Below are 114007 nucleotides of genomic sequence, written 5' to 3'. Positions count from 1 at the left end.
CGCGGCGACCTGGTCGACGACCTGCCGGCGCTGGCGGCGCGCGCCCCGGCCGGCGCGACGCTCGTGGTCTTCCACAGTTCCGTGCTCTACCAGGTGCCGCCGGCCAGCCGCGCGGCCTTCACTGAGCTGGTGCGCACGCTGCCCGGGCACTGGGTCGCCAACGAGGACCCGGCCGTGCTGCCGTACGCGGAGATGCCCGCGCCGCCGGACGACGGGTTCCACAACGTGCTCGCGCTCGACGGCCGCCCGCTCGCCTGGACCCGGGGCCACGGACAGGCGGTCACCTGGTTCGCCCCGGTGCGGCCGTGACCACGCGCCCGGCCGCCGTCGACGCGTTCGCGCGGGAGGTGGCCGCGCTCGGCTGGGTGTCCGACCTGCTGGTGGCCGGGTCGCTCGCCACCGGCGGGTACCGGCCCGGCGTCAGCGACCTGGACCTGGTAGCGGTGGTGGACGGACCGGTCGACGCGACCCGGCAGGCCGAGCTGACCACCCTGCACCGCCGGTTCGACGCCGGCCCCGCCGCCGGGTTGAACCTGGGCTGCGTCTACGTCGAGGCCGCCGCGGTCGACGATCTCGGGGCACGTCATCCCACGTGGACGCACGGGCAGCTCGTCCAGCGGATCCTCTCGGGCATCACCCGGGCCGAGCTGGTCCGGCACGGCCACGCCCTCTTCGGCCGGCCACCGGACGCGGTGCTGCCAGCCATGACCGACGACGACGTACGCGCGGCGGCCCGCGCCGAACTGACCGGCTACTGGGCCTGGGCGGCCCGCCGGCCCTGGTTGTGGCTGGACCCCGGCCTCGCCGACCTCGGGCTCACCTCGATGGCCCGGGGGCGGCACGCGTTGCGGCACGGCGACCTGATCGGGAAGAACCGGGCGATTCCCGCCGTCGCCGCCCCGTCCTGGCTGATCGACCAGTTGAGGGCGCGCCGCCGGGGCGAGCGGGTCACCTCACCCCGGCTCCGTACCGCGCTCATCGCCTGGTCGGACGCCCGCCGAACCGTCGCCACGGCCCGACGGGAACCGGACCGGCCGGCCGGCCCGAACGGCGGCTGACCGGCGAGTCGCCCGTCGACCCGGCTCAGCCCGGCAGCGAGTCGACCGCGGCGGCGAGCACCCCGCGCAGGTCGGCCTCCGCGCCGGTCGGCAGCGTCCGGGGCTCAACCACCTGGTACGCGACGTGCACCTGGTAGTGGTCGCCCCGCCAGGCCCAGCCGTCGAGCCGGGTCTCACCGCCGTCCCAGGGGTGTACCGCCACGCAGGAGATGTCACCCGGTCCGGTACCGGTCGGGTCGGCGGCGATCCGGGCGCACCGGTCCCGTCGCCACCGGTCGTCGTACATGCCCTCGGCGTCGACGGCCACGGTGACGACCAGGTCACCGCGCATGGCGGTGCCGCTGGTCAGGTCGACCGCGCACTCCCGCGAGCCGCTGCGGTCACCCAGGTTCGCCGAGGCGCTGGGCGACGCGCCGGGCGCGAGCCGGGCCAGCAGGTCGGCCGGGAGCAGCGCGCAGGGGTCGCGCAGTTCGTCAGGCGTCGCCGTCCCGTCGGTGGCGCAGCCGGCGGCGGCCAGCAGCGCACCGGTGACCACGACTGCCGCGGTCGATCTCGTCATCTGTCCTCCTTGGACGGTCGCGGCGACGGTAACAGCGCCACGCCACCCCGGATCTCGCGGTCCGCACCCGTCCACCTCCCGACCCACCCACCCGTCCGTCCGCCCTGTTTCCGGGAAAGTGAGCGTGGGGTGGGGTGGGCGGAGCGGGCCGGTAGGGTCGCGGGGTGGCCGAACCGCGCTGGCTGGCCGAGACCCGGGACGCCTACGACACCGTCGCCGAGGACTACGCACGGCTGCTGCCCGACGTGGTGGAGCCGCCGCTGGACCGGGCCGTGCTCACCGCGTTCGCCGAAACGGTGGGGCCGGGCCGACCGGTGCTGGAGGTCGGCTGCGGCACCGGCCGGATCACCGCCCACCTGCGCCGCCTCGGCCTCGACGTGGCCGGCATCGACCTGTCGCCCGGCATGGTGGCGGTGGCCCGCCGGACCCACCCGGAGCTGCGCTTCGACGTCGGCTCGATGACGGAACCGTTCGCGACCGACGCGTCCCTGGCCGGGCTCGTCGCCTGGTACTCGATCATCCACCTTCCGCCGGAGCAGCTGCCCGAGGTCTTCGCCGGCTTCCGCCGGGCGCTCGCCCCGGGCGGCCACCTGCTGCTCGCCGTGAAGGTCGGCGACCGGGTCGACCGGCGATCACGGGCATACGGGCACGCCGTCGAGTACGACGTGCACTGGCTGGCGCCGGAACGCCTGGCCGCGCACCTCACCGGCGTCGGGCTCACGGTCACGGCCACGCTGGTCCGCGCGCCGGTGGCCGCCGAGCGCCAGCCGCAGGCGTTCCTGCTCGCCCGGCGCCCGGCGGCCTGACCCGGGCCGTCAGCGTCGGCGCGGCGTCACCGACACCTGTTCGGCGATCGCGATCACCTGCGCCGCGGTGAGCCGCAACGGCGCCTGCACGTTGACCACCACACCGCCCGCCACCTCGGTCTGGAGGAACCACATCTCCTCGGCGCGGACCAACCGGGCATCGCGCCCGCCGACCGTGACCGGTCGCTCCTCCACCGCCCCCATCACGGTGTGCAGCAGGTCCGGGTCGCGGCCGGCCACCACCTGCACGGTGAGCGTGTCGTCGGCAGACGCGCCGCGCAGCGTGAGGATGGTGTCGTCCTTGAACGCGGCGATCTGCCATCCGCGAGGTGCGAGCCGCACCCGCAGGGGCACCGGCTGCGGTTCGTCGACGAGGTCCCGGGCCAGCCGCAACAGCGCGTCGTCCTCGGCGAACCGGCCGTGGCCGGTCAGCGACACCCACTGACCCGGCCGCCGTTCCCACACGACATCGAGTCGGCGCGGTTCGTCGGGATCCGGTTCCTCGTAGAGTTCGGCCGGCCGGCCGGCGATGGTGACCGTGCGCCACGTCTTCGCGATTCGAGCCGGCCGGCTGGCCCACACGAAGAGGTAGACGTCGTCGGCGGCGCCGCGGGAAAGGTAGACGGCGAGGAACTGACCGGGGGCGTAGCTGTAGCCGGGTGGCCCCAGCACCGCCGGTCGCGACCGCAGCGTCAGCGGGAACTCGGGCACGGTCACCGCCACCAGCGTGATCGGCTCCGCCGGGCGGTCGACCGGACGCGCCGCGAGACCGACGCCCGCCGTGACCGCCACCGCCGCCGCGGCGGCCCCCACCAGCAGGGTCCGCCGCCGCAGCGGCAGGACGGTCCGGCGTGCCGGCGTGGCCGTGAACTCCATGACCAGGCGGTCCCGCGCGTGGCTCAACGTCTCGGCCGACGCCTCCGGAGCGTCCGGCCCGTGCGTCCGCAGCAACGTGATCTCGTTCATGTCGGCTCCTCCACGGTGAGCGCGAGACGGGTCAACCGGCGAGCCCGGTGCAGGCGGGACCGGACGGTGCCGACCGGAACGTCGAGCACGGCCGCGATCTGCTCGTACGACAGGTCCGCCCAGGCGGTCAGCAGCAGGACGTCCCGGTCCCGCCGGTGCAGCGAGGCGAGCGCCGAAGCCAGGTCACGCCGCAGGGCCTGGGCGTCCAGCCGGTCGATGGCATCCTCGGTCACCGGTGGCGTCGACTCCGTGGCGGAGAGCCGGGCCAGCGCCCGGTAGCGGCGTTCCTCCGAGCGCACGTGCCGGCGCAGCAGGTTGGTGGCGATCCCGAACAGCCACGGCCGCACCCCGACGTCCGGCCGGTAGCCGGCCCGGCGCCGGAACGCGACCAGGAACGTCTCGGCCAGCAGGTCGTCGGCCGGCGGACCGATCCGACGGGCGAGATAACGGTGTACGGCGACGGCGTGCCGGTCGAACAGCGGCGCGAACCGTTCCGGTTCGGTGCGGGACCGGCGGATCAGTTCCCCGTCCGTCGGCTCGTCGGGCGGCCTGGCCTCGGGTTGCCCGCGCTCGTGGGCCTCGGCTCGGTGCATCTTGGTCACATCCGTTCATGCCCGGTCGGCCCGAACCGGTTCACGGGGCACGGCTGAGGAGTGTTAAGCGGGGGCCCCGCCTATGCGGAAAACGTTAAGAAGGGGCCCCTCCTTACACTTCAGCGGTGGGTGAGGAGCTGGCGGACCGGCCGTTGACCGAGCCGCACCCGTCCCGGCTGCCGCCCGCGCACCCGGCGCGGGAGTCGATCCTGGCGGCGCACGCCGCCGCGCTGGCCGCCGGGGAGGCCGGCTACCTCGACCCGGAGACCGGGCTCTTCGTGCTCAGCGCCGGATTCCTGGCCCGGCGCGGCACGTGCTGCGGGCGAGGATGCCGGCACTGTCCGTACGTGGCCGATTAGGGCCTTCCGTCCCTGTCGTCCGCGCCGTACGGTGTCCGACGGAACTCCGGCGGGCCGGCCCCGCCGCCGACCACGGAGGTCTTCCCGTGCGTGCCCGTACCTGGCTGGCCGTCTCGGCCGTCCTGCTCGCCACCGGTTGCGCCGACGACAGGTCCCCGGTGGCCGTGCCGGCGGCCCCGCCACCGGCCGGACCGGCCGCCGCCGCCTCGTCCGGCGGGGCGTGCCGACTGCTCGACTTCGCGGTCATCGCCGCGCACACCGGCGGCACGTTCGACGTGGCCGCCGCCACCGACCAGGGCGACACGCACACATGCGTGGTTCGCGCCCAGGGGGCGGTGCTGCCGGAACTGACGCTCGCGGTGACCGACACGTCGATCGACGCGGCCACGTTCACCGCCGACGTGCAGCCGCGCGGGGCGGCGACTGTCGCCAAGCTCGGGAAGGTCGCCTACCGGCGGACGCTGCCGAAGACCGCCAACGCCGGCCCGGTCGCCGAGGTGGGCTGGCTGGCCGACGAGGATCGCCTCGCCAGCCTGCGCTGGACCAGCCCGAAGGGCACCGCCGCGGCGGAGGTGGCGCAGGCGACCGGCAAGTTGGTCGCGCTGGCCAAGGTGATCGACACCCGGCAGTTGTGAGCCAGCCGACCCGTCAGCGGGCCGCGACGAAGACGCGGGAGGCCACCTCGCGGGGCAGCCGCACCCGGTCGCCGGAGCGGTCGATCGAGACGCCGTCGCGCTCCTGGGCCACGGTGACTGTCGCGCCCGGGTCGACGCCCGCCGCGTGGAGCTGCCGGAGCACGTCCGCGTCGGTCTGCACGCTCTCGCAGATCCGCCGCACCACCACCGGGCCGGACAGGCCGGGGAAGGCCAGGTTGCGCTCGCCCTCGACGGTCTCGGCCGGGTGCTGGCCCGGGTCGCCCAGCTCCTCCAGGCCCGGGATCGGGTTGCCGTAGGGGGACCGGGACGGGCGGTTGAGCAGGTCGTAGACCCGCTTCTCCACCGCGTCGCTCATCACGTGCTCCCAGCGGCAGGCCTCCTCGTGGGCCTCCTCGTAGGGCATCCCGATCACGTTGACCAGCAGCAGCTCGGCCAGCCGGTGCTTGCGCATCACCGAGACGGCGGTGTTGCGGCCCAGCGCGGTGAGGGTCAGGTGCCGGTCGCCCTCGACGGTGAGCAGACCGTCGCGCTCCATCCGGGCGACGGTCTGGCTGACGGTCGGGCCGCTCTGCCGCAGTCGCTCGGCGATGCGGGCACGCAGCGGCGGCACACCCTCCTCCTCCAACTCGAGGATGGTGCGCAGGTACATCTCGGTCGTGTCAACCAGGTCGTGCTTCACGTCAGCGGCCTCCCGGCGTCCGATGCTACCCGTAACCACCGACGCTCCACCGCAGGCGAAGCGGGAGGTCGATGGCGGGATGGTGTTGACTGGGTCGCATGTCCGGAACCGCAGAGCTGCTGGTCGAGCCGGACCGGCTCGCCGCCGAGCTCGACCGCGCCGACCCGCCCGTCCTGCTCGACGTCCGCTGGCGGCTGACCGGCCCGCCCGGCCGCGACGACCACGCCCTCGGCCACCTGCCCGGCGCCGTCTTCGTCGACCTGGACACCGCGCTGTGCGGGCCGCCGGGCGCGGCCGGCCGGCACCCGCTGCCCGACCCCGCCGCGTTGCAGGCCGCGCTGCGGGCCGCCGGCGTCCGCGCCGGTCACCCGGTGGTGGTGTACGACGGCGGCGACGGGATGTCCGCCGCCCGGGCCTGGTGGACGCTGCGCTGGGCGGGGCACCGCGCGGTGCGGGTGCTGCACGGCGGCTTCCCGGCCTGGGTCGCCGCCGGACTGCCGGTGGACACCGCGACGCCCACCCCGGCGCCCGGCGACGTGACCGTCGCACCGGGCGCGCTGCCGGTGCTCGACGCCGGGCAGGCCGCCCGGCTCGCCGCCGCCGACGACGGGGTGCTGCTCGACGTGCGGGCCGCCCCGCGCTACCGGGGCGAGAACGAGCCGGTCGACCCGGTCGCCGGGCACGTGCCGGGCGCGGTCAACCTGCCCGCCCCGGAGTACGTCACCGAGGGCCGGTTCCCGGCCGCCGAGGCGCTGCGCGCGCGTTTCGCCGCCGCGGGGGTGACCGCTGACGCGCCGGTCGGGGCGTACTGCGGCTCCGGGGTGACCGCCGCGCAGGCGGTGCTGGCGCTGCACCTGGCCGGCCGGCCGGACGCCGCGCTGTACGTCGGCTCGTGGAGCGAGTGGGTGACCGACCCGGCCCGGCCGGTGGCGACCGGCGGGTGAGCGCGCGGCTGGTGGGCGCGTCCGGGCTCGCGTGCGACGATGGCGGCATGGCCGACGACACGGTGGTGGTGTGGGACTCCGCCCTCCTCGCCTACGACATGGGTGACCATCCGCTCGACCCGGTCCGCGTCGAGCTGACCATGGCGCTCGCCCGCGAGTTGGGGGTGCTCGACCGGCCCGGGGTGCGCCTGGTCAAGCCCGAGCCGGCCGACGACGCGCTGCTCACCCGGGTGCACGATCCGGCCTACCTGGACGCGGTCCGGGCCGCGCCGGGTGACCCGCTCTTCGCCGGCTTCGGGCTGGGCACGTCGGACAATCCGGTCTTCGACGGGATGCACGAGTCCAGCGCGCTGATCGTCGGCGCCACAGTGGCCGCGGCCGAGGCGGTCTGGCGGGGCGAGGCGCGGCGCGCGGTGAACGTGGCCGGTGGCCTGCACCACGCCATGCCGGCCCGGGCGGCCGGCTTCTGCGTCTACAACGACCCGGCGGTGGCCATCGCCCGCCTGCTCGACCTGGGTGCGGAGCGGATCGCGTACGTCGACGTGGACGTGCACCACGGCGACGGGGTGCAGGAGGTCTTCTACCGGGACCCGCGGGTGCTCACGGTCAGCCTGCACGAGACCCCGCTGGCGCTCTTCCCCGGCACCGGTTTCCCGGACGAGACCGGCGGGCCGGGCGCGGAGGGCAGCGCGGTCAACGTGCCGCTGCCGCCCGGGGTCGGTGACGCCGGCTGGCAGCGGGCGTTCCACGCGGTGGTGCCGTCGGTGCTGCGCGCGTTCCGGCCGCAGGTGCTCGTCACCCAGTGCGGGGCGGACGGGCACCGGGCCGACCCGCTGGCCGACCTGCACCTGTCCGTGGACGGGCAGCGGGCCACCTACCGGGCGTTGCGGGCGCTCGCCGACGAGCTGTGCGACGGCCGCTGGGTGGCCACCGGCGGCGGTGGGTACGCGCTGGTCGAGGTGGTGCCCCGGGCCTGGACGCACCTGCTCGCGGTGGCCACCGGCGAGCCGCTGGACCCGGCGACGCTCACCCCGCCGGGCTGGCGGGAGCTGGCCGCGCGCCGGCGGCCCGGGCACGACATCCCGCTGCGGATGACCGACGACGTCGACCCGGAGTTCCAGCCGTGGCAGCCCAGCGGCGAGCCGAACGCGGTGGACCGGGCGGTCGCGGCCACCCGCAAGGCCGTCTTCCCGCTGCTCGGGCTCGACCCGCACGATCCGCGCGACTGAGCCGGCGGTGGGGGAGGACCGACCGGTGACCACAGTCGAGCAACCGGTGGACGTGCTGCTCAGCGACGGCACGACCGGCCAACTGCGGCAGATCCGCCCGGACGACGCGGCGGCGATCGTGGCGATGCACGCCCGGTTCTCCGAGCGCACCCGCTACCTGCGCTACTTCTCGCCGTACCCGCGCATCCCGGAGCGGGACCTGAAGCGTTTCGTCACCGTGGACCACCGCGACCGGGAGGCGTTCGTGGTGCTGGTCGGCGACCGGATCGTGGCCGTCGGCCGGTACGAGCGGCTCGGCCCGTCCTCCCCGGAGGCCGAGGTGGCGTTCGTGGTGGAGGACGCCTACCAGGGCCGGGGCATCGGCTCGGTGCTGCTGGAGCACCTGGCGGACGCGGCCGGCCGGCACGGCATCGTGCACTTCGTCGCCGAGGTGCTGCCGGCGAACGGGACGATGCTGCGGGTCTTCGCCGACTTCGGCTACCAGGTCCAGCGCCAGTACGCCGACGGCGTGGTGCACCTGAGCTTCCCGATCGCGGCGACCGAGGCGACGCTCGAGGTGCAGCGCGGTCGGGAGCACCGCACCGAGGCGCGCTCGATCGCCCGGCTGCTCGCGCCGCGCGGCATCGCCGTCTACGGTGCCAGCACCACCGGTCAGGGCGTCGGCGCGGCGCTGCTCGGGCACCTGCGGGACGGCGGGTTCACCGGCGCGATCGTGCCGGTGCACCCGAGCGCGGCGACGGTGGCCGGGCTGCCGGCGTACCCGTCGGCGGCCGACGCCGGCCTCGACGTCGACCTGGCCGTGGTGGCGGTGGCGCCGGACGCGGTGACCGCTGTGGTCGACGACGCGGCGCGGGCCGGCGCGCACGGGCTGGTGGTGGTCTCGGCCGGGTTCGCCGAGGCCGGCCCGGCCGGCTCGGCGGCGCAGCGGGCCCTGGTCCGGGCCGCGCACCTGGCCGGCATGCGGGTGGTCGGCCCGAACTGTCTCGGCGTGGCCAACACCGACCCGGCGGTACGCCTCAACGCGACGCTCGCCCCGGTGCTGCCGGCGCCGGGCCGGGTGGGCGTGTTCAGCCAGTCCGGCGCGTTCGGGGTGGCGCTGCTGGCCGAGGCGTCCCGCCGTGGGCTGGGGCTGTCCAGCTTCGTCTCGGCCGGCAACCGGGCCGACGTGTCCGGCAACGACCTGTTGCAGTACTGGCAGGACGATCCGGGCACCGACGTGATCACCCTCTACCTGGAGACGTTCGGCAACCCGCGCAAGTTCGCCCGGCTGGCCCGGCGCATCGGCCGGAGCAAGCCGGTGGTGGCGCTGGCGTCACTGGCCCGGCCGCCGGGCGTGGGCGAGGCGCCGGCGCTGGACGCCGCCGCGGTGAGCGCGTTGTTCGCCCAGTCCGGCGTGATCCGGGTGGACACGGTGGGCGAGCTGCTCGACGTGGGTGTGCTGCTGGCCCACCAGCCGCTGCCGGCGGGCCGGCGGGTCGCCGTGGTGGGCAACTCGTCGGCGTTGACCGGGCTGGCCGCGACCGCCGGCGCCGGGCAGGGGCTGGTCGTCGCGGACGGTTACCCGCGTGACGTGGGGCCGACCGGCGGCGCCGCCGCGTACGCCGCCGCGCTGGCCGCCGCGGTGGCGGACGAGCGGGTGGACGCCGTGGTGGCGGTGTTCGCGCCGCCGCTGCCCGGCCAGCTCACCGATCCGGAGGCGGACTTCGCGGCGGCGCTGCCGGACGCGCGGGCCACCGGTAAGCCGGTGGTGGCGACGTTCCTCGCCGGGCGGGTGCCGGCCGGGGTGCCGGCGTATCCGAGCGTGGAGGAGGCGGTGCGGGCGCTGGCCCGGGTCACCCGGTACGCGGACTGGCTGCGCCGGCCGCCGGGCGTGCTGCCCGAGCTGGCCCGCGTCGACCGGGTGGCCGGGCAGGCCGCCTGGGGCCCAGACGGTGCGGATCCGGCGGCGCTGCTGGCCGCGTACGGCATCGACGTGGTGGCGTCCGTGCCGGCCGGGTCGGCCGCCGAGGCGGTGGCGGCGGGGGAGCGGCTCGGCTGGCCGGTGGCGCTCAAGGCGGCCGCCCCGGGGCTGCGGCACCGCCTCGACCTGGGGGCGGTGCGGCTCGACCTGGCCGACGCGGGGGCGGTGCGCCGCGCGTACCCGGAGATGGCGGCGATGTTCGGCGCGGAGGTGCTGGTCCAGCCGATGGTGCCGCCGGGCGTGGCCTGCGTGGTGGAGCTGGTGGAGGATCCGGCGTTCGGGCCGGTGGTCGGGTTCGGGCTGGGCGGGGTGGCGACCGAGCTGCTCGGCGACCGGGCCTGGCGGGCGGTGCCGCTGACCGACCGGGACGCCGCCGAGCTGGTCGACGAGCCGCGCGCCGCGCCGCTGCTGCGCGGGCACCGGGGCGCCGCGCCGGTGGACCGGGCGGCCCTGGTCGACCTGCTGCTGCGGGTCGGCCGGCTGGCCGACGAGCAGCCCCGGGTGCGTTCGCTCACGCTCAACCCGGTGCTGGCCCGCCCGGACGGCATCTCGGTGCTGCACGCCACCGTCCGGGCCGGCGCGGAGGCGCCGCGCCCCGACACCGGCCCGCGAAGGCTGTAAGGCGGGGCCCCCGCTTAACGCATTCTGCATAGGCGGGGGCCCCGGTTAACACGCACTCAGCAGGCGTACGCCTCCAGCCGGTTCGCCCGCTCCGGGTCGCGCAGCTTGAGCAGGGTCACCTTCTCGATCTGGCGGATCCGCTCCCGGGACAGCCCGAACTCGCGGCCCACCTCGTCCAGCGTGCGCTGCCGGCCGTCGTCCAGGCCGAAGCGCAGCCGGATCACCGCCTGCTCCCGCTGGGAGAGGGTGGCCAGCACGATCCGCACCTCGTTGCGCAACTCGCCGTTGGCGGCGGCGTCGCCCGGCTCGGTGCGCGGGTCGACGGCGGCGACGAAGTCGCCGAGCGCGCTCTCGCCGTCCTCACCGACGGCCTGGTCCAGGCTGACCGGCTCCCGGTCGAAGGAGATCAGCTCGATCACCTGGTACTCGGGGATCTCCAGCGTGGTGGCGACCTCGGCGACGGTGGGCTCGCGGCCCAGCGTCACGGACAGCTCGCGGCGCACCCGGACCATGCGGTTGACCTGCTCGACCATGTGCACCGGGATGCGGATGGTGCGGGCCTGGTCGGCCATGGCGCGGGTGATCGCCTGGCGGATCCACCAGGTGGCGTACGTGGAGAACTTGAAGCCCTTGGTGTAGTCGAACTTCTCGACGGCGCGGATGAGGCCGAGGTTGCCCTCCTGGATCAGGTCGAGGAAGGCCATGCCGCGCCCGGTGTAGCGCTTGGCGATGCTCACCACCAGCCGCAGGTTCGCCTCCAGCAGGTGGTCCTTGGCGGCGCGGCCCTCGGCCGCGATCAGCGCCAGGTCCGCGCGCAGCTCGGTGGAGACGGGCGTGCAGGTGGCGAGCTTCTCCTCGGCGAAGAGGCCGGCCTCGATCCGCCTGCTCAGCTCGACCTCCTGCGCCGCGGTGAGCAGCTTGGTGCGGCCGATGCCGTTCAGGTAGGCCCGGACCAGGTCGGTGGAGACGCCGCGCTCGTCGGTGGCGTCCAGGTCCGTGAGGGTGACGTCCATGTCCTGGTGCTCGATCATCTGCTGGGTCATCTCTGTCTCTCCCCGTGTCCTACGTGCCGTACCGGCCCGTGCCGCCGGCGCGGTGGGGGCCGGTGACAAACAGCTTGGCGGTCGGGGCGTGAGACGGGAGTGAGGCGATCGGGGACCCGACACGAATCCGGGGGATGCCCGGCCGGCGCTTGTCCCGTCCGGTTACCGTGCCAGCGGACCGGCCGGCAGGGTCGGTGACGAACCGGCGATCGGAGAACTCAGGTGGTCTTCAAGCGGCTCATGCAGGCGATGGGGGTGGGCGGGCCGTCGGTGCAGACGGTGCTGGCCAACCCGAACTGCCGCCCCGGCGGTCAGCTCGAGGGCCGGATCCAGGTGGTCGGCGGCGAGCACCCGGTGGACGTGAGCTGGATCTCGCTCGGCCTCCTCACCCGCGTCGAGGTGGAGAGCGGGGACTCGGAGTACAACACGAACCAGGAGTTCGGCCGGGTGCAGATGACCGGCGCGTTCCGGTTGGACCCGGGGCAGCGCCACGACGTGCCGTTCCGCTTCCAGGTGCCCTGGGAGACCCCGTTGACCGACCTGTACGGCCAGCACCTGCACGGCATGACCATGGGCCTGCGCACCGAGCTGGAGGTCGCCCGGGCGGTGGACTCCGGTGACCTGGACGCGGTCGCGGTGCACCCGCTGCCGGCCCAGGAGCGGCTGCTGGAGGCGTTGCTGCGGCTGGGCTTCCGGTTCGCCCGCGCCGACGTCGAGCGGGGCCACATCTACGGCGTACGCCAGCAGTTGCCGTTCTACCAGGAGATCGAGTTCTATCCGGCGCCGCAGTACGCCGGCGCGATGAACCAGCTCGAGGTCACCTTCGTCACCGACCCGCAGCAGGTGCAGGTGGTGCTGGAGATGGACAAGCGGGGCGGCCTGTTCACCGAGGGCCGGGACGCGTTCGGCCGGTTCACTGTCGACCACGCCACGGCGGACCGCACCGACTGGGCCGCCCAGCTCGACGGCTGGCTGCGCCAGTCGTTGTCCCGGCGCGGCCTGTTCTTCTAGGCGGCGACGCGGGCGCTCACAGGTCCAGCAGGAGCGTGCGGGGGCCGACGTTGACGCTCTCCACCAGCATGTGGGTGCGGAAACGGCCGGTCTCCACAGTCGCGCCGCGGGCGCGCAGCTCCTCGGCCACGGCCTCGACCAGCGGTTCGGCGACGTCCGCCGGGGCGGCGGCGGTCCAGCTCGGCCGCCGGCCCTTGCGGGCGTCGCCGTAGAGCGTGAACTGGCTGACCACGAGCAGCGGCGCCCCGGTGTCCGCGGCGCTGCGCTCGTCGTCCAGGATGCGCAGCTCGTGCAGCTTGCGGGCCATGGTGGCGGCCACCTGCGGGGTGTCGGTGTGGGTGACGCCGACCAGCACCAGCAGCCCGTCGGTGATCTCGCCCACCACCGCGCCGTCGACCGTGACGGACGCCCGGGCGACGGTCTGCACCAGTGCCCGCATCAGTCCGTCACCGGCGCGACGAGGCCGCGCTCGACCAGGTGCGCCACGATCGGGCCGGCCGCCTCGGCCAGCTCGTCCGCTGCCACGTCGTGCGCGACGGCGAGCAGGGCGAGCTGGTCGCGCAGCGGCAGCCGGCCGTCCGCGCCGCCGACCAGGGCGAGCACCAGCGGGTCGATCTCCTCCGACCAGCGCAGTCCGCGCGGCGCGGCGAGGACCTGCCGGTCCACCGCCCAGCCGTCGTCGCCCATGGTGGCCTCCTGGCGGAGCTGGAGCCCGTCGGCGGCCCGGTAGCGGGCGGCGAGCAGACCCTCGGTGTCCCGGGCGCGTAGCCAGTCCTGCCGGTCGAACCATTCGGCGACCCGGTCGCCGAGCGGTGGTTCGACCCGCTGGCGCAGGTCCTCGACCCGGACGATCGGCTGCTCGTGGCCGGCCCGGCGCAGCGACACGATGCCGAAGCCGATCGCCTCCACCTTGTGCGCGTCGAACCAGTCCAGCCAGGCTTCCATCCGCTGCGGGTCGGCGCTCTCCCCGACGTCGGTGAGCCAGAGGTTCACGTACGCCATCGGGTCGGCCACCTCACGCTGGATGACCCAGGCGTCCAGCCCGGTCCCGGCGAACCAGCCGGCGACCCGGTCGGCCCAGTCCTCGCCGGTGACGTGCACCCAGTTGGCCAGGTACTGCATGGTGCCGCCGTCGGTGAGCAGGTGCGGCGCGGCGGCGGCCAGCTCGGCGCCGATCGCGTCGCCGACCCGCCCGGAGTCGCGGTAGACGTGGGTGGTGGTGCCGGGGCCGACCACGAACGGCGGGTTGCTGACCACCAGGTCGAAGCGGCGCCCGGCGACCGGCGCGACCAGGTCGCCGCGGAGCAGCTCCCAGTCCTGGCCGTTGAGCGCGGCGGTGGTGGCGGCGAAGCGCAGCGCCCGTTCGGAGACGTCGGTGGCGGTGACCCGGCGGGCGTGGGTGCCCAGGTGCAGCGCCTGCACGCCGGAGCCGGTGCCGAGGTCCAGCGCGGTCTCCACCGGGCGGCGTACGGCGGCGCCGATCAGCGTCTGGGTGGCCCCGCCGATGCCGAGCACGTGTTCGGCGTGCAGCGGCCGGCCGGGTCGGGCGCTGGCCGGCACGTCGGCGAGCACCCACCAGTCGTCGGCGTAGGGCTCCAGGTCGACGCCGGCGCGCAGGCCGTCGCCGTGCCGTTCGACGATGCCCCCGGCGAGCGCCTCCTCCACGGTCAGCGGCGCCAACGCGGCGGCCACCACCGGCTCCGGCTCGGTCTGGTCGCAGATGAACACCCGGATCAGGGTGCCCAGCCGGTCGCGGTCCTCGGTGGCGCGCAGCGCCGCCCGGTAGTCGTTGCGGGCCACCCCACCGGTGGCCTGCGAGCCGAGCCGCCCGGCGATCCCGTTGGCGGTGAAGTCGGCCAGCGTCAGCGCGGTGCGCAGCGCGTCGACCCCGGCGGGGGAGAGCAGCATCTCGTGACGGTCCACGTGGCCATCCTGCCTCGCCGGCCGCACCCCGGTGGCGGGCACCCGCCGGATTCGGGTCGCGAACAGTATTACCCGGCAACTATCTCTTTCGACAGGTATCGATGTGTGGTTAGCATTCCCCCCAACATCCGTCGATGGGCGGCCCGCCGGCCACGAACCGGCCGGCCCGCCCGGTAGGGAGCCAGACGATGCCCGACGTGTCCGTCCCCCGGCGTCGCGTGCTGCACGCGCTCGCCGTCACGGCCGCCGCCGCGGCCCTCACCGCCGCCGCCTCCACCCCGGCCCTCGCCGCACCGACCGGTCAGGTCCGGTTCGCCGGCGCCGCCGACGCCGTCAGCGGCAGCTACCTGGTCGTGCTCAAGGGCGACGCGGTCGGCGCCGCGAACAGCCGCACCGCGCGTACCGCAGTGCCGGAGCGGGCCGCCGGCCTGGCGAAGCGCTACGGCGGCAGCGTCGCCACGGTGTGGAGCGCCGCGCTCACCGGCTACAACGCGAAGATGAGCATCGGACAGGCGCGCCGGCTGGCCGCCGACCCGGCCGTCGCGTACGTCGAGCAGGACCGCCGGGTGACCGTCCAGGGCACCCAGACCGGCGCCACCTGGGGGCTGGACCGGATCGACCAGCGCAATCTGCCGCTCAACAGCACCTACACCTACCCGAACACCGCCACCAACGTGCGCGCCTACATCATCGACACCGGCATCCGGACCACGCACGCCCAGTTCGGCGGCCGGGCCACCTGGGGCACCAACACGGTGGACAGCAACAACACCGACTGCAACGGCCACGGCACGCACGTCGCCGGCACGGTCGGCGGCAGCACCTACGGCGTGGCCAAGGGCGTCCGCCTGATCGCGGTCAAGGTGCTCAACTGCTCCGGCAGCGGCAGCACCGCCGGCGTGGTCAACGGCGTCAACTGGGTCACCTCGAACGCGGTCAAGCCGGCCGTGGCCAACATGAGCCTCGGCGGCGGTGTCAGCACCACGCTGGACAACGCGGTGGCCAACTCGATCAGCTCCGGCATCACGTACGCGCTCGCGGCCGGCAACTCCAACGCCAACGCCTGCAACTCGTCGCCGGCCCGGGTCGCCTCGGCGATCACGGTGGGCTCCACCACCAGCACCGACGCCCGCTCGTCCTTCTCCAACTACGGCACCTGCGTGGACATCTTCGCCCCGGGCTCGTCGATCACGTCGTCCTGGAACACCAGCGACAGCGCGACCAACACGATCAGCGGCACCTCGATGGCGTCGCCGCACGTGGCCGGCGCGGCGGCGCTGGTGCTGTCGGCGAACCCGTCCTACACCCCGGCGCAGGTGGCCAGCTACCTGACCACCAACGCCACCACCGGCAAGGTGACCAGCCCGGGCACGGGCTCGCCGAACCGGCTGCTCTTCGTCGTCAACTGACGCCCGCTGTCAGGCCGCGCGGCCCGGTGGACCCCAGCGGAGTCCACCGGGCCGCGTCGTGTCGTCGGGGAGTCGGCGGCGGGACCGGCGGTCGGGGCGGCAGGATGGGGGGCATGACGCTCTCCCTGCCCATCGACCCGCAGGCCAACGAGCTGTTGCGGCGCAGCCCGCTGGCGCTGCTGCTCGGCATGGTGCTGGACCAGCAGGTGCCGATGGAGAAGGCGTTCTCCTCGCCGTACGTGCTGGCGCAGCGCCTCGGCCACGAGCCGGACGCCCGGGAGCTGGCCGGCCACGACCCGGAGGCGCTGGTGGAGCTGTTCGCCCGGCCGCCGGCGCTGCACCGCTTCCCGAAGGCGATGGCGGCCCGGGTGCAGGAGGTCTGCCGGGCGCTGGTGGAGCGCTACGACGGCGACCCGGCGCGGCTCTGGTCCGAGGCGGCCGACGGCGCGGAGCTGCTGCGCCGGGTCGGCGAGCTGCCCGGGTTCGGCCGGCAGAAGGCGCAGATCTTCGTGGCGCTGCTCGGCAAGCGGTTCGGCGTCGCCCCGACCGGCTGGCGCGAGGCGGCCGGCGGCTACGGCGACGCGGACGCCTACCGGTCGGTGGCGGACGTGACCGATCCGGAGTCGCTGCGCCGGGTACGCGAGTTCAAGCAGCGGATGAAGGCGGAGGCGAAGGCCGCGAGGGGCTGACGCGCGCCGCCGGTCAGGCGGCGGTCGGGCGGGACAGCGAGGCCAGCGCGCGGCGGACGTCGGCCAGCGAGACCGTGGCCGAGTCGTCCAGGTCGGCCAGGCCCGCCTCGATCCACTGCCGCATCAGCGTGGTGACCCCGATGCCGCGCGCGTCGGCGGCGGCCCGGACCCGTTCGTACGTCTCCAGTGGCAGGCGGACCGACCGGCTGACCATCGGCACGTCGGTGTCGGGGGTGGGCAGTTGCGCCGGTGACGTCTCGTCGATCAGGTCGGCGAACGCGTCGCCGCCGGCGTGGAACCGCTTGGTCGCCTCGTCACGGTGCATGGTGACCGCCTCCTCCTCGTCGGCGTGCCCTCCGTACCGCCTCGTCGTAGCGCTTGGCCTCGACGTCGCTCAGCTCGCGGGCGGAGAGGATGTCCCAGTCGTTGTCGGTGCCGTCGGCCTCGGCCAGCAGCACGGCGAGGCGCCGGCCGCGGTGGTCGGTGGCGTAGACCACCATCACGTCGTCGCCCAGGTGCCGGATGACCCGGCGGTTGCTGTGCAGGGCCTCCCAGACTTCCCCGGGTGCGACGTCGTAGACCCGCAGGTTCGCCAACGCCTCGTCGGTGAAGCTGAACCGGTTGGCCACGAGCGCAGCGTACCACGCACGTAACACGTCACCGGATTGTCGCCGATCACCTGCCCCGGGTGACAGGATGGGTCGTATCCCCTCGTAGGAGGTCCGTGGTGAAGCATCAGGCCTACCAGCCGATCCTGATCACCGACGCCCGGCGCAGCCAGGACGACCAGCTCAACAGCCGCCAGAAGCGTTACGTGCTGATGATGGGCATCCGGGTCGCCTGCATCGTCGCGGGCGCGATCCTGGTCGGCGTCCAGGCCCCGCTGCTCTGGCTCTGGTTGCCGCTGTGCGCGCTCGGCATGGTGCTCATCCCGTGGCTCGCGGTGCTGCTGGCGAACGACCGCCCGCCCAAGGAGGAGCACCGGCTGGCCAACCGTTTCCAGCCCCGGGGCCGCGACGAGACCCCGCCGATGGCGCTCTCCGCCGAGGAACGCCCGCACAAGGTCATCGACGCCGAGCCCTGACCGGTCGTGACCACGCTCCGTGACGCCGGACCGGAGAGTTCGCCGACAGACCGATATACCTCTCAGGCATAAATATGACTAGAAGGTATATCGGCCGTCAGGTATACCCTGCCCGAGCCCGGCACGCCGGGCCCGGAGCCCGATCACCGCGCGCCGGCCCGGCCGCCGCCCGCCTGCCGCCCCGGCGGCCGCCGCCCGCCCGGCCGACCGTCACGCGCCCGGCCGACCGTCACGCGCCCGGCCGCGCGCCGACCGTGGTCACGGCCAGGGCGCCGAGGTCGCCGGCCCGGGCCAGCGCCGCCCGGGGGTCGGCCCCGGCCAGCCAGGCGGTGAGCAGTCCGGCCGCGAACGCGTCCCCCGCGCCGGTGACGTCCACCACGGCCACCCCGGGCGCCGGCGCGGTCTCCACCCGACCGCCGCGCTCCACCCAGACCGCGCCGGCCGCGCCGCGCTTCACCACCACCCGGTGCGCCACCGAGGTCAGCGCCCGCGCCTGCGCCGCCGGGTCCAGGCCACCGGCCAGCACCGTCGCCTCGTCCGTGTTGACCAGCAGCAGATCGACATCGCGTACCCAGGTCAGGAACGACCCGCCGACGCGCCGCAACGGCGCCGCGGAGGCCGCGTCGACGCTGACCGTCAGCCCGCGCTCGCGGGCGACGGCCAACGCGCGCAGGCCCGCGCCGCGCGACCCGACGTCCAACAGGGTGTACGCGGACAGGTGCAGGTGCCCGGCGTCGGGTGCCGCCGCGACGGCGGCGTCGACGTGCCGGGCGGTCAGCCGCAGGTTCGCGCCGCGCTGGCTCACCATGGTGCGCTCCCCGGCATGGGTGAGCACGATCACCGTGCCGGTCGGATAGCCCTCGTGCCGCTCCACCGCGCAGTCCACCCCGATCCGGGTCAGCTCGGCGACCCGGTCCCGGCCGGTCTCGTCGTCGCCCACGGCGGCCACCAGCGTCACGGCCGCGCCCTGGCCGGCGAGCCAGGCCGCGGTGTTGGCCGCCTGCCCGCCGCCGCTGAACCGGATCCCGGCCGCGGTGTCCGAGCCGGTCGCGAGCGGACCGGACAGCATCGCGACCACGTCCGTGATCACGTCGCCGACCACGACGATGCGGGGCGCCCCGCTCATGCCGTGCCAGCGGCGGCGACCGCGATGCGCGCCGCCAGGTCGGCGTTGCGCAGGATGATCCGGACGTTCACCGCCAGGCTGGCGCCCTCGGTGGCGGCGTGGAAGTGGGCCAGCAGGAACGGGGTCACCGCCTTGCCGGTGATCCCCTCGCGAGCCAACGCGGCCAGGCCGTCGGTGAGCGTGCGGTCGTGCAGCGCCGGGTCGAGCTGCTCGTCGGCCGGCAGCGGATTGGCCACGATCAGCCCGCCGTGGTGCACGCCGTGCGCGGCGCGGGCGGCCAGCACGTCGGCCACCCGTTCCGGCGAGTCCACCGACCAGTCCAGGTCGAAGCCGGCGTCGGTGAGGTAGAACCCGGGGAACCGGCGGGTGCGGTAGCCCACCACACCCACCCCCAGCGTCTCCAGCCGTTCCAGGGTGGCGCCCACGTCCAGGATCGACTTCACCCCGGCGCAGACCACCGCGATCGGGGTGCGGGCCAGCGTGACCAGGTCCGCCGACTCGTCGAACGTCTGCGCCGCCTCCCGGTGCACCCCGCCCAGCCCGCCGGTGGCGAACACGCCGATCCCGGCCGCCGCCGCCACCGCGCTGGTGGCCGCCACCGTGGTCGCGCCGTCCGCGCCGGTCGCCGCCGCCGGCGCCAGGTCGCGGACCGAGAGCTTGCTCACCCCGTCGACAGTGGCGAGCCGGGTGAGCTGGGCGTCGTCCAGCCCGACCCGCAGCTCGCCGGCGACCATGCCGATGGTGGCCGGCACCGCGCCCGCGTCCCGGACCGCCTGCTCGATCTGCCGCGCCACACGAAGGTTGTCCGGCCGGGGGAGGCCGTGCGAGACGATGGTGCTCTCCAGCGCCACGACGGGACGCCCGGCGCGCAGGGCGTCGGCCACCTCACCACCGAGACTGATGCGAAAGTTGGTCACTTCCGTTACGGTACGGGCCGCCCGCCGGAGGGGCCGTGGTGGACCCGACCCGGCCGGCCTGCAAAACTGGGAAGCCGGAGGTGGGGACGTGAGCACTGAGATTCTCGAGCGCCCGGAGCAGAAGGAGGCCGACACCGGCCCCGAGATGTTCCACTACGTGCGCAAGGACAAGATCGCCGAGAGCGCGGTCATGGGCACGTACGTCATCGCGCTGTGCGGGGAGACCTTCCCGGTGACCAAGGCCGCCAAGCCCGGGTCCCCGGTCTGCCCGAAGTGCAAGGAGATCTACGAGTCCTGGGGCGAGTGATCGCGGGCGGCTCCGCCGCCCGCCCCCGTAACCTGCGCCGGTGACCACCTCCACCGCCCTGCTCCTCGCCGACCTCACCGGCGTGGCGGTCTTCGCCGCCTCCGGCGCCTCCGCCGCGGTGGCCAAACGGCTCGACCTGTTCGGGGTGGTCTTCGTCGGCGTGGTCGCCGCCCTCGGCGGTGGCATCTTCCGCGACCTGGTCATCGACGAGGTGCCCCCGCTGGCGTTCGCCGACTGGCGGTACGCGGTCACCGCGGCCGTCACCGCCGCCGCCGTGTTCCGGCTGCACCCGCAGCTCGCCCGGCTGCGCACCACCGTGCTCGTGCTGGACGCCGCCGGGCTGGCCCTGTTCACCGTCACCGGCACCCTCAAGGCGCTCGACGCGCACGTGCCCGCCGTCGGCGCCTGCATGATCGGCATGCTCACCGCGATCGGCGGCGGGCTGGGCCGGGACCTGCTCACCGGCGAGATCCCGGTGGTGCTGCGCCGGGAGATCTACGCGGTGGCCGCGCTCGCCGGCTCGATCGTGGTGGCGCTGCTGGCGACGTACGGACACGCCACCGCCGCGCCGCTGACCGGCGCCGCGCTCTTCGTCTTCGGGCTGCGCCTGATCTCGCTGCGCCGACGCTGGTCCGCCCCGGTGCCGACGACGCGCCCGCCCCGCACCGGCGCCCGGGGACCACTGCCCTGAACCGTCCCGCCCCGGGGTGGGCGGATGTGACCAGCGTGGCGTCGGGTGGGGCGGAACGGCCCCGCTGGTTATGCTGAGTCCGCCTTCGCGGCACCGATGCGCGAGGGCGTTTTCATGGGCGGCGGCCCCCGTGGCCCCGGTCGGGCCCGTCGCCGTCCGCGGCGGAGAGGAGCTACCCGTGCCACCGCGGTTGCCGGCGCTCGACACGTTCCCACCCCTGCGCGCCTGGCAACGCAAGGCGATGGTGGAATACCTGCGCCGCCGGGCCGAGGACTTCACCGCGGTCGCCACCCCCGGCGCCGGAAAGACCACCTTCGCCCTGCGGATCGCCGCCGAGCTGCTCGCCGACGGCACCGTCGAGGCGGTCACCGTGGTCGCGCCGACCGAGCACCTGAAGACCCAGTGGGCGCAGGCCGCGGCCCGGGTCGGCATCCAGCTCGACGCCGCGTTCCGCAACGCCGACCTGCACTCCGCCGCCGACTTCCACGGCGCGGTGATCACGTACGCCCAGGTCGGCATGGCGCCCCAGGTGCACCGGCGGCGCACCATGACCCGGCGGACGCTGGTCATCCTGGACGAGATCCACCACGCCGGCGACGCCCGCACCTGGGGCGACGGCGTCAAGGCGGCGTTCGAGCCCGCGGTACGCCGGCTGATGCTCACCGGCACGCCGTTCCGTTCCGACGACAACCCGATCCCGTTCGTCAGCTACGAGCGCGGTGGGGACGGGCTGCTGCGTTCCCGCGCCGACTCGGTCTACGGCTACGCCGACGCGCTGCGCGACGGCGTGGTCCGGCCGGTGCTGTTCCTGGCCTACTCCGGGGAGACCCGGTGGCGCACCAACGCCGGCGACGAGTTGGCCGCCCGGCTGGGCGAGCCGATGACGCAGGACCTGATCGCGCAGGCGTGGCGGACCGCGCTGGACCCGGCCGGCGACTGGATGCCGCAGGTGCTGCGCGCCGCCGACGCCCGACTGAGCACGCTGCGCGCCAACGGCATGCCCGACGCGGGCGGCCTGGTCATCGCCACCGACCAGCAGGTCGCGCGCGCGTACGCCAAGCTGCTGGAGCAGGTGACCGGCGAGAAGGCCGTCGTGGTGCTCTCCGACGACCAGGGCGCGTCCGCGCGGATCGCGACGTTCGCCGCCTCCGAGCAGCGTTGGCTGGTCGCGGTGCGGATGGTGTCCGAGGGCGTGGACATCCCCCGGCTGGCCGTCGGTGTGTACGCGACAAGCGCCAGCACCGCGCTCTACTTCGCGCAGGCGATCGGCCGGTTCGTCCGGGCCCGCCGCCCGGGCGAGACCGCCTCGGTGTTCCTGCCCAGCGTGCCGCACCTGCTCGGGCTGGCCAGCGAGATGGAGATCGAGCGGGACCACGTGCTCGGCAAGCCCAAGGACTCCGACGGCTTCGACGACGACCTGTTGGAGCGCGCCCAGCGCGACGACGGGGCCAGCGGCGAGCTGGAGAAGCGGTTCGCGGCGCTCTCCGCCACCGCCGAACTGGACCAGGTGATCTTCGACGGCGCGTCGTTCGGCACCGCCGCCCAGGCCGGCACACCGGAGGAGGAGGAATACCTCGGCCTCCCCGGCCTGCTCACCGCCGACCAGGTCTCGCTGCTGCTGACCAAGCGGCAGGCCGACCAGCTCGCCGCGCAGAAGCGCCGGGCGGCCCAGCGGGCCGCTGAGCCGGCCGCTGCGGCCCCGGTGGCGGCACCCCCGCCGATGAGTGCGGCCCAGCGCCGCGTGGCCCTACGGCGGCAACTGAACGCTCTGGTGGCCGCCCGGCACCATCGCACCGGCCAGCCGCACGGCAAGATCCACGCCGAGCTGCGCCGGCTCTGTGGCGGCCCGCCCAGCGCCCAGGCGACCATCGAGCAGCTCGAGGAGCGCATCGCCACCGTGCAGAGCTTGTAAGGAGGGGGCCCTTCTTAACGCCTCCGGTAGAGGCGGGGCCCCCTGTTAACACGCGCTCGGCGTGCCGAAAAAACCGACCGGAGACGCCCAGGTGGGCGGCTCCGGCCGGTTATGTCGAGTTGCGGATTGTCTGTCGGACTCAGTTCGCCATGAGATCGGTGCCGCGCCAACTGAACTCCGGGTCCGTCGCGTACCGCACGGTGATCTTCACGAGATCCTCCGCGTACTTGTTCGCGTGGTGCCCACAGAACACCAGCTCACTCCCACCCGAGAGGGTGATCCGGAGCTTGCCGGCAGCATTACAGCGGTCGCACCGTTCATCGGCGGCCGGGGGGCTCACCGTCTCGGGCGGCGGCGTGAGGGTCGGGGTCATCGCCTTCCTCCTCTGGTCGTCACCGATGAACACACTCGTCGGTCGTTGCTCACCTATCCTGCAACACCCATCTCGGGCCCTGCCTTCCCTGTGTGCCCGCGGGGGACCGAGGTCACACCTGGCGTGGAAGACAGTGTGCCGTGCACCAAGGGTGCCACGTCAACGATCACAAACAGGCAACCGACTGATCAACGATCAGTGTTCTACGGTTGGTGATCAAACCGACACGACTGGTTGACGTGCGCGGTCAGTCCAGGTAGTCGCGGAGCACCTGGGAACGCGAGGGGTGCCGCAACTTGGACATGGTCTTGGACTCGATCTGCCGGATGCGCTCCCGGGTCACGCCGTACACCTGGCCGATCTCGTCCAGGGTGCGCGGCTGGCCGTCGGTGAGGCCGAAGCGCAGGCGCACCACGCCCGCCTCACGCTCGGACAACGTCTGGAGGACCTGCTGGAGCTGGTCCTGCAGCAGCGAGAACGACACCGCGTCGACCGCCACGACGGCCTCGGAGTCCTCGATGAAGTCGCCGAGCTGGCTGTCGCCCTCGTCACCGATGGTCTGGTCGAGCGAGATGGGCTCCCGGGCGTACTGCTGGATCTCCAGCACCTTCTCCGGTGTGATGTCCATCTCCTTGGCCAGCTCCTCCGGGGTGGGCTCGCGGCCCAGGTCCTGGAGCAGCTCGCGCTGGATCCGGCCGAGCTTGTTGATCACCTCGACCATGTGCACCGGGATGCGGATGGTGCGGGCCTGGTCGGCCATGGCGCGGGTGATCGCCTGGCGGATCCACCAGGTGGCGTACGTGGAGAACTTGTAGCCCTTGGTGTAGTCGAACTTCTCGACGGCGCGGATGAGGCCGAGGTTGCCCTCCTGGATCAGGTCGAGGAAGGCCATGCCGCGCCCGGTGTAGCGCTTGGCCAGCGAGACCACCAGCCGGAGGTTCGCCTCCAGCAGGTGGTTCTTGGCCCGCTCGCCGTCCCGGGAGATCCACATCAGGTCGCGCTGCAGATCGCGGACCAGCTTCTCCTCGCCCTCGTCGGCGGCGCGCAGCCGCTCGGCGGCGTAGAGGCCGGCCTCGATCCGCTTGGCGAGCTCGACCTCCTGCTCGGCGTTGAGCAGCGGCACCTTGCCGATCTGCTTGAGGTAGGCCCGGACCGAGTCGGCGGAGGCGGTCAGCTCGGCATCCCGGCGCGCCTGCTTGAGCGCCTCGGACTCCTCGTCGTCCCACTCGAAGTCGTTGTCGGTGGCGGAGCTCGCCGCGTCGGCCTCGGCGGCTTGGGCCAGCTCGGCCGGCTCCTCGACCACCACGTCCTCGATCTCGGCGGCCAACTCCTCCGGGTCGACCTCGCCCTCGGCGCCCTCGCCGGCCTTCGCCGGCTTCGCCGCGGCCGTCTTGGCGGCCACGGTGGCCTTGGTGGCCCGGGTCGCCTTGGTGGCCTTCGCCGGGATGGCGGCCTTGCCGGCCACCTCGGCGGTGGTGCCGGTGGCCTTGCGGGCCGTCGCCTTCCGTGGCGCCGGAGCGGGGGACTCCTCGGCGGCGGGCGCCTGCTTCGGGGCGGGCGCGACCGCCTTCTTGGTGGTCTTGGCGGTGGTTGCCCGGGAGGCCGGAGTGGCGGACCGGGCTGCGGCGACCCGGCGCCGGGTGCTCGCGGAGCCGTCCACCACGACCGTCACGCCCGCCTCGGAGAGCGCGCGGAGGATCTTCTTGGCCTGGGCCGGGGTCACCTCAGCGGACTCGACGGTGCGCGCGAGCTGGGCCGACGTGAGCTGACCGCCAGCGCTCTGCGCGTGGGCGATCAGGGTGTCGGTGAGCGAGCGAACGTCGGCGCCGGTCTGGCGGGGTTCTGTCACGAATGACCTTCCGGAGGCGAAGAGCGAGCACGGCCGGGTCGTCCGGCGCAGCACGAGGCCGTGCCGGGCGAGTCTTTGAGGGACCCCCGTGTCCCGGTCCGTCCGGTCGTTGGCGGTCCGTGGCGCGTGGGCAGGGTGAATTGTAACGCCGTCTGTCGCGATCATCCTGCGCAGCACGGCGTACCGGCGGGCCGGGACCGCCGAATCGGTGCAGATGTGGACTTTGTAAGGATGATACTCACGTGCGGCCGGGCCGGTCCCGGTCGTGCGGGAAGGGGACAAACATGATCGCCTCGGCGCCCCCGCCGCGGGAACTGCTCGCCATCGCCGTCGAGGTGGCCCGGGACGCCGCGGCCACCGCGCACCGGATGCGCGCCGAGGGCGTCTCGGTGGCGGCGACCAAGAGCACCGCGACCGACGTGGTCACCGCCGCCGACCGGGCGGTGGAACGGCAGGTGCTGGCCGCGCTGCGGGACCGGCGGCCCGGCGACGCGGTGCTGGGGGAGGAGTACGGCGCGGGTGGGACCGCCCCGGCCGTGCCGGACGGGGTGCGCTGGATCGTCGATCCCATCGACGGCACCGTCAACTACCTCTACGGGCTCCCCTACTGCGCGGTCTCGCTCGCCGCCGAGGTGGCCGGCGAGGTCGTCGCCGGGGTGGTGCGCAACGTGTTCACCGGCGAGGAGTGGACCGCGACCGCCGGTGGCGGCGCCTGGCGGGACGGCCGGCGGCTGCGCTGCTCCGCCGAGGCCGACCTCGGGCAGGCGCTGGTCGCCACCGGGTTCGGGTACGACGCCGGCCGCCGCGCGCACCAGGCGCGGGTGGTCGCCGAGCTGATCCCGCACGTGCGGGACATCCGCCGGATGGGCGCGGCCGCGCTCGACCTCTGCCTGGCCGCCGAGGGGCGGGTGGACGCCTACTACGAGAAGGGGCTGGCCGCCTGGGACCTCGCCGCGGGCGGCCTGGTCGCCCGGGAGGCCGGGCTGCTGGTGACCGGGTTGTCCGGCCGGCCGGCCGGGCCGGACCTGGTGCTCGCCGCGCCGCCGGCGCTGCACGGCCCGCTGCACACCCGGCTCGTCGACCTGGACGCCGACGGCGGCCCGTGACCGGCCATCCGGCTCCGGCGGGTACGCGACGCGGGCGGCCTCCCGGACCGCGGAGACCGCCCTGCGTCGTCGGCGGGCCGGAGGACCGGCCCGCCGGTCACTTCTCGACCGGCATCGGGCACGTCTCGGGCGGTGCCTCGGGAGCGCCCAGGTCGCCAAGCGACTGGTTCACCTCGGTGGTGGTGGCCAGCTGCTGGAACCCGTTGCCGAGGACCACGTCGACGGTGTCGTCCTTGCGGTCCGGCTGGAACACCCGTTCGGCGTTGTTGAGGAAGTAGGCCCGCAGCAGGTGGGCCGAGCCGACGCCCTTGGGGCCGAAGCGCAGCACCGCCACGCCGTCGACCTCCTTCGACTCGTTGCCGACCTTCTTGACCTGGAACTTACGGTTGCGGAAGTCGTCCGCCACGCCGCCGGCCCGGCCGGACTCATCGGTGGCGTTGTAGACGTTGATCTTCACGTCTTTCTGCTCGCGTAGTCGCAGGTCGACCAGCGGCCAGCCGTCCGGGCAGTCGGCGGCCGTGCCGGCCGTGCCCTGACTGTCGCGCACCACGGCGACGACCACGAAGACCAGGGCGATGACCGCCAGCAGTCCGACGACAACGAGTGCCCGCACTCGCGCAAAACTCATCCTGGGCGCTCCCCGGACAGTGATTGGGTGGCGGCGGCCGCCGCGGTCGGGCCGCGTCTGTCGGCCGTCGGAGTACGCCGCTGAGGTTAACCCTTGTCCGGCTCCCGCGTGGAAACAGTCCGACATGCCGGCGCGGCACTGGGGGAACGGGTAGGACTACCCCTATCTTCGTGTCGCCTGAGTCACATTGGGAACAACTTCGGGCGCAGGGGCGTACATCTCTCCCGCGAGGGCGGTATACATGCCTCGCCCAAAGGGGGGGTAAGGTTCCGCGCTCGCCGGAGGGTTCCGCTCCGGCGAACCCGGCCCACCGGTCGTCGGGTCGGGTGCCCGACACAGATGGTGGCCGGCCAGGGGAACCGAAACGGCGTCGTCCGGCGTTACAACCGGCAGCGACCATATCGATATTGGAGAGTGAAACCGATGGCCACCGACTACGACGCCCCGCGTCGCGACGAGGTCGACCTCGGCGAGGACAGCCTCGAGGAGCTCAAGGCCCGGCGGGTCGACTCACAGTCGGGCGCCGTGGACGTCGACGAGGCCGAAGTGGCCGAGAGCTTCGAGCTGCCCGGCGCCGACCTGGCCGACGAGGAGCTCACGGTCAAGGTGCTCCCGATGCAGCAGGACGAGTTCCGGTGCGCGCGCTGCTTCCTGGTGCACCACCGCAGCCAGTTGGCGGTCGAGCGCAACGGCGACCTGATCTGCCGCGAGTGCGTCTGATCCCGAGCCGGGACACCGGCGGCGGCCTCCTCGACGGGGCCGCCGCTGTTCGAGCCGCCGTGCGCCGGTGGCCGGAAGCTGCTTGACTCGTACGGGCGGCTGCCACGCCGCGCGGAGCAGGAGGGCGGACGGGTGAGCGAGCGCAGCGAGCGGGCCGGCGACACCGACCGGACGCGGGTCCCGGAGACGGGACCGAAACCGTCCACCGCCCGGACTCCGGACGCGACGTCCCCCGCCGGGTCGACCACCGACCCGGCCGACACCGTCGACCTGGCGCGCGCGGACACGACCACCGACCGTGATCGTGCGGACCACACCGTCGACCTGGCACGCCTGGACACGTCCGCCGCCCCGGCACGCCCGGACGACGACACCGTCGACCTGGCGTCGACGGGTCCGGCCGGCGGGACCGGCGAGGAGCTGGGCGCCACGGTCGCCGCCCTCACCGCCGACGACATCGCCCCGGCCCGCCGCCGGCAACTGCTGGTGCGGCTGGTCGGCCAGGCCCGGGCGCGCGGCCTCACCGACCTGTTCAAGCCCAAGGCGGCGCTGCGCTGGATGACGGACACCGTCGCCGAGGTCGCGCCGCACGTGCCGATCCGTGACCTGGCCACGCTGCGCCGGCACTTCCCCGGCCTGGACGACGACGCGCTCGCCGACCGGCTGGTCCGCAACGCGTCCCGGGCCACCGCCGGGGTCGGCGCGGCCGGCGGCGGGGTCGCCGCGGTCGAGTGGGCGGTCACGCCCACCCTGCTCTCCGCACCGGTCCTGCTGGCCGCCGAGACGGTCGCCGTGGTGGCGATCGAGTTGAAGCTGATCGGGGAGCTGCACGAACTTCACCGGATGCCGCTGCCCACCGGTGGCACCGCGCGCGCCGTGGCGCTGGTGCAGTCCTGGGCCGGCCAGCGGGGGATCAACCCGATGATGCCCGGCGTCGGGGTGAGCGCCGTGCTGGGCACCGCCGCGCGTCGGGAACTGCGGGACAGCCTGCTGCGTCGCTTCGGCCGCAACCTCACCACGCTCGGGCCGTTCCTGACCGGGGCCGCGGTGGCCGGCTACCTCAACCGGCGGGCCACCCGCGCGCTCGGCGAGCAGCTCCGCAAGGACCTCCGGCACACCGCCCGCGGCCTGCCCGGCAAGCCGACCTGACGCCGGACCCACCGGCCGGTCCGACCGCGCGCGGCGGGATGGACGATCAAGGAGTTTGCGTCATTGCGGAGATCGACTCCGACACAAACTCCTTGATCACGCCGAGAGGGTCGGGGGGGTCAGGGGGTGTCGCGGGCAGACAGCAGGGCGGTCGCCAGGTCGACCGGGTGCCGGGTGCTGACCACCCAGAACGGGGTGGGGTCCGCCGGGTCGTCCAGCACCACCTGGACGGCGCCGCCGATCCACGGGCGCTGCACCACGAACGCGAGCGGATCGGCGCCGACGCCGAGCACCTCGCGCCGGCCGGCCGCGTCCAGCGGCACCGCGTCCGCGACGTGACGCACCGGGAGGTGGGCGTCGTCGACCCGCAGCTCGCCGTCGCGGACCTCGACCCGGATCCGGCCCAGCCACCATAGGGCGGCGACCGTGCCGGGGAGCAGCAGCACGAACGGCAGCCAGGCCCGGAGCCCGGTCGCGCCCAGCCACAGCTCGGCGGCGAGCAGCCCGGCCACGGCCAGCCCGACGGGCCAGGCCCACCAGGGCAGCCCGAGGCGCTCCGCGTACGGCGCGAGGGTGGCCGGGGATGACGACTGACGCACACTGCGAGGGTACGGCGCGCGGCGGGCCGGCCAACCGGCAGGATGGCAGGGGCACCCCGAGGACCGGACGGAAGAGGATGACCGTGACAGATGTCGTACCCGTGCCCGTACGGCGGCTCGACCCGGAGCTGCCGCTGCCGGCGTACGCCCATCCCGGCGACGCCGGCGCGGACCTGGTGGCCGCCGCGGACGTGGAGCTGCCGCCCGGCGGGCGGGCGCTGGTGCCCACCGGCGTGGCGGTGGCGCTGCCGGAGGGGTACGTCGGGCTGGTCCACCCCCGGTCGGGGCTGGCCGCCAGGCTCGGCGTGACGGTGCTCAACGCGCCCGGTACGGTCGACGCCGGCTACCGGGGTGAGATCCTGGTCAACCTGATCAACCATGATCGGGACACGCCGGCGCGGATCAGCCGGGGCGACCGGATCGCGCAACTGGTGGTCCAGCGGGTCGCCCGGGCCGAGTTCCGGCCGGTGGCCGAGCTGCCCGGGTCCCGGCGCGGTACCGGCGGGCACGGGTCCACCGGCGGGCACGCCGGGCTGGTTCCGGCTCCGGGCGGCGGGCAGAGCGAAGAGGTGGCAGGGTGAGTGCGAACAGCGGAGGGTGGGCGCAGTGATCTTCTCCCGGAAGCGGGCCGACGAGGCGCGGCAGGCGCGTGACAACGGGGTCCTCGACGCCGAGGAGACCCCGGCGGCGCCGGCTCGCGGCCCCTACGACGTCAGCGAGGCGCCCGAGGCGCCCCGTCTCGACCTGGGCAGCCTCCAGATCCCGGCGGTGCCGGACGTGGAGGTGCGGGTGCAGGCCGACCCGCAGGGCGTGATCCAGCAGGTGGTGCTGGTGCACGGGCAGAACGCGTTGCAGCTCGGCGTGTTCGCCGCGCCCCGCTCGGAGGGCATCTGGGACGAGGTGCGCGAGGAGATCCGCACCTCGCTGTTCAACGACGGCGCCGCCGCCCAGGAGGTCGAGGGGGAGCGCGGCACCGAGCTGCGGGCCCGGGTGCGCACCCCGGACGGCGTGACCGACCTGCGGTTCATCGGCATCGACGGGCCGCGCTGGATGGTGCGGGGCGTCTTCCAGGGCCAGGCGGCCACCGACCCGGCCGCCGCCGGCCCGCTCGCGGCCTGCCTGGACGGCCTGGTGGTGGACCGCGGCCATGAGGCCAAGCCGGTCCGCGAGCCGCTGCCGCTGCGACTGCCGCGCGAGGTGGCCGAGCAGCAGGCCGCCGAGCAGCAGGCCGCCGGCCCGCAGGAGGTCTGAGCCACACCGTGCCGGGCCCGGTCCGGTCGGCCCCGAGCCGACCGTGCCGGGCCCGCCGCGTGTCCGTACCCGGCGAGCCGCCGGTCCCGCCGGCCGGGGGAATCGGCGTACGCTGGCGGGACGGTTCCGCCATCCGCGGGACCCCGGTGCGGAGAGGGTGACGCGGAGGTCATGACGACCGACCAGGGCCGGGTGTCGCTGCGGCGGCTGCTGCAACGGTTCACCGCGAGCGAGGCCGAGATCGAGGCGCAGGAGCTGCGCCGGGAGAGCGCCCAGTCCGGTGGCACCCCGACGTCCCAGTGCAACCGCGGCCAGGTGGTCTCGGTGGCCGGGCGGCTGCGCACCGTGGTCTACACGCCGCGCACCAACCTGCCCACGCTGGAGGCCGACCTCTACGACGGCAACGACGTGGTCACGCTGGTCTGGCTGGGCCGGCGGCACATCGCGGGGATCGAGCCGGGCCGGCATCTCACCGCCCGCGGCCGGGTGGCCGTGCGGGACGACCGCAAGGTGATCTACAACCCGTACTACGAGCTGGAGCCGCCGAAGTGACGACCGGACAGCAGCACACCCCGTCGGGCCTGGACCCGCAGGACGAGGAGCGGCTGCCCAGCATCGCCGAGCAGATGGCCGACCAGCTCGGCGGCTGGCGCGGCCTGGTCGAGTCGAGCATCCCGGTGGTGGTCTTCGTGATCGCCAACGTGGTGGGCGAGCTGCGCCCGGCGCTGATCGCCTCGATCGCGGTGGCGCTGCTGATCGCCGCGATGCGGCTGGCGCAGCGCAAACCGGTGCGGCACGCGCTGAACGGGTTGTTCGGCATCGGGGTCGGCGCGTTGTTCGCCCTGCGCAGCGGCGACGCGCGCGACTTCTATCTGCCCGGCATCCTCTTCGGCATCGGCTACGGCGTGGCGCTGCTGCTCTCCGCGGTGATCCGGCAGCCGATCGTCGGCTGGATCTGGTCGGTGCTGGTCGCCAAGGGCCGCTCCGAGTGGCGCGACGACCCGCGGCTGGTGCGCACGTTCACCCAGCTCACCGTGCTCTGGGGCGTGGTGTGGCTGGCCAAGGTCGGCGTGCAGGCCGGGCTCTACCTGGCCCACCAGGACACCGCGCTCGGCGTGGCCCGGCTCGCCCTGGGCTACCCGCCGTACGCGCTGCTGCTGCTGATCACGGTCTGGGTGGTGCGCCGGGTCACCCGGGAGGGCACCGCGACCCCGCTGCCGGGGGCCTGAGCCCGCCGGCCGGCGGGTCGTCTCAGGACCGCTCGCGGTACCGTCCGGTGCTCTCCGGACCGAGGATCACGGCGCGCACCTCGTCCTCCACCTCGGCGGTGCACACGAACACCAGCTCGTCGCCGGCCTCGATCGGGTCGTCCGGGGTGGGCACCAGCACCCGCTTGCCGCGCAGGATCGCCACCAGCGCCGCGTCCCGGGGGATCGGCACCGCGTGGATCGGCTGCCCCACGTAGGGCGCGGTCGGCGGCAGCGTGATCTCGACCAGGTTCGCCTCGCCCTGCCGGAACGTCATCAGCCGGACCAGGTCGCCGACGGTCACCGCCTCCTCGACCAGCGCTGCCATCACCCGCGGCTTGCTGACCGCGACGTCCACCCCCCACTGCTCGGTGAACAGCCACTCGTTCTCCGCCCGGTTGACCCGGGCCACCACCCGGGGCACCGCGAACTCGGTCTTGGCCAGCAGCGAGACCACCAGGTTGACCTTGTCGTCGCCGGTGGCCGCGACCACCACGTCGCAGCCGGCCACGTTGGCCTCCTCCAGGCTGGCCAGCTCACACGCGTCGGCGAGCACCCAGTCGGCGGTCGGCACCCGGTCGGGCCGCAGCATCTTGGGCTGCCGCTCGATCAGCATCACCTGGTGGCCGTTGTCGATCAGTTCCTGGGCGATCGAGCGGCCCACGTTGCCGGCGCCGGCGATGGCGATCCGCATGACTCAGTGCCCCCCTTCCGGCGGCGCCGCCGCCACCGACGTGACCGCTGCGACGATGTCGTCGGTCACCAGCATGAAGACCTGGTCGCCCTCCTGCACCACGGAGGAGGCGGTGGGCAGCGTGCCGATCCCGAAGCGGGTCAGGTAGGCCACCCGGGCGCCGGCGGACTCCTCGAGCTGCCGCAGCGGCCGGCCGATCCAGTCCTTGTGCACCGGCACCTCGACGATCGACACCGTGCTGGTCAGGTCGCGGAAGATCTCCACGTTGCCCTCGGGGACCAGGTGGCGCAGCATCCGGTCGGCCGTCCACCGGACGGTCGCCACGGTCGGGATGCCGAGGCGCTCGTAGACCTGGGCGCGGCGCTGGTCGTAGATCCGGGCCGCCACCCGGGACACGCCGAACGTCTCCCGGGCCAACCGGGCCGAGATGATGTTGGAGTTGTCGCCGCTGGAGACCGCGGCGAACGCGTCGGCCCGCTCGATGCCGGCCTCGCGCAGCACCTCGCCGTCGAAGCCGGCGCCGGTGACCGTGATGCCGGCGAAGTCGGGCCCGAGCCGGCGGAACGCGTCCGCGTCCTGGTCGATCACCGCCACCGAGTGGCCCCGGGACTCCAGGCTGTGCGCCAGGGTCGACCCGACCCGGCCGCAACCCATGATCACGACATGCACGGTGTCCGCTCCTCCCACGGTGCCGCCCGTCGACCCGTCGTCTGCGAGCCTGCCACGTCCCCGCCCCCGGCGGGGCACCGACGGTACCGCGTGGGCGCGCGCGACAGTGATCAGCCACCCCACCGTCCCGCGCGGGATGGCCGTACGCTTGTCGGTTGTGGCCAGCCCCACCTCGCTGCTGAAGCGACTCCTCCTCGGTCGACCGTTCCGGTCCGACCGCCTCCAGCACACCCTGCTGCCGAAGCGCATCGCGTTGCCGGTGTTCGCCTCGGACGCGCTCTCCAGCGTGGCGTACGCGCCGGACGAGATCCTGCTGACGCTCTCCATCGCCGGCGCCTCCGCGTTCTTCTTCTCGCCGTGGATCGCCCTCGCCGTCGTCGTGGTGATGCTCACCGTGGTGGCGAGCTACCGCCAGAACGTGCACGCCTACCCGTCCGGCGGCGGCGACTACGAGGTCGCCACCGTCAACCTGGGCCCGCGGGCCGGTCTCGCGGTGGCCAGCGCGCTGCTCGTCGACTACGTGCTGACGGTCGCGGTGTCGGTCTCCTCCGGGGTGGCGAACCTCGGCTCGGTGGTGCCGTTCGTGGCCACCCACAAGGTGCTCATCGCGGTCAGCGCGGTGGTCCTGCTCACCGCGATCAACCTGCGCGGCCTGCGCGAGTCGGGCACCGCGTTCGCCATCCCCACCTACGGCTTCGTCATCGTCATCGTCGGCATGCTGCTGACCGGGTTCGTGCGGATCTTCGTGCTCGGCGACGACCTGCGCGCGCCCAGCGCCGGCCTGGAGATCCGCGCCGAGCACAGCGTCACCGGGTTCGCGCTGATCTTCCTGCTGCTGCGCACGTTCTCCTCCGGCTGCGCGGCGCTCACCGGCGTGGAGGCGATCTCCAACGGCGTACCGGCGTTCAAGTCGCCCAAGTCGAAGAACGCGGCGACCACGCTGCTGCTGCTCGGCGGCATCGCGGTCGCCATGCTGGTCGGCATCATCGCGCTGGCGCGCCGGACCGGCCTCCAGTTCGTCGAGAGCCCGAGCCAGATCGTCTCCGGCCCCGACGGATACGTGCAGAAGACGGTCACCACCCAGCTCGGCGAGACCGTGTTCGGCGGCGGCTCGGTGCTGCTCTACGTGGTCGCCGGGATGACCGCGCTGATCCTGTTCCTGGCCGCGAACACCGCGTTCAACGGCTTCCCGGTGCTCGGCTCGATCCTGGCGCAGGACCGCTACCTGCCGCGCCAGCTGCACACCCGGGGCGACCGGCTGGCGTTCTCCAACGGCATCGTCTTCCTCGCCGTCTTCGCGGTGGTGCTGATCGTCGGCTTCCAGGCCGAGGTGACCCGGCTCATCCAGCTCTACATCGTCGGCGTGTTCGTCTCGTTCACGCTGTCCCAGCTCGGCATGATCCGGCACTGGAACCGGCACCTGCGCAACGAGCGCGACCCGGAGGCCCGGCGGCGGATGGTCCGCTCCCGCGCGATCAACGCGTTCGGCATGGCCATGACCGGCGTGGTGCTGGTCATCGTGCTGGTCACCAAGTTCCTGCTCGGCGCGTGGATCGCGATCGTCGCGATGGCCGTGATGTACGTGGTCATGCTGGGCATCCGCCGCCACTACGACCGGGTCGCCGCGGAGCTGGAGCCGACCGAGCAGCGGGCCGTGCTGCCGGCCCGCAACCACGCCATCGTGCTGGTCAGCAAGCTGCACCAGCCCACGCTGCGGGCCGTCGCGTACGCCCGCGCGACCCGGCCCGACACGCTGACCGCGGTGACCGTCAACGTGGACGAGAAGGACACCCGGGCCCTCCAGGCCGACTGGGAACGGCGGGAGCTGCCGGTGCCGCTGACCGTGATCGACTCCCCGTACCGGGAGATCACCCGGCCGATCCTCAACTTCGTCGCCTCGGTCCGCCGCGAGTCGCCCCGCGACGTGGTCACCGTCTTCATCCCCGAGTACGTGGTGGGGCGCTGGTGGGAGAACCTGCTGCACAACCAGAGCGCGCTGCGGCTCAAGGGCCGGCTGCTGTTCGAACCGGGCGTGATGGTGACCAGCGTGCCCTGGCAGCTCGCGTCCACCGCCAGCAAGAACCTGGACCGCCTGGACGCCACGCTGAGCCGCGGCCCCGCGCGTGGCCCCCGGGTCGCGCCGCAGAGCACCCTGCCGCCGCCGGTCAGCGCCACGCCCTCCGACGAGCCGGGCGGCCGGCCGTGAGCGCGAGGAGTGAGCCGGTTTTGCGAGCCCCGCAGTCGCGAACGAAAGATGATGCCGTGAGCGCGAGGAGTGAGCCGGTTTTGCGAGCCCCGCAGTCGCGAACGAAAGATGATGCCGTGACCGCGCCGGAACGCCCCGGGCTGGAGGAGGCCGAGCGGGTCGAGCTGACAGTCGACGCGGTCGCCCCGGGCGGGCACTGCGTGGCCCGGGTCGGCGGCCAGGTGGTCTTCGTCCGGCACGCGCTGCCCGGCGAGCGGGTGGTCGCCGAGGTGACCGAGCTGCACCGGGGCTTCGCCCGCGCCGACGCGGTGCAGGTCCTCGACGCCTCGCCGGACCGGGTCACCCCGCCCTGCCCGTACGCCCGGCCGGGCGCGTGCGGCGGCTGCGACCTCCAGCACGTCGCCCCGGCCGCCCAGCTCGACTGGAAGGTCGCCGTGGTGCGCGAGCAGCTCACCCGGCTGGGCCGGCTCACCGACGCGCAGGTGGACGCGCTCGGCGTCCGGGTCGAGGCGCTGCCCGGCGGGCCGCTGGGCTGGCGTTCCCGGGTCCGCTACGCGGTCGACGCCGCCGGCCGGGCCGGGCTGCTCAAGCACCGCTCGCACGAGGTGGTGCCGATCGACCGCTGCCTGATCGCCCACCCGGCGATCCAGGAGCTGCCGGTGCTCCCGCCCAGCGGGGCCCGGTGGCCGGACGCCGACGCGGTGGAGACGGTCGCGAGCACCGGCGGGGACGTCGCCGTGGTCGCGTACGCCGACGGGGTCGCCACCGCCGTGCGCGGGCCGGAGCGGGTCCGGGAGACGGCGGCCGGGCGGTCGTTCACGCTGCCCGCGTCCGGCTTCTGGCAGGTGCACCCGGCGGCGGCGGACGCGCTGGTCGGCGCCGTGCTCGACCTGCTCGACCCGCGACCCGGCGAGTCCGCCTGGGACCTGTACGGCGGGGCCGGCCTGTTCGCCGCCGCGCTGGCCGGCCGGGTCGACGGGGCCCGGGTGACAGTGGTCGAGTCGGCCCCGGACGGGGTGGCCGCGGCCCGGACGAACCTGGCCGACCTGCCCGCCGTCGAGGTGGTCGCGGCCCGGGTGGAGACCGCGCTGGCCCGACGCCGGATCACCGGCCCGGTCGACCTGGTGGTGCTCGACCCGCCGCGCTCCGGCGCGGGTGCGGCGGTGGTGCGCGGCGTGGTGGCCGCCGAGCCGCGCGCGGTCGCGTACGTGGCCTGCGACCCGGCCGCCTTCGCCCGGGACGTGCGCACGTTCGCCGAGGCGGGCTGGCGGCTGGCCGCGCTGCGCGGGTTCGACCTGTTCCCGATGACCCAGCACGTCGAGCTGGTCGGCCTGTTCCTGCCCCCGGCGCGTTAAGCGGGGGCCCTTCCTCTACCGGATCCGTTAAAAGGGGGCCCTTCCTTGCGCATCGTCGGGTTGATGTCGGGGACGTCGTACGACGGGGTGGACGTCGCCGCGGGGGAGTTCACCCTCGACGGGGACACGCTGCGGCTGCGGCCGCTCGGGCACCGCGAGCTGGCGTACCCGGACGAGCTGCGGGCGCAGATCGAGGCGCTGCTGCCGCCGGCCGCCACCACCGTCGAGGCGGTCTGTCGGCTCGACAACCGGCTCGGCGAGGTGTTCGCCGAGGCGGCGGCCGTCGGCGTGGAGCTGGCCGGGGGCACCGTCGACGCGGTCGTGTCGCACGGGCAGACCGTCTTCCACTGGGTCGACGACGGCCGGGTGCGCGGCACGCTCCAGCTCGGCGCGCCGGCCCGGGTGGCCGCGCGGGTCGGCGTACCGGTGCTGCACGACCTGCGCTCGGCGGACGTCGCGGCCGGCGGGCAGGGCGCGCCGCTGGTCCCGGCGTTCGACGCGCTGCTGCTCGACGCCGCCGCCGGGCCCAGGGCGGCGTTGAACCTCGGCGGGATCGCGAACCTCACCGTGGTCGCGCCCGGGGCGCCGGTCCTCGGGTACGACGTGGGCCCGGCCAACGCGCTGCTGGACGCCGCCGCCCGGCGCTTCCTGGGCCGGCCGTGCGACGTCGACGGGGCGCGGGCCGCGGCCGGGCGGGTGCACGGGGCGCTGCTGGCCCGGCTGCTCGCCGAGCCGTACTACGCCGCGCCGCCGCCCAGGTCGACAGGCAAGGAGTTGTTCCACGGCGGCTACCTGGACGCCGCGCTGGCCGCGCTGGGCGAGCCGGTGGCCGCCGACGACGTGCTGGCCACGCTCACCGAGCTGACCGCCCGCACCGTCGCGGACGCCTGCGACCGGCACCGGGTCACCGAGGTGGTGGCCGCCGGCGGGGGAGTGCGTAATCCCACACTTCGGGCACGGCTGGCCGCGCTCGGAGCCGGCCGCTGGCGGCTGCGGACCACCGACGAACTGGGCGTGCCGGCCCAGGCCAAGGAGGCGTACGCGTTCGCGCTGCTGGGCTGGCTGAGCTGGCACGGGCTGCCCGGCGCGGTGCCGTCGGTGACCGGCGCGACCCGGGCCGCGGTGCTCGGCTCCTGGACCCCGGCCGGGCCGGCGTTCGGGGCCCCGACCCCGGTGCCGCCGCGCCGGCTGGAGGTGGCGTCCTGAGCCACGGCTCGGCTGCGGACTGTGCCACGGCCGATAGACTCTCCGGTCATGAGTGTTGAAGAGGGCACGGCCAACCACGGTCGACTGCTGGGCGCCGTCCGTGGCCCGCAGGACGTGAAGCGGATGACCGCCGAGCAGCTGGACATCCTCGGCGCCGAGATCCGTGACTTTCTGATCGCCAAGGTCTCCCGCACCGGCGGGCACATCGGCCCCAACCTCGGCGTCGTCGAGCTCACGCTGGCCATGCACCGGGTGTTCGACTCCCCGCGCGACCGGCTCCTCTTCGACACCGGCCACCAGGCGTACGTACACAAGATCCTCACCGGCCGGCAGGAGGGCTTCGACAAGCTCCGCCAGCGCGGTGGCCTCTCCGGCTACCCCAGCCAGGCGGAGAGCGAGCACGACCTGATCGAGAACTCGCACGCCTCCACCGCCCTGTCGTACGCCGACGGCCTGGCGAAGGCGTACGCGCTGCGCGGCGAGAAGCGGTCCGTGGTGGCAGTGGTCGGCGACGGCGCGCTCACCGGCGGCATGTGCTGGGAGGCGCTGAACAACATCGCCACCGCCGGCAACCCGCTGATCATCGTGGTCAACGACAACGGCCGGTCCTACTCGCCGACCATCGGCGGTCTCGCCGACCACCTGTCGTCGCTGCGGCTCAACCCCGGCTACGAGAAGGTGCTCGACACCGTCAAGGACGCGCTCGGCAACACGCCGTTCGTCGGCAAGCCGATGTACGAGGTGCTGCACGCGGTCAAGAAGGGCATCAAGGACGCGGTCGCCCCGCAGGCCATGTTCGAGGACCTCGGCATCAAGTACGTCGGCCCGGTCGACGGTCACGACGTGCCGGCGGTCGAGGCGGCGCTGCGCGCGGCGAAGAACTTCGGCGGCCCGGTGATCGTGCACGCGGTCACCCGCAAGGGCTACGGCTACCGTCCGGCCGAGGACGACGAGGCGGACTGCCTGCACGGCCCCGGCGGCGCCTTCGACGTGGAGACCGGGCAGCTCGTCGCCGCGCCGTCGGTGAAGTGGACCCACGTCTTCGCCAACGAGCTGGTGACCATCGCCGACGAGCGCCCCGACGTGGTCGGCATCACCGCCGCCATGGCGGAGCCCACCGGCATCGCCGCGCTGGCCCGCAAGTACCCGGAGCGGGTCTACGACGTGGGCATCGCGGAGCAGCACGCCGCCACGTCCGCCGCCGGCCTGGCCATGGGCGGCCTGCACCCGGTGGTGGCGGTCTACGCCACGTTCCTCAACCGCGCGTTCGACCAGGTCCTGCTGGACGTGGCGATGCACAAGCTGCCGGTCACGTTCGTGCTGGACCGGGCCGGCATCACCGGCCCGGACGGGCCCAGCCACTACGGCATCTGGGACATGTCGGTCTTCGGGGTGGTGCCCGGCCTGCGCATCGCCGCGCCCCGCGACTCGGTCACGCTGCGCGAGGAGCTGCGCGAGGCGATCGCCGTCGACGACGGCCCGACCATCCTGCGCTTCCCGACCGGCACCGTCGCCGCCGACCTCCCGGCCGTGCGTCGGGTCGGCCCGGTCGACGTGCTGGCCGAGTCGGCGCGTACCGACGTGCTGCTGGTCGCGGTCGGCTCGTTCGCCGGGCTCGGCATGGAGGTCGCGTCCCGGGTCGCCGAGCAGGGCTACGGCGTCACAGTGGTCGACCCGCGCTGGGTCCGCCCGGTCCCGGCCGAGCTGGTCGAGCTGGCCGCCGCGCACCGCCTCGTCGTCACCGTCGAGGACGGCGTCCGGGTCGGCGGCGTCGGCTCCGCGCTGGCCCAGGCGATGCGGGACGCCGACGTCCGCGTGCCGGTCCGCGACCTCGGCGTACCGGCCGACTGGCACCCGCACGGCACCCGCGCGCAGATCCTGGCCGACCTGGGGCTGACCGCGCAGGACGTGGCGCGCGACGTCACCGGCTGGATCTCCGGCCTGGACGCCGCGCCGGTCGACCCGGCCACCGACGGGGCCACCGCGCAGAACTGATCCCGGTCACGGCGCTCGGGCGGTCCCGCTCTCCTCTTGGGGCCGCCCGTGTGCTGTCCCATCACGCCGGAGGAACGCGCTGTGGACATTCGTGCGGCCACCGTGGCCGATCTGGACGCCATCATCGACCTGCACACCCGGGCCCGGGTCGCCTACTACGACGCCGGTGGGCTGCCCGCCGAGCAGATCGTCAACCCGGCCCTGGCGCGCGAACAGCGCGACGGCTGGACAGCCGCGATCAACGCGCCGAACAAGCGCGTCGCCTGCGTCACCGTGGACGGTCACCTGGTCGGCCTGGTGGCCATGGGGCCGCTGCACAAGCCCGAGGCGGACGCCGCCCAGCTCTACCAGATCCACGTCGACCCGGACTGCTGGGGCCGGGGCATCGGTAGCACGCTGCACGGCCTGTTCCTGCGCCATCTCGAGACCGAGGCGCTGGCCCGGGGCGTCCTGGAGGTGTGGGAGCGCAACGCCCGAGCCCGCGCCTTCTACACCCGCCACGGCTGGCACCCCGACGGCACCTCCCGCCCCGGCCCCGCCAACACCCCCTACCTGGGCATGCGCTTGACCCACCCCTGACCCACCCGCCGTGCCCTCCGCCGAGCCGTGCCCTCCGCCGATCTTGGACTTGCGGCACCCAGGAATGTCCTAGTTGGCCCCGATAACGGAACCGCCATAACTCCAAGATCGGCGCGCGGAGCGCTCCGGGTGCCGTCGATCAGCGGGTCAGCGGCGGGTGGTGTAGGTGCGGAGGGCTCGGAGGAAGTCGAGCCTGCGGAAGCCGGGCCAGTAGACGTCGCAGAAGTACAGTTCCGAGTGGACGGCCTGCCAGAGCAGGAAGCCGGACATCCGCCGCTCCCCGCTGGTGCGGATGACCAGGTCGGGATGCGGCCGGTCGCCGGTGTAGAGGTGCGCGCCGATGGCCTCCTCGGTGAGGCGGTCGGCCACGTCGCGGAGCGTGGCGCCGTCCTCCGCGGCCTCGTGCAGGAGGTTCCGGACCGCGTCGGTGATCTCCACCCGGCCGTCGTAGCCGATCGCGACGGTCAGGTGGAAGCCGCCGTCCCGGTCGCGGGTGGCGTCCTCGGCCAGCTTCAGCGCGTGGCGGGTCGAGTCGGGCAGGACGTCGGTACGGCCGGCCACGTGCAGCCGCCACGGGCTGGCCGGGCGGAGCAGTGGCTCGGCGATCACCTCCTCGACCAGCCGCATCAGGTGCGCCACCTCGGCGGAGTCGCGCTTGCGCACGTTGTCGACGGACGCGACGAACAGGGTGATCTGGCGGATCCCCAGCTCGGCGCACCAGCCGGCCACCTCGTGCAGGTGGGCCGCGCCGTACCGGTGGCCCACCGACGGGTCGTCGAAGCCCATCTGTCGGGCCCACCGGCGGTTGCCGTCCATCACCATCGCCACGTGCCGGGGCAGTGCGGCGTCGACGAGACCCGCCCGCAGTCGGCGGGCGTGGAGTCGGCGGATCATCTGGGTCAGCATGGTCAGCGGGGGGTGGAGAGGGATCGGTACCAGGTCTTCTCGGTGCCGGCCAGGCTGAACGTCTGCCTGGCGTCGGTCTGCTCGACGACGACCAGGCCGGGGCGGTCGACCAGGCGGGTGGTGCCGGGAGGCGCGGCGAACGAGGCGTCGCGGGTGCGCCAGGTGAGCACCGCGAGCGGCTGGCCGGGCACCGGCAGGGGGTACGCCTGGAGCGTGGTGGACCGGTCGGCGGGGGAGACCACCGGGGTGCCGCCGCCGGCCGGGCGGTAGAGCACCGCGGTCATCGTCCCGCTCGGACTCTCCCAGCTGAGCTGCTCCAGGTCACCCGGCTCCCCGCCGCCGAGTGCCACCTCGCCCAGCGAGCGCGTGGCGATCTTCGCCATCGGCCAGGACTCGGGCGTGGAGCGGGGCGCCTCGCGGTCGCCGAGGCGGCGCGGCAGGCTGCCGAACGGGCCCCGCTCCCCGGCCAGCGCGCAGGTGTCCAGGCCGGTCAGGGCACGCCTGCCGGCGCCGGTCTCGTCGCGTACCAGCGGATAGCGGGGCGCTTCGGTGGCCGTACCCAGGTCGAGGACGCGGTCCGCGGCCCGGCCGCGCGGCAGCGACGGCGTGGGTCGCAGCGTCGCGGTCAGCTCGACGGCCCCGCAGGCCGGCACCGCGACCGGTTCGGTGACGCCGTCGGTGCCGGCCACCGTCCGGCCGTCCGGGCCGAGCAGGCGTTCGACCCGGGCGGAGGTGAGATAGCGGCGGCCGGTGGGCGCCCGCACCGGCAGCACGTCGGAGTAGACCAGGTAGCCGGGCTCGGTGTACTCGGTGGCGTGCGCCACCCGCCACCGCTGCCCGTCCCGGTCGAGTTGCAGCAGCCAGGACGCGGACTCGCCGGGCACGTCGGCGGCGACCAGGGCCAGCGGGACGCCGGCGACCTCGCCCGAGAAGAGGATGCCGGAGGAGGGCAGGTGCGCCCGGTCGTCGACCGGCGAGCGCCAGTCACGCACCGCAGCGGTGATCGCGGCGGTGGCGGCGGCGTCCCGGGCCAGGCTGCCGCGTGGTGGCCAGACCGCGAGCGTGCCGTCCAGGCTGTCGTAGCCGACCCGCAGGGCCGCCGGCTGGCGCTCGGTCACCGGCCCGCAACCGGCTGTGGCCAGCGCCAACGCTGCCAGCGCGGCGCCCGTCACCGCGTTTCGGCGGGCTGAAAGCACCCTGATCCCCTCGCCGGTCGTCGGTCGGAAGCCCACATGGTACGAGACGTCCGGTCGCCCGGCCGCGCCCGCCTCACCCTTTCGGCCCGGTGAACGTCGCGGAACGTGACGTGCGATTCGTGGCTCAATATCCGGCTCCGGTAGACTCCGCCGACTGTGACGCCTGCCGAGACCCGCGGCGCCTCGACGCCGGCCGCCGCCGCCCCGACGGGCTCCCGATCCGTCACCCTCGACCCCCCACCACCGGTCACCCGGACCGAGCCACCGGTCACAGCCACCACCGAGGACGCCGCGCCGGCCGCCCGACGCCGGTGGCGCTGGCGGTGGACGCGCCGACGCATCGACCTGGTCGTGTACGCCGCCTTCCTGCTCGCCGCGATCTGGGTCACCAGCGGCATCTGGGCCGACCCGGCCGGCCGGGTGGCCGCGCTCTACAGCAGCGACCCGGCGCAGGTGCAGTTCTTCCTGGCCCACTCGGTGCGGGTGGTGCTGCACGGCGAGTTCCCGTTCTTCACCGAGCAGTTCAACTACCCCGACGGGGTCAACCTGATGGCGAACACCGCCATCCTGGCGCTCGGCATCCCGATGGTGCCGGTGACCCTCCTGTTCGGACCGGCGGTCTCCTTCGTCACGCTGGTCACGCTCGGCCTGGCCGGCACCGCCGCCGCCTGGTACCGGGTGCTCTCCCGGCACCTGGTCCGGCACCGGCCGGCCGCCGCGGTCGGCGCCTGGTTCTGCGGGTTCTCGCCGGCGATGCTGTCGCACGCCAACTGGCACCCGAACATCATCAGCCAGTTCCTGCTGCCGTTCATCGTCTGGCGGGTGCTGGTGCTGACCCGGTCCGCCCGACCGGTCCGCGACGGTGCGCTGCTCGCCCTGCTGGTCGTCGTGCAGGCGTTCATCAACGAGGAGATCCTGCTCTTCACCGCGCTGGCGCTCGGGGTGTTCCTGCTCGCCGTGCTGGCGCAGCAGCGGGACCGGTGGGCCACCGCGTGGCGCCCGCTCGGCACCGGCCTGGCGGTGTGCGCGGTGCTGGCCGGCGCGCTGCTGGCGTACCCGCTCTGGGTGCAGTTCGCCGGGCCGATGGCGTACCACGGGCTCAGCGACGCGGTCCGCGACTACGGCAACGACATCGCCGCGTTCTTCGCCCCCGGCTCGCCCACGTTCGGCGGCAACGAGCGGGCCAACGTCAACCTGGCCCCGAACTACTCGGAGGAGAATGCGTTCTTCGGCTGGAGCCTGTCGCTGCTGGCCGTGGGCATCGTCGTCTGGCTGCGCCGGGACGTGATGGTGCGGGCGCTGGCCGCGACCGGGTTGTTCTTCGCGGTCCTCTCGCTCGGCGAGCGGATCTCCTGGTGGGACCGGGACCTGACGACCGGGCCGTGGGAGCTGCTGGTGCGGCTGCCGCTGCTGGACGCCGTGGTGCCGACCCGGTTCGGGCTGATCACCAGCGTGACGGTGGCGGTCCTGCTGGCGTACGCGGTGCGCAGCGCCTGGGTGCTGCGCGGCGTGGAGCGGCGGACCGCGCGGACGCTGACCGCCGCCGGCCTGGTCTTCGCGTTGCTGCCGATCGCGCCGATGCCGCTGCGGGTCACCACCCGCCCGCCGGTGCCGGAGTTCATCACCGCCGACCGGTGGCGGCAGTACGTCGGGCCGGACCAGACTCTGGTCTCCGTGCCGGTGCCGGCGATGGGCAACACCGACCCGATGCGCTGGGCGGCCAGCACCGACCTGGCGTTCAAGATCCCCGGCGGCTACTTCCTCGCGCCGCGCAACGGCGTCACCGGCGACCCGGGCCGCTTCGGCGGCCGGCGCAGCGGCATCGGCGAGCTGCTGGCGGACGTGGCGTCCACCGGGCGGACGCCGAAACTCGACGACCGGCAGCGCCGCCGCTTCCTCGACGAGCTGCGGCACTGGCACGCGGCAGTGGTGGTGCTGCCGCTGAACGAGCAGAACGCCGAGCCGCTGCGGCGCACCGTGGAGCAGCTGGTCGGGCCCGCCCGGCAGGAGCTGGACGTGTGGGTGTGGGACGTCCGGACACTGACCGACCGGTCCGCCTGAGCCCGGCGGCCCGGCCCGCCCCCGCGCCCCGGCGGCGATGGCGGCCCCGGACGGTCGACGCGCTCGTGGTGGCCGGCTACCTCGCGCTGGCCGTGCTGCTCACCGCCGACCAGTGGCGCCGCCCGGAGCGACTGTTCCACCAGGCCGGCGACCAGATGCTGTTCGAGTGGATGCTGGCCCGGGCCGCCCGCGCGGTGACCGGCGGCGAGAACCCGCTGCACAGCGCCGCGTTGAACGCCCCGGACGGGGTGAACCTGATGGCCAACACCTCGGTGCTCGGGCTGGGCGTGCCGCTCACCCCGGTCACCGTGGCGTTCGGCGCCCAGGCGGCGTTCCTGGTCGCGGTGGCGCTCAGCCTCGCCGGCACGGCCACCGCCTGGTACGCGCTGCTGGCCCGCCGGCTGGTCCGCTCCCGGGTCGCCGCCGCGGTCGGCGGCCTGGTCTGCGGGTTCGCCCCGGGCATGGTGGCGCAGGCCGGGGCGCACCTGCACATGGCCGCCCAGTTCCTGGTGCCGGTGATCCTCGCGCTGGTGTTCCGGCCGGCCACCGACCGGGTCCGGCGCGACGGCGTGCTGCTCGGGCTCGCGGTCGCGTACCAGGTCTTCCTCGGCGAGGAGGTGCTGGTGTTCCTGGCGCTGGCCGCCGGCGTGCTGGCCGGGGCGTACGCGCTGGCCGACCGGGACACCGCACGCCGGCTGGCGCCCGTGGTGGCACGCCGGCTGGGCCTCGGCGCGCTGGTCGCCGGCGTGCTGCTGGCGTACCCACTGTGGTTCCAGTTCCTCGGTCCCGGCCACTACACCGGGATGCCGTTCCACACCCGCGGCTACCGGCTGGACCTGGCCTCGTTCACCGCCGCCGCCCGGCAGACCGTGGCCGGGGACGGCCACCGGGCCGGGCTGCTGTCGCCGAACCCGACCGAGCAGAACTCGTTCTTCGGCCCGTTCCTGCCGCCGCTGGCGCTGCTGGTGGTGGTGCGGCTGTGGCGGCGACCGCTGGTACGCGCGCTCGCCGCGTGCGGCCTGCTGTTCGCGCTGCTCGCGCTCGGCACCACGGTGGTGGTGGACCGGCACGACACCGGGCTGCCCGGCCCGTACCGGCTGCTCGCCGGCGTGCCGCTGCTCGACCTGGTGGTGCCGGCGCGGTTCGCGCTGGTCTGCGTGCCGGTGCTGGGTGTGCTGCTGGCGCTGGCGGTGGACCGGGTCGCCGGCCGCACCGTGCGCGGTGCGGCGCCGTGGGCCGTCGCGGTCGTCGCCGCGCTGCTGCCGCTGACCCCGACCCCGATCCGCACCGTGCCGGTCACGCCGGTGCCGGCCGTGGTGACCGGCGGCGGCTGGCGGGCGTACGTCCCGCCGGGCCGGACGCTGGTGCCGGTGCCGCCGGTCACCGGCGCCGCGGTCAGCCCGGCGATGTTCTGGTCGGCGCGCACCGGGTTGGCGTTCGACGCGCCGGGCGGCTACTTCATCGGCCCGCGCTCGGCCACCGACCCGACCGCCCGGTGGGGTGCCCCGGACCGGCCCACGTCGCTGCTGCTGCGTCGGGCCGCCGAGACCGGCCAGGTGCTGCCGGTGGGCGACCCGGAACGCCGGCAGGCCGTGGCGGACCTCCGGCACTGGCGGGCGGCGGCGCTGGTGCAGGCCGACTCGTCGCCCGGCGACCCGGTACGGGTCACCGTGGACGCCCTGGTCGGGCCCGGACGGGACGTCCCCGGTGGGCACCTGTGGGACGTCCGCGCGCTGCTCGGTGGCTGACCGCCCGCGCCGCCGGTTAGGCGGGGGCCCCGCTTAACGCGGGTGTTAAGCGGGGCCCCCGCCTCTACCGAAAACGTTAAGCGGGGCCCCCGCCTTACACCCGGTCGCGCACGTCCCACAGCCACACGTCGTCCACCCGCTGGGCGGGGCCGAGCAGCGCGGTCATCAGGTCGCGCAGCACCGCCTCGCGCGGCCCGGCGCCGAGCACCACCACCGACGCCCGCCAGAAGCGCAGGTCCTCGACGGCCTGCCGGCGGTTCTCCGGCGTGATCGCGGGCAGCTCGTTCTTGTCCATGGTGGCGTAGATCAGCGTGCTGGTCGGGCGGTTCGGGGCGCCGAACACGCCCTCGCCCAGCTCGTTCGGGCCGATGAAGTACCCGCCCGGGATCGGGAACTCCTGCCCGGTCAGCGCGCTCCAGCGCAGCGTCGGCAGCCCGTGCACGTTGCTCGGGATCGGCACCGGCACCAGCGTCCGGCCGGCCGGCACGTACGGCCGCCAGCCACCGTCGGTGATGAAGTGCGGCGGCGGGTCCATCCGCTGCGCCGGCAGCGGGCGCGGGAACAGCGGCAGCAGGGCGGCCGCGATCGCGGCGTACCCGACCAGGCGCAGCACCCGTCGTCGGCCCGTCACGGCGGTGTCGGCGGTCCCGGCGTCGGTCGGGTCGTCGTCGTGGCCGCCGGAGCGGGGGGCGGGCACCGCGGCGTTCCCGGGCCGGCCGGCGCGGGCCAGCGCGTCCCAGGCCAGGGCGAGCAGCACGCCCACCGCGGCCACCACCACCAGGCTCAACCGGGTCGGCATCATCATCTCGACCAGCGGCAGGTCGTCCGGCACGTACGCCCACGGGCCGGCCACGCTCGTCTCCACGCCGTCGAACCGCACCACCGGCCCGATCGAGGCGATCGTGAAGAGCACCACCAGCACGCCCACGATCCGGGCCGGCACCGACCGGCGGACCAGCAGCGCCAGCGCGACCAGCCCGACCAGCACCAGCGGCCAGCCGAACCAGGTGTTCTGCTCGGTCAGCCCGATGGTCTTCTCCACCGCCTCGTCCCCGGCGACGGTGTCCCGGGCGAAGGTGACGAAGGCCATCAGGTCCTCGCCCCAGTTGTGGAACACCCCGCCCTGCAACCCCCGGTAGGACTGCGGGCCGTTGAACTGGAACCAGATCGGGTAGGCGGTGAGCAGCAGCGCCACCCCGCCGCCGACGGAGATCGCGGCCAGGAAGGACCCGGCCCGCGCCCGCGTCTCGCGCGGCCGCTGCACCGCGTACGCCACCACGACGACCAGGCAGGCCAGCGCCGTGAGCAGCAGCATCTCCTCGTTGATGAAGATCTGGTACGCCACCAGCAGCCCGAGCGCCACCCCGTTGCGCCGCCAGCGACCCGGCTCGCCGAGCCGGAGCACCCGGGCCACGATCAGCGGGAGCAGGAAGTTCGACACGAAGTTGGGCTGCCCGTTGGCGTGGTGCACGATGCCGGGCGCGAAACCGAGGAACGCGCCGCCGACGAACGCCGCTCCCCGCGAGCGGACCAGGTGCCGCGACAGCGTCCAGTACGCCGTGGCGGCGGTCGCCGACAGCGCCGCGCCGAGGTAGAGCGCGTACATCACCTGCGGGCCGAGCAGCATGGTCAGCGGCGCCAGCGGCAGCGTCACCCCGAGCAGCGAGGTGTTCGCCATCATGTTCACCCCGTCCGGCGCGTTCTGCCGGGCGGTGAACAGCGGATTCTCCAGGTGCCGCACCGAGTACGCGCCGTGCGCGAACAGCCACTCGAACCAGCTGTGGTCGGTCGGCAGGTGCGAGGACACCCGGTTCTGCACGTCGCCCCAGTAGTTGAGGCAGACGAGAACGCCGAGCAACGCATAGGCTCCGATGGCCAGCACGTCGGCGCGCGCCGGTCGGCGACGGGGCCGTCGCGGTGGATCCGCCGCGACGGCGTCCACCTCGACGGTTGAGGAGTTCAGCGAGGGGTCCACCACCGGCACGGCCACGACGGGCCATCGTACAGGCGGCTCGGCGTCGGTCCGGTCACGGCCGGGCGGCGGTACGGCGGCGCGGGAAGGGATGGTCGTGACCGTCATCGATCTGGGGGAACTGCGCGGCGACGACGTGGCGCCCGACCGCGCGCCCCGGCCGCCGCGTGCGGTCGGCCGCCCGTTCCGCGTCGCGGTGGCGCTGCTGGTGGCGCTGGTCACGCTCGCCGCCGCGGCGCCACCGGCCCGGTCCGTGGTGGGCACGATCCCCGGCGGCACCGGGGCCACCGCGTTCCTCGCCGGCGACCGGGTGTACGTGGCGCAGCGCGTCGAGGCGGGGCCGGGCTGGGACGTCGTCGCCTACCGGGCGGGGCGGGAACGGTGGCGGGGCCGGGCGGACGGCGCGGACAACGTCGTCGCGGTGTGGGAGCAGGGCGGGCGGGTGCTGGCCGTCGGGCCGGCCAGCGACGGCGACCGGTGGGAGACGGTGGCGTTCGACGCCCGCACCGGCGCGGTGCGCTGGCGGCAGACCGGGGGGGTGTTCCCGGCCGGCGACGCGTTGCTGATGCGACCGTCCGGCGGACCGGGCCCGCAGTCGGTCCGCCGGTTGGCGGTGGCCGACGGGCGCACGCTCTGGACCGTGCCCACCACCGGCCGGGGCGTGCAGTTCAGCTACGGACCGTCCGGGGTGGACCGGATCCTCCTGCTGCCGGCGGCCGGCGAGACGGAGGTGTGGGACGCGGCGACCGGCGCCCGACTGGCCGCCCGCGACCTGCATCCGGGGGAGGTGCCCGGCGCCCGCGCCATGCAGGGCGCGGGCGGGCTGTTCCTGGAGACCCGGTTGGCCGGGGACGTCGTCACCGCCTTCGAGATGGACACGCTTCGGCCGCGCTGGACCGCCGAGCTGCCGTTGGTCGGCCACCTGGAACCGTGCGGGTCACTGCTCTGCGCCAGCCGGCAGACCGGCGGGATGTGGGCGCTGGACCCGGCCACCGGCGCGGTGCGCTGGACCAGCGACCTGTGGTCGGGCGTGCTCCGGGCCGAGGGCGGTCGCCTGCTGGTCGCCGCCGGCCGGGAGGGGGGCGAGGGCCTGTCGGTGCTGGCGGAGTCGGACGGGCGGCTGATCGCCGAGGTCGGCGACTGGGACGTGCTCCCGCAGGTCGAGACCGACGACCGGCTCTTCCTGACCCGGCCGCTGGGCGGCGACCGGGTGCTCCTCGCCGAGCCGGACCTGTCCGGCCACCCACCCGTGGTGCGGGACGTGCTGACCGGCACCGACTGCACCGCCGGCCGGGTGCTGCTGGTCTGCCGGGAGCGGGGCGGCGACTTCACCGTACGGCGGCTGCCGTGAGCCCGGTCATCGATCTGGGCGAGCTGCGGCGCCCGGAGGACGGCGACGAGCCGCTGCCCGCGCCGCCGCGGCGGCCACCGGGCCGGGTCGCCCGGGTGGTGGCGCTCGGCGTCCTGCTGCTCACACTGGCCGGCGCGGCGGCACCGACCCGGCCGCCGGCGCCGGCGCGGGTGCCCGCCCCGCCCGGCGCCGTCTTCGTGGTGCTGGCGGGCCGGCTGATGGTGGCGGACGGTCCCAGCGCGCTCAACCAGGGCGGTCGGGTGGTCACCGGCTACCGGCTCGCCGGTGGCGCGCCGGCGTGGCGGTTCGCGCTGCCCGCCGGGGAGCACGTGCTGGGGTTGACCGGCGCGGCCGACGGCCTGCTGGTGTCGAGCAGCCCGACCGGTGTCGGCGACGCGCGTTCCACGCTGCTCGACCCGGCGACCGGTGCGGTCCGCTGGCAGCAGGCCGGTTACCCGGTCCGGACCGCGTCCGGCGGGGTGCTGTTCGAGAATCCCCGCCCGGGCGGAACGGGCCGCGTGCTCGCCGTCGACCCGGGCTCCGGCGCGGCGCGCTGGTCGCTGGCGGTGCCCCCGCAGGGCGTGGCGTACCGGTGGGACGACCGGGGAGTGACGCAGCTCGTGCTGGTCGAGCCGGACGGCCGGGTCGCCGTGCACGACGCGGACTCGGGCGCGCGGGTGCGCACCGGCCGGGTGCCCGCCGCGCCGGACGGCGTCGCCTACCGGTACGCGCAGGTCGCCGCCGGTCTGCTGCTGGTCGAGGGCGCCTCCGAGGAGGTCACCGCGTACGGGCTGGACCGGCTGGACCGGCGCTGGAGCGTGCCGGTGGACCCGCGCGCCGGGTCCTGGTTCACCGACTGCGCCGGCATGATCTGCCTGCGGGACCAGGTCGGCGGCGCGCAGGCGCTCGACCCCGCCACCGGCCGCGGGGCCTGGACGAACGAGCGGTGGGCGGGGTTCGGTCCGACCGGTGGCCGGCTGATCGCCGCCGCGTCGGGCGACGGGCCGGAGTTCGACCTGTCGGTGCTGGAACCGGCGACCGGTCGGGTGCTCGGTCGGCTGGGACGCTGGCGGGTCACCGGCCGGGAGGACGGCTCCGGCCGGCTGTCCGGGCTGCTCGGGCTCCGGCGCCTCACCGGGGACCGGACGCTGGTCGGCGAGTTGGACGTGCCGGCCGGCGAGGCGCGACCCCGGGTGGTCCTGCCCGGCTCCTGGGCCGAGTGCGCGGACGCGGGCGAGGCGCTGGTGTGTCTGCGCCCGGCCGGCGGGCTGGCGGTGTGGCCGGTGGGTCGATGATCACCAGTTGGCCTGGGCGGGCGGCGGGGGCAGCGGCACCGACTCCGGCCGCAGCACGTACGCGATCCCGCCGCTGCCCGCCTGCCAGGCCGCCTCGAACGGCGCGCGTGGCACGGTCCGGCGGACCCGCTCGTCGTCCGGCGCGTACGGGTCGTTGAGCACCGGGTCGCCGTCGGCGGTGAAGCCGGCCAGCACGATCAGGTGTCCCCGGGTGTCGTAGTCCAGCCCGGGAACCTGCCCGCGGGTGAACGCGGCCGAGACGATCAGCGGGATGCCGGCGGCCACGAACCGTTCCGCCTCGGCCAGCGAGCGCAGCCGGGTGACGAACGCGTCCACCCCGTGCGTCGCCGCGTACGCGGTGTTGAACGGCCAGTTCCCGGCTCCGGCGTAGGCGTGGTCGTAGCAGTGCCGGGCGGCGTGCACCACGGCCGGGCGGGGGCCGGGCGGGTCGACCCAGGCGTACCGGTCCGGGGTGGGGCCGGCACCCCAGAAGTCGAGCACCATCGACACGCAGGTGGGACTGCACCAGGCGTCGCCGCCGCCACCCCAGCGGGTCTCCCCGCCGGCGTGCAGCCGCTGGGCGTAGCGCGGCACGTCCAGCACCCGCCCCCACGCCCGGCCCGGTCCGCCGACGCCGCCGTCCACCCCGGCGCCGGCGTGCGCGGGGCCGTCGTCGGCGCTGGCGACCACGCCGACCGTCCGCAGCACCGGGCCGGCCGGCGCGTCGGGCCGGCGGAGCAGCGTCACCCGGACCTGCCAGCCGGTCACCGTCGCCCCGGTCACCCGGAGCGTGTCCGCGTCGACCCGGGCCCGGTCGTCGGACTGCCCGGGCACCGAGGCGCGGCGTACCGTGCCGTCGTCGGCCGCCCAGCGGCCCAGCTCGTACCAGTCGGTGGTGGCGGCGTCGGTGTCCCAGCCGCGCACCTCCACCCGGAGCCAGCAGCCGGGTGGCGTGTCGGCGGTCCAGGACGGCACCAGCTCGGCGGCGGCGAAGCCGACCGGCGTGACCGGCGAGGTCCAGCTCCCGGCCGTGGCGCCGGAGCCCGGACCGGGGTGCCCCGACCGGCCGGCCGACGCGTCGAGCGTCAGCCCGGCCGGGCCGGCGGCGAGTCCGTCGGCCCGGCCCAGGTCCCGGTCCGCCGGAAAGCGGAACCGGCGGTACGCGACGTCCCGGCCGGGGGCGGTGGCGGTCATCGGGGCTCCGCTCGGCTCGGCCCGGCCGGTGCCGGGGCGGTGGGCGATGGTTGCCGGCGAGCATCGCGTACCCGAAGGTTTTCTGCAACGGCGGGCCGTGCCGGCCGGTTGGCGCCGCGCACTAGGTTGTGGGAGGTCACGAGGCGGGAGGCCGGAATGCGGGTACTGGTGGTCGAGGACGAGCGCAACCTCGCCGACGCGATCGCGCGCGGGCTGCGCAAGCGCGGGATGGCGGTGGACGTCGCCTACGACGGCGACGCCGGGCACGAGGCGGCGTTCGTCACCCGCTACGACGTGGTGATCCTGGACCGGGACCTGCCCGGCGTGCACGGCGACCGGATCTGCGCCGACCTGGCCGCCTCCGGCACGCTGACCCGGGTGCTCATGCTGACCGCGAGCGGGACCGTCGCCGACCGGGTCGAGGGGTTGCAGCTCGGCGCCGACGACTACCTGGCGAAGCCGTTCGCCTTCGACGAGCTGGTGGCCCGGGTGCAGGCGCTGGGCCGGCGGGCCACCCCGGCCGCGCCGCCGGTGCTGGCGGTGGCCGACCTGGAACTCGACCCGGCCCGCCGGGTGGTGACCCGGGGCGGCACGCCGCTCGACCTGACCAACAAGGAGTTCGGCGTGCTCGCCGAGTTGCTCCGGGCCCGCGGCGCGGTGGTGTCCAGCGAGGAGCTGCTGGAACGGGTCTGGGACGCCAACACCGACCCGTTCACCACCATCGTCCGGGTCACCGTGATGACGCTGCGCAAGAAGCTCGGCGAACCGCCGCTGATCGACACCGTGGTCGGCGCCGGCTACCGGATCGAGCGCCCGCAATGATCGGTGGAACGGTCCGGCCGACGCTGCGGCTGCGGCTCACGCTGCTCAACGGTGTGCTCCTGGTCGGCGCCGGGGCGATCCTGGTGCTGCTGGCCTGGCTGCTGGTGCGGGACGCGCTGCGCCCCACCGACGAGCTGCTGCCCGGCACCACAGTGGTGCTCACCGACGGCCGCACCCTCGACGCCGGGCACTGGCAGCGGCAACTGGTCGACGCCGCGTCCCGGGAGCTGCTGTTCAAGGGCCTGCTGGCGCTGCTGGCGATCAGCGTCGTCGGGGTGGCCGGGGCGTACCTGGTGGCCGGCCGCGCGCTGCGCCCGCTGCACCAGGTCACCGCCACCGCCCGCCGGCTCGGCGAGACCACCCTCGACGAGCGGATCGGCTGGTCCGGCGCGGACGACGAGGTGGCCGAACTCGCCGAGACGTTCGACGCGATGCTGGACCGGATCACCGCCGCGTTCGAGGCGCAGAAGCGGTTCGTGGCGAACGCCTCGCACGAGCTGCGGACCCCGCTGGCGGTGATGCGTACCGAGATCGACGTGACGCTCAGCGACGACGACGCGGACCTGGGCGAGTACCGGCGGATGGCCGGCGTGGTGCGGGAGGCGTCCGAGCGGGCCAACGGACTGGTCGACGCGCTGCTGGTGCTGGCCCGCAGCGAGGCGCAGACCGGCCGGCGGTTGGCCCGCCGCGCCGAGTGCGACCTCGCCGTGGGCACCGCCAACGCGCTCTCCGCGGTGGCCCGCGAGGTGGAGCGGATCGGTCTGAAGGTGCACACCTCGTTGCGTCCCGCGCCGGTGGTCGGCGACCCGGGGCTGCTCGACCGGCTGGCCGGCAACCTGGTGGAGAACGCGGTCCGCTACAACCACCTGCACGGGCGGATGTGGGTGCGGACCGGCACCGACGGGCAGCGTTCCTGGCTGGTGGTGGGGAACACCGGCTTCGAGGTCGCCCCGGCCGAGGTGCCCGGCCTGTTCGAGCCGTTCCGGCGCGGCGGGCAGGAACGCACCGGGGCCCGCGGCTCGGGCCTCGGCCTGTCCATCGTGCGGGCGGTCTGCGACGCGCACGGCGGCACGGTGAAGGCGGTCCCGCAACCCGGCGGCGGCCTGGAGGTGACCGTCACGCTTCCGTCGGCCGACCCGCCGGCGGCCACCTGACCGCCGATCCGCGCCCGTCCGGGCGTACCCCCGGCCCCACCTGATCGTGCGGTCCGGCCCGGCTGTCCCGGCCGGCGCGGCGGGTGGACGGGCGTGGCGGTGCGGTGGTCGGTCAGAAAGCTTGCGCGGCGCTGGACGCCGGTGCGGGCGTGGCCCAGGGTGAGCGGAGCGACACGCCTCACCGCCCGACCTACGGAGCTGCCCGTGACCCACCCCTCGGCCCCGCGCCGCCGCGCCCTCGCGGCCCTCGCCGCCGTCGCGCTCACCGCGGCCGGCCTGGCCCCGGCCGCCCCCGCCGGCGCCGCGCCCGACCACACGACAGTGGTCAAGGCCGTCCCCGCCACCACCTCGCCGGACATCATGGACGGCACCGTCGACGCGATCCACGACGCCGGCACGAAGATCATCGTGGCCGGCTCGTTCAGCACCGTGCAGAACCGCAACTCCGACACCGACATCCCGCGCAACTACCTGCTCGCCTTCGACAAGGCCACCGGCACTGTCGACACCGCGTTCGCGCCGTCGGTCGACAACGAGGTGTACGCCGTCGTCGCCGGCCCGACCGCCGGTACGGTCTTCGTCGCCGGCAAGTTCAACACCGTCAACGGGGTGACCCGGCGCAAGGTGGCGCTGCTCGACGTCGCCACCGGCGCGCTGGTCACCAGCTTCGCCCCGCCCGCGTTCAACGGGCTGGTCAACGACATCGCGCTGGCCGGCAACCGGCTGCTGGTCGGCGGCATCTTCACCACCGCCGGCAACCCCAACCCGCGCGGCGGGCTCGCCTCGCTCAACGCCACCACCGGCGCGGTCGACAGCTACCTGACCACCGCGCTGACCGAGCACCACAACTACGACGGGGTCAGCGGCTCCAACGCCGGCGTCGGGGTGGAGAAGATGGCCCTCGCCCCGGACGGCACGAGGCTCGTGGTGATCGGCAACTTCAAGAAGGCCGACGGGGTGCTGCACGACCAGATCGTCCAGCTCGACCTGGGCGCCACCGCCGCCACCGTGGCCGACTGGAACACCAGCCGCTACACGCCCCGCTGCAAGTGGCAGGCGTTCGACTCGTACATGCGGGACGTCGCGTACGCGCCGGACAGCAGCTACTTCGTGGTGGTCACCACCGGCTCGCCGTACGGCGGCACGCTCTGCGACGCCGCGGCCCGCTTCGAGGGCGGCACGACCGCCACCGACGCGCAGCCCACCTGGATCGACTACACCGGTGGCGACACGTTCCTCTCCGTCGCGGCCAGCGAGCAGGCCGTCTACGTCGGCGGCCACTTCCGCTGGCTGAACAACAGCGCCGGCGGCGACAACGCCCGGGCCGGCGCCGTCGGCCGACCCAGCATCGCCGCGCTCGACCCGCGTACCGGCCTGCCGCTGTCCTGGAACCCGGGCCGCCACCCGCGCGGCATCGGGGCCTCGGAGATGCTGGTCACCCCGACCGGGCTGTGGGTCGGCGGCGACACCTCGTGGATCGGCAACTTCCAGTACCGCCGGGAGCGGATCGCGTTCTTCCCGCTGGCCGGCGGGACCGCCCCGCACCCGACCACCGCGGCGACCCTGCCCGGCACGGTCTACCAGGCCGGCGTGCCCAAGCCCACCAACGTGCTGTACCGGGTCAACGCCGGCGGGCCGGCGGTCGTCGCCACCGACGGCGGGCCGGACTGGGCCGCCGACGACGGCGGCAACCCCAGCCCGTACCACAACAGCGGCAACTCGGCCGCCGGCTTCGCCGCCGTGGGCGCGCTGGACGCGACAGTGCCGGCCGGCACGCCCGCCGCCCTCTACAGCGACGAGCGGTACGACCCGGCCGGCGCGCCGGAGATGACCTGGCAGTTCCCGGTGCCCACCGGGACCGAGGTGCGGGTCCGGCTCTACCTGGCCAACCGGTACGACGGCACCGCCGCCGCCGGCTCCCGCGTCTTCGACGTGGCGCTGGAGGGCACCACCGTCCTCGACGACCTCGACCTGTCCGCCACGGTCGGACACAACGTGGGCACCATGCGCGAGTTCACAGTGGTCAGTGACGGTTCCGTCGACCTGGAGTTCCTCCACGTGGTGGAGAATCCGCTGATCGACGGCATCGAGATCGTCAAGACCGGCGCACCGCCCGCCGGCACCGGCGACGAGGTGCAGTCCCGGTCGTACGACGGGACGACCACTGTCGGCGCGCCGAGCCCGGTGGCGAACCCGGACGGCACCGCCTGGTCCACCGCGCGGGGCGCGTTCTGGGTCGGCGGCACGCTCTTCTACGGCATGGACGGCGCGCTGTGGCGGCGCACGTTCGACGGGACCACGTTCGGCGCCCCGTCGCTGGTCGACCCCTACCACGACACCTACTGGGACGCGGTGGAGACCGACTCCGGGCCGGCCGGCCAGACGTACGCCGGGGTGACCACCGGCTTCTACGCCGAGATCCCCAACGTGACCGGCATGTTCTTCTCCGGTGGTCGGCTCTACTACACGCTCGCCGGGCAGAGCGGCCTGTTCTGGCGCTGGTTCACCCCGGACAGCGGCACTGTCGGCGCGGACCGGTTCACGGTGGCCGGCTCGGGCGGGCTCGCCGACGCGGGCGCGGTGTTCGTGGCCGGCGGCACGCTCTACAAGGTCAACCGGGCCACCGGTGACCTGTCGGCCACCGACTGGCTCAACGGCTCGCCGGGTGCGACGTTCACCGTGCGCAGCGGCCCGGCGGTCGACGGCACCGACTGGCGCGCCAAGGCGGTCTTCCTCGGCCCGTGATGGGGTGTAAGGAGGGGGCCCCGCTTAACGCTTTCGGTAGAGGCGGGGGCCCCGCTTAACACCCACCTGTTAAGCGGGGCCCCCGCCTTGCGGGCCGGCCGGTCGGGCTGGCACGATCGGGTGAGTCAGCCGAGAGGTGGAAGGGGGTGTGGTGATGTCGAATCCGTTCCGTCCCGCGCCCCGCGTTCCCCGCTGACCCTCGTACTCCGCCGGGGCGCATTCCCCATCGGAGGAAACACCGTGAGTGCACACATCCACTGCGTGACAGTGGAGTCCGACGACCCGTACGCCCTGGCCGGCTGGTGGGGCCGGGTGCTCGACCGCGAGCGGCACGACGACGACCACCCGGGAGACCCGGAGGCGGTCCTCGTCGCCCCCGACGGGCACGGCCCCGACCTGCTCTTCGTCGAGGTGGGTGAGCGCCACCGCAAGGGCGCGTTCCACCTCGACCTCCAGCCGGCCGAGGGCACCCGGGACGCCGAGGTCGTGCGGCTGCGCGACCTCGGCGCGACGCTTGTCGCCGACCGGCGCCGGCCGGACGGCACCGGCTGGGTGGTGCTCGCCGACCCGGAGGGCAACGAGTTCTGCGTCTGCCGCTCCCCGGCGGAACGCGCCGCGTCGGCCTGACCCGGAAACGGCGCCGGGCCCCCGCCGTCGGCGGGGGCCCGGCGTTCCGACCGGTGTCAGTCCTGCTTCTCGATCTCGCCGCGCAGGGCGACGAACTCCGACTGGAACTCGGCAGCGGTCTTGAAGTAGACGACCACCATGCCGAGGCTGCCCTTGTCGGTCCAGACGCAGACGGCCACCGGGACCTCCTGCGCCTTGCCGTCGCCGCACTTGGCGTCGCCGCCGAGCGGGCCGGCGTCGACCGTCTTGAACTCCTTGGTGCCCAGGTCCGGGGTGACCGCGGCGATGGCGTCCGCCATCTCCTTCTTCGGGTCGGCGATGACACCGGAGACGGCGACGATCATGACCAGGTCCTTCTTGGCCGGGTCGCCGTAGAACGCGCCCGCCGTGCTGGTCGCGTTCGGCACGTCCTTGCCGAGCTCGGACTTCATCGCGAGCGCGGTCGACTGGAGCTGCGGCTCGGTCGCCTTCGGCCGGCCGCCCAGCGTCGTCGGCTCGACGACCCGGGTCTTGGTGGCGGTGACGACGTCCTTCACGTCGTCACCGGCGGCGAGCCAGAAGGCGACGCCGCCGCCGACGCAGAGCACCAGCACCACGGCCAGGACGATCAGCAGGATCTTGCCGACCCCGAACTTCTTCTTCGGCGGGACCGGGGCGCCGAGCTGGTCACCGCCGTACTGCTGCTGCGGCGGGGCCGGCGGGTAGTCGCCGCCGTACTGCGGCTGCTGCGGCGGCGGGTAGCCACCCGGCTGCGCGGAGGGGGAGGGGTTGTGGCCGGGGTAGGGATTGGACGGCGGCTGGGACATGAAGGCAGCTCCTGTGAAGATTCTGGACGCGTGATGGTAGCCAGGGCCGCCGACAACCCGCTGTCCGGCCAAGGGCGGTGTGACGAAACCGGAACCGTCCCGTGACCGGCCCCGGAACGCCGACCGCGGTGGCCGCATCGTCCGGAACGGACGGCGCGGCCACCGCGATCGATGGCGTCGGGTCGGTCAGCGCAGGCTGGCCACACCGCGTGGCAGGAACCGCCGACCGGTCACCCGCTCGGAGGTGCCGGTCCGGTCCAGGTACGGCGTGACGCCGCCCAGGTGGAACGGCCAACCGGCGCCGAGGATCATGCACAGGTCGATGTCCGGCGCCTCGGCGACGACACCCTCGTCGAGCATCAGCCGGATCTCCTCGGCCAGCGCGTCGAGCGCGTTCTGCCGGACCTGCTCGGCGGTGAGCGGCTGGTCGCCGACCACGAGCAGCTTGGCGACCTCCTCGTCGATCCGGTCGTCGACCACGATCGGCCGGCCCGAGTCGGCGATCCGCTTGAGGTTCTCGCTGACCGCGAACCGGTCCGGGAACGCCGCGTGCAGGGTGCCGCCCACGTGGTACGCCACCGCCGGCCCGACGAGCTGGAGCAGCGCCAGCGGCCGCATCGGCAGGCCCAGCGGGTCCAGCGCGCTGTCCGCCACGTCCAGCGGGGTGCCGGCGTCGACGGCGGCGAAGACGGTGCCGAGGAAACGGGTCAGCAGCCGGTTCACCACGAACGCCGGGGCGTCCTTCACCAGCACCGACGACTTCTTGAGCTGCTTGCCGACCGCGAACGCGGTGGCCAGCGTGGTGTCGTCGGTGCGCTCGCCGCGGACGATCTCCAGCAGCGGCAGCACCGCCACCGGGTTGAAGAAGTGGAAGCCGACGACCCGCTCCGGGTGCTCCAGGTCGGCGGCCATCTCGGTGATCGACAGCGAGCTGGTGTTGGTGGCGAGCACCGCGTCCGGCGCGACGATCTTCTCCAGCTCGGCCCAGACCTGCTTCTTGACGCCCAGGTCCTCGAACACGGCCTCGATGACGAAGTCGGCGTCCGCGAACACGGACTTGTCGACCGAGCCGGAGACCAGGCCGTACAGCCTGGCGGCGGTGCCCTTGTCCATCCGGCCCTTGCTGACGGCCTTCTCGATCTGGGTGTGCACGTAGCCGACGCCCTGGTCCACCCGGGACTGATCAAGGTCGGTCAGCACGACCGGCACCTGAAGTCGGCGGGCGAACAGCAGCGCGAGCTGGCTCGCCATCAGGCCGGCGCCGACGATGCCCACCTTGGTCACCGGCCGGGCCAGGCCCTTGTCCGGCGCGCCGGCCGGGCGCTTGGCCCGCCGCTGCACCAGGTCGAACGCGTACAGGCCGCTGCGCAGCTCCTCGGAGAAGACCAGGTCGGCGAGCGCCTCGTCCTCGGCGGCGGTGCCGGCGGCGAAGTCCGCGTCCTTCGCGGTCTCCAGCAGGTCCAACGCCCGGTACGCGGCCGGGACCGCGCCGTGCAGCCGCTGGTCGAGGGTCTGCCGGGCGAAGTAGAGCACGCCCGCCCACATGTCCTTGTCGACCTCGGGACGGGTCACGGTGACCTCGCCCCGGACCACGCCGGCGGCCCATTCGAGGGACCGCTCCAGGAAGTCGGCGGGCTCCAGCAGCACGTCCGCGATGCCCATCTCGGCCGCCTGCTTCGGCTTGAGCATCCGGTTCTGCATCAGCGGGTTCTGCAGGATCACCTGGGTCGCGGCCGGGATGCCGATCAGGTTCGGCAGCAACTGGGTGCCGCCCCAGCCGGGCACCAGGCCGAGCGAGACCTCGGGCAGCGCCAGGGCCGCCGCGCCGGCCGACAGCGTCCGGTAGTGGCAGTGCAGCGCCAGCTCCAGGCCGCCGCCCATGGCCGCGCCGTTGACGAACGCGAACGTCGGCACGTCGCTGTCCTTGAGCCGGGCGAAGACCCGGTGGCCGAGCCGGCCGATCTCCAGCGCCTGCTCCCGGTTCTCCAGCGCGGGCAGGCTGGTGAGGTCCGCGCCCACGCAGAAGATGTACGGCTTGCCGGTGACCGCGACGAACGCCGGGTCCGCCGCCAGGGCGGCGGTGATCGCCTCGTCCAGGCTGGTCAGGCCGCCCGGGCCGAAGCTGTTCGGCTTGGTGTGGTCGAAGCCGTTGTCCAGGGTGATCAGGGCGGCCGGCCGGTCCAGCCCCGGCACGGACACCTGGCCCAGCAGCGCCTTCGTGACGACCTCGTTCGGTGCGGCGAGCGCGCTCACTTGTTGCCACCCTCCCAGTTCGGGTTCTCCCAGATCACGGTGCCGCCCATGCCGATGCCGATGCACATGGCGGTGACGCCGTAGCGGACCTCGGGGTGCTCGGCGAACTGCCGGGCGAGCTGGGTCATCAGCCGCACACCGGAGGACGCGAGCGGGTGCCCGATGGCGATCGCGCCGCCCCAGGCGTTGACCCGCGGGTCGTCGTCGGCGATGCCGAAGTGGTCGAGGAACGCGAGCACCTGCACCGCGAACGCCTCGTTCAGCTCGAACAGGCCGATGTCGTCGATGGTCAGGCCGGCGATGCGCAGCGCCTTCTCGGTGGAGGGGATCGGGCCGACGCCCATCACCTCGGGCTCGACGCCCACGAAGCCGTACGACACCAGCCGCATGCCGACCGGCAGGCCCAGCTCGCGGGCGGTCTCCTCGGCGACGAGCAGCGCGGCGGTGGCGCCGTCGTTCAGGCCGGCCGCGTTGCCCGCGGTGACCTTGCCGTGCGGGCGGAACGGGGTCTTCAGCCCGGCCAGCTTCTCCAGCGAGGTGTCCCGCGGCGCCTCGTCCACGGTCGCCAGGCCCCAGCCGCCGTCGGCGTCCCGGATGGCCACCGGCACCAGGTCGCCCTGGAGCTTGCCGTTGGCGTACGCCTTGGCGGTCTTCTGCTGCGAGGCGAGCGCGAACGCGTCGGTGCGCTCCTTGGTGATGTGCGGGACCCGGTCGTGCAGGTTCTCCGCGGTGGCGCCCATCACCAGGGCGGACGGGTCGACCAGCTTCTCCGCGACGATCCGCGGGTTGGGGTCGACGCCCTCGCCCATCGGGTGGCGGCCCATGTGCTCGACGCCGCCGGCGATGGCCACGTCGTACGCGCCCATGGCGATGCCGCCGGCCACGGTGGTGACGGCGGTCATCGCGCCGGCGCACATCCGGTCGATGGCGAAGCCGGGCACGGTCTTGGGCAGGCCGGACAGCAGGGCGGCGGTGCGGCCGATGGTCAGGCCCTGGTCGCCGATCTGGGTGGTGGCGGCGATCGCCACCTCCTCCACCTTCTCCGGCGGGAGCTGCGGGTTGCGGCGCATCAGCTCACGGATGCAGCGGATCACCAGGTCGTCGGCGCGGGTGTTGGCGTACATCCCACCCGCCTTGCCGAACGGCGTTCGGACGCCGTCGACGAAGACGACATCTCGGACTTCACGGGGCACTTGGAGCCTCCCTCGGCACTGGCCATTTCCCCGGATGCTACTCGCCAGTAACCAACTGCGTCACCACCCCCCGTGTGGCCCACCCCACACCCCGCGCCGGACCGGCTCAGGACGACGGGGTACGCAGCGCCTCGGTGAGCGCGGGCAGGAGCAGGCCGAGCTGCCACTCGCGGGCACCCAGCGTGCGCAGGGTCTCCGCCACCGTGTCGTCGCTGATCTCCTCCGGCGGCTGCCAGGCCAGCCGGCGGATCGAGTCCGGCGCGATCAGGTTCTCCGCCGGCAGGTGGTGCGCCGACGCGGTGCCGACCACCACCTCCCGGCAGCGGGCCAGCCGGCCCGCCGCGACCGGGTCGCGCTCCGCCCACCGGTGCGGCGGCGGCGGACCCTCCACCGTCGGACTCACCGGCAGCGCGTCGTCCGGCAGTTGGCGTGCGTCGTCCAACGCCGCCAACCAGGTACGCGCCAGCCGGCGCACCGAGCGGCCACCGAACCCGGGCAGGGTCAGCAGCGTCTTCTCGTCCTTCGGGTCCAGTTCGGCCGCCGCCACGATCGCCGAGTCGGGCAGCACCCGCCCCGGCGCGGCATCCCGCCGGGAAGCGATCTGGTCCCGGGCGTACCAGAGGGAACGCACCCGGGCCTGGGCGCGGGCGCCGCGGACCCGGTGGATGCCGGACGTGCGTCGCCACGGCTCGGCGCGGACCCGGGGCGGGCGGGCCCCGTTGCGCACCAGCGCGGCGAACTCCTCCGCCGCCCAGCCGGACTTGCCCTGCCGGCCCAGCTCCTCGTCGAGCGCGTCGCGCAGGTCGACCAGCAGCTCCACGTCCAGTGCCGCGTACGTCAACCAGGACTCCGGCAGCGGCCGGCTGGACCAGTCCGCTGCGGAGTGGTGCTTCTCCAGGCTGAAGCCGAGCAGCTGTTCGGTCAGCGCGGCCAGACCGACCCGCTCGAACCCGGCCAGCCGGGCGGCCAGTTCGGTGTCGAACAACCGGCGGGGGCGCAGCCCCAGCTCGGCCAGGCAGGCCAGATCCTGGCTCGCGGCGTGCAGCACCCACTCGGCCTCGGCGATCGCCGCGTCGAGCGTGGACAGGTCGGGCAGCGGCAGCGGGTCGATCAACGAGGTGCCGGCGCCCGCCCGGCGCAGCTGCACCAGGTAGGCCCGCTGGCTGTAGCGGTAGCCGGAGGCGCGCTCGGCGTCCAGGGCCACCGGGCCGGTGCCGGCCGCGAAGCGGGCCACGACCGCGTCGAGCTCACGGGGGGTGGCCACCGGCTCGGGGGTGCCGTCGCGCGGGGCGGTCAGCGGGACGGCCGCACCCGCGTCGGTCTCGGTCCCCGCGCCCGCCGGCTCCGGCACGGCCGTCGACGGATGCGGAGACACCTCTCCCGTACGGCTTTCGGCGGCCCGACGGCGCAGGGGTGGTTCGTCGGTCACCTGACAACCCTAGTAGGCCGGACGATCCGGTGCGCGCAGCCGGTCCGGCGCGTGTCGACGAGATGTCCGCCAGGTGTCCGGAACGGGGCGGGTTGCGCGGGGGTGAGAGGGTCGGACAACGGGGGAGACAAACCCCGTTCCCGCCGGTACGGTCCATCGAGCCGTGAGCGGCGCGGGGGCGGCCGGGCAGCGGTCGGGGGCGTCGGCGGAGCCGGCGGGGGAGGACAGGCGATCATGGCAGGCGGGTACGAGACCGGCGACGGCGTGCCGGGGCAGGGCGGCGACGGAACGGCCGGCCGGCCGGGGCCACTGCCGCCGCGCATCGCTCCCCCCGGCCGCGCGGCCCCCTTCCCGGGTGCGTCCAACGACCCCGACTGGTCCCGCAGCGCTGCGGCGTCCGACCCGGCCCGAGGTGCTGCCGGGTTCGACCCGGCCCGGGGCGCTGCCGCGCCAGAACCGACCTGGGGCGCCGCCGTGCCGGATCCGGCCTGGGGTGCTGCTGCACCGGAATCGGCCTGGGGTGCTGCCGTGCCGGATCCGGCCCGGGGCGCTGCCGCGGCCTACCCGACCCGGGGCGACGCCGCCGGTCCGCCGTTCCGGGGCGGGGCGCACGCGGCGTCGCCGGTGCCGGTCCAGCCGGGCGTCGGTCCGGCCCAGCCGCCGTCCGTCGCGGCTCACGCCGGTTCACCCTCCTTGGCGGCTCACGCCGGCTCGCCGTCGGGGAGCCCGACCTACCCGCCGTCCTCCGGCTCGGCCCAGCCGGGGCCGTCGGGTGCCACCGCGACGTATCCCGGTCAGCCGGTGTCCGGTCCGGCCTGGCCGGGCCAGCCGGCGGCGGGATCCTCGTACCAGTCCCGACCGGCCCCGGGCCCGCCGTTCACCGGCCCGCCGGTGTCCGGTCCGGCGTATTCGGGTCAGCCGACGTCCAGCCCGGCGTATCCGGGTCAGCCGGTGTCCGCCCCGGCCTATCCGGCTCAGTCGACGTCGGGTCCGGCGTACCCGGGGCAGTCGCCCTCAGGTGCTGCCTTCCCGGGGCCGTCGTCGCCGGGGTCGGCCTATCCGGGCGGCGGGTCCGGCCAGACCGGGTTCGGCGCACCGACGCTGGCCGGGAGCCCCGACCCGTCCCGCCGCCGTGGCCGGATGCCGGTGGTGGCGCTCGTGCTGGCCGGTGTGCTGGCCGTGGTCACCGGCGTGCAGGCGTACCAGATCCACCGGCTCGACGACCGACTCGCCGCCGCCGACCGGCGGACGGCCGAGGGGCAGGGCGCGGACGCCCGCCGGCTCGACGGGCTGGAGCAGCGTGCCGGGAGCCTGGAGAAGCAGGCCGGCGCCGCGTTCAATCCCGAGGCGGTGGCGAGCGCGGTGCTGCCCAGCGTGTTCCGGGTGCGGGCCGGCCAGTTCACCGGCACCGCGTTCGCGGTCGGCAAGGCGCCGGCCGGCGGTGGCACCACGCTGCTCACCAACTTCCACGTGGTGGAGTCGGTCTTCGCCGCCGGCGAGCGCAAGGTGTTCCTGGAACGCACCGACCAGCGGTTCGAGGCGACCATCGTCGACACCGACAAGGACAAGGACCTGGCGCGGCTGCGCACCACCGCGACGTTCGGCGGTCTGGTCGCGGCCCGGACGCCGGTGAAGTCCGGCCAGCAGATCGTGGTGGTCGGCGCCCCGCTCGGCCTCCAGGACAGCGTCACCACCGGTGTGGTGAGCGCGTTCCGCAAGGACGAGGACGGCTCCGGCCCGGTGATCCAGTTCGACGCGCCGATCAATCCCGGCAACTCCGGCGGCCCGGTGATCAACGGGTCGAAGGAGGTCGTCGGCATCGCCACCGCCAAGGCCCGCGACGCCGAGGGCATCGGGCTGGCGGTGCCGATCAAGACCGCCTGCGACCGCTTCAAACTCTGCTGAGTCGCGGCCCAGCGCGAATCGCGCGCCGTGCGGGTGTGGCCCCGACCACGCCCCGTCGACCCCGGCCCACCGGGCCACCCCGCGGGGACCAGCACATCTGGAGGAACGACATGTCCCAGCCACCGACCGGAGCGGACGGTCACCCGCCCCAGCCGCCGGGCGGCACGGTCTACGGCAACCCGTACGGGAGCCAGCCCTCGCCCCCGCCGTACGGCCCGGCGCAGCCCGACCCCACCCGGCCCCAGCCGCCGGTGCCCGGCCAGTACGCGCCGGAGTCGGCCGGGTACGGCCCGGGCCCGTACGGCTCCGGCGGTCCCGCGTCGAGCGGGCACGGTCCGGGCGCGTACCCGTCGGGTGCCGCCCCCGTCCCCGCCCCGGCGCAGCCGATGTCGGCGCCGCCGGTCTCCGGTCCCGGCTACCCACAGCCGATGTCCGCGCCGCCGGTCTCCGGCCCCGGTTACGGGCCGCCCCCGATGTCCGGGCCGCCGATGTCCGGTCCTGGTTACGGGCCGCCGCCGATGTCCGGGCCGCCCGGTGCCGCGCCTCCGTACGGTCCGGCCGGGACCGGCACGCCGGGCGGTGGTGGCCGGGGGCGGACCACGCTGATCCTCGCGCTCGTCGCCGGACTGCTCCTCGTCCTCGGCGGCGTGATGACCGGCCTCTACGTCACCACCAACGGCAAGCTGACCAAGGCCGAGCGGCAGGTCAGCCAGCGTGACGGCACCATCACGGCGAACCAGCAGGAGATCGAGAAGCTCAAGGGCGAGGTGAAGGCCGTCCAGGAGCGGCTGGCCGACACCGAGCAGGACCTGACCGGCACCAAGAACGACCGGGACGAGCAGGCCCGGCAGAAGAAGGTCATCGCGAACTGCCTGAACAAGCTCACCACCGCCATCACCGCGGCGTCCCGTGGGGACAAGGCCGGTTTCGAAGCGGCGAACAAGGGCCTCGACAAGATCTGCGACGAGGCCGAGAACTACCTCTGAGCCCTGCGGCGCTCGGTCCCCTGCGGCGCTCGGTCGATCATGAAGTTGGCGGCGCTCTGGATCTCCAGAGCGACCGCCAACTTCATGATCAACGGGTTGGGCGGGGCTGGGGGCCGGAAGGGGTCAGGCGGCGCCGGCGGAGCGGCGGGTGGGCAGCGCGGTGACGCCCGGTGGGGGCAGGCCGGCCGTCGAGGCCAGCAGCGTGCACCAGCCGAGCAGGTGCGGGCCCAGGTCGGCGCGCAGCGGCGTCCAGGAGGCGCGGATCTCGATGTCGCCGGCGGCCGGCGGCCCGGCCAGCTCACCGAACCGGGTGGAGAGCGTCTGGGTCACCGTGCCGCCGATCGCCCGGTGCCCGGCGCCCTGCGCGTCCAGCGCGTCGGTCAGCCAGGTCCAGCCCACGCCGGGCAGCAACGGGTCGCTGGCCAGGTCGACCTCCAGCTCGGCGGTGACGTAGGTGACCAGGCGCAGCGTGCCCTGCCAGGCCTCGTGCCCGGCCGGGTCGTGCAACAGGATCAGCCGGCCGCTGGCGATCTCGTCGTCGTCGCGCATGACGGCGGCGGAGAGGGCGAACGCGTACGGGGCCAGCCGCTGCGGAGCGCCCACCTCCTCCAGCAGGATCTCCGGCCGGGGTGTGGCCGACCGCAGCCCCGCGACCGCGCGAGCGAACGTTTCCGGGAGCGCGATCGGGGGGGCCATGCCGGCAGCCTATGCCGCCTCCGCCGCGCGGTGGGTGACGCCGCGCCGGGCGCGTCGCGGGCCCGAGTGTTAAGCGGGGGCCCCTCCTCTGCCGGAGGCGTTAACCGGGGGCCCCTCCTTCTTCGTCACACATGCGGGCGGCGGGCGTGGGGGCCGACGCGGGACGTGGCACGATTGCCGCGATGACCACCGACACCACGGGCACTGCCGCCCGAGACGGAGAACCCCGCCGCGGCGGGCCGGCCGACTCGCCGTTCGTGCGCGCCTGCCGGCGCGAGCCGGTCCCGCACACCCCGGTCTGGTTCATGCGCCAGGCCGGCCGGTCGCTGCCGGAATACCGCGAGATCCGGGCCAGCGTGCCGATGCTGGAGTCGTGCCGCCGCCCCGAGCTGGTCACCGAGATCACCCTCCAGCCGGTCCGCCGGCACGGCGTGGACGCGGCGATCCTGTTCAGCGACATCGTGGTGCCGGTGGCGGCGGCCGGGATCGACCTGGACATCGTGCCCGGCACCGGGCCGGTGGTGGCCGAGCCGGTGCGCACCGCCGCCGACGTGGAGCGGATCGCCCCGATCGGTCGCGACGACGTGTCCTACGTGGACGAGGCGGTCCGGCTGCTCGTCGCCGAGCTGGGCGACACCCCGCTGATCGGCTTCGCCGGCGCGCCGTTCACGCTGGCCAGCTACCTGATCGAGGGCGGTCCGTCGCGCACCCACGCGAAGACCAAGGCGCTGATGTACGGCGACCCGGACCTGTGGCACGCGCTCTGCGGCCGGCTGGCCGAGGTGACGCTGTCGTTCCTGCGGGTGCAGATCGAGGCGGGCGTCTCCGCGGTGCAGCTCTTCGACTCGTGGGCCGGCGCGCTCTCCGAGGCCGACTACCGCCGCTTCGTGCAGCCCCACTCGGCGTACGTGCTGGGCGGGTTGGCCGACGCCGGCGTGCCGCGCATCCACTTCGGGGTGGGCACCGGCGAGCTGCTCGCCGCGATGGGCGAGGCCGGCGCCGACGTGGTCGGCGTCGACTGGCGTACGCCGCTGGACGTCGCCACCGGCCGGATCGGGCCGGACAAGGCGGTGCAGGGCAACCTCGACCCGACCGTGCTGCTCGCCGGATGGCCGGTGGTCGAGGCCGAGGTGCGGCGCATCGTCGAGCAGGGCCGCGCGGCCCCCGGCCACGTGTTCAACCTCGGTCACGGCGTCCTGCCGGAGACCGACCCCGACGTGCTGACCCGGGTGGTCGCGCTGGTGCACGAGCTGTCCGCGCGACCGGCCCGCTAGGGGGAGCCGTGGCGCGGCCGTGGCGGGTGGCGATCGTCGGTGGCGGGATCACCGGGCTGGCCGCCGCCGTCCGGTTGCGCGACCGCGCCCCCGCCGGCACCGAGATCACCGTGTACGAGCAGTCCGGCCGCCTCGGCGGCAAGCTGCGCACCGGTGAGCTGGCCGGTGGGCCGGTCGAGTTCGGGGCCGAGTCGTTCCTGATGCGCGACCCGGCCGGCGGGGAGTCGGCAGCGGTGACCCTCGCGCGCCGCCTCGACCTGGCCACGGAGATCGTCCACCCGACCGTCGGGCAGGCCGCCCTGCTGGTCGACGGCGGGCTGCGTCCGGTGCCGGGCGGCACGCTCGTCGGCGTACCCGGGGATCTGGCGAAGGTGGCGGCGGTGGCGCGGCCGGCGGCGGACGCCGACCGGGACGCGGGCCGTCCGCTGCTGGCCCCCGGCGAGGACGTCGCGGTCGGCCGGCTGGTCCGGGAGCGGCTCGGCGACGCGGTGGTGGACCGGCTGGTCGACCCGATGCTCGGCGGCGTGTACGCCGGCCGGGCCGACGACCTCTCCCTGGTCACCACCATGCCGGCGCTGGCCCGCGCGGCCCGTCGGGAACACACACTCGTCGGTGCGGTACGCGCCGCGCAGGCCGCCGCGCCGCGCGCGCCCGGCGCACCGGTCTTCGGCACCCTGGCCGGTGGGCTGAGCACGCTGGTCGAGGCGGCGGCCCGGGCCAGCGGGGCGACGATCCGCCGGGACGCCGCGGTGCGGGAGTTGCGGCGCACCCCGACCGGCTGGCAACTGACCGTCGGACCGACCCGCGACCCGGAGTTCGTCGACGCCGACGCGGTGCTGCTGGCGGTGCCGGCCCGGCCGGCCGCCCGGCTGCTGGCCGCCTCGGCGCCCGAGGTGGCGGGCCCGGTCGGCGGGCTCGACTACGCCAGCGTCGCGCTGGTCACGCTCGCGCTGCCCGGCCCGGACCTGCCGGAGCTGTCCGGCTTCCTGGTGCCGGCCGGCGAGGGTCTGCTGATCAAGGCGGCCACGTTCTTCACCACCAAGTGGGGGCACCTGCGCCGGCCGGACGGGTTGGCGCTGGTCCGCGCCTCGGTCGGCCGGTACGGCGACGAGACGTCGCTCCAGCTCACCGACGACGACCTGGCCGCCACCGTGCGGCGGGAGCTGTCGGCGGCGCTGGGCACGACGTTGCCCGAGCCGGTGGCCCGGCACGTGCAGCGGTGGGGCGGCGCGCTGCCGCAGTACCCGCCGGGGCACGCCGGCCGGGTGGCCGGGGTCCGGGCGGCACTGGGTGCCGCGCACCCGACGCTGGCCCTGGCCGGGGCCGGCTTCGACGGGGTCGGCATCCCGGTCTGCGTCCGCTCCGGCGAGACGGCGGCCGAAGAGATCATCACGGCACTGGGAGGATCGGCGACATGACCGAGCAGACCAACGCGGCCCGGCTGCGGGAGCTGAACGAGACCATCCGCTACACCATGTGGTCGGTGTACCGGGCGTCGAGCCCGCTGCCGTCGCTGCGGGAGAACGTCGTCGACGAGGTCGAGTCGCTCTTCGCGGAGCTGGCCGGCAAGGACGTGACGATCCGGGGCACGTACGACGTGGCCGGGCTGCGCGCCGACGCCGACCTGATGATCTGGTGGCACTCGTCGTCGAGCGACGCGCTCCAGGACGCGTACCTGCGGTTCCGCCGCACCACGCTGGGCCGGGCGCTCACCCCGGTCTGGTCGCAGATGGCGCTGCACCGGCCGGCGGAGTTCAACCGCAGCCACATCCCGGCGTTCCTGGCCGACGAGGAGCCGCGCGCCTACCTCTGCGTCTACCCGTTCGTCCGCTCGTACGAGTGGTACCTGCTGCCCGAGGGCGAGCGGCGGGAGCTGCTGGCCGAGCACGGGAAGATGGCCCGCGGCTATCCGGACGTGCGGGCCAACACGGTCGCCTCGTTCGCGCTCGGCGACTACGAGTGGATGCTGGCATTCGAGGCCGACGAGCTGCACCGCATCGTCGACCTGATGCGCGACCTGCGGGCCTCGCGGGCCCGGCGGCACGTCCGCGAGGAGGTGCCGTTCTACACCGGCCGCCGCCGTCCCATCGCCGACATCGTCACCTGCCTGGTGTGAAAGGCGGGGGCCCCGCTTAACGTTTTTGGTAGAGGCGGGGGCCCCGCTTAACACGCGCCGGTTAAGCGGGGCCCCCGCCTAACCGGCGGGAGGGGCCGGGTCAGGCGGTCGTGGTGCAGGAGAGGATCCCCGGCACCGGGTTGGTGCCGCTGGACGAGCCGGTGAAGCCGAACGAGGTGCTCGCCCCCGGCGCGAGCGCGCCGTTGTAGGCGACGTTGCGCGCGGTGACAAGCCCTCCGCTCGTGGTCACCGTGGCGTTCCACGCCGAGGTGACCTGCTGGCCGTTCTGGTAGTTCCAGCTCACCGACCAGCCGCGGACCGGTGAACCGCTGCCGTTGGTGACCTTCACCTCGGCCTGGAAGCCGCCGCCCCACTGCCCGGTGATCTGGTAGGTCGCGGTGCAGCCCCCGGCCGGGTTCGGCGTCGACGGCGGGGTGGTGGGCGTCGGGGTCGGCTGCGCGGTCGGCGACGTGGTCGGGGACGCGGTCGGCGATGCCGTCGGGGACGGGCCGGCGCCACCGAAGTCGACGTCGCTGCACAGGTAGTAGGACTGGTCCAGGTGGCTGGCCTGCCAGATGGTGTAGACGATGTGCCGGCCGGTGCGGCCCGGCGCGTTCGCCGGCACCTGGATCGACACGCCCGTCGACTCGGGCGTCCACTGGCTGGCCGGGGTGTTGCCGATCTGGCCGACCTGCTCCAGGTCGCTCCAGCGCAGCGGCGTGGTCAGCGCGTTGTAGCCCTGCTTGGTCACGTACACCCGGATGTAGTCGGCGCCGTGGCTGGCCTGGTCGTACAGCTTGATCCGGAAGTTGTTGGAGATCGGCGTGGTCTTCCAGGCGCCGACCGTGTCGAGCGCGTTGTAGCGGCCGCTGGAGGTGCGCCCGCCGCTGCACAGTTGACCGTCCGGGATGGCGCCCTGGTGGTTGCCGGCGACGCCCTCACGGAACAGGCCGTTCCAGTTCCACATGGCGGCCGGGTCGGCCTGCCAGGCCTGCCAGCACATCGGGTCCTGGGTGGCCATCGCCGGGTTCTGGAAGTCGCTGCCCCAGCGCTGCCAGCAGCCGTAGTTCCGCGAGGCCGGATCGACCACGGACCCGTGCGCCGAGGCCGGGCCGGAGAACGCGGTGGTGAGGAGCGCCGCGACGACCGCGCAGACGCCGAGGATCGCCGCGCCGAGCGGTATGCGGCGACGGTACGGAGTGGACATGTGAAGCCTCCGGGGGTGGGGTGTCGGTGCACGACGCCCGGACTGTCGGGAGTTGCCCTCTCCCGCGTGGCGGCTCCGTCCGCACGCTGCCACAGAAAACGACAGGCGTCAATTAGTTGGGATTCCGGCGCATCGGCGTGTGCGGGATGCCGTCCTCGACGTAGCCGGGTCCGCTCACCGTGAAGCCGTGGCCGGCGTAGAAACCCACCAGGTGTGTCTGCGCCTCCAGCACGCACGGCCGGTCGCCCACCGCGGCCAGCGCCCCGGTCAGCAGCGTGCCGGCCAGGCCCGCGCCGCGGGCCGCCGGCGCCACCACCACCCGGCCGATCCGTGCCACGCCGTCGGGGTCGGCCAGGATCCGCAGGTACGCCACGACGGCGCCGTCGTGGGTCAGCCAGAGATGGCGGGTGCCGGGCTCGACGTCCCGGCCGTCCAGTTCCGGGTACGCGCAGGACTGCTCCACCACGAACACGTCGATGCGCAGCCGGAGCAGGTCGTGGAAGGTGCGGGCGTCCAGCTCGGCGAAGCCGGCCAGGTGGAACTCGACGGACATCCCGCCAGGTTAGGCCGCGAGCGTCGGGCGGGCGGCCCCGACCCGGCCCGCGGGGGCGGTCAGCGCGACGCCGCGCGCAGGCCGGCGCCGGTGGCGACGGCGGCCCGGTCGAACCAGGTCGCGGTGGCGGCCGCCGACCGGGTCCAGACCCCCACGCACTGGGTCACCCGGCCCCGGTGCACGCAGCCGTAGCGGTGCGGGAAGCGGGTGCCGTCGGGCAGCGTCATGGTGGCGGCGACCACGCGGCCCGGCACGCCCACCCCGGTGGGCAGGTCGACGGCGGTGTGGCCGGCGGTCACCTGCCCGTCCTCCTCGTCGCGGTCGCACGCCTCCAACAGATCGAAGATCCGGCGTACGGCGTCGGCGGCCACCGCCGCGTCCGGGTAGACCACGGTCTCCTGGGCCACCTCGACGAACTCCCCGGCCGGAGTGCCCTTCGGCGTGCCGAACACGTGGGTCACCGCGACCGTCCGCCGGTCGAGCAGGGGCAGCGGCCGGCCGCAGGCGATCCCGTCCGAGTCGAGCTGCTCGCTGGCGTGGTCGGGCTTCTCGGCCAGGCCGGCGAGGCTGCCGGTGGCGGCGTGCCGGTCCCGCAGCGCGACGGCGACGCCGCCGTCGGTGGGTGCCGGTGCGGCGAGAACCGGCTCGGCGTCGGTCGGTCCGCTCGGAGCGGGGGTCGGGGCGCAGCCGGCCAGCGCGGCGAGAACAGCCGCCGAGACGATCATCCGTCGGGTCACCGGAGGATGCTAGCCGTCGATCGACGCGGGCCGCTGCGCCCGACCGCCGGCCGGGTGGGCCGGCCGCGCGGCCGTTCCCGTTGCACGCGGCCGTTCCCGTTGCGCGGCCCGATTCCCCGGCGTGCGGCGAGCGGCCGGCTTCCCGGATCGTGCGTCCGCTCAGGCGGGTCGGGCGCCGACCGCGTCGCGGATCTCGGCGCCCTGGTCGCCCTCGACCGCGCGGGCGCAGTGGGCGCAGCAGAAGAAACGGCCGGACACCTCGACGCCGTGCCCGACGATCTTGATCTGGCAGTGTTCGCAGATCGGCGCCATCTTGTGCACCGCGCACTCGAAGCAGTCGAACGTGTGCCGGGCCCCGTCGACCGTGCGCACCTCGAACGCCATCCAGTAGTCGTTGCCGCAGACCTCACAGGCAGCCATACGAAAACCCCCCTAAAACGGACCTGTGCTCCCAGCGTCGGGCACCGGGCCCGCCGCAGCGGCCGGAACCGGCGAACCTGGTCCGGCGCGACGGCGAGTCACCCCGGCGTGTCGCGCGTTGACCCGGGTGACGTCGAGAATCGGGAGGAATCGTGATCAAGCGCAACAAGCTTTCGGCAACCAGACCCGGGTGACGTTCTCCCTGCCCCGCCACGCGCCCGCCGGCACGGTCAGCGTGGTCGGCTGCTTCAACGGGTGGGAGCCCGGCCGGCACGAACTGGTGCCGCGCCGGGACGGCACCCGGACCGTGACCGTACGGCTCGGCCCGGGTGAACACCGCTTCCGCTACCTCGCCACGGGCGGGGTGTGGTTGGACGACGAGGCCGCCGACCAGGTCGACGAGGCCGGCAGCCTGCTGCGCCTGTAGCGCCGCGCGGTCAGCCGCCGCTCGGCTCCAGTCGCACCGAGATGGAGTTGACGCAGTGCCGGGTGTCCTTCGGGGTGAAGCCCTCACCCTCGAAGACGTGCCCCAGGTGGCTGTCGCAGCGGGCGCAGCGGATCTCCACCCGCCGCATGCCGAGCGTGTTGTCCGGGATCTCCTTGACCGCGCCGGGGATGGCGTCGTCGAAGCTGGGCCAGCCGCAGTGCGAGTCGAACTTGTCGTCGCTGCGGAACAACTCGGCCCCGCAGGCCCGGCAGTGGTAGACGCCGGGGGTCTTGGTGTCGACGTACTCACCGGTCCAGGGCGCCTCGGTGCCGGCCTCGCGGAGCACCCGGAACTCCGCCGGGCTCAACCGGACCCGCCACTCGTCCTCGGTGCGGGGCAGTTCATTGTCGGAAAGACTCACCGTTCCACGGTACGTCGGCTGTCGGTGGGATCGCATATGGTCGCCTGATGGCGGGCAGCAGAAGCGCCGTCGAGGAGATCGAGGTCGCCGGCCGGGCCGTGCGGCTGAGCAGCCCGGATCGGGTGATCTTCCCGCAGCGCGGCTTCACCAAGGCGGACGTCTTCCACTACTACCTGGCCGTGGGCGAGGGGATCACCCGGGCCCTGCGGGACCGGCCCACCACCCTGCAACGCTTCCCCGAGGGCATCGAGGGGGAGATGTTCTTCCAGAAGCGGGTGCCCGCGCGCGGCGTACCCCCGTGGATCCGCACCGCGGAGATCAGCTTCCCCAGCGGCCGGAAGGCCGACGAGCTCTGCCCGGCCGACCTGGCCCACGTGGCCTGGGCGGCGCAGATGGGCACCGTCGTCTTCCACCCCTGGCCGGTGCGCGCCGCCGACACCGACCGCCCGGACGAACTGCGCGTCGACCTCGACCCGCAGCCCGGCACCGACTTCGCCGACGCCGCGACCGCCGCCGGCGAGCTGCGCGGCCTGCTGGACGAGCTGGGCGTGCCCGGCTGGCCCAAGACCTCCGGCGGCCGGGGCGTGCACGTCTACCTGCGCATCCAGCCGCGCTGGACGTTCGTCGAGGTGCGCCGGGCGACCATCGCGCTGGCCCGGGAGCTGGAACGGCGCCGGCCCGAGCTGGTCACCACCGCCTGGTGGAAGGAGGAGCGGGGGCGCCGGGTCTTCGTCGACTTCAACCAGACGGCGCGGGACCGCACCATCGCCTGCGCGTACTCGCTGCGGGCCAACGGGCGGGCCACCGTCTCCACCCCGGTCGAGTGGGACGAGCTGCCCGAGGTCGACCCGGACGACTTCCACCTGGGCACGGTGCCGGCCCGGTTCGCCGAGCGGGGCGACCCGCACGCCGGCATCGACGACGCCCCGTGGGACATCACGCCGCTGCTGGAGTGGGCCGAACGCGACGCCGCCGACGGCCTCGGCGACCTGCCCTACCCGCCGGAATACCCGAAGATGCCCGGCGAGCCGAAACGCGTCCAGCCCTCCAAGGACCGCGACCGCCCGAAACCCTCCTGACGGCCCCGTCCCCACATCGTCACTGGCAGAGGAGTGCCCGGACGGACTTCGGAATGTGGTTCGGTCGGCGGTAGAGATCGGTGGCGGTGTAGACACGGATGCGCCAGCCCTGCTCGGCCAGCCAGTTCATCCGGGAGCGGTCGTGGTGCAGGCGATCGGGGTCGAGGTGGGAGCGGCCGTCGTACTCCACGCCGATGCGCTGCTGACGGTAGCCCAGGTCGAGCCGGTAGACCGGCACGCCGTCATCGTCCGGCACCCAGAGCTGCGGCTCCGGCGCGGGCAGCCCGGCGTCGATCAGCAGCAGGCGTAGCTGGCTCTCCTGCCGGCACTCCGAACGGGGGTCGGCCAGCTCGGCCAGCCGGCCTGCCTGGCGCACCCCGCGCAGCCCGGCGTGCCCGGTCACCTCCGCCAGCAGGTCCGCACGGCGGCAGGCGCCCACCCGCAGGCACAGATCCAGCACCGGTAGCGCGTCCGACCGGCGCAGCACCCGGGCCAGGTCGACGGCGCAGCGGGCGGCCGGCGCGCACGGCACCCCGGCGACCTCCACCACGTCCCTGACCGGCAGGACGGACTGGTGCACGGCCACGCCCCGGATGCTCGGTACCGGGCCACCGGCCGGAACGATCACATGCACCACGTCGGCGGGCACGGCGCCGAAGCGGTGCAGCCGGGCACCGGTGTGGAACCCCGCCACGGCGTCGGGCGGCAACCGGCGGAAGAGCGCCCGTAGCCGGCCCGTCTCGTCGTCCGCACGTCCGTAGACGCCTCTCGACAGTCGACCCAGACGCCCCGCCTCCACCCGGTGCCGCACCGCCCCGCGACTCACCCCGCCCGCCCGCAACTCCTCGTACCGCCACACCCCGCCACCCTCCCGCGCCGCCCGTCCCCCCGTCCGCCCCTGTGGACAAACCCCGCCCCGCCCCGCCCCCGCCCCCGCCCCCGCCCCCGCCTTCGTCGATCTAGGAGTTGTGGCACCTCACGAAAGCCGCATAAAGCGCATTCCATGGCACCACAACTCCAAGATCGATGGGGCGGGGCGGGGGCGGGGCGGGCGGGGCGGGCGGGTGGCGCGGGGTGGGGTGAAGGTGGGGTGGGGTAACGATCATGTAACGGGTGCGAACCTTTTCCCGGTGGTGGCGGGTCTTCCTGGTCATCGGCTCACCCGAGCCAGGGAAGGACGTCGGATGAAGCTGGTGTGGAGGCGGGCGGTCGAGGCCCGAGGGCTGCTGCTCGCCGCCGCGGTCGCGGCTCTCGTCGCGGTCGGGTTGGTCACCGGGCTCTCCGACTACAACCGGCGGGCGGTCGAGGCGGGCGCTCGCGCGGTGCTCGACGCCGCCCCGGCGGAGGAGCGCAGCCTGCTGGTCAGCGGCTCCGGTGGCGCCGACACCGCCGCGTACGCGGAGCGGGACCGGGCGGTCCGGGCGCAGTTTGCCGGCGGGCTGGGCGGGGCCCCGGTCCGGGTGGCCGCCGCCCGCTACGGCACCGGACGGGAGTTGACAGGTGACGTGGGCGCCGCCCGCACCGACGACGACCCGATGTTCGCCAACCTCGCCACGCTGGACGACCTGCCGGCGCGCGCCGAGCTGACCGCCGGGACGTGGCCCACACCCGGCGCCGCTCCGTTGCAGGTGACCGTGCCGGAGAAGGTGGCCGCGCGGCTCGGCCTGACGGTCGGGGAGCGGGTGCCGCTGTTCGACCGGGCGGCGGAACGCGCCGGCGCGGTGACTGTCGTCGGCACGTGGCGGCCCCGCGACGCGGCCGACGCGTACTGGCGGCTCGCCCCGGGCGTCGGCGCCAGCCAGGGCGACGCGGCGAGCACCTCGTACGGGCCGTTCGCGCTGGACCCGGCGGACTTCGCGCGTACCTTTCCGGGCTCGGTCTCGGCGGCCTGGCTGGCCGCCCCGGACCTGACCAACGTGGAGCCGGGCCGGCTGTCCGCCGTCACCGCCGCGCTGGCCGGCGTCACCGAGCGGCTGCCCGAGGCCACCGGCCTGGGTTCCTCGACGCAGCAGGTCGGCCACCTGGACCGGCTGGCGGACCGGCTCGGCCGGGCCGACCTGGTGGGTCGGTCCGCACTGCTCACCCCGCTGCTGCTGATCGTGGTGCTCGGCGGGTACGCGCTGGTGCTGGTCGCCGCGCTGCTCAACGAGGACCGGCGGGCCCAGACCGCGCTGCTGCGGGCCCGGGGCGCCGCGCGTGGCCAGCTCGCCGGGCTCGCCGTACGCGAGGCGACGCTGGTGGTGGCGCCGGCCGTGCTGTTGGCCCCGGCGCTGACCGGGCAGGCGGTGCGGCACCTCGGCGCGGACCTGGGTCTGGCCGGCGGCGCCGCGGCCCGGGTCTGGCTGGTCGCGCTCGCCGCCGCGGTCGGTTGCCTGCTCGCCATGGTGCTGCCGGCCCTGCGTCGGGCCGGCACCTATGTCGCCGACATGGCGGCCCGCTCCCGGCCGAGTCGGGGCGCGGCCGTGCAGCGCGCCAGCGTCGACCTGGCCCTGGTGGCGCTGGCCGTGCTCGCCTGGGCCCAACTGCGGCAGTACTCCTCGCCGCTGGCCGGCGCGAACGGCCGCCTCGGCATCGACCCGCTGCTGGCCGCCGCGCCCACCATCGGCGTGCTGGCCGGCGCCGTGATCGCGCTGCGGCTGCTGCCGCCGACCACCCGGCTCGCGGAACGGGTCGTCGACCGGCGGCCGTGGAACGCGACCATGTTCGGCATGTGGCAGGCGGGCCGCCGCCCGCACGCCGGGCCGGTGCTGCTGCTCGCGCTCGCCGTCGGCGGCAGCACGCTGGCCTGGTCGCTGGTGGCCTCCTGGGAGCGGTCGCAGCGGGACCAGGCCTGGCACACGGTCGGCGCCGACCTGCGGTTGACCGAGCGCGACGGCACCGCCCCCGACGACCGGGCCGCCGCGGTGGCCGCCGCCCCCGGGCTGGACCGGGTGCTGCCGGCCTGGCGGGACGACATCCGGGTCGGCCGGGAGGCCCGCCCGGCCACCGCTGTCGCATGGGACGCCGCCGCCGCGCACGGAATGGTCCGGCTCGACGACGCCGACGGCGAGGCGTCCACCGCCGCGCTGCTGGACCGCCTGGCGGGCGGGCGGGGCGCGCCCACCGGGGGCCTCCTGCCGGCGGCGGCGCGGACGCTGGCCGGGACCGTCCGCACCCCGGTCGACACGTCCTACACGCCGCCCACGGTGACGGTGACCGCGTTGTTCACCACCGACGCCGGCGCCGCGTGGCGGCTGCGGCTGGCCGAGGCCGACGGCGACGGCCGTCCGGTGCGCTTCTCCGTCGCGCTGCCCGACTCCGGTGGCGCGCCGCTGCGGCTGGCCGGGTTCGAGGCCGACGGCGGTGACGTGATCGGCCGCTCCTACCGGCTGCTGGTGGAGGGACTACGGCTCGCCGACGCCGACGGCGCCGCGCTGCCGCTGCCGGCCGCCGGGCCGTGGCGGGTGGTCGACCCGGCGACCGGGCCGCAGGGCCCCGCGCAGGCGACGCCAACCACCGTGGACGCGACCCGCAGCTTCCGCGTGCCCGAAGGGCTGCTGCAGTACGCGGTCACGCCGCCGTCCCGTTTCGCGGTGGTGCCCGGGGCGGACGCCCCGCCGGTGCCGGTGCTGATCACCCCGGGCGTGGCGACCGCGTTGAGCGTGGGCACCGGTGACTCGGTCACGCTGTCGCTGGCCGAGGTGACGCTGGACGCCACAGTGGTCGGTCAGGTCGCCGCGGTCCCCGGCACCGAGGGCGACGGCGTGCTCCTCGACCTGCCCGCCGCCGCCAACCAGGTGCTCCAGCAGCGCGGCGGCGTCCGGCCGGTGGCCGAGTGGTGGCTGCGGGCCGGGCCGGGCGGGCACACCGCCGCGGCGCGGGCGCTCGCCGGGGCCGACGGCACCGTCCTGCACGACCGGCGACAGGTGGCCCAGGAGGCCGCCCGGGACCCGTACTGGCGGGGTGCCCGCACCGGGCTGCTCGCCGCCGCGCTCGGGTCCGTGCTGCTGGCCCTGGTCGGCCTGGCCGTGGACGGGTGGGCCACCACCCGACGCCGGCTCACCGAGTTCGCCGTGTTCACCACGCTCGGCGCGACCAGCCGGTTGCTGGCCCGCGCCTACCTGGCCGAGCAGACGTTCCTGGCCGCGATCGGGGTCGGCGTCGGGCTGCTGGTCGGGGCCGTGGTGGCGGCGACCATGGTGCCCCTGGTGATCCTCACCCCGGCGGCCGGCCGGCCGGTGCCCGAGGCGGTCTTCACGGTGCCCTGGTCGCCGGTCGGGCTGACCGCCGCCGGGCTGCTGCTCGCCGCGCTCGCCTTCGCCGCCGTCATCACCACCGGCATCCGCCAGCGGATCGCCGCCGTGCAGCTCCGGATCGGGGGAGAACAATGAGGCTGCCGGGCGCCGCCGGCCGGGTCCGGGCGTACGCGGGGCAGTTCCTGCTGCTCGCCGTGCTGACCGTGGTGACCACGCTGCTGATCACGGGGGTGCCGCGGGTCGCCGACCGGCTCACCGGCCAGGGCCTGACCGAGTACGTGGCCGGGCAGCCGGTGGCCCTGCGGGACCTCACGTACGCCATCGGGCCGACCACGTTCCCGCCGACCCTCCAGCCGGTGGTCGCCGGGCAGGCGGACCAGCTCGCGGCGATCGAGGAGCGGATGCCCGGCGTGGTGCGCGAGGTCGTCGGGGACCGCTGGTACGCCGCGGACACCGTGCCGGGCCGGCTGCGCGGCTCGACGCTGCGCGGCGACAAGGGGCTGATCGACCTCGTCCTGCGTACCGGCAACGGCCTGCGCGAGGCCGCCACGCTGACCGGCGGTCGGTGGCCGGAGCGTGGCGTCACGGCGGCCGGCGCGATCGAGGTGGCGCTCGCGGAGACGGTGGCCACCGGACTGGGCGTCGCGCCCGGCGACCGCTTCCGCCTGTCGCTGCTCGACCCGAACGGCGACCCGCTGGCGTCCCGCCCGGTCGAACTGGTCGGCGTGTGGCGGCCGAACGACCCGGGCAACGGGGTCTGGGACGCGTTGCCGTCGATGCTGCGGCTCACCCCGCCCGAGGGCGACGGCGACCCGTTCGTGGCGGTCGCCTACACGGCCGACGCCGGGGTGGACGCCGTCGCCGCGGTCGGGTGGCCGGTGAGCTTCGGCTGGCGCTACCGGATCGCCCCGGACCGGCTCACCCCCGGCCGGCTCGACGCGTTGATCGCCGGCGTCGACGGGTTGGCGCGGACCCGTCCCGCCTCGGTCACGCTGAGGCAGGGCGTGGACGTTCCGCTGCGCCGGTTCGCCGCCGCGCTCGCCGCGGCCCGTACGCTGCTGGCGGTCATCGCCGCCGGGCTGCTCGCCACGCTGGCCGGGCTCTCCGTGCTGGCCGCCCGGCTCGCCGCGCGCCGCCGTCGCGCCGAGTTCCACCTGATCCGGGCGCGCGGCGGCTCGACCGGCGACGTGCTGCGCCGCGGCCTGGCCGAGTCCGTCCTGGTGCTGCCGGCGGCGGCCGGGATCGGCTGGCTGCTCGGCGGCCTGCTGCCGGGCGCCGGGGCGTCGACGCCCTGGGTGCTGCTCGCCGCGCTGCTGGCCACGCTGCTCCCGCCGCTGGCGGCGCTCGCCGTCGGCCGCCGGGTCACCGGCCGCGCCGACCTTGGCGGCCGGTCGCCGGCGCTGCGGCTGACCGTCGAGGTGGCGGTGCTCGGGGTCGCCGTGCTCGGGGCGTTCCTGCTGCGCCGGCGCGGGCTCACCCCGGGTTCGGTGGACCCGCTGCTGGTCTCCGTGCCGGTGCTGCTGGCGGTGGCCGCGGCGGTGCTGGCGCTGCGTGCGTACCCGTGGCCGTTGCGGCTGCTCAGCCGCGTGGCGGCCCGGGCGCGCGGCAGCGTCGCGTTCCTCGGCGCCGCCCGCGCCGGCCGGGCGGCCAGCACCGGGCCGCTGGTCGTGGTGGTGCTGGCGGTCGCCACCGCCGCGTTCTGCGGGGTGGTGGCCACCGGCATCGAGGCCGGCCGGGACACCGCCGCCGCCCGTGCGGTCCCCGGCGACGTGCTGGTCGACGGCGAACGGTTCGCGCCGGACACCGCCGGGCAGTTGGCCGCGCTGCCCGGCGTCCGCGCGGTGGCTCCGCTGCTCACCATCCGGGCCGAGCGCCCGTACGCCGACCGGGCCGGCCGGCCGACCCCGATCCGGGAGCTGCGGGTGCTGCTGGTCGACGGCGACCGCTTCGCCGAGGTGGCCCGCCGCGCCGGCGTACCGGTGAGCGTGCCCGGCCCGCTGCTCGCCGGCGGCGACGGCAGCACCCCGCTGCCGGCGCTGGTGTCCCCGGCGGTCGCCGCGGAACTGGCCGACGCCGGGCTCGCGGACGCCGGGGGACGCCGCCCCGCCTGGCTGGACGTGCAGGGCAACCGGCTGCCGCTGCGCGCCGCCGCCACCGTCGACGGGTTCGCGCTGGTCGACCGCGAGGTGACCCGGTTCGTGGTGCTGCCCTGGCCGGCCCTGCCGGCGGACGCCCCGCACCCGCTCGCCCCCACCGGCTTCGTGCTGGCCGGCCCCGGCGTCGACCCGACCGAGGTGGACCGGGTGGCGGCCGAGGGGCAGCGCCGCTACCTGCGGATCGGGGCGGTGGAGACCGGGGACAAGGCCCGCGCGCCGCAGGTGACCAGCCGCGCCGCCGTCCGGGCCGAGCTGGGCGGCAGCGGCGTGAACGGGCTGCTGGTGTTCGGGTTCGCGCTCGGCGCCGGGGGCGGCGCGGTGCTGGGCCTGCTCGGGCTCGCGTTCGCGGTGCTCGCCGGCGCCCGGTCCCGGGGGCAGGTGCTGTCCCGGCTGCGCACCATGGGCCTGTCCCGACGGCAGTGGCGCGGGCTGCTGCTGGTGGAGCTGACGCCGCTGGTGCTGGTGTCGGTGCTCACCGGCGCGGTGGTCGGCGCGTTGCTGCCGCTGCTGCTCACCCCGGTGCTCGGCCTGCCCGCGTTCACCGGCGGGGTGACCGTGCGTCCGGCGTTCGAACCCGGCCTGGTGGCCGGGGTGTCCGCCCTGGCCCTGCTGGCCCTCGGCTTCGCGATCACCGTGGAGGCCGTGAACAACCGCCGGATGCGCCTCGGTGAGGTGCTGCGGCTCGGAGAGGAGAGCTGATGACCGCTACCGCTTCCGGCTCGGCGGGTCTGACGCCGCGCCACGACCCAGGACCGCCGACGTCCGCCGTGCCGGACCTGGCCGCCCTGCAACGCCGCGCCGCGGAGCGCGCCGCCGAACGGGCCGGTGGCCGGGACCGGCTGCGCGGGCACATCGTCTGCGACGGGCTGGTGCGCATCTTCAAGACCGAGGGCGTCGAGGTGGTCGCGCTCCAGGGCCTCGACCTGGTCATCGACCGCGGCGAGCTGGTCGCGATCGTGGGCGCCTCCGGCTCCGGCAAGTCCACCCTGCTCAACATCCTGTCCGGGTTGGACACCCCGACCGCCGGTATCGCCCGGGTCGCCGAGTACGACCTGCTCGCCCTGTCGCACCGGAAGCGGCTGGCGTACCGGCGGGAGATGGTCGGTTTCGTCTGGCAGCAGACCGGCCGCAACCTGCTGCCGTACCTGACCGCGCTGGAGAACGTGGAGCTGCCGATGCGGCTGGCCCGGCGGTCCGGCGGCCGGCGGGACCGGCGGGAGCGGGCCCGCCGGCTGCTCGACCTGGTCGGCGTCGGCCACTGCGCGGACCGCCGGCCGGGCCAGCTGAGCGGCGGCGAGCAGCAGCGGTGCGCGGTGGCCGTCGCGGTGGCCAACGATCCGGAGATCCTCTTCGCCGACGAGCCGACCGGCGAGCTGGACGAGGCGACCGGCGCGGAGGTCTTCGCCGCGCTGCGCACCATCAACGCCGAGCTGGGGGTGACCATCGTGGTGGTCACCCACGACCACGCCGTGTCCGGCCAGGTCCGCCGGACCGTCGCCATCCGCGACGGCCGGACCGCCTCCGAGGTACGCCGGACCGCGCGGGTCACCGCCGACGGCGGCACCGAGCTGGTCAGCGAGGAGTACGCGGTGCTCGACCGGACCGGCCGGATGCAGTTGCCGGCGCCGTTCGTGGAGGCGCTGGCCCTGCGCGACCGGGTCCGGCTCGACCTGGAACCCGACCACGTCGAGGTCCGCCCCGGCGACCGGGCGCACACCGAGGGGAACGCGTGATGACCGACCAGGCTGGGGTGCTGCCGGCGACGCCGGTCGAGGACGTGGTCCGGGTCGAGGGGGTGAGCCGCACCTTCGGCCGGGGGGAGCACGCCGTGCACGCCGTGCGGGACGTCTCCCTCACCGCCGGCCGGGGCGAGCTGGTGGCCGTGCGCGGCCGGTCCGGGGCCGGCAAGACCACACTGCTGAACCTGATCGGTGGCCTGGACCGGCCGGACGCCGGCCGGATCGAGGTGGCCGGGCACGACGTGACAGCGGCGGGGGAGCGGGAACTGCTGGCGCTGCGCCGGGGCGCCGTCGGCTTCGTCTTCCAGACGTTCGGCCTGGTGCCGATCCTGTCCGCGGCGGAGAACGTCGGGGTGCCGTTGCGGCTGGCCAAGGTGCCGGCGGCGGAGCGGGAGCAGCGGGTGGCGGTGCTGCTGGAGCTGGTCGGGCTGGGCGCGCACGCGGCGCAGCGCCCGTACGAGTTGTCCGGCGGCCAGCAGCAGCGGGTGGCGGTGGCCCGGGCGCTGGCGAACGAGCCGGACCTGCTCATCGCCGACGAGCCGACCGGTCAGCTCGACTCCGAGACCGGTCGCTCGATCATGGATCTGCTGCGGGCCGTGGTGCACGCCCGGGGCATGACCGCGCTGGTCGCCACGCACGATCCGGCGCTGATCGAGCTAGCCGACCGGACCCTGGTCCTGCGCGACGGCCACCTGGTCACCGACTGACCCGCGCCGTTCGCTAGCAGTCTCTCCTACTTCTGAAGTAGTGTTGATGTCATGTCCGTGCCGTTGGAGTCCGTGCCGTTCTCCGAGCTGCTGCGTCAGCCGGCGGAAACGGCCGAGCGGTTGTCCCGCGCCCGCGCGCTGCGGTTGCGTCGCCGTGACGCCGCCGATCTGGTGCTGATGTCCGCCGATCGCGCGGCTGCCGAGGGTGAGGTGGTAGACCTGACCGCCCGGCTGCTGGCCAGCCTGGTCCGCCGTGACCCCGGTCTGGTACGCGAGGCGCTGCCCACCGTGCTGCCCTGGGTGCGATTCCTGCCCGCGGAGGATGCCCATCAGATGGCCGACGAGTTCGTCGCCACGGCGGAGGCCGCCGCCGCGGTGGGCAACACCGCCGCGCTGTCGCAGCTGCTCACCGAGTGGCGGCACACCGCCGAGGTCCATGCCGACCCCGACCTGCACCGGGTCCTGACCACGCCGAGCGACGACGACTTCGGGCCGGTCACGCGCCCCACCGGCGCGTGAGCGCGAAGCGAGGCGATCGGGCCGCGCCACCGCCCCGCCCCGGCGGCTACGCCCTGCGATTCGCCACCAACGACGCGGCCAAGGGCTGGGAGGAACTGTGCCGCCAAGCGGCGGCCAACACACGCGCCGCGTTCGACGCCATCGAAGCTGACCCCTGCCCTGCGCCACCGACCAGCCGCCAGCACCCGCTCAAAGGCGCCCTCGCCGTCGCCGTGCACCGCCACGAGACGCTGCCGCAGTGGCAGTACGAGGTCACTGCCGGCGGTCGCATCTGGTATCTGGTCGACCACGACACCCGCACCTGCTGGATCAGACACGCCGGCACCGGGCATCCCCGGGCCACCGACTAGCAGTCGTCCGGTGCAAGCCTGACCTGCCCGCCCGATCGGCGGCGGTGGTAGGCCCAGGTGACGGCCAGCAGCAGCGGGCCCCAGAGCACCAGCGGGGCGTAGCAGACGACCAGGAGCGCGAAACCGCCGGCCGGTAAGCCCAGGTCGTTGCCGTTGACCAGCGCGCCCCACATCGCGTACCCCCAGATCAGGGTGAGCGCGACGGCGCCGGCGGTGGCGACGGTGACCGCGAACGGCGGCGGCACCCGCCGGCCGCCGACGCGCGGGAGCCAACCGGGGAACACCTCGCCCCACGGGCGGACCAGGCCCAACGCGAGCAGCGCCAGCCCTTCCGAGACCAGGCTGAGCGCGACGATGTAGAGGCTCTCGCCGACCCCGGGCCGGATCGGGACACCGGCCACCACGGCGCCGATCGGCAGGCCGGCGACCAGCGCGATCCGCCACAACCCGGATGGGAGCACGACCAGCGGGATCAGGTGGGCGGCGCGGACCGCCCACCGTGGCGGCGGGCGGCCGTCGCAGCCGTGGACGGCCGGTGGGGACAGGGTTCCGGTGGGCATCGGGCCTCCTCGGTGGTGGATGCCCTCAGCCTGGTCGGCGGCCGGCCGCGCGGCCTCCCCCGCCGGCGGGAGCCGGGACCCCCTACAGCGGGAGCTTCATCCCCTCGTGGCTGGCCACGAAGCCCAGGTCGCGATAGAACCGGTGGGCGTCGGCGCGCTGCTTGTCGGTGGTGAGCTGCACCAGCGCGCAGCCCCGCTCGCGCGCCTGGTCGATCGCCCAGCGCATCATCGCCCGGCCCAACCCCCGGCCGCGCCGGTCGGCGCGGACCCGCACCGACTCGATCAGGGACCGCTCCGCGCCGTGCCGGCCCAGCCCCGGGATGTACGTGATCTGGAAGCAGCCGACCAGTTCACCGCTGTCGTCGGCGACGATCAGGTGGTTGCGCGGGTCGGCGGCCAGATCGGCGAACGCCCGCTCGTACGCCTCGTCGACCTCGGGCCGGTCGCGGGTGCGGCCCAGCACGTCGTCGGCGAGCAGGGCCAGCACGGCGGGCAGGTCGGCGCGGACCGCCTCCCGGAAGATCACCTCGGTCATCCGACCAGCCTGGCACAGCGGCGGGTGGCGATGGCCGGGCAGCATGACGCCATGGACCTTCTGCTGCTGCCGTTCCGCTGGATCTACCGGGGGCTGGTCTGGTTCGCCAACTCGCCCCGGACGCTGATCACCTCGTACCTGTTGATGATCGTGGTGGCCGGCGTGCTCTACAGCCAGGCCGAGCAGAAGGGCGCCGCCGACTCGGTCTGGTGGGCGGTGGTGACCGCGTCCACGGTCGGGTACGGCGACATCTCCCCGACCACGTTCGCCGGCCGGTTCCTCGCCGCGCTGCTCATCTCCACCATGGTGCTGCTGGTGATCCCCCTGATCACCGCGCACTTCGCCAGCCGGCTGATCGTCGACGACGACGCCTTCGAGCACGCCGAGCAGGAGGAGTTGAAGGCCGACGTCCGGCGGCTGCGGGCGCTGGTGGAGGAGATGGCCGCCCGGCAGGGCGTCGTGCTGCCCGAGCCGCCCCGCCCGACGCCCGAGACCGGGCCCGGCGGGCCCCGGGTCCGGCGCCGCCGCCGGTGAGACCCGTGGGTCAACAGCCGTCCAGCCAGCTCCGCAACGCCCACCACCAGTGCACCGTCTCCGGCACCGTGCACCGCGCGCCCTCCTCGACCGGCGGCCCGCCGGTCACCTCCCGGAGCCGGCGCAGCCGGTACCGCACCGTGTTCGGGTGCACGTGCACCGCCGCCGCGGTCTGGTCCAGGCGCTGGCCGTGGTCCAGCCAGGCGAGCGCCGTGGCGGCCAGCTCCCGGTGGAACTCGTCGGCCGGGTCGAGCGCGCCGAGCAACGCGCCGCGCAGCAGCTCGGCCAGGGCCGGCTGGGCGGCCAGCGCGGTCTCCCCGGCCAGGTCCGTCACCCGGCGCAGGCCGCGCAGCCGGCGGCGCGTCGCGGTGTGCAGCGCCGCCAGGCAGAGCGCGTACATGGTCGGGGCCCGCTCCAACGGTTGTGCGGGCGCCACCAGCGCCAGCAGTCCGGTCGGGGCGGCGTCGGGCAGCCGGGGGAGCAGGCCGGCGAGCCGGTCCTCGACGGTGCCGACCAGCCCGCCGTGCCGGGTGAGCTGCCGGTGCACGGTGTGCGACCGCACCGGGTCGGGATGCGGGGCGACCAGGCAGTGGTAGCGCCCGTCCGGCCGTAACCCGAACCGGGCCAGCTCGGCCGGGGCCGCGCCGGCCGGGCCGTCGAGCAGCAGCCGGCGCAGCAGCCGCGCCCGGACCGCCGCGCCGGTGCCGGCCAGCTCCCGTTCGGCGGCGCGGTGCCCGTCCACCACCGCCCGTTCCACCGCGGCGGCGTACCGGCCTACGACGAGCAGCCCCTCCAGCAGCACCTGGTCCGGGATGCCGGCGGCGCGCCCGTGCCGGACCACCAGCTCCACCGCCCGGTCCCGGCCGGCCTGGACGCCGCGCAGCAGGCCGGCCACGGAGATGCCCTGCGCCGCCCGGTCGGCGCCCAGCCGGCGGGCCTCGGTGAAGTCCCGCCCGGCCGGATCCTCGTGGCGTTCCAGCGCCCCGAGCCCGCTGGTCAGCAGCAAGACCACCTGCCGGCGGACCTCGCCGGCCGGCAGGCGGGCCACCTCCGGGGAGTCCGCACGGGCGGCCAGGGCCACCTCCTCCACGGCGGCCGAGTCGCCGGCCAGGTGGCGCAGCAGCGCGCCGAACGTGGGGGCGTCTCCGGTCCGGGTCATCGGTGCCCGCTTCCCGTTGTCGTCGCGGCACAACCGAGGCGGTCGGGCGTTGGCGTCCGGTTCCTAGCCACCGTGGCCGGCCGGTTGCTCTCCTGGTTGTTACCGCAAGGTAACACCGATCGGGCCACCGAGAAACGTCGATGTCCCACCGGCTGCCAGGAGGCGTCCATGACCCCCGTGCCACCCCACCCGTCCCGAGCCCGCCGCCGCGCCGGCCTCGCCGCGCTGGCCGCGCTCGCGCTCGCCGTGCCGGTCCCGCTGGCCACGGCGCCCACGCCCGCCGCCGCGGCCGTCGCGCTCCAGGAGGTGATGTTCGTCGGCAACAACTGGGACGGCACCGCCGACGTCATCCGCTCCCGCGGCGACTACGCCAAGCTCGGCCGGATCGACGTGATCCCGGACCGGGCCGCCCGGCTGCGGGAGATATACCTCAACCCGATCAAGCTGGCCTACTTCCTCGGCATCCGGCAGGGGCCGGGGGAGGGGCACGACCAGTTCGTCGACGACATGTACACCACGCCGGACGGCACCGCGCTCGTGGCGTCCCGGCCCAGCTTCGCCGACGTGGTCTCGATCGACCTGGCCACCGGCGCGATCCGCTGGCGGTTCCCGGTCTCCGGCTACCGCGCCGACCACATGGCCGTGTCGCCGGACGGCACCCGGGTCGCGGTCTCCGCCTCCACCTCGAACACGGTGCACGTGCTGGACATCCGCACCGGTCAGCAGCTCGGCTCGTTCGGCACCGGCGACAAGCCGCACGAGAACATCTTCACCCGCGACAATCGACTGTGGAACATGTCGATCGGCGAGGTCAACACCGACCTGGACGCGCCCTGGCTCGACTGGACCAAGGGCGACCGCCGGATCACCGTCGCCGACGCCACCACGTACCAGGTGGTCAAGGTGATCGACATGCGGGAGCGGCTGGACGCCGCCGGCCGCCGCGACCTCTCCGACGCGGTCCGCCCGGCGGTGTTCACCCCGGACGGCGGCAAGCTCTACTTCCAGGTGTCCTTCTTCAACGGCCTGGTCGAGTACGACGTGGCCACCGACCGGATCACCCGGGTCGCCACGCTGCCGAAGAACCCGGCCACCAGCGAGGACCGCACCACCTGGGTGAACGACTCCCGGCACCACGGCCTGTCGGTCAGCCCGGACGGGTCGCGGCTCTGCGTCGCCGGCACGATGGACGACTACGCGACGGTGGTGGACCGGGCCACGCTGCTGCCGGGGACGCTCGTGCCGGCCAGCAAGCCGTACTGGGCCACGGTCAGCGGGGACGGCCGGGACTGCGTGATCTCCGAATCCGGCGCGGACCAGGTCACCGCCATCAACTTCGCGACCGGGCAGAAGGTGGCCAGCGTCCCGGTGGGGGACCACCCGCAGCGGGTCCGCATCGGGCACCTGCCGGTCGGCTGGACACCCCTGGCCGCCGGCTGACCGGCCGCCGCACCGTCACCGGGCGGGGCAGCGCAGCCCCTCCCGGGGGACGGTGAGCGAGATCAGGTACGCGTCGACGGCCGCATTCACGCACGCGGTCTGCGGGTAGGCGGTGTGCCCCTCGCCCTCCCAGGTGAGCACCCGGCCGACGCCCAGCATCGAGGCCAGCGCGCCGGTCTGCTCGTAGGGCGTGGCCGGGTCACCGGTGGTGCCGACCACCAGGATCGGCGGCGCGCCGACGGCCCGCCCGGTCGGGTACGGGTCCCGTGCGCCCGGCCACTCCACGCAGCCGAGCATCCCCACCGCCAGCGCCGGGCCGAACAGCGGATATTTCTGCCGCCACTGCGACTGCAACGACCGGACCTGCTCCCGGGTCGGCTTCTCGGTCTCGTCGGCGCAGTTCACCGCCAGGTTGGCGTCGAACAGGTTGGAGTAGTGCCCGTCGTCCTCACGGCCGGCGTACGCGTCGGCGAGCTTGAACACGCCCGCCGGGTCACCGCCCTGCAGGTCGTCGATGGCCCGGGCCAGCTCCTGCCAGCCCTGCTCGGTGTAGAGCGACGAGATCACCGCGTAGAAGACCCAGCCGGCGGTGGCCACCCGACCGCCCGCGCCGCGCACCGGGGAGGTGTTGGCCTTGTCGATCGCGGCGGTGACCGCGCCCCGGGCGTCGGGCGCGATCGGGCAGCGGCCGGCGTTCGCCGCGCACCACCGGGAGAAGTTGTCGAACGCCCGCTCGAAGCCCTTGGCCTGACTCTCCGAGCCGGCGATCAGCTGCTGCCGCGGGTCGACCGCGCCGTCGAGCACCAGCGCGCGCACCCGCTGCGGGTAGAGCTGGGCGTAGGTCGCGCCGAGCAACGTGCCGTAGGAGTAACCGAGGTAGGTCAACTTCTCGTCGCCGACCGCCGCGCGCACCGCGTCCATGTCCCGCGCGGCCTGCTCGGTGCCGTAGAGCGGGAGCTGGTCGCCGTACTTGGCGCCGCACCGCGCGCCGATGCGCCGGTTGAGGTCGACGAAGCCGTCGAACGACGCCTGGCTCTCCGGGTCGGGGTCGTAGCCGAAGCTGGCGTCCAGGTCGGCGTCCGGGATGCACTTGACCGGGCTGGACCGGGAAACCCCGCGCGGGTCGAAGCCGACGATGTCGAACCGGTCGGTGACCGCCTTCGGCAGCCCGCCGAACGCCGGGCCGAAGGAGAGGTAGACAGCGGTGTCCACGCCGGAGGCCCCGGGGCCGCCCGGGTTGACCACCAGCGACCCGATCCGGTCGCGTTGCGTGGTGGACCGGGCCCGGATCAGCGCGATCTCGAACGTCTCGCCGGTGCCCGGCCCGGCGGTCGCGCCGGTGGCCGCCCCGGTGCCCCAGTTGCGGGGCACCGCGATCCGGGTGCACTCGTAGCGCATGTCGGCCGCGCCCCGGCCGACCAGCTCGCCCGGCACCTCGGGGCAGGCCCGCCAGGTGGGCGCGCTGCCCGGCGGGGCCGCCTCGACCGCGCCCCCGCTCTCGGCGCGCGGCGCGAACGCCGGCAGCGTGCAACCGGCGGTGAGCACCACCGCCGCGACGAACGCGGCCAGCGTGGGCCGGACCCGGCGGGGTCGGTCGGGCAGACGGGTCACGTGGGCGCCTTCCGTGATCGGGTCGACCGCCAGGCTACGCCCGGCCGCGGGTGTCGCTCACCGTCGCCGCCGGATCGCCGCGCAGCACCTCGTCGACGTCGTAGCGGATCGGGCGGTCGAGCTGGCCGTAGCCGCACGAGCGAGGGTCCCGGTCGGGACGCCAGCGGAGGAACCGGGCGGTGTGCCGCAGCCGGTCACCCTCCATCGCGTCGTAGGCGACCTCGACCACCAGCTCGGGGCGCAACGGCTCCCACTCCAGGTTCTTGCCGCCGGTCCACCGGCTCACCCCACCCGGGATGCGCTGGCCCCGCTCGTGGTCGCCGTGCACCCACGGGTGCTCGCCGCCGACCTCGCGGTAGGGCTCCAGCTCGTCGAGCAGCTCCTTGCGGCGGGCCATGCTGAACGAGGAGCTGACGCCGATGTGGTGCAGCACCCCGTCGTCGTCGTAGAGCCCCAGCAGCAGCGAGCCGACCACCGGGCCGGACTTGTGCCAGCGGAAACCGGCCACCACCGCGTCCGCCGTGCGGGCGTGCTTGACCTTGGACATCAGCCGCTTGCCCGGCTCGTAGGGCAGGTCGGCCGGCTTGACGATGAGCCCGTCCAGCCCGGCGCCCTCGAACACCTCGAACCAGCGCCGGGCCGTCGCCGGATCGGTGGTCACCTGCGTCACGTGCACCGGCGGCCGCACCCCGGCCAGGGCCCGCTCCAACTGCTCCCGGCGCTGCGGGTAGGGCCGGTCGGTGAGCAGCTCGTCGTCGAGCGCGAGCAGGTCGAACGCGACGAAGTCGGCGGGCGTGGTCTCGGCGAGCAGCGTCACCCGGGACTTGGCCGGATGGATCCGCTGGGCCAGCAGCTCGAAGTCGAGCCGCGGCTGCCCGCCGGGCCCGTCCCGGCGGATCACGATCAGCTCGCCGTCGACCGCGCACCGGGGCGGGAGCTGGCGGCGCGCCTGCTCGACCACCTCGGGGAAGTAGCGCGTCATCGACTTGCCGCCGCGACTGGCCAGCTCGACCTCGTCGCCGTCGCGGAAGACGATGCAGCGGAAGCCGTCCCACTTCGGCTCGTAGGTCAGGCCGGGATCGGTGGGCAGCTCGGCCACGCTCTTGGCGAGCATCGGCTCGACCGGCGGATTGATCGGCAGGTCCACGGCGACCAGTCAACCAGACCCCACCGACACCCGTGAGTCATCTCACCGCCGGCCCGGGGCGGCGTGTCCCGCCCCGAGCCCGTTCGTCACCCGCGACCGGATGGTGAAACCGCAGGTCAGAGCTACCGTCGCGGCGTGTCGGAGTGGAGTTGCAGATGCTGCGGTCGCTGGCGGGTCAGCGTGGAGCTGGTCCGAGGGCGCTACCGCTACCGGCTGGCGCACCGCTACCCGCCGGAGCACGGCGGCGGAGCCAACGTCGTCGGCGAGGCGGGCTCGGTGGCCGAGCTGGAGTGGCTGCTCCGCCGGTACGCCCCGGTCACCCTGGCCGACCTCCACGAGGCCGCCTGACGCGGATCGACGGCCGCTGGCCGAGCAGCTCGACCTGTCCCCGCCGAGCGCCTGCAAACTTGATGACGTGGACGGCTCACACCTTTGACTCATCCACGTCATCAAGTTTGTAGCCCCGGAGACCGCAGCCATCGGCCCCGCAACCGCAGGGACAACCGCGCATCGCCGCCCGGCGTATTCTCGGCGGACCGGCTCCGGGGAGGAACCAGCATGCGCTTCGTCGAGTCCGTCGAGATCGCCGCCGACATCGACCGGGTCTGGGCGGTGCAGACCGACGTGGAGCGCTGGCCGGAGTGGACACCCTCGGTCACCGCCGCCCGCCGGCTGGAGCCCGGGCCGCTGGCCCTCGGCTCGACCGCCCGGCTCACGCAGCCCCGGCTGCGTCCGGCGGTCTGGCGGGTCACCGAGATCGACCCGCCGTCCGGGTTCGTCTGGGAGTCCACCAGCCCCGGCGTACGCAGCCGGGGCGAGCACCGGCTGGTGCCGTTGGACGGCGGGCGGACCCGCGTCGAGCTGGTGCTGTCCCAGCGCGGCCCGCTGGCCGGGCCGGTCGGGCTGTTCGGCGGCGCCACCATGCGCCGCTACCTGCGGCAGGAGGCGGACGGGCTCAGGCGCCGCTGCGAGCGGGGTTGACCTTCTCCAGCACCGCCAGCCGGTTGCCGTTCTCGTCCGGCCGGTGCGCGACCACCAGATAGCCGCGCCGGGCATACAGGCCCAGGTTGTCGGCGCTCTCCGCGCCGGTGAACAGCGCGAACCGCGCGACCCGGCCGGCGCAGGCGTGCTCCACCGCGGTCAGCAGTCGCCCGCCGATGCCGTGCCCCTGCTGGTCGGGGGCGACCGAGAGCCGGCCCACGTGGGCGGTGTCGCCGTCGAGGCGGGCCCGCACCGAACCGACCAGCCGGGTCCCGCGCCGGGCGGCGAGCACCACGTCCGGGCCGGCCAGCGCCGCCCGCACCTCGTCCAGTGTCTCGGTCAGCGGGGGCAGGAACAGGTCCCGGTAGCGCTGCGCCTCCACCAGGTACGCGGCGCGCTGCACGGTGAGGATCTCCCCGGCGTCCGCGACGACGGCGGGAACGACGGTCACGTCGGTCATCGGGTCAGCTCACCACATCCGCTGCGGGCGGTCGTACCCTGACGGGTGTCCCCGCGCGAGGAGGAGGCCGACGTGGCCGAGCTGACGTACCCCGAGGTGGGCGCGACCCGCGACGGCGGCCGACCGGCCGGTTACCACCACCTGCGCCACCGGGTCCGGCTGCCGGACGGCGCGTTCCCGGCCGCGGCGGACGCGGTGCTCGGCTGGCGGCTGCACCGCGCCGCCGGCGTGGTGATGCGCGCCGACGCGCCGCGCGCCGCGCCCGGGGTGCGGGTCACGCCGGGGCTCGGCGTCGGCCCGGCCCGGATCTGGGGGCCGACCGAGGTGGTCTGGGCCGTGGACGAGCCGGACCGGGCCGGCTTCGGCTACGGCACGCTGCCCGGTCACCCGGAGATCGGCGAGGAGGCGTTCCTGGTCACCCGTGGTCCGGACGGGACCTGGTTCGAGGTGACCGCGTTCAGCCGGCCGGCCCGCTGGTACGTGCGCGCCGCCGGGCCGGTCACCCGGGGCTTCCAGCTCGGGTACGCGTGGTGGCTGGGGCGGACGCTGCGCCGGCTCTGCGCCAGCCGGTGACCGCTCAGTAACGGGCGAAGGACCGGATCGGGGCGCGCGGGCCGTACTTCGGCGCCTGGACGCCGGCGGCCTCCAGCAGCACGCACACCCGCCCCCGGTGGCCGGTGAACGGCGCCAGCAGCGCCAGCATCCGGGCGTCGTCGCCGCGTGGCTCCCCGGCCAGCGCCCAGGCGACCGTGTTCGGCACGTGGTAGTCGCCGACGCTGACCGCGTCCGGGTCCCCGTACGCGATCCGGACCACCTCGGCGGCGGTCCACGGCCCGACGCCGGGGATCGCGGTGAGCCGGCGGGTCGCCTCGGCGGCGTCCGCGCAGCGTTCCAGCCGGTCCGCGACGGCGGCGGCGCGGCGCAGCGTGTCGGCCCGTCGCTGCTCCACCCCGAACGGGTGGAACACCCAGTACGGGGTGGCCGCCACCGCAGCCGGTTCCGGCGGCAGCAGCAGCGGTTGCAGCGGGCCCGGCGCCGGCTCGCGGAAGTGCCGCACGGTCGCCGCGTACGCCCGGTAGGCCTCCTTGCCGGTGACCTTCTGCTCGAAGACGGCCCGCAGCAGCCGGGGGAACACCTGGCCGGTGGCCGGCATCCGCAACCCGTGGTGCTGGTGGGCCAGCCGGGCCACCAGCGGGTGCGCGGCGGCCAGCGCGGGGAAACCGGTCAGGTCGTCGGCCAGCCCGGCCACCCGGTCGGCGCGGTCCACCACCCAGGCCGCGCCCGGGCCGTACCCCTCGGCGACCAGTTCGCCGGCCTCCGGGCGCAGCGCCAGCGTGGCCGGACCGTCCGGGGTGCGGGTCGCCCACCAGAAGCTGCCGGCGGCGATCCGCGCGCACGGGTCGTACGGACTGAAGGTCAGCGCCCGCACCGAGGCGGCCAGCCGGTAGCCGGCCGGCGGGCGCAGCGTGCGGTGGGCGGCGGGCGAGGTCACCCCGCCACTCTGCCATGCGGTGCCGCCGTGACGACGAACACCGCCGCGCAGCCCGAGGGGTGCGCGGCGGTGGTCGTGCCGGGAAGCGGGGCGATGCCGGTACGTCCCGCTTCCCGGGTCCACGACGGTGACCGGCCGCGCCCTCCCCGGCGGCGGCCGGTCACCGTGTCCGGTGCGGTCAGTACGAGTAGTCCGAGCCGCCCGAGTCGCCGGAACCGCCGGACGCCGGCGGCGCGACCGCCTTCGGGGTGCCGGTCGGCAGGCAGGTCAGGTTCTTCTTGCCGTTCGGGTCGACGACGAACCAGGTGCCGCCGACGCCCTGGCCCTTCCACTGGCCCGGCTTCTTGTCGCCGATGTAGCGGTAGACCGGCCAGTCCCCGATGGTGATCTGCCGGGTGCCGTCCTGGCGGGTGACGGTGCCGACCTTGTCGTCGGAGACGCCCTGGAGCTGCGGGTTGCCGTCGGTCAGCGCCGGCGGCCAGACCTCGGCGCACTTGTCCACGCAGTTGGACTGCGCCGGGTTCGACGAGTCCTTGTCGAACCGGTACAGCACCCAGCCGTCCTGGTCGGTGACGACCTTGCCCATCCGGGGCAGCTTCTTGCCGACCAGTTCGTCGGTGAGTTTCACGTCCGACGGGGGCGCCTGGTCGGCGGCGGGAGCCTCCGGGGAGGCCGACGCCTCCGGCTCGGCCGCCGCGGTGGGTTCGGCCGCGGCGACGGCGACCGGCTCCGCCGCGCTCGAGTTCGCCCCGTCGTAGCCTGCGGGGGCGCAGGCCGTAAGTGCGACCATCGCGCTCGCGACGATGACGGTCGTCCGCATGTGGTGTGCCACGTGCCCTCCTCGTTCTTGGCAGTTCGCCCGGTAGTACGGGCCGGGGTGCTGTCAAGGTTGAAGTCGAAAGGGTGGGGCATTTCACAGTGGACCGATTGAACCGATCCGGTCCGTGGTGCGTGCGCCACCACGACGGGATCGTCCGGGAACGACACGACGGCGCCGGGCGGCCATCGCCGCCCGGCGCCGTCGGCGCTGTCGATCTACAGGTCGGAGACGGTCACCAGCGGGCTGGCCACGCCGTTGACGTCCACGGACTGCACCTGGACCTTCTCGATGTCGCCGAGCGGGGCCGAGGTCGACGCGCTCAGCTCCAGCGGAAGCTGGTTCTGGTTGGTGCCGTAGCCGCCCCCCGGCACCGACCAGGTGCCGACCACCTCGCTGGTGGCGTTCTTGCGCACCACCAACAGCCGGCAGGTGCGCGGCCCGGGCAGCCGGCTGAGCTGCACGGCGATCTGCGTGCCGTACTCCTTCTTCGCCAGCCACATCACCGTCTTCACGCCGGTGCCCGGGTCGGTGGCGTTGTGCTGGTCGCCCTCCTGCTCGTTGCCGCCGACGTCCGGGTCGTTCGGGTCGTCCGGCCGACTGCTCGGCGCGGCGGTCGGCACGCTCTGCGTCGGCCCGGCCTGCGGCGTCGGCGGCGGCGTGTCGGCGCCGAGGAACCCGGCCGCGACACCGCTCAGCCCGCCGAACACCACCACGGCCGCGGCGGTGGCCAGCAACTGCCGGACCCGGGTACGCCGCCGGTCCCGCCGCACCGCCACCAGCGTCCGGTCCAGCAGCGCCGGATCGGTGTGGGTCTGCTCCAGCGCGGCCATCGCCTCGCCGTCGATGCCGGAGAGCAGCCCCACCACGGGAACCATCGTCTCCAGCTCCGCCGCGCACGCCCAGCAGGTGGCCAGGTGCTCCTCGAACCGCTCCGCGTCCTGTGCGTCCAGCACACCGAGCGCGTACGCGGCGACGTCCATGTGGTCGGCCCGGCTCATTCCGTCACCCCCCTCTCCTGCAGAGCCGTGCGCAGCGCGCGCAGCGCGTAGTAGACCCGGGACTTCGCGGTGCCCAGCGGCAGGCCCAGCTCCTCCGCCGCCTCCGGCACGGTACGACCCCGGAAGTACGTCGCCACCAGGATCTCCCGGTGGGACTGGCTGAGCGTACGCAGCGCGTCCGCCACGGTCATCGTGCGCAGCACCCGGTCGGTGCTGTCCGCCTCGGCGAACGCGGTCAGGTCCCGGTCGTACGTCTCCGCCGGGCGGGCCTGTTCGCTGCGGTGCTCGTCGATGGCGATCCGCCGGGCCACCGTGACCAGCCAGGGGCGCAGCGAGCCCTGACCACCCTGCACGCCGAGGCGGTGCGCGTTGCGCCAGGCCCGCAGCAGCGTCTCCTGCACGATGTCCTCGGCGCGCTGCCGGTCCCCGCCGGTCAGTCGCATCACGAACATCAGCAGCGGGCCGGCGTGCTCCGCGTAGAGCAGGCGGATCAACTGGTCGGAGTGGCTGGCCTCGGCGGAGGTCGCCTGGTGGCGTCCGGGAGCGGGTCGAGGCGGCACCGGGTCATTCTGGCGATCGGCGGGCTGTGCGTCGACCCCCCGGGTCGAACGCGACGCGCGCGAGTGCGGCTGTGCCCGGGCGGACATCCACTGGGGCCTTGCCACCCCGCCCTGCCAGCCGACCGCCACCGCATGCATGCAGACCTCCGGTGTCCAATGACATCAGCCGGCCCCCCACGGGCATGGCCGCCCGGGGATACGCACCGATCCGCCGATCGGATCAACGTTTGACGGAAAAGATTCCTGGCGGCGGTGGCGTGGAGTCGACAGCGTCCGCGTCGTGGACCACCGGGACGCCGCCGGCGAACCGGTCCAGCTCGTCGCCGGCCACCACCCGGCCCGGGAACCAGTCGCCGGCCGCCCGCCGGGACAGCTCCGGCACCGGCGGGTCCACCCGCGACGCCACCAGCACCAGGTTGCCGTACCGCCGGCCGCGCAGCACCGCCGCGTCGCCCACCAGGCAGGCCCGGGGCAGCACGGTCCGCACGGTGGCGACCTGCCCCCGGGCGTGCCGCAGCGGCGGGCCGTCCGCGACGTTCGCCAGGTAACAGCCGTCCGGCGCCAGCACCCGGGCCACCTCGGCGACGAACTCCACCGAGGTCAGGTGGGCCGGGGTGCGGGCGCCGGCGAAGACGTCCGCCACGATCACGTCGTACCCGCCGTCCCGGCTGGACGACAGCGTGGCGCGGGCGTCGGCCACCCTCACCCGCAACCGGGGATCGGCCGGCCAGGGCAGCTCCCGCCGGACCAGCTCCACCAGCGCGCCGTCCACCTCGGACACCCGCGACGTCGAACCGGGCCGGGTGGCCTGCACGTACCGCGGCAGGGTCAGCGCGCCGCCGCCCAGGTGCAGCACCCGCAGCGGCGCACCGGCGGGCGCCACCAGGTCGATCGCGGCGGCCAGCCGCCGGACGTACTCGAACTCCAGGTGCGTCGGGTCGGTGAGGTCCACGTGCGACTGCGGCGCCCCGTCCAGCAGCAGCGTCCACGAGCCGGGACGGTCCCGGTCCGGCACCAGCTCGGCCCGGCCGGTGTCCACGTCCGCCACCACCCGGTCGGTGTCCCGTCGCCGGCCCATCAGCGCCGCATCCCCCGCGCCGCCGAGGTGAGCACCCGGTGCAGCAGCCGCGCGTCGCCGAGCATGCCGCGCAGCTTGCGCTCCAGCCCGGCGATCGGCACCAGGTTCTGCGGGGCCCGCGGGTCCTTGTACGGCGTGGACGCGAACCGGGGCAGCGTGACCAGCGACAGGTCGGCCAGCGCTACCGCCTCCGGCACGGTCAGCTCGGCCGAGCACTCCATCCGGACGATGCCCGCCCAGGGCGCCCCGGCCGCCACCGGCAGGCGCAGATACCACGACCATCCGCCCCACGCCGTGCCCAGCCGGAACACCGGGCAACGCTGACCCGGCGCCAGCCCGGTCACCACCGCGGTGAGCCGGGCGTCGAGATACTGGCTGTGCTGCGTCTTGATGTAGCCCAGCGTGCGCGGCAGGTTCCGCCGGCTGCGCAGCGGACCGTCCACCACCAGCAGGTCACCGTCGGCGCGGACCGCGTCCGAGACGGCCACCTCCAACGCGGTCAGCGGACCCTGCACCGCGGCCGGCAGCTTGCTCAGCTCGCCGGTGCCGCCGACCCGGTGCACCGGGTAGCGGATCGCGCCGGCCACCACGTCCTGCGCGGACGGGCTGGCGGTGAACAACCCCCGGCCCACCCGGCAGCCGGCCAGCTCGGCGGCGCCCCGGTCCAGGTCACAGCGGACCACCCCGGCCGCGTAGGAGGCGGCGATGCCGGGGAACGAGCCGCCGTCCTCCTCGGCCGTCCAGACGCTGGCGTCGATCCGGCGCACCCCGTCGACGAGCAGCACCACGTCCGGCGCCCGCACCCCCGGGCGCCTGTCGATCGCCCGCCAGTCGGTGACCGGCAGCTCGACGTCGGCCTCCACCTGGGCGCTGCTCGGCGCCGCCGGCCCGGCCCCGCCAGCGGCCTCGAACGACGCCCCGTACGCCGGGTCCCACGAGTCGACGAAGAACCGGGGCTGCGACGGCGTCACGCGGCGCTCACAGGCCGGTCCGCTCGATGCGGGCCGTGCGGGCGTCCTTGCGGACCTCGAAGCGGACCGGGATCCGTTCGGCCAGCGCCGGCACGTGGGTGACCACCCCGACCATCCGGTCCCCCCGGGCGGCCAGGTTCTCCAGCGTGGCCGCGACCGTGTCCAGCGTGGCCGCGTCGAGCGTGCCGAAACCCTCGTCCAGCACGATCGACTCCAGGCTCGCCGCGCTCGTCGACATGCCCGCCAACTGCTCCGACAACGCCAGCGCCAGCGCCAGTGACGCCTGGAACGTCTCCCCGCCGGACAGCGTCCGCACCCCGCGCCGCAACCCGGCGTCGTGGTGGTCGACCACGAAGAACTCGCCCTTGTCGTGCATCAGGTCGTACTGCCCGCCGGACAGCTCCCGCAGGATCCGCGACGCGCCGTCGACCAGCAGGTCCAGCGCCTCGGTGAGCAGCCAGCGCTCGAAGTTGTTGGCCCGCAGGTGGCCGGCGAGCGCGCGGGCCACCCGCGCCTGCCGCTCGTGGCCGGCCCGCTGCTCGCGCAGCTCGGCCGCCTGCTCGCGGCGCTCGGTGAGCCGGCGCAGCTCCGCCTCGGCCCGCTCCACCGCCACGGCGGCGTCGCGCAGCGGATCGTCCGGCGCGTCCAGCCCGGCGGCGGCGAACAACGCGCCGATCCGGTCGGACACCTCGGCCGCCGCCCGCTGGGCCGCGTCCACCGCGTCGGCCCGCCCGCCCCGGTCGGCCCGCCGCCGGTCGGCCTGCTCGCCCGCCCACCCGGCCAGCGCCGCCCAGGCCACCGCCACGTCGTCCCGGTCGGCGGCCGGCGGGCCGAACCGGGCCAGCCCGTCCCGCACCGCGTCGAAGTCGCGCCACGCCCGGCGCAGCCGGTCCTGCGCGCCGTCGAGCGTGCCCCGCGCCCGCCGGGCGGCCTCCCGGCCGGCCCGCACCGCGCCGCCCGCCTCGTCAAGCGCGGCCCGCAGCCGGGCGTGCTCGGCCAGAGTCCCGCGCAGCGCCTCCGGCGCGGCGGCGCCCGCGAGCTGCCCGTCCAGCTCGGCCAACCGGGCGGCGAGCCCGTCCTGCTCGGTCCGGACCCGCAGCAGCACCCGGTCCAGGTCACGGGCGGCGGCGTCGCGCTCGGCCACCACCCGCTTGGCGGCCTCGCTGGCCGTCCGCGCCGCCTTGCCGGCCGCGATCGCCCGGCTCACCGCCGAACCCTTCGGCATCGCCGGCACGGCGGTGACCACCTGCTCGCACACCGGGCAGGGCGCCCCGCCGACCAGGTGCGCCCGCAGCGCCACCGCCTGGTCGGCGGCCTTGGCCTCCTCGTGCGCCCGGAACGCCGCCTCCAGCTCGACCTCGGCCCGCTCGGCGGCGGCCCGCGCCGTGTGCAGCGCCGCGACCGCGGCGTCGTGCTCGGCCCGCGCCGCGTCGGCCGTCGCGCGGACCGTCGCCGCCTCGCCGGTCAACCGCTCCCGGTCGGCGTACGCCCGCAGCAGCAGGCGCAGCGCGCTCTCGTCGCCGGCCGCCGCCAGCTCGCCGCGCAGCTTCTCCTCCCGCTCCTCGGCCAGCCCGACCGCCGCGGTCGCCTCGTCGACCGCCACCCGGGCCGCGGCCACCGCGCGGGCCAGCTCGGCGGTGCCGTCCGGCGGCCGGACCCCGGCCAGCACGCCCAGCTCGGCGTCGAGCGCGGCCAGCGCCGCGGCCCGCTCACCGGCCGTGGCCCGGGCCCGCTCCAACTCCGGTACGGCCGCCGCGACCGCCCCGGCCAGCTCCCGCACCGCCTCGACCCGGCCCCGGGCGTCGGCCAGCCGCGCGTCGTCCACGTCGGCGAGACCGCCGAGCACCTTGTCGACCGTCTCCAGCTTCGCCTCGGCCTGCCCGGCGCGCTCGACCGCCTTCTTCTGCACGCCCTCGTAGACACCCAGCCCGAGCAGGTTCACCAGGATCTGCTGGCGGGTGGCCGGCTTGGCGTGCAGGAAGTCGGCGAACTGCCCCTGTGGCAGCACCACGCAGGAGGTGAACTGCTCGTACGGCAGCCCGACCGCGTCGAGCACGGCCTGCTCCATCTCGGCCGGCGTGCCCGCCACCACGTCGCCCAGATCCTCCGGGCTGAGCCCGGTGTCCAGCTTGGTGACGTCGAAGCCCTGCGGCATGAGCTGGAGCCCGGCGTTGGCCGTCTTCACCGTGCCCCGGCCGTCGCGCCGGACCACCCGGGTGGCGACGTACCGGTCGCCGGCGGACTCGAAGACCAGCCGGACCCGCGCCTCGGTGGCGGACGGCGCCAGCGCGTTCGCCAGCCCCCGCGCGCCGCCCCAGCGCGGCACCGTGCCGTAGAGCGCGAAGCAGATCGCGTCGAGCACCGTCGACTTGCCCGATCCGGTCGGCCCGACCAGCGCGAAGAAGTCGGCGTCGGTGAAGTCGACGGTGGTCTCCTCGCGGAACACGGTGAAGCCGGCCATGTCCAGCCGTATCGGCCGCATCAGTGCTCCACCTCCTCGAGCAACTCGTCGAAGAGTTCCCGCACGCCGTCGTCGGCGTGCCCGCGGCTGCCCAGGTAGTCGGCGAACAGCTCGCGCGGCGAGCGGCCGGCCCGCTGGGCCGTGCGGGTGCCGCTGCCCGGCGCCGGCATCAGCTCCGGGTCGATCCGGATCTCCAACGCCCGGGGGAGCAGCTCCTGCACCTCCTCGCGCAGCCCGGCCCGGGGCTGCTCCCGGACGAAGACCCGCAGCCAGCCGTCGGGCGGCTCGATCTCGGCGAGCTGCGCCAGCGTGCCCCGCACCGTGCGCAGCGGCACCGCGCCGGGCACCGGCACCTCCCGGACCCGGGCAGCGGTGGTGGCGGTGACCTCCACGATCGTCACCGAGCCGACGTTCTCCTGCTCGCCGAAGTCGACAGCGAGCGGGCTGCCGCTGTAGCGGATCGGGCAGGGGCCGATCACCCGCTGCGAGCGGTGCAGGTGGCCCAGCGCCACGTAGTGCGCGTTGCCGGGGAAGACGGTCGCCGGCACCGCGTAGCCGAGCACGGTGTGCGCGTCCCGCTCGCCGCCGCCGGTGCTCGCCCCGACCACTGTCAGGTGCGCGGTGACCAGGTGCACCCGGTCCGGCTCGGTGAAGCCCTCGGCCAGCTTGCCGAGCACCCGGCCGAGATGGTCGGCGTAGGTCTGGTTGGCCTCGGCCGGGGTGAGCGCGTACATCTCCACCGCGCGGACCGCGTAGCGCTGGGACAGGAACGGCAGCGCGGCGACCTGCCACCGCTCGCCGTCCCGGGTCACCCCGTCGACCACGTGCTCGGCCGGATTCTCCCGGACGCTGCCGCGCAGCGTGATGCCGGCGGCGTCGGCCCACGGGCGCAGCGCGTCGAGCGCCGCGCCGTTGTCGTGGTTGCCGCCGATCGCCAGCACGTCGGCGCCGGTGCGGCGCAGCGCGGTCAGCGCGCGGGTGACCAGCCGGGTCGCCTCCGGCGTGGGCGCGGCGGTGTCGTAGAGGTCGCCGGCGACGATCACCAGGTCGGGCCGCTCCTCGCGGGCGATGTCGATCACCTGGGCGAGGACCTGCGTGTGCTCCTCGGCCCGGGACTGCCCCTTGAGGACCTTGCCGACGTGCCAGTCGGAGGTGTGCAGGATCTTCATGGTGGGTCGCCGCCTAGAACGGGATGTCGTCGTCGGAGGTGCCGGAACCGACCACCGCGAACGGGTCGGCGGCCTGCGTGATCGACCGTAGCGTCTCCGACGGGGCGCGGCCCGCCTCGGAGACGCGGGTGGCCCACGCCGGGAACGGGAACTCCAGGCAGAGCGGCACCGGGATGTCGGGCTGGTTGACGAACATGGTGCCGGGCTTGGCCAGCAGCGCCCGCTGCCGCTGCGCGGGCGGCAGGAAGCCGTACTCCGGGCGGGACGCCTCGGCCGGGTCGAGCCGGCCGACCACCCGGATCGCCGAGTTGGTGACGATCCGCCGCTCCACCTCGCTCGCGGTCTGTTGCGCGCCGACCAGGATCACCCCCAGCGAGCGGCCCCGCTCGGCGATGTCGAGCAGCACCTCCTTGATCGGGGAGGAGCCCTCGCGGGGCGCGTACTTGTTCAACTCGTCGAGCACGACGAAGAGCAACGGCTTGGCGGTGCCGGCCTTCTCCTTGCGCTCGAACTCGCTCTTGAGCGTCACGCCGACCACGAAGCGCTGCGCGCGGTCCGGCAGGTTGTGCAGGTCGACCACGGTGACCTGGGCGCTCTCCGCGGTGTTGATCGAGTGCGGGCGGCGGGTGGCCAGATCACCGCGGATCAGCCGGCCCAGGTCCTTCTTGCTGCCGATGAGCCGGCGGGCGAACGCGTTGACAGTGCCCAGGCCGACCGCGCTGCCGGCCCAGTCGCCCCGGGTCTCGTCGTCGTTGAGCTGCTCGACCACGTGGTCGACCAGGTCGGCGTAGGAGCCGAGGCGGACCCCGTCGATGCTCACCCCGCCGTCGGCGGGCTGGGCGTAGCGGGCCAGGTGGGCGGCGACCGAGTGGACCACCATGGTGTATTGCTGGCGCTCGTCGTCGGCGTCGGCGAACACGTAGGGCAGCAGCCGGTCGGCGCAGAACTCGCTCAGCGTCCAGTAGAAGCTGTCCACGCCGGTGAGCCGGCTGCTCACGTCCGGCGTGCCGGAGGAGTCACCGACCCGGGGCGGGGCGTACACCCGCACGTCGGGGAACGCGCCGGCGTCGAGACCGAGCTTCGCGTACGCCGCGCGGGTCGGGTCGTCGAGCCGGGTGTTCGGGTGGTCGAGGAAGAGCAGGTCCTCGCCCTTCACGTTGAAGATCAGCGCCTTGGCGTTGACCGCGTCGCCACCGAGCACGCCGGAGCGGAACACCGAGTAGAGCAGGAAGGTGGCGAAGCTGGTCTTGGTGGCGACGCCGGAGATGCCGGAGATGGAGACGTGCGCGCCCCGGGTGCCGTCGAGGAAGTCGGCGTTGAGGTAGACCGGCACGCCGTCGCGGCCCATCCCCATCGGGATCCGCCGCTCCATCCGGTCGAAGTGCAGCGCCCGGGCCCGGGCGTCGCCCTCGGCCCGGTGCACCACCGCGCCCGGGGTGGGCGGGACGTAGAACTCCGGGTCGACCCGGGTGGTGGTGATCTCGGCGGCCTCCTGCACCTGGGCCGGCAGCGTGCCGTCGGCGATGGCGAAGACGTCGGAGTCGAACTGCGCCCCCTCGTGCCGGGCGCGCACCTGGGTCACCACCCCGGCGATGGTCACCGGCTCGCGGTCGGGCAGCTCGCGTCGGGTCACCACCACGTCGTCGAGTTGCAGGTAGCTCCCCGGGGCGACGGCCGTCCAGAAGGTGAGCGGGGTGGCGTCGGCGGTGCCGAGCACTCGGCCCACCCCCTCGCCGGGGCCGTCGAGCTGGTCGTCGGTCATCGGCGGTCTCCGGTCGGCTGGTCGTCGGGTTGGCGGCGCACGCCCTGCATCCTGCCCGAGGGATGCGACAGGTCGCCATGCGACGCGTCGGACGCCACGCCGGCCGGTCGCCGGGCGGATCCGGGCGACCACGGTCCGTGCGATTCCGCTCCCGACGCGCCTCCGGCGCGAGATCCTGCAAGGAAGGCCGGGAGAGCGGGGGAGCGGCACGTGGCGTCGACACGGGGCCGGCTGGTCGGGCTGTTCGTCCTCGCCGCGGCCCTGCCGGCGGTCGAGGAGGTGGTGCTGGTCGCCGTGCGGTTCCACGCCGCCCGGGCGCTCGCGCCGCAGGTCACCGCCGTCTGGCCGTACGACTCGTACCACGACCTGCGGTGGCTGCTGGTCTACCACGACTCGTGGGGGAGCTTCGGGCTCGGCCTGCTCGCGGTGATCGTGCTCCGCGGGCTGTTCTCCGCGCTGCTCGCCTGGCTGGCCTGGCCGGCCGGCACGCCCCGGCCGTCGGGGCGCCGGCTGCTCCGGCGCAACCTGGTGGTCGCCGTGGTGGCGGCGTTGGTGGTCTCGCCGTGGGCCGCGCTCTCCGTCGCCTTCTCCGCGGTGGCGCTGTCCTGGTACCTGTTCGCCTCGCTCGGTCCACTGCTGGTGACCGCGCCGTTCCTGGCCCGGGCCGGCGTGGTGGACCGCTGGTGGCGCGGGCTGCCGACGATCGAGCTGGTCGGCTGGTCGACGCTCAACTTCGCGGTGCTCACCCTGGCCGGCGCGCTGATCTCCAGCGTTCCCGGCTGGTGGCCGGTGCCGGTCGCCGCGCTCGCCGGGGCGGCGAACGGGGCGCTCTGGCTGCGGGTCGTGGACGCCGCGGTGCGACCGGCCCGGGTCCACCTGCCCCGCCTCCCGGCCGCGCCGATCGCGATCGCGCTGGCCGTGGTCGGCGCGGTCTGGGCCGAGTCGATCATCGGCATCGCCACCGGCGGGCAGGGGTCGTGGCGCCCGCCGATCCTGTCCCAGCGCCTGCCGGACCGGGTGCCCGAGGCGATGATCGTGCTGGGCGGGCACGACTCGCGCTGGGACGGCGAGCCGGCCGCCGACCCCCGGGTCGAGCGGTACTCCTACCGGGGACTGGACGCCTCGGGGCGCCCGCGGCCGTACCGGCCGGAGGCCACCCACCAGTCGCTGGACACCAGCGCCGCCGTGCTGGCGGCGCACGTGCGGGCGTTGCACCGGCGTACCGGACGGCCGATCGCGTTGGTCGGGCAGAGTGAGGGCGCGATGGTGATCCGCACCTACCTGGACAAGCTGCCCCGGGGGCCGGTGACCGCGGCGGTGCTGTTCAGCCCGCTGGTGCGCGCCGGCCGCACCTACTATCCCCCACCGGGGTACGAGGGCTGGGGCGTGGCCACCGGCTGGCAACTGCGGGCGCTGTTCTGGCTGGCCGACCTGCCCCGACCGGTGAAGAACCAACCGGACGAACCGTTCGTGCGGTCGATCCTGGTGGACGCGCCGTTCTATCGCAACCGCACGCTCTGCCCGGTGCCGGGCGTCCGGATGATCGCGTTCCTGCCCACGGTGACCGCCGCCGAGGCGCCGCCCGGGGAGTACAGCCACGTGCCGGTCTACCAGATGCCCGCGTTCCACGGCGGCCTGATCGGCAACCGGTCCGTCCAGGACGAGGTGACCCGGTTCCTGGCGGGCGAGCCGATCAACCGGCCGCGCCGCGAGTACGACCTGCTCCAGCGCCTCGGCTCGGCCTGGCAGGCGCCGTCGCTGCTGCTGACGCAGAACCCGCTGTGGTCGGCCACGCGGGAGGGTGACCCGGCGCGCACCGGTCAGGTCTGTCAGCCGCGGTGATCAGCCGGCGCGTACCGGCCGGGCGGTGGTCAGCCGGCGCGCGCCACCCGGCGGTGCCGCAGCAGCAGCCGCAGCGCGGCCCCGTCGAGCGCCACCACGAGCACGGCCCGGACCGGCGCGTACGGCAGGAGCAGCAGGTCGACCACGACTGCGGGCAGCACGCAGCAGCACGCCACCGGCACCGCCCACCGCCGACCGGTGAGCACCGCCAGCCCGGCGACGGTGACCGCCACCCCGACCGCGAGGTGCGCCCACGCCCAGGCGCCGAGGTCGACCCGGTAGACGCCGTCGGCGGTCGCCACGGCGAACCGGGCGTGCCGGGTGTGCGCCCAGGCCGACACCGCGTCCACCAACCCGGCGGCGGCGAGCAGCCCGGAGGCGAGCAGCGGCCGGCGGACCGGGCCCGCCCCGGCCAGCTCCGTCACGCCCATTTCCCCAGGCTAGGCCCCTCCCGCCGCCCCCGGCGCCCAATCCCCACCCCACCCCCACCCCCACCCTTGCGCGCTGATTCACGGAAAGCGTGGCTATCCCGGGCGAAATAGCGACTCTTTCCGTGAATCAGTGCGCGGGGCGCGAGCGCGGGGCGCGCGGGGCGCGCGGGGCGCGGGGTGGGGCGCGGGCACGGCACGGGGCGGGGCGGGGCACGGGGTGGGGCGGGGCGCGGGGCACGCGGGGCGCGGGGCGCGCGGGGTACGCGGGGCGCGGGGGGCGCGGGGGGCGCGGGGTGGGGCGCGCGGGCCCGGGGTGGGGCGGGGCACGGGGTGGGGCGGGGCGCGGGGGCGGGGTGGTCAGGCGGCGGGGGCGGCTCCGGCGGGCGGCGGGTCGCCCGGGTCGCGGGCGTAGCGCAGCATCAGCACCCCGTCGGCGGCGGCCAGCACGTGCCGCAGCGGCAGGTGACGCGCGGCGCTGCCGGTTCCGGCGGTGATCCGGCCCGGGCCGGCGCCGGCGAGCAGCGGCGCCACGGTCAGGCACAGTTCGTCGACCAGGTCGGCCGCGGTGAGCGCGCCGAACAGGTGTGGCCCGCCCTCGCAGAGCACCTGGCCCAGCCCGCGGCGGTGCAACTCGGCCAGGCCGGCGGCCAGGTCGACGTGGTCGGTGCCGCAGCGGATCAGGTCGGCCACCTCGGTGAGCCCGGCCGGTGGTTCGGCGTGGCCGTGGGTGAGCACCAGCGGTCGGACCGGTGCGTCGGCGAAGCAGGCCTGGGCCGGGTCGAGGTCGAGCGAGCCGGAGACCACCACCAGCGTCGGGAACTCGGCGAGGCCGTGCGCGCGGCGCCAGGCCCGGCGGTCGGCGCTCAGCCGGACCGCGCGGTAGCCCTCGTGCCGCAGCGTGCCGGCGGCCACCAGCAGGCCGTCGCAGAGCATCCGCAGCAGCCCGAAGACGCGCTTGTCCGGTTCGCCGGAGAGCCCGGCGGAGTAGTCGTCCAGGGTGACCGCGCCGTCCGCGCTGGCCACGAAGTTCACCCGCAGGTGCGGCCGCGGTGCCCGGCCGTAGAGCGCGGTGAGCTGCGGGTCGGTCAGCGGACCGGACCCGGGTACGGGCCAGATCCGTTCGACCGGCGGGCCGGCGCTCATTCGCCGGCCGGACCGGTGACCGGAGGGGTGGGTCGGGAAGCGCGGTGCTGGCAGTCGCACCTCGTCCGGCCGGGGCAGTCGTCGTGCCGCCGTTCCCGGCAGGCTCGGCAGATCATGCTGGCAGCCTATGCCGCGTCCGGGCGGCGCAGCGCACGCGGTAACGAAATGGGAACGCTCCCAGTGGCCTATTGACACCCCTGTTACCTGCCGGCAATCTCATGGGAGCGCTCCCGCGAGTGGCGTGGATCTCTTTCCTGCCCGCTCCGGCCCGGCGCTAAACGCACCCCCCACCACAGAGATATTTCGCCTCACCACCGAAAGAGGGGTCTCGGATGAGCGTCCCAATTCGCCGCCGACAGCTCGCGGCCATCGCGCTCGCGTCTGTCGCGGTGCTCGCCACCGCCACCGCCTGCAGCGACGACTCGTCGTCCGACGGCGGCAGCAGCGACGGCCCGGTCACCCTGGTCGTCGACGTCTTCGGCGACCAGGGCTTCGGCTACGAAGACCTGTACAAGCAGTACGAGGCCGAGCACACCAACGTCAAGATCCAGGAGCGCGGCAAGGGCCTCGGTCTCGGTGACTACAACACCCGCCTGACCCAGCAGATCACCGCCGGCTCCGGCGCCGGTGACGTGGTGGCCCTCGAAGAGGGCACGATCGTCCAGTTCTACGCGCAGGCCGACAAGTTCGTGAACCTGGCCGACCACGGCGCGAACGACCTCAAGGGCAACTTCCTGCCGTGGAAGTGGGAGCAGGGCAGCACGCCCGACGGCAAGGTGCTGGGCCTCGGCACCGACGTCGGCTCGATGGCGCTGTGCTACCGCACCGACCTGTTCAAGGCCGCCGGCCTGCCCACCGACCGCGAGCAGGTCGGCGCGCTCTGGCCGACCTGGGACCAGTTCATCGCCACCGGCCAGAAGTTCGCCGCCGCCGACAAGAAGCACAAGTTCGTCGACTCGGCGACCAACTTCTACAACGTGGTGCTGATGCAGGTCGCGGGCCAGGGCACCGGCTACACGTACTACGACAAGAGCAACAAGCTGGTCATCGACCAGAACCCGGACGTGCAGGCCGCATACCAGCTCACCACCAAGATGATCGCCGCCGGGCTGTCGAACAACCTGCAGTCCTTCTCCAACGAGTGGAACGCCGGTTTCAAGAACGGCACCTTCGCCACCATCGCCTGCCCGGCGTGGATGACCGGTGTGATCAAGGGTCAGGCTGGTGACGCGGCGGCCGGCAAGTGGGACATCGCCAAGGCCCCCGGCGCCGGTGGCAACTGGGGCGGTTCGTTCCTCGGCGTGCCGAAGTCGAGCAAGCACCAGAAGGAGGCCGTGGAACTGGCCAAGTTCCTGACCAGCGCCAAGGGCCAGATCGGCGCGTACAAGGCGGTCGGCAACCTGCCGTCGAACCCGCAGGCGCTCACCGACCCGGCCGTGGCCGACTCGACCAACGACTACTTCAGCAAGGCCCCGGTCGGCAAGATCTTCGCCGCCGGCGCCACCGACCTGAAGCCGGTCTACCTCGGCCCGAAGAACAACGCGGTCCGCACCGCCGTGGAGAACACGCTGCGCGCCGTGGAGCAGGGCAAGTCGGCCGACGAGCAGTGGCAGGCGGCCTTGAAGAACGGTGCGGCCGCCGGTAAGTGATCCGGCTGAGCCGCCCGCGGGGGGGGGGGGGGGGGGGGGGGGCGCCGGGGGCCCCCCCCCCCCCCCCCCCCCCCGCGGTGCCCGCAGAGCCCGGCGTCCCCCGTGAGGCGGGCGACGCCGGCCGAGGAGAAGGACTCCTGATGAGCCTCGACCTGCACGCCACGGCGCCGCCCGAGCCCGGTCCGCCGCGCGCCGCCCGTCCCGCCGCGCACCGTCGCGCCGCCTCCGCGACCAAGCTGGACCTGAAGTACTCGCCCTACCTGTACGTCCTGCCGTTCTTCCTGATCTTCGCGGTGTTCAGCGCGTACCCGATCGTGTACACGGTCTGGATCGCGTTGACCGACCGCTCGCCGCTCAACTCGACCATCTCCTTCGTGGGGCTGGACAACTTCGTCGAACTGATCACCGACGACCCGCAGTTCTGGAACGCGGTGGTGAACACGTTCGGCATGTTCGTGCTCTCCACCGTGCCCCAGCTGATGCTGGCGCTGATGCTGGCCAACGCGCTGAACCGGCGGCTGCGCGCGCAGACCTTCTTCCGGATGGCCATCGCGATGCCGATCATCACCTCGACCGCGGTGGTCGCGCTGATCTTCTCGATGATCTACGCCAAGGACTTCGGCCTGGTCAACTGGCTGCTCGACAGCGTCGGCCTGGACCCGATCGACTGGCGGGCGAACCGCTTCGCCTCCTGGTTCGCCATCTCCACCATGGTCGACTGGCGCTGGGTCGGCTACAACGCGCTGATCTACCTGGCCGCGATGCAGTCGATCAGCAAGGACATGTACGAGGCCGCCGCGCTCGACGGCGCGTCCCGGCGACGGCAGTTCTGGTCGATCACCGTCCCCCAGCTGCGTCCCACGATCATCTTCACGCTGATCATCTCCACCATCGGCGGGCTCCAGCTGTTCACCGAGCCGCTGCTGTTCACCAGCGGGTCGGGCGGTCTCTCCGGCGGCTCCGAGGGCCAGTTCCAGACCATCACGATGTACCTGCTCGACGTGATGAACCAGCGCTTCCGGTGGGGGTACGCCGGGGCGGTCGCGCTCGTGCTCTTCGTGCTCATCGCACTGATGTCGACGATCAACTATCTGTTGGCCCGACGCATCAGCTCCGACAAGTGAAGGTGACGAGATGACGACCACCACACTCCGTCCGCCCACCCGGCCGACCGCGCCGGCCAAGGCCACCCACCAGGCCGAGCGGCTCTGGAAGGCCAGCCCGCTCACCTGGTTCGGGCTGGTCCTCGGCGTGATCCTGTCGCTGTTCCCGTTCTACTGGATGATCGTGATCGCCTCGCGGACCAACGACGCGGCCAACTCCTGGCCGCCGCCGTTCCTGCCCGGCGGCAAGCTCGGCGAGAACATCGAGCGGGTGCTGGCCAACGGCGACGCCAACGTCGTCAAGGGGCTGATGAACTCGTTCCTGGTCTCCGGGACGATCACCATCGCCACGGTGTTCTTCGGCTCGCTGGCCGGCTTCGCGTTCGCCAAGCTCCGCTTCCGGGGCAAGAACGCGCTGCTGCTGATCATCCTCGCCTCGATGATGGTGCCGATCCAGCTCGGCGTGCTCCCGCTCTACATCCTGATGGCGAAGCTCGACTGGCTGAACACCATGCCGTCGGTGACCGTGCCGTTCCTCATCGGCGGCTTCGGGATCTTCATGATGCGCCAGTACGCCGAGCAGGCGGTCCCGAACGAGCTGATCGAGGCCGCCCGGGTGGACGGCTGCTCGACCTGGAAGGTGTACTGGCACGTGGTGATGCCCGCGCTGCGTCCCGCCGCCGCGGTGCTCGGCCTGCTCACGTTCATGGAACAGTGGAACCAGTTCTTCTGGCCGTTCGTGGTGCTGGCCGACCCGTCCAACCCCACCGTCCAGATCTCGCTGCGCAGCCTCAACACCGCCTACTTCGCCGACAACTCGCAGATCTTCGCCGGTACGTTGATCGCCACCCTGCCCCTGTTCGTCGTGTTCGTTCTGTTCGGCCGCCAGATCATCGGCGGCATCATGGAAGGCGCCGTCAAGTCGTGAGCAACCCAGCCAGCCCGCCCGCCGTCGGCGTTCTCGACGAGGGCCCGGCCCTGACCTTCCCGCCCGGCTTCCTCTGGGGCGCGGCGACCGCCGCGTACCAGATCGAGGGCGCCGCGGCGGAGGGTGGCCGTACGCCGTCGATCTGGGACACCTTCAGCCACACCGAGGGTCGGACGGTGGCCGGGCACACCGGCGACGTGGCCTGCGACCACTACCACCGGATGCCGGACGACGTGCGGCTGATGGCCGACCTGGGGCTGCGGTCGTACCGCTTCTCGGTCTCCTGGCCGCGGGTGCAGCCGGGTGGCACCGGCGCGATCAACCAGGAGGGGATGGACTTCTACAGTCGCCTGGTCGACGAGCTGCTCGGCCACGGCATCGAGCCCTGGGTGACGCTCTACCACTGGGACCTGCCCCAGCCGCTGGAGGACGCCGGCGGCTGGCCGGCCCGGGACACCGCCGGCCGGTTCGCCGAATACTCGGCACTGGTCGCCGACGCGCTCGGCGACCGGGTGAAGTACTTCACCACGCTGAACGAGCCGTGGTGCTCGGCGTTCCTCGGCTACGGCTCCGGCGTGCACGCGCCGGGCCGCAGCGACGGCGCGGACGCGGTCCGGGCCGGGCACCACCTGATGCTCGGGCACGGCCTGGCCGTGCAGGCGGTTCGGGCGTCCCGCCCGGAGGCGGAGCTGGGCATCACGGTGAACCTCTACCCGGTCACCCCGGCCACCGGGTCGGCGGCGGACGCCGACGCGGCCCGGCGCATCGACGCGCTGGCCAACCGGTTCTTCCTGGACCCGGTGCTGCGCGGCGCGTACCCGGCCGACCTGGTCGCCGACCTGCGGGGCATCACCGACCTCGGACACGTCCGGGACGGCGACCTGGCGACCATCTCCACGCCGCTGGACATGGTCGGGGTCAACTACTACAGCCGGCACGTGGTCGCCGCGGCGGTCGAGGGGGCGGAGCCGGAGCCCTACTGGCGGGCGCCGTCCTGCTGGCCGGGCAGCGAGGACGTCCGGTTCGTCAGCCGGGGCGTGCCGGTGACGGACATGGACTGGGAGATCGACGCCCCGGGCCTGACCGAGACGCTGGAGCGGGTCCACCGGGACTACACCGACCTGCCGCTCTACGTCACCGAGAACGGCTCGGCGTTCGTCGACACGCTGGCCGACGGCCGGGTCGACGACCCGGACCGGCTGGCCTACTTCGCCGCGCACCTGCGCGCGTCGCACGCCGCGATCGAGGCCGGGGTGCCGCTGAAGGGCTACTTCGCCTGGTCGCTCATGGACAACTTCGAGTGGGCCTGGGGCTACACGAAGCGGTTCGGCATGGTCTATGTCGACTACGACAGCCAGGCCCGGATCGCGAAGTCCAGCGCCAGGTGGTACGCCGACGTGATCCGACGCAACGGCCTGGCCGCACAATAAGCTGGGCCAGCCAGTAACGGGTGGTGGCCCGGCGCCGGAGCCTCAACCGGTGCCGGGCCCGCCCGACCGTCGGAGGAGCACAGACGATGACAACGCAGCGCACCCGCTCGCTCGGGCGCCCGACCCTCGACGCGGTCGCGGCCCGCGCCGGCGTCGGGCGCGGCACGGTCTCCCGCGTGGTCAACGGCTCGCCGCAGGTCAGTCCGGAGGCCCGGGCGGCCGTCCAGCAGGCCATCGCCGAGCTGGGGTACGTGCCGAACCGGGCCGCCCGGGCGCTGGTCACCCAGCGGACCGACTCGGTGGCCCTGGTGGTCTCCGAGTCGGGGGAGCGGGTCTTCACCGAGCCGTTCTTCGCGGCGATCGTCCGGGGCGTCAGCTCCGGTTTGGTGGAGACGCCCATGCAGCTCTGGCTGGCCATGGTGCAGTCGCCGATCGAGCGGGAGCGGGTCGAGCACCACCTGACCAACCAGCACGTGGACGGCGTACTCCTGCTCTCGCTGCACGACTCGGACCCGCTGCCCACGCTGCTGGAGGAGCGCGGCCTGCCCGCGGTGCTCGGCGGCCGGCCGGCGCGGATGCTGCACCCGAACGCCCAGCCCGCGTGGTTCGTCGACGTGGACAACGTCGGCGGCGCCCGGCAGGCGGTGGAGCACCTGGTCGCCCGGGGGCGGCGGCGGGTCGCCACCATCGCCGGCCCGCAGGACATGGGCGCCGGCCTGGCCCGGCTCTCCGGCTACCGGGAGGCGGTGCGCGCCGCCGGGGGCGCGGTCGAATCCGGGCTGATCGCGTACGGGGACTTCAGCGAGGGCAGCGGCACCGCCGCCATGCGCCGGCTGCTGGACTCCTGCCCGGATCTGGACGCCGTCTTCGTCGCCTCCGACCTGATGGCCTTCGGCGCGTTGCGCGCGCTGCGGGAGGCCGGTCGCCGGGTGCCCGAGGACGTGGCCGTGATCGGCTTCGACGACGCCCCGATCGCCCGCCAGGCCGAGCCGCCGCTGACCACGGTGTTCCAGCCGGTGGAGGAGATGGGTCGGCAGATGGCCCGCCTGCTGGTCTCCCGCATCCGCGGCGACGACGTCCCGTCCCCCCACGTCCTCCTGAACACCCAACTGATCCACCGCGCCTCCGCCTGACGCCCCGCACGCTACCCCGCACGATCCGCGCTGATTCACGGAAAGAGTGGTCATTCCGCGCGCGATGACCACTCTTTCCGTGAGCTTGTCTCATCCTGTTTGTGCTGGTCGGGGGGTCTTGACGTGGTGGTGTGAGGTGTTTTCTGGCTGGTCGGTGGGGTGT

Annotated in this window: 107 protein-coding genes and 1 pseudogene (1 of these 108 cut by a window edge); 59 read left to right on the top strand and 49 right to left on the bottom strand. The window is 74.7% G+C overall.

Going from position 1 to position 114007, the window contains the following annotated elements; all coding sequences use genetic code 11:
• Both ACH495_RS23965 and ACH495_RS23960 read left to right on the top strand, forming a co-directional pair.
• Positions 1–309: the end of a DUF2332 domain-containing protein gene (locus ACH495_RS23965; protein ID WP_396859938.1), read on the top strand. Its footprint begins 639 nt before the window's first position; 309 of the gene's 948 nt are visible here — the last part of the coding sequence; the start codon falls outside the window, past its left edge; it ends in the stop codon at positions 307–309.
• Positions 306–1058 carry a nucleotidyltransferase domain-containing protein gene (locus ACH495_RS23960; RefSeq protein WP_396859937.1) on the top strand — a complete coding sequence of 251 codons (753 nt, stop codon included), beginning with the start codon at positions 306–308 and terminating at the stop codon, positions 1056–1058. Before ACH495_RS23965 ends, ACH495_RS23960 begins: the two co-directional genes overlap by 4 nt.
• A 25-nt stretch (positions 1059–1083) precedes the next feature.
• On the opposite strand, the gene ACH495_RS23955 is transcribed toward ACH495_RS23960, so the two are convergent.
• A complete protein-coding gene (locus ACH495_RS23955; RefSeq protein ID WP_396859936.1) occupies positions 1084–1617 on the bottom strand; it encodes a hypothetical protein in 534 nt (177 codons plus the stop codon).
• A gap of 164 nt (positions 1618–1781) precedes the next feature.
• Here ACH495_RS23955 and ACH495_RS23950 point away from each other — a divergent pair, with 164 nt between their 5' ends.
• Positions 1782–2423: a class I SAM-dependent DNA methyltransferase gene (locus ACH495_RS23950; protein WP_396859935.1), complete on the top strand. Its 642-nt coding sequence runs from the start codon at positions 1782–1784 to the stop codon at positions 2421–2423.
• Positions 2424–2432: 9 nt separating this feature from the next.
• Here the strand turns inward: ACH495_RS23950 and ACH495_RS23945 are convergent, their stop codons facing one another.
• Entirely contained in the window at positions 2433–3389 is a 957-nt protein-coding gene (locus ACH495_RS23945) for a hypothetical protein (RefSeq protein ID WP_396859934.1), read from the bottom strand.
• Positions 3386–3982 carry an RNA polymerase sigma factor gene (locus ACH495_RS23940; protein ID WP_396859933.1) on the bottom strand — a complete coding sequence of 199 codons (597 nt, stop codon included), beginning with the start codon at positions 3980–3982 and terminating at the stop codon, positions 3386–3388. Before ACH495_RS23940 ends, ACH495_RS23945 begins: the two co-directional genes overlap by 4 nt.
• A 125-nt stretch (positions 3983–4107) precedes the next feature.
• On the opposite strand from ACH495_RS23940, the gene ACH495_RS23935 reads away from it, so the two are divergent.
• Positions 4108–4341 (top strand): DUF5522 domain-containing protein, encoded by a 234-nt coding sequence (locus tag ACH495_RS23935; protein WP_396859932.1) that lies wholly within the window; start codon positions 4108–4110, stop codon positions 4339–4341.
• Between the two features lie 86 nt (positions 4342–4427).
• The gene (locus ACH495_RS23930) at positions 4428–4976 is read left to right on the top strand and encodes a hypothetical protein (protein ID WP_396859931.1); all 549 of its coding nucleotides are present in this window, start codon (positions 4428–4430) and stop codon (positions 4974–4976) included.
• Between the two features lie 13 nt (positions 4977–4989).
• On the opposite strand, the gene ACH495_RS23925 is transcribed toward ACH495_RS23930, so the two are convergent.
• Positions 4990–5676, bottom strand: coding sequence for a metal-dependent transcriptional regulator (locus tag ACH495_RS23925; RefSeq protein ID WP_278107029.1), 687 nt, complete (start codon positions 5674–5676; stop codon positions 4990–4992).
• Positions 5677–5774: 98 nt separating this feature from the next.
• On the opposite strand from ACH495_RS23925, the gene ACH495_RS23920 reads away from it, so the two are divergent.
• The 3 genes from ACH495_RS23920 to ACH495_RS23910 are packed head-to-tail and all read left to right on the top strand — an operon-like array spanning position 5775 to position 10430.
• On the top strand, positions 5775–6620 hold the full coding sequence (locus ACH495_RS23920; RefSeq protein ID WP_396859930.1) for a sulfurtransferase: 846 nt from the start codon (positions 5775–5777) through the stop codon (positions 6618–6620).
• A 47-nt stretch (positions 6621–6667) separates the two neighbouring features.
• Positions 6668–7849 carry an acetoin utilization protein AcuC gene (locus ACH495_RS23915; RefSeq protein ID WP_396859929.1) on the top strand — a complete coding sequence of 394 codons (1182 nt, stop codon included), beginning with the start codon at positions 6668–6670 and terminating at the stop codon, positions 7847–7849.
• 25 nt (positions 7850–7874) lie between these two features.
• Entirely contained in the window at positions 7875–10430 is a 2556-nt protein-coding gene (locus tag ACH495_RS23910) for a GNAT family N-acetyltransferase (protein WP_396859928.1), read from the top strand.
• A gap of 56 nt (positions 10431–10486) precedes the next feature.
• Here the strand turns inward: ACH495_RS23910 and sigB are convergent, their stop codons facing one another.
• The gene (gene sigB / locus ACH495_RS23905; RefSeq protein ID WP_396859927.1) at positions 10487–11473 is read right to left on the bottom strand and encodes an RNA polymerase sigma factor SigB; all 987 of its coding nucleotides are present in this window, start codon (positions 11471–11473) and stop codon (positions 10487–10489) included.
• Positions 11474–11695: 222 nt separating this feature from the next.
• Between sigB and ACH495_RS23900 the strand changes: the two genes are divergently transcribed.
• Complete coding sequence (locus ACH495_RS23900; RefSeq protein WP_396859926.1) at positions 11696–12484, top strand: sporulation protein; 789 nt, start codon at positions 11696–11698, stop codon at positions 12482–12484.
• A gap of 16 nt (positions 12485–12500) precedes the next feature.
• Here the strand turns inward: ACH495_RS23900 and dtd are convergent, their stop codons facing one another.
• Entirely contained in the window at positions 12501–12923 is a 423-nt protein-coding gene (gene dtd / locus ACH495_RS23895) for a D-aminoacyl-tRNA deacylase (protein ID WP_396859925.1), read from the bottom strand.
• Positions 12923–14407 carry a methyltransferase gene (locus tag ACH495_RS23890; protein ID WP_396859924.1) on the bottom strand — a complete coding sequence of 495 codons (1485 nt, stop codon included), beginning with the start codon at positions 14405–14407 and terminating at the stop codon, positions 12923–12925. The genes dtd and ACH495_RS23890 overlap by 1 nt, the downstream gene beginning before the upstream one ends.
• 188 nt (positions 14408–14595) lie before the next feature.
• On the opposite strand from ACH495_RS23890, the gene ACH495_RS23885 reads away from it, so the two are divergent.
• Both ACH495_RS23885 and ACH495_RS23880 read left to right on the top strand, forming a co-directional pair.
• The gene (locus ACH495_RS23885) at positions 14596–15816 is read left to right on the top strand and encodes a S8 family serine peptidase (protein ID WP_396859923.1); all 1221 of its coding nucleotides are present in this window, start codon (positions 14596–14598) and stop codon (positions 15814–15816) included.
• Positions 15817–15920: 104 nt separating this feature from the next.
• Positions 15921–16505 carry an HhH-GPD-type base excision DNA repair protein gene (locus ACH495_RS23880; RefSeq protein WP_396859922.1) on the top strand — a complete coding sequence of 195 codons (585 nt, stop codon included), beginning with the start codon at positions 15921–15923 and terminating at the stop codon, positions 16503–16505.
• A gap of 13 nt (positions 16506–16518) precedes the next feature.
• Here ACH495_RS23880 and ACH495_RS23875 read toward each other — a convergent pair whose 3' ends face one another.
• Together ACH495_RS23875 and ACH495_RS23870 are read right to left on the bottom strand one after the other, a co-directional pair.
• Positions 16519–16830: a hypothetical protein gene (locus tag ACH495_RS23875; protein WP_107159166.1), complete on the bottom strand. Its 312-nt coding sequence runs from the start codon at positions 16828–16830 to the stop codon at positions 16519–16521.
• Positions 16820–17134: a hypothetical protein gene (locus ACH495_RS23870; protein ID WP_396859921.1), complete on the bottom strand. Its 315-nt coding sequence runs from the start codon at positions 17132–17134 to the stop codon at positions 16820–16822. The genes ACH495_RS23875 and ACH495_RS23870 overlap by 11 nt, the downstream gene beginning before the upstream one ends.
• 98 nt (positions 17135–17232) lie before the next feature.
• On the opposite strand from ACH495_RS23870, the gene ACH495_RS23865 reads away from it, so the two are divergent.
• Positions 17233–17589, top strand: a complete 357-nt coding sequence (locus ACH495_RS23865) for a DUF3099 domain-containing protein (protein WP_396859920.1) — start codon at positions 17233–17235, stop codon at positions 17587–17589.
• Positions 17590–17818: 229 nt separating this feature from the next.
• Here the strand turns inward: ACH495_RS23865 and ACH495_RS23860 are convergent, their stop codons facing one another.
• Both ACH495_RS23860 and ACH495_RS23855 read right to left on the bottom strand, forming a co-directional pair.
• Positions 17819–18715 (bottom strand): carbohydrate kinase family protein, encoded by an 897-nt coding sequence (locus ACH495_RS23860; protein ID WP_396859919.1) that lies wholly within the window; start codon positions 18713–18715, stop codon positions 17819–17821.
• Complete coding sequence (locus ACH495_RS23855) at positions 18712–19632, bottom strand: pseudouridine-5'-phosphate glycosidase (protein ID WP_396859918.1); 921 nt, start codon at positions 19630–19632, stop codon at positions 18712–18714. Before ACH495_RS23855 ends, ACH495_RS23860 begins: the two co-directional genes overlap by 4 nt.
• An 88-nt stretch (positions 19633–19720) precedes the next feature.
• On the opposite strand from ACH495_RS23855, the gene ACH495_RS23850 reads away from it, so the two are divergent.
• The 3 genes from ACH495_RS23850 to ACH495_RS23840 all read left to right on the top strand — a co-directional run bounded on the left by ACH495_RS23850 (position 19721) and on the right by ACH495_RS23840 (position 22542).
• Positions 19721–19939, top strand: a complete 219-nt coding sequence (locus ACH495_RS23850; RefSeq protein ID WP_107159174.1) for a DUF3039 domain-containing protein — start codon at positions 19721–19723, stop codon at positions 19937–19939.
• A gap of 40 nt (positions 19940–19979) precedes the next feature.
• Positions 19980–20630, top strand: a complete 651-nt coding sequence (locus ACH495_RS23845) for a trimeric intracellular cation channel family protein (RefSeq protein WP_396859917.1) — start codon at positions 19980–19982, stop codon at positions 20628–20630.
• Between the two features lie 178 nt (positions 20631–20808).
• On the top strand, positions 20809–22542 hold the full coding sequence (locus tag ACH495_RS23840) for a DEAD/DEAH box helicase (RefSeq protein WP_396859916.1): 1734 nt from the start codon (positions 20809–20811) through the stop codon (positions 22540–22542).
• A 139-nt stretch (positions 22543–22681) separates the two neighbouring features.
• On the opposite strand, the gene ACH495_RS23835 is transcribed toward ACH495_RS23840, so the two are convergent.
• Positions 22682–22915 carry a hypothetical protein gene (locus ACH495_RS23835; RefSeq protein ID WP_091070720.1) on the bottom strand — a complete coding sequence of 78 codons (234 nt, stop codon included), beginning with the start codon at positions 22913–22915 and terminating at the stop codon, positions 22682–22684.
• Between the two features lie 247 nt (positions 22916–23162).
• Positions 23163–24764, bottom strand: coding sequence for an RNA polymerase sigma factor (locus tag ACH495_RS23830; RefSeq protein ID WP_396859915.1), 1602 nt, complete (start codon positions 24762–24764; stop codon positions 23163–23165).
• Between the two features lie 284 nt (positions 24765–25048).
• Here ACH495_RS23830 and ACH495_RS23825 point away from each other — a divergent pair, with 284 nt between their 5' ends.
• A complete protein-coding gene (locus tag ACH495_RS23825) occupies positions 25049–25870 on the top strand; it encodes an inositol monophosphatase family protein (protein ID WP_396859914.1) in 822 nt (273 codons plus the stop codon).
• Between the two features lie 97 nt (positions 25871–25967).
• On the opposite strand, the gene ACH495_RS23820 is transcribed toward ACH495_RS23825, so the two are convergent.
• Positions 25968–26483 carry a LytR C-terminal domain-containing protein gene (locus tag ACH495_RS23820; RefSeq protein ID WP_396860061.1) on the bottom strand — a complete coding sequence of 172 codons (516 nt, stop codon included), beginning with the start codon at positions 26481–26483 and terminating at the stop codon, positions 25968–25970.
• Between the two features lie 438 nt (positions 26484–26921).
• Here ACH495_RS23820 and ACH495_RS23815 point away from each other — a divergent pair, with 438 nt between their 5' ends.
• Complete coding sequence (locus ACH495_RS23815; protein ID WP_013284790.1) at positions 26922–27218, top strand: DUF4193 domain-containing protein; 297 nt, start codon at positions 26922–26924, stop codon at positions 27216–27218.
• Between the two features lie 381 nt (positions 27219–27599).
• On the top strand, positions 27600–28367 hold the full coding sequence (locus tag ACH495_RS23810) for a hypothetical protein (RefSeq protein ID WP_396860060.1): 768 nt from the start codon (positions 27600–27602) through the stop codon (positions 28365–28367).
• Positions 28368–28486: 119 nt separating this feature from the next.
• Here the strand turns inward: ACH495_RS23810 and ACH495_RS23805 are convergent, their stop codons facing one another.
• On the bottom strand, positions 28487–28966 hold the full coding sequence (locus ACH495_RS23805; protein ID WP_396859913.1) for a DUF3093 domain-containing protein: 480 nt from the start codon (positions 28964–28966) through the stop codon (positions 28487–28489).
• Positions 28967–29049: 83 nt separating this feature from the next.
• Here ACH495_RS23805 and dut point away from each other — a divergent pair, with 83 nt between their 5' ends.
• From dut to ACH495_RS23785, 4 genes are all read left to right on the top strand, one after another.
• Positions 29050–29547, top strand: coding sequence for a dUTP diphosphatase (gene dut / locus ACH495_RS23800; RefSeq protein ID WP_199199859.1), 498 nt, complete (start codon positions 29050–29052; stop codon positions 29545–29547).
• Between the two features lie 25 nt (positions 29548–29572).
• Positions 29573–30217 carry a DUF3710 domain-containing protein gene (locus ACH495_RS23795; RefSeq protein ID WP_396859912.1) on the top strand — a complete coding sequence of 215 codons (645 nt, stop codon included), beginning with the start codon at positions 29573–29575 and terminating at the stop codon, positions 30215–30217.
• Between the two features lie 171 nt (positions 30218–30388).
• Positions 30389–30769: an OB-fold nucleic acid binding domain-containing protein gene (locus ACH495_RS23790; protein ID WP_396859911.1), complete on the top strand. Its 381-nt coding sequence runs from the start codon at positions 30389–30391 to the stop codon at positions 30767–30769.
• Positions 30766–31446: a DUF3159 domain-containing protein gene (locus tag ACH495_RS23785; protein ID WP_396859910.1), complete on the top strand. Its 681-nt coding sequence runs from the start codon at positions 30766–30768 to the stop codon at positions 31444–31446. Before ACH495_RS23790 ends, ACH495_RS23785 begins: the two co-directional genes overlap by 4 nt.
• Before the next feature lie 22 nt (positions 31447–31468).
• Here ACH495_RS23785 and ACH495_RS23780 read toward each other — a convergent pair whose 3' ends face one another.
• Complete coding sequence (locus ACH495_RS23780) at positions 31469–32158, bottom strand: potassium channel family protein (protein WP_396859909.1); 690 nt, start codon at positions 32156–32158, stop codon at positions 31469–31471.
• 3 nt (positions 32159–32161) lie between these two features.
• Entirely contained in the window at positions 32162–32827 is a 666-nt protein-coding gene (locus ACH495_RS23775) for a potassium channel family protein (protein WP_396859908.1), read from the bottom strand.
• A 157-nt stretch (positions 32828–32984) separates the two neighbouring features.
• Here ACH495_RS23775 and ACH495_RS23770 point away from each other — a divergent pair, with 157 nt between their 5' ends.
• The 5 genes from ACH495_RS23770 (at position 32985) to ACH495_RS23750 (ending at position 40168) form a co-directional block, all read left to right on the top strand.
• A complete protein-coding gene (locus tag ACH495_RS23770; protein WP_396859907.1) occupies positions 32985–35033 on the top strand; it encodes an APC family permease in 2049 nt (682 codons plus the stop codon).
• Between the two features lie 116 nt (positions 35034–35149).
• On the top strand, positions 35150–36388 hold the full coding sequence (locus ACH495_RS23765) for a class I SAM-dependent RNA methyltransferase (protein WP_396859906.1): 1239 nt from the start codon (positions 35150–35152) through the stop codon (positions 36386–36388).
• A gap of 63 nt (positions 36389–36451) precedes the next feature.
• The gene (locus tag ACH495_RS23760; protein ID WP_396859905.1) at positions 36452–37594 is read left to right on the top strand and encodes an anhydro-N-acetylmuramic acid kinase; all 1143 of its coding nucleotides are present in this window, start codon (positions 36452–36454) and stop codon (positions 37592–37594) included.
• 48 nt (positions 37595–37642) lie between these two features.
• A complete protein-coding gene (gene dxs, locus ACH495_RS23755; RefSeq protein WP_396859904.1) occupies positions 37643–39589 on the top strand; it encodes a 1-deoxy-D-xylulose-5-phosphate synthase in 1947 nt (648 codons plus the stop codon).
• An 81-nt stretch (positions 39590–39670) separates the two neighbouring features.
• Positions 39671–40168 (top strand): GNAT family N-acetyltransferase, encoded by a 498-nt coding sequence (locus tag ACH495_RS23750; protein WP_396859903.1) that lies wholly within the window; start codon positions 39671–39673, stop codon positions 40166–40168.
• Between the two features lie 147 nt (positions 40169–40315).
• Here ACH495_RS23750 and uppS read toward each other — a convergent pair whose 3' ends face one another.
• On the bottom strand, positions 40316–41062 hold the full coding sequence (gene uppS / locus ACH495_RS23745) for a polyprenyl diphosphate synthase (protein WP_396859902.1): 747 nt from the start codon (positions 41060–41062) through the stop codon (positions 40316–40318).
• Between the two features lie 14 nt (positions 41063–41076).
• Positions 41077–42270 (bottom strand): hypothetical protein, encoded by a 1194-nt coding sequence (locus ACH495_RS23740; RefSeq protein WP_396859901.1) that lies wholly within the window; start codon positions 42268–42270, stop codon positions 41077–41079.
• Positions 42271–42426: 156 nt separating this feature from the next.
• Between ACH495_RS23740 and ACH495_RS23735 the strand changes: the two genes are divergently transcribed.
• Both ACH495_RS23735 and ACH495_RS23730 read left to right on the top strand, forming a co-directional pair.
• Positions 42427–44331 carry a hypothetical protein gene (locus ACH495_RS23735; protein WP_396859900.1) on the top strand — a complete coding sequence of 635 codons (1905 nt, stop codon included), beginning with the start codon at positions 42427–42429 and terminating at the stop codon, positions 44329–44331.
• Positions 44289–46079, top strand: a complete 1791-nt coding sequence (locus tag ACH495_RS23730; RefSeq protein ID WP_396859899.1) for a hypothetical protein — start codon at positions 44289–44291, stop codon at positions 46077–46079. The genes ACH495_RS23735 and ACH495_RS23730 overlap by 43 nt, the downstream gene beginning before the upstream one ends.
• A 94-nt stretch (positions 46080–46173) precedes the next feature.
• On the opposite strand, the gene ACH495_RS23725 is transcribed toward ACH495_RS23730, so the two are convergent.
• A complete protein-coding gene (locus tag ACH495_RS23725; protein WP_396860059.1) occupies positions 46174–48057 on the bottom strand; it encodes a hypothetical protein in 1884 nt (627 codons plus the stop codon).
• A 91-nt stretch (positions 48058–48148) separates the two neighbouring features.
• Between ACH495_RS23725 and ACH495_RS23720 the strand changes: the two genes are divergently transcribed.
• Together ACH495_RS23720 and ACH495_RS23715 are read left to right on the top strand one after the other, a co-directional pair.
• Positions 48149–49402 carry a PQQ-binding-like beta-propeller repeat protein gene (locus ACH495_RS23720; RefSeq protein WP_396859898.1) on the top strand — a complete coding sequence of 418 codons (1254 nt, stop codon included), beginning with the start codon at positions 48149–48151 and terminating at the stop codon, positions 49400–49402.
• Positions 49399–50697, top strand: coding sequence for a PQQ-binding-like beta-propeller repeat protein (locus ACH495_RS23715; protein WP_396859897.1), 1299 nt, complete (start codon positions 49399–49401; stop codon positions 50695–50697). Before ACH495_RS23720 ends, ACH495_RS23715 begins: the two co-directional genes overlap by 4 nt.
• On the opposite strand, the gene ACH495_RS23710 is transcribed toward ACH495_RS23715, so the two are convergent.
• Positions 50698–51891, bottom strand: a complete 1194-nt coding sequence (locus ACH495_RS23710; protein ID WP_396859896.1) for a peptidase C39 family protein — start codon at positions 51889–51891, stop codon at positions 50698–50700.
• A 156-nt stretch (positions 51892–52047) separates the two neighbouring features.
• Here ACH495_RS23710 and ACH495_RS23705 point away from each other — a divergent pair, with 156 nt between their 5' ends.
• The 4 genes from ACH495_RS23705 to ACH495_RS23690 all read left to right on the top strand — a co-directional run bounded on the left by ACH495_RS23705 (position 52048) and on the right by ACH495_RS23690 (position 57239).
• On the top strand, positions 52048–52713 hold the full coding sequence (locus ACH495_RS23705) for a response regulator transcription factor (RefSeq protein WP_396859895.1): 666 nt from the start codon (positions 52048–52050) through the stop codon (positions 52711–52713).
• A complete protein-coding gene (locus ACH495_RS23700) occupies positions 52710–53867 on the top strand; it encodes a sensor histidine kinase (RefSeq protein ID WP_396859894.1) in 1158 nt (385 codons plus the stop codon). Before ACH495_RS23705 ends, ACH495_RS23700 begins: the two co-directional genes overlap by 4 nt.
• A 204-nt stretch (positions 53868–54071) precedes the next feature.
• Positions 54072–56612 carry a malectin domain-containing carbohydrate-binding protein gene (locus tag ACH495_RS23695; RefSeq protein ID WP_396859893.1) on the top strand — a complete coding sequence of 847 codons (2541 nt, stop codon included), beginning with the start codon at positions 54072–54074 and terminating at the stop codon, positions 56610–56612.
• Between the two features lie 240 nt (positions 56613–56852).
• The gene (locus ACH495_RS23690; protein WP_396859892.1) at positions 56853–57239 is read left to right on the top strand and encodes a VOC family protein; all 387 of its coding nucleotides are present in this window, start codon (positions 56853–56855) and stop codon (positions 57237–57239) included.
• Positions 57240–57295: 56 nt separating this feature from the next.
• Here ACH495_RS23690 and ACH495_RS23685 read toward each other — a convergent pair whose 3' ends face one another.
• The 4 genes from ACH495_RS23685 to ACH495_RS23670 form a co-directional block, all read right to left on the bottom strand.
• Positions 57296–58045 (bottom strand): hypothetical protein, encoded by a 750-nt coding sequence (locus ACH495_RS23685; RefSeq protein ID WP_396859891.1) that lies wholly within the window; start codon positions 58043–58045, stop codon positions 57296–57298.
• A gap of 186 nt (positions 58046–58231) precedes the next feature.
• Complete coding sequence (locus tag ACH495_RS23680) at positions 58232–60298, bottom strand: 3-hydroxyacyl-CoA dehydrogenase NAD-binding domain-containing protein (RefSeq protein WP_396859890.1); 2067 nt, start codon at positions 60296–60298, stop codon at positions 58232–58234.
• Entirely contained in the window at positions 60295–61491 is a 1197-nt protein-coding gene (locus tag ACH495_RS23675) for a thiolase family protein (protein ID WP_396859889.1), read from the bottom strand. The genes ACH495_RS23680 and ACH495_RS23675 overlap by 4 nt, the downstream gene beginning before the upstream one ends.
• Before the next feature lie 106 nt (positions 61492–61597).
• The gene (locus ACH495_RS23670; protein WP_396859888.1) at positions 61598–62920 is read right to left on the bottom strand and encodes a ribonuclease D; all 1323 of its coding nucleotides are present in this window, start codon (positions 62918–62920) and stop codon (positions 61598–61600) included.
• A gap of 1140 nt (positions 62921–64060) precedes the next feature.
• Between ACH495_RS23670 and ACH495_RS23665 the strand changes: the two genes are divergently transcribed.
• Together ACH495_RS23665 and ACH495_RS23660 are read left to right on the top strand one after the other, a co-directional pair.
• Positions 64061–64825 (top strand): S1C family serine protease, encoded by a 765-nt coding sequence (locus ACH495_RS23665; protein WP_396859887.1) that lies wholly within the window; start codon positions 64061–64063, stop codon positions 64823–64825.
• A 110-nt stretch (positions 64826–64935) separates the two neighbouring features.
• Positions 64936–65811: a hypothetical protein gene (locus ACH495_RS23660; RefSeq protein WP_396859886.1), complete on the top strand. Its 876-nt coding sequence runs from the start codon at positions 64936–64938 to the stop codon at positions 65809–65811.
• Positions 65812–65934: 123 nt separating this feature from the next.
• On the opposite strand, the gene ACH495_RS23655 is transcribed toward ACH495_RS23660, so the two are convergent.
• Entirely contained in the window at positions 65935–66507 is a 573-nt protein-coding gene (locus ACH495_RS23655; protein WP_396776133.1) for a DUF3000 domain-containing protein, read from the bottom strand.
• Between the two features lie 182 nt (positions 66508–66689).
• On the opposite strand from ACH495_RS23655, the gene hemE reads away from it, so the two are divergent.
• The 3 genes from hemE to hemQ are packed head-to-tail and all read left to right on the top strand — an operon-like array spanning position 66690 to position 69897.
• Positions 66690–67781 (top strand): uroporphyrinogen decarboxylase, encoded by a 1092-nt coding sequence (gene hemE / locus ACH495_RS23650; RefSeq protein WP_396859885.1) that lies wholly within the window; start codon positions 66690–66692, stop codon positions 67779–67781.
• 8 nt (positions 67782–67789) lie between these two features.
• On the top strand, positions 67790–69199 hold the full coding sequence (hemG, locus tag ACH495_RS23645; protein WP_396859884.1) for a protoporphyrinogen oxidase: 1410 nt from the start codon (positions 67790–67792) through the stop codon (positions 69197–69199).
• Positions 69196–69897, top strand: coding sequence for a hydrogen peroxide-dependent heme synthase (gene hemQ / locus ACH495_RS23640; protein ID WP_396859883.1), 702 nt, complete (start codon positions 69196–69198; stop codon positions 69895–69897). Before hemG ends, hemQ begins: the two co-directional genes overlap by 4 nt.
• Positions 69898–69997: 100 nt before the next feature.
• On the opposite strand, the gene ACH495_RS23635 is transcribed toward hemQ, so the two are convergent.
• From ACH495_RS23635 to ACH495_RS23620, 4 genes are all read right to left on the bottom strand, one after another.
• A complete protein-coding gene (locus tag ACH495_RS23635; protein WP_396859882.1) occupies positions 69998–71104 on the bottom strand; it encodes a lytic polysaccharide monooxygenase in 1107 nt (368 codons plus the stop codon).
• Between the two features lie 112 nt (positions 71105–71216).
• Positions 71217–71657 (bottom strand): GNAT family N-acetyltransferase, encoded by a 441-nt coding sequence (locus tag ACH495_RS23630; protein ID WP_396859881.1) that lies wholly within the window; start codon positions 71655–71657, stop codon positions 71217–71219.
• Positions 71658–71716: 59 nt separating this feature from the next.
• Entirely contained in the window at positions 71717–72394 is a 678-nt protein-coding gene (locus ACH495_RS23625) for a hypothetical protein (protein WP_396859880.1), read from the bottom strand.
• A gap of 159 nt (positions 72395–72553) precedes the next feature.
• Complete coding sequence (locus ACH495_RS23620; protein WP_107159255.1) at positions 72554–72814, bottom strand: Prokaryotic metallothionein; 261 nt, start codon at positions 72812–72814, stop codon at positions 72554–72556.
• A gap of 152 nt (positions 72815–72966) precedes the next feature.
• On the opposite strand from ACH495_RS23620, the pseudogene ACH495_RS23615 reads away from it, so the two are divergent.
• Positions 72967–73241 (top strand): annotated as a pseudogene (locus ACH495_RS23615) (isoamylase early set domain-containing protein).
• A gap of 10 nt (positions 73242–73251) precedes the next feature.
• Here ACH495_RS23615 and msrB read toward each other — a convergent pair.
• Positions 73252–73662 (bottom strand): peptide-methionine (R)-S-oxide reductase MsrB, encoded by a 411-nt coding sequence (msrB, locus tag ACH495_RS23610; RefSeq protein WP_107159259.1) that lies wholly within the window; start codon positions 73660–73662, stop codon positions 73252–73254.
• A gap of 47 nt (positions 73663–73709) precedes the next feature.
• On the opposite strand from msrB, the gene ligD reads away from it, so the two are divergent.
• Positions 73710–74741, top strand: a complete 1032-nt coding sequence (gene ligD / locus ACH495_RS23605) for a non-homologous end-joining DNA ligase (RefSeq protein WP_396859879.1) — start codon at positions 73710–73712, stop codon at positions 74739–74741.
• Positions 74742–74760: 19 nt separating this feature from the next.
• On the opposite strand, the gene ACH495_RS23600 is transcribed toward ligD, so the two are convergent.
• The gene (locus ACH495_RS23600; protein ID WP_396859878.1) at positions 74761–75600 is read right to left on the bottom strand and encodes a hypothetical protein; all 840 of its coding nucleotides are present in this window, start codon (positions 75598–75600) and stop codon (positions 74761–74763) included.
• A 325-nt stretch (positions 75601–75925) separates the two neighbouring features.
• Between ACH495_RS23600 and ACH495_RS23595 the strand changes: the two genes are divergently transcribed.
• From ACH495_RS23595 to ACH495_RS23570, 6 genes are read left to right on the top strand one after another with little or no spacing between them, the layout of a single operon-like run.
• Positions 75926–79111, top strand: a complete 3186-nt coding sequence (locus tag ACH495_RS23595; RefSeq protein WP_396859877.1) for an FtsX-like permease family protein — start codon at positions 75926–75928, stop codon at positions 79109–79111.
• Positions 79108–81831, top strand: a complete 2724-nt coding sequence (locus tag ACH495_RS23590; protein ID WP_396859876.1) for an FtsX-like permease family protein — start codon at positions 79108–79110, stop codon at positions 81829–81831. The genes ACH495_RS23595 and ACH495_RS23590 overlap by 4 nt, the downstream gene beginning before the upstream one ends.
• Positions 81831–82865, top strand: a complete 1035-nt coding sequence (locus ACH495_RS23585; protein ID WP_396859875.1) for an ABC transporter ATP-binding protein — start codon at positions 81831–81833, stop codon at positions 82863–82865. The genes ACH495_RS23590 and ACH495_RS23585 overlap by 1 nt, the downstream gene beginning before the upstream one ends.
• A complete protein-coding gene (locus tag ACH495_RS23580) occupies positions 82865–83578 on the top strand; it encodes an ABC transporter ATP-binding protein (RefSeq protein ID WP_396859874.1) in 714 nt (237 codons plus the stop codon). The genes ACH495_RS23585 and ACH495_RS23580 overlap by 1 nt, the downstream gene beginning before the upstream one ends.
• A 51-nt stretch (positions 83579–83629) precedes the next feature.
• Complete coding sequence (locus tag ACH495_RS23575; RefSeq protein ID WP_396859873.1) at positions 83630–84097, top strand: hypothetical protein; 468 nt, start codon at positions 83630–83632, stop codon at positions 84095–84097.
• On the top strand, positions 84094–84447 hold the full coding sequence (locus ACH495_RS23570) for a type II toxin-antitoxin system RelE/ParE family toxin (RefSeq protein WP_396859872.1): 354 nt from the start codon (positions 84094–84096) through the stop codon (positions 84445–84447). The genes ACH495_RS23575 and ACH495_RS23570 overlap by 4 nt, the downstream gene beginning before the upstream one ends.
• Here ACH495_RS23570 and ACH495_RS23565 read toward each other — a convergent pair.
• Both ACH495_RS23565 and ACH495_RS23560 read right to left on the bottom strand, forming a co-directional pair.
• Positions 84444–85007 carry a hypothetical protein gene (locus ACH495_RS23565; protein WP_396859871.1) on the bottom strand — a complete coding sequence of 188 codons (564 nt, stop codon included), beginning with the start codon at positions 85005–85007 and terminating at the stop codon, positions 84444–84446. The two genes, ACH495_RS23570 and ACH495_RS23565, sit on opposite strands and share 4 nt — an antisense overlap.
• 82 nt (positions 85008–85089) lie before the next feature.
• Positions 85090–85542, bottom strand: coding sequence for a GNAT family N-acetyltransferase (locus ACH495_RS23560; RefSeq protein ID WP_396859870.1), 453 nt, complete (start codon positions 85540–85542; stop codon positions 85090–85092).
• 51 nt (positions 85543–85593) lie between these two features.
• On the opposite strand from ACH495_RS23560, the gene ACH495_RS23555 reads away from it, so the two are divergent.
• Positions 85594–86076 carry a potassium channel family protein gene (locus ACH495_RS23555; RefSeq protein WP_396859869.1) on the top strand — a complete coding sequence of 161 codons (483 nt, stop codon included), beginning with the start codon at positions 85594–85596 and terminating at the stop codon, positions 86074–86076.
• 10 nt (positions 86077–86086) lie between these two features.
• On the opposite strand, the gene ACH495_RS23550 is transcribed toward ACH495_RS23555, so the two are convergent.
• Positions 86087–87235, bottom strand: a complete 1149-nt coding sequence (locus ACH495_RS23550) for a helix-turn-helix domain-containing protein (RefSeq protein ID WP_396859868.1) — start codon at positions 87233–87235, stop codon at positions 86087–86089.
• A 168-nt stretch (positions 87236–87403) separates the two neighbouring features.
• On the opposite strand from ACH495_RS23550, the gene ACH495_RS23545 reads away from it, so the two are divergent.
• Entirely contained in the window at positions 87404–88675 is a 1272-nt protein-coding gene (locus tag ACH495_RS23545; RefSeq protein ID WP_396859867.1) for a YncE family protein, read from the top strand.
• Between the two features lie 15 nt (positions 88676–88690).
• Here ACH495_RS23545 and ACH495_RS23540 read toward each other — a convergent pair whose 3' ends face one another.
• Together ACH495_RS23540 and ACH495_RS23535 are read right to left on the bottom strand one after the other, a co-directional pair.
• Positions 88691–90277 (bottom strand): alpha/beta hydrolase, encoded by a 1587-nt coding sequence (locus ACH495_RS23540; RefSeq protein ID WP_396860058.1) that lies wholly within the window; start codon positions 90275–90277, stop codon positions 88691–88693.
• Positions 90278–90320: 43 nt separating this feature from the next.
• Positions 90321–91433 (bottom strand): ATP-dependent DNA ligase, encoded by a 1113-nt coding sequence (locus tag ACH495_RS23535; protein WP_396859866.1) that lies wholly within the window; start codon positions 91431–91433, stop codon positions 90321–90323.
• Positions 91434–91568: 135 nt separating this feature from the next.
• On the opposite strand from ACH495_RS23535, the gene ACH495_RS23530 reads away from it, so the two are divergent.
• On the top strand, positions 91569–91781 hold the full coding sequence (locus tag ACH495_RS23530; RefSeq protein WP_396859865.1) for a hypothetical protein: 213 nt from the start codon (positions 91569–91571) through the stop codon (positions 91779–91781).
• Between the two features lie 210 nt (positions 91782–91991).
• Positions 91992–92414, top strand: coding sequence for an SRPBCC family protein (locus tag ACH495_RS23525; protein ID WP_396859864.1), 423 nt, complete (start codon positions 91992–91994; stop codon positions 92412–92414).
• Here ACH495_RS23525 and ACH495_RS23520 read toward each other — a convergent pair.
• Entirely contained in the window at positions 92389–92874 is a 486-nt protein-coding gene (locus ACH495_RS23520; protein ID WP_396859863.1) for a GNAT family N-acetyltransferase, read from the bottom strand. The genes ACH495_RS23525 and ACH495_RS23520 overlap by 26 nt on opposite strands.
• Before the next feature lie 45 nt (positions 92875–92919).
• Between ACH495_RS23520 and ACH495_RS23515 the strand changes: the two genes are divergently transcribed.
• Complete coding sequence (locus ACH495_RS23515; protein ID WP_396859862.1) at positions 92920–93447, top strand: DUF1990 family protein; 528 nt, start codon at positions 92920–92922, stop codon at positions 93445–93447.
• A 4-nt stretch (positions 93448–93451) separates the two neighbouring features.
• Here the strand turns inward: ACH495_RS23515 and ACH495_RS23510 are convergent, their stop codons facing one another.
• From ACH495_RS23510 to ACH495_RS23470, 9 genes are all read right to left on the bottom strand, one after another.
• On the bottom strand, positions 93452–94366 hold the full coding sequence (locus ACH495_RS23510; protein ID WP_396859861.1) for a DNA-3-methyladenine glycosylase family protein: 915 nt from the start codon (positions 94364–94366) through the stop codon (positions 93452–93454).
• A gap of 178 nt (positions 94367–94544) precedes the next feature.
• Positions 94545–95198: a hypothetical protein gene (locus ACH495_RS23505; RefSeq protein ID WP_396859860.1), complete on the bottom strand. Its 654-nt coding sequence runs from the start codon at positions 95196–95198 to the stop codon at positions 94545–94547.
• Between the two features lie 203 nt (positions 95199–95401).
• Entirely contained in the window at positions 95402–96184 is a 783-nt protein-coding gene (locus ACH495_RS23500; RefSeq protein ID WP_396859859.1) for an anti-sigma factor family protein, read from the bottom strand.
• On the bottom strand, positions 96181–96882 hold the full coding sequence (locus ACH495_RS23495; protein WP_396859858.1) for a sigma-70 family RNA polymerase sigma factor: 702 nt from the start codon (positions 96880–96882) through the stop codon (positions 96181–96183). The genes ACH495_RS23500 and ACH495_RS23495 overlap by 4 nt, the downstream gene beginning before the upstream one ends.
• Positions 96883–96964: 82 nt before the next feature.
• A complete protein-coding gene (locus tag ACH495_RS23490) occupies positions 96965–97822 on the bottom strand; it encodes a spermidine synthase (protein WP_396859857.1) in 858 nt (285 codons plus the stop codon).
• Complete coding sequence (locus ACH495_RS23485) at positions 97822–98793, bottom strand: hypothetical protein (RefSeq protein ID WP_396859856.1); 972 nt, start codon at positions 98791–98793, stop codon at positions 97822–97824. The genes ACH495_RS23490 and ACH495_RS23485 overlap by 1 nt, the downstream gene beginning before the upstream one ends.
• Before the next feature lie 7 nt (positions 98794–98800).
• The gene (locus tag ACH495_RS23480) at positions 98801–101275 is read right to left on the bottom strand and encodes an AAA family ATPase (protein ID WP_396859855.1); all 2475 of its coding nucleotides are present in this window, start codon (positions 101273–101275) and stop codon (positions 98801–98803) included.
• Positions 101275–102423 carry an exonuclease SbcCD subunit D gene (locus ACH495_RS23475; RefSeq protein WP_396859854.1) on the bottom strand — a complete coding sequence of 383 codons (1149 nt, stop codon included), beginning with the start codon at positions 102421–102423 and terminating at the stop codon, positions 101275–101277. The genes ACH495_RS23480 and ACH495_RS23475 overlap by 1 nt, the downstream gene beginning before the upstream one ends.
• 13 nt (positions 102424–102436) lie before the next feature.
• Positions 102437–104185 carry an ATP-binding protein gene (locus ACH495_RS23470; protein WP_281935217.1) on the bottom strand — a complete coding sequence of 583 codons (1749 nt, stop codon included), beginning with the start codon at positions 104183–104185 and terminating at the stop codon, positions 102437–102439.
• A 210-nt stretch (positions 104186–104395) separates the two neighbouring features.
• Between ACH495_RS23470 and ACH495_RS23465 the strand changes: the two genes are divergently transcribed.
• A complete protein-coding gene (locus ACH495_RS23465) occupies positions 104396–106027 on the top strand; it encodes an alpha/beta hydrolase (RefSeq protein ID WP_396859853.1) in 1632 nt (543 codons plus the stop codon).
• Between the two features lie 29 nt (positions 106028–106056).
• Here the strand turns inward: ACH495_RS23465 and ACH495_RS23460 are convergent, their stop codons facing one another.
• Together ACH495_RS23460 and ACH495_RS23455 are read right to left on the bottom strand one after the other, a co-directional pair.
• Positions 106057–106458 (bottom strand): hypothetical protein, encoded by a 402-nt coding sequence (locus tag ACH495_RS23460; protein WP_396859852.1) that lies wholly within the window; start codon positions 106456–106458, stop codon positions 106057–106059.
• A 357-nt stretch (positions 106459–106815) separates the two neighbouring features.
• A complete protein-coding gene (locus tag ACH495_RS23455) occupies positions 106816–107601 on the bottom strand; it encodes a pyrimidine reductase family protein (protein WP_396859851.1) in 786 nt (261 codons plus the stop codon).
• Positions 107602–107933: 332 nt separating this feature from the next.
• On the opposite strand from ACH495_RS23455, the gene ACH495_RS23450 reads away from it, so the two are divergent.
• From ACH495_RS23450 to ACH495_RS23430, 5 genes are all read left to right on the top strand, one after another.
• On the top strand, positions 107934–109250 hold the full coding sequence (locus ACH495_RS23450; RefSeq protein WP_396859850.1) for an ABC transporter substrate-binding protein: 1317 nt from the start codon (positions 107934–107936) through the stop codon (positions 109248–109250).
• 140 nt (positions 109251–109390) lie between these two features.
• A complete protein-coding gene (locus ACH495_RS23445; RefSeq protein ID WP_396859849.1) occupies positions 109391–110374 on the top strand; it encodes a carbohydrate ABC transporter permease in 984 nt (327 codons plus the stop codon).
• A gap of 10 nt (positions 110375–110384) precedes the next feature.
• Positions 110385–111281: a carbohydrate ABC transporter permease gene (locus ACH495_RS23440; protein WP_343442705.1), complete on the top strand. Its 897-nt coding sequence runs from the start codon at positions 110385–110387 to the stop codon at positions 111279–111281.
• On the top strand, positions 111278–112711 hold the full coding sequence (locus tag ACH495_RS23435) for a GH1 family beta-glucosidase (RefSeq protein WP_396859848.1): 1434 nt from the start codon (positions 111278–111280) through the stop codon (positions 112709–112711). Before ACH495_RS23440 ends, ACH495_RS23435 begins: the two co-directional genes overlap by 4 nt.
• Before the next feature lie 86 nt (positions 112712–112797).
• Positions 112798–113844, top strand: coding sequence for a LacI family DNA-binding transcriptional regulator (locus ACH495_RS23430; protein ID WP_396859847.1), 1047 nt, complete (start codon positions 112798–112800; stop codon positions 113842–113844).
• Positions 113845–114007: the final 163 nt, after the last annotated feature.

The sequence above is a fragment of the Micromonospora sp. NPDC018662 genome (assembly GCF_044391475.1).
In the GTDB taxonomy this organism is placed as follows: Bacteria; Actinomycetota; Actinomycetes; order Mycobacteriales; family Micromonosporaceae; genus Micromonospora.
Note: the sequence above shows the minus strand (reverse complement) of the source record. Positions and strands in the feature narration are given on the sequence as shown.

Excerpts from the sequence above, each read along its gene's own strand:
- ACH495_RS23590 (WP_396859876.1), top strand. The coding sequence starts at position 79,108 with ATGAGGCTGCCGGGCGCCGCCGGCCGGGTCCGGGCGTACGCGGGGCAG.
- ACH495_RS23780 (WP_396859909.1), bottom strand. The coding sequence starts at position 32,158 with ATGCGGATCGCCATCGCCGGCGCCGGCAACGTGGGCCGCTCGATCGCC.
- dtd (WP_396859925.1), bottom strand. The coding sequence starts at position 12,923 with ATGCGGGCACTGGTGCAGACCGTCGCCCGGGCGTCCGTCACGGTCGAC.
- ACH495_RS23545 (WP_396859867.1), top strand. The coding sequence starts at position 87,404 with ATGACCCCCGTGCCACCCCACCCGTCCCGAGCCCGCCGCCGCGCCGGC.
- ACH495_RS23920 (WP_396859930.1), top strand. The coding sequence starts at position 5,775 with ATGTCCGGAACCGCAGAGCTGCTGGTCGAGCCGGACCGGCTCGCCGCC.
- ACH495_RS23555 (WP_396859869.1), top strand. The coding sequence starts at position 85,594 with ATGGACCTTCTGCTGCTGCCGTTCCGCTGGATCTACCGGGGGCTGGTC.
- ACH495_RS23460 (WP_396859852.1), bottom strand. The coding sequence starts at position 106,458 with ATGGGCGTGACGGAGCTGGCCGGGGCGGGCCCGGTCCGCCGGCCGCTG.
- dxs (WP_396859904.1), top strand. The coding sequence starts at position 37,643 with ATGAGTGTTGAAGAGGGCACGGCCAACCACGGTCGACTGCTGGGCGCC.
- ligD (WP_396859879.1), top strand. The coding sequence starts at position 73,710 with ATGGCGGGCAGCAGAAGCGCCGTCGAGGAGATCGAGGTCGCCGGCCGG.
- ACH495_RS23665 (WP_396859887.1), top strand. The coding sequence starts at position 64,061 with ATGCCGGTGGTGGCGCTCGTGCTGGCCGGTGTGCTGGCCGTGGTCACC.
- ACH495_RS23915 (WP_396859929.1), top strand. The coding sequence starts at position 6,668 with ATGGCCGACGACACGGTGGTGGTGTGGGACTCCGCCCTCCTCGCCTAC.
- ACH495_RS23635 (WP_396859882.1), bottom strand. The coding sequence starts at position 71,104 with ATGTCCACTCCGTACCGTCGCCGCATACCGCTCGGCGCGGCGATCCTC.
- ACH495_RS23700 (WP_396859894.1), top strand. The coding sequence starts at position 52,710 with ATGATCGGTGGAACGGTCCGGCCGACGCTGCGGCTGCGGCTCACGCTG.
- sigB (WP_396859927.1), bottom strand. The coding sequence starts at position 11,473 with ATGACCCAGCAGATGATCGAGCACCAGGACATGGACGTCACCCTCACG.
- ACH495_RS23455 (WP_396859851.1), bottom strand. The coding sequence starts at position 107,601 with ATGAGCGCCGGCCCGCCGGTCGAACGGATCTGGCCCGTACCCGGGTCC.
- ACH495_RS23945 (WP_396859934.1), bottom strand. The coding sequence starts at position 3,389 with ATGAACGAGATCACGTTGCTGCGGACGCACGGGCCGGACGCTCCGGAG.
- ACH495_RS23560 (WP_396859870.1), bottom strand. The coding sequence starts at position 85,542 with ATGACCGAGGTGATCTTCCGGGAGGCGGTCCGCGCCGACCTGCCCGCC.
- ACH495_RS23550 (WP_396859868.1), bottom strand. The coding sequence starts at position 87,235 with ATGACCCGGACCGGAGACGCCCCCACGTTCGGCGCGCTGCTGCGCCAC.
- ACH495_RS23520 (WP_396859863.1), bottom strand. The coding sequence starts at position 92,874 with ATGACCGACGTGACCGTCGTTCCCGCCGTCGTCGCGGACGCCGGGGAG.
- ACH495_RS23480 (WP_396859855.1), bottom strand. The coding sequence starts at position 101,275 with ATGCGGCCGATACGGCTGGACATGGCCGGCTTCACCGTGTTCCGCGAG.
- ACH495_RS23880 (WP_396859922.1), top strand. The coding sequence starts at position 15,921 with ATGGGGGGCATGACGCTCTCCCTGCCCATCGACCCGCAGGCCAACGAG.
- ACH495_RS23525 (WP_396859864.1), top strand. The coding sequence starts at position 91,992 with ATGCGCTTCGTCGAGTCCGTCGAGATCGCCGCCGACATCGACCGGGTC.
- ACH495_RS23875 (WP_107159166.1), bottom strand. The coding sequence starts at position 16,830 with ATGCACCGTGACGAGGCGACCAAGCGGTTCCACGCCGGCGGCGACGCG.
- ACH495_RS23885 (WP_396859923.1), top strand. The coding sequence starts at position 14,596 with ATGCCCGACGTGTCCGTCCCCCGGCGTCGCGTGCTGCACGCGCTCGCC.
- ACH495_RS23815 (WP_013284790.1), top strand. The coding sequence starts at position 26,922 with ATGGCCACCGACTACGACGCCCCGCGTCGCGACGAGGTCGACCTCGGC.
- ACH495_RS23955 (WP_396859936.1), bottom strand. The coding sequence starts at position 1,617 with ATGACGAGATCGACCGCGGCAGTCGTGGTCACCGGTGCGCTGCTGGCC.
- ACH495_RS23475 (WP_396859854.1), bottom strand. The coding sequence starts at position 102,423 with ATGAAGATCCTGCACACCTCCGACTGGCACGTCGGCAAGGTCCTCAAG.
- ACH495_RS23430 (WP_396859847.1), top strand. The coding sequence starts at position 112,798 with ATGACAACGCAGCGCACCCGCTCGCTCGGGCGCCCGACCCTCGACGCG.
- ACH495_RS23860 (WP_396859919.1), bottom strand. The coding sequence starts at position 18,715 with ATGAGCGGGGCGCCCCGCATCGTCGTGGTCGGCGACGTGATCACGGAC.
- ACH495_RS23440 (WP_343442705.1), top strand. The coding sequence starts at position 110,385 with ATGACGACCACCACACTCCGTCCGCCCACCCGGCCGACCGCGCCGGCC.
- ACH495_RS23825 (WP_396859914.1), top strand. The coding sequence starts at position 25,049 with ATGATCGCCTCGGCGCCCCCGCCGCGGGAACTGCTCGCCATCGCCGTC.
- hemQ (WP_396859883.1), top strand. The coding sequence starts at position 69,196 with ATGACCGAGCAGACCAACGCGGCCCGGCTGCGGGAGCTGAACGAGACC.
- ACH495_RS23835 (WP_091070720.1), bottom strand. The coding sequence starts at position 22,915 with ATGACCCCGACCCTCACGCCGCCGCCCGAGACGGTGAGCCCCCCGGCC.
- uppS (WP_396859902.1), bottom strand. The coding sequence starts at position 41,062 with ATGATCCGCCGACTCCACGCCCGCCGACTGCGGGCGGGTCTCGTCGAC.
- ACH495_RS23940 (WP_396859933.1), bottom strand. The coding sequence starts at position 3,982 with ATGCACCGAGCCGAGGCCCACGAGCGCGGGCAACCCGAGGCCAGGCCG.
- ACH495_RS23685 (WP_396859891.1), bottom strand. The coding sequence starts at position 58,045 with ATGTCCCAGCCGCCGTCCAATCCCTACCCCGGCCACAACCCCTCCCCC.
- ACH495_RS23585 (WP_396859875.1), top strand. The coding sequence starts at position 81,831 with ATGACCGCTACCGCTTCCGGCTCGGCGGGTCTGACGCCGCGCCACGAC.
- ACH495_RS23595 (WP_396859877.1), top strand. The coding sequence starts at position 75,926 with ATGAAGCTGGTGTGGAGGCGGGCGGTCGAGGCCCGAGGGCTGCTGCTC.
- ACH495_RS23580 (WP_396859874.1), top strand. The coding sequence starts at position 82,865 with ATGACCGACCAGGCTGGGGTGCTGCCGGCGACGCCGGTCGAGGACGTG.
- ACH495_RS23445 (WP_396859849.1), top strand. The coding sequence starts at position 109,391 with ATGAGCCTCGACCTGCACGCCACGGCGCCGCCCGAGCCCGGTCCGCCG.
- ACH495_RS23490 (WP_396859857.1), bottom strand. The coding sequence starts at position 97,822 with ATGGGCCGGCGACGGGACACCGACCGGGTGGTGGCGGACGTGGACACC.
- hemE (WP_396859885.1), top strand. The coding sequence starts at position 66,690 with ATGACCACCGACACCACGGGCACTGCCGCCCGAGACGGAGAACCCCGC.
- ACH495_RS23660 (WP_396859886.1), top strand. The coding sequence starts at position 64,936 with ATGTCCCAGCCACCGACCGGAGCGGACGGTCACCCGCCCCAGCCGCCG.
- ACH495_RS23790 (WP_396859911.1), top strand. The coding sequence starts at position 30,389 with ATGACGACCGACCAGGGCCGGGTGTCGCTGCGGCGGCTGCTGCAACGG.
- ACH495_RS23500 (WP_396859859.1), bottom strand. The coding sequence starts at position 96,184 with ATGAGCCGGGCCGACCACATGGACGTCGCCGCGTACGCGCTCGGTGTG.
- ACH495_RS23470 (WP_281935217.1), bottom strand. The coding sequence starts at position 104,185 with ATGACCGACGACCAGCTCGACGGCCCCGGCGAGGGGGTGGGCCGAGTG.
- ACH495_RS23705 (WP_396859895.1), top strand. The coding sequence starts at position 52,048 with ATGCGGGTACTGGTGGTCGAGGACGAGCGCAACCTCGCCGACGCGATC.
- ACH495_RS23450 (WP_396859850.1), top strand. The coding sequence starts at position 107,934 with ATGAGCGTCCCAATTCGCCGCCGACAGCTCGCGGCCATCGCGCTCGCG.
- ACH495_RS23760 (WP_396859905.1), top strand. The coding sequence starts at position 36,452 with ATGTCGGGGACGTCGTACGACGGGGTGGACGTCGCCGCGGGGGAGTTC.
- ACH495_RS23655 (WP_396776133.1), bottom strand. The coding sequence starts at position 66,507 with ATGGCCCCCCCGATCGCGCTCCCGGAAACGTTCGCTCGCGCGGTCGCG.
- ACH495_RS23710 (WP_396859896.1), bottom strand. The coding sequence starts at position 51,891 with ATGACCGCCACCGCCCCCGGCCGGGACGTCGCGTACCGCCGGTTCCGC.
- ACH495_RS23620 (WP_107159255.1), bottom strand. The coding sequence starts at position 72,814 with ATGGCTGCCTGTGAGGTCTGCGGCAACGACTACTGGATGGCGTTCGAG.
- ACH495_RS23630 (WP_396859881.1), bottom strand. The coding sequence starts at position 71,657 with ATGTCCGTCGAGTTCCACCTGGCCGGCTTCGCCGAGCTGGACGCCCGC.
- ACH495_RS23565 (WP_396859871.1), bottom strand. The coding sequence starts at position 85,007 with ATGCCCACCGGAACCCTGTCCCCACCGGCCGTCCACGGCTGCGACGGC.
- ACH495_RS23575 (WP_396859873.1), top strand. The coding sequence starts at position 83,630 with ATGTCCGTGCCGTTGGAGTCCGTGCCGTTCTCCGAGCTGCTGCGTCAG.
- ACH495_RS23495 (WP_396859858.1), bottom strand. The coding sequence starts at position 96,882 with ATGCATGCGGTGGCGGTCGGCTGGCAGGGCGGGGTGGCAAGGCCCCAG.